The following is a 113,867-nucleotide window of genomic DNA, read 5'->3' on the forward strand; positions in this document are numbered from 1 at the left end:
GTGTCGTCGGGGGCGTGGTGGGCGGTGACCAGGTCGGGTACGTCGGCATGCCCGGCTGCCAGCCCGGATACGGAATGATGATCGGGACCGGGATCGGCACCGGCGCGGGCACCACACCGGGTACCGGCGCCGGCGCAACGGGCACCTGCGCAGGTACTTGTCGCGGCACGGCGGCCTCCACCGGCGGAATGGTGCCGCCCTGGAAACCGGCGGTGGGCATGTCGATCGGCGGCGGCGGCACCGGCGCCTGCTGCTGAGTCGGCAACAGCGGCATGAACTTGCCCGGCTGGGCGTTCTGATGTCCCTCCACCGGCTGCGACGCCGCGGTCGGCCGCACCGCGACCGCCACCGCGACCGCCAGCGAAGCGAACCCGATGACCGCGAACGCCACGACAGCGTTGCCAATCAACAACGCCCGTCGATTCAGCCGCTCCGGCCGATCCTCCTCCGGCTCGAACTCGTCGTCGTAGCCTTCGCCATATTCGTCGTAGCCGTCCATATCGACGGGAAGGATGTCGTGCTCGCCGGACTGCGAGTACGCCAGCTGGTCATCCTCGGCGCCGGGTTGGCCGGCATCGCCGGCCGAGGCATAGGGCGCGACCATCGTCGCGTCGGCCGCTACGGCCGGCGCCGCCATGGTCGCATCGGGCGACAACGCCGGCGCAGCCATCGTCGCGCTCGCCGCGCCGGCCATCGCCGCGCCTTGGGCCAGTGCGAAGGTGGGGTCGTCGGGGACCTGCACGCTCATCGTGGAGGCGGCCCGAACCTGGTCGGCTATGGCTGTGGTCTGGTCGGAATCGGTGCCCAGCACGAAGACGTCGCCCGAGGCACCCGCCTGGTCGCCGAGCCGGGCGACCATCGTGTCGAACATGCCGGTGGCCTCGGCGTCCGCGGTAGGCGCTGCCGCCAGCAGGGTGGGCGGCGCGTCATCGGAACCCAGCATCGACAGGCTCGCCGTCTCGTCCCCGACCAGCAGCACCGCAGCGCCCGAACGCCCGGCGCCCAGCAATGCCGTCGCGGCCTGCGATTCGGACAGCACCTCGACGTTGAGGACACCGGCATCGGTGAGCGCCTGCTGCAGCCGGTAGGCCTGATCCTGATCCGACCAGCACAGCCGGATGGCGACGAGCCGGTGGTGGTCATCGGCCAGCAGCCGGTGCGTGCCCACCACGGTTTCGGTCAGCACAGCGACCGGATTGTCACCAACATCGACCGAGTACTGGTCGATGACGCCCTCACCGCGAGCAGCCGGCTCGAGCAGGGCCAGGCGCGCGACCTGACCCGTGACCGCCACCCCCAACACGACGTCCATTAACGGCTCTCCTTCGGCTGGCCACCCCGCAACCAGCAATGTCCCGGCATCACTAGACTTCGATACCGTCGGCAATATTCGTCATTCGGGCGACCATGTTCCCCTATGAGTTCCCCTATGAGCGCAGCGTAACTGGATTCCCAACCAGCGGAAACAGTCACCGCGTGTTCATAACCTGCTCACAGCCACTGTCGCGTCGTCCGAATGGAGAATATGTTCGCAACCGAACAACGCAACGGCCCCGGCAGGGGGTTCCCTCGCCGCAAGACCGAATCTGCGCCAGCAGTACCCGACCTTGAATCCTGGGGGACACCGTGAGCCTGAGCAGCGACGAAACGCCTACCGGCCCCATCGCGGGCGCGCAGGCGCGGCAGGCACCCGCGGGTCCGATACCTGAACCGATCCGCAAGCAGAACAGCATTCGCGACGCCACCGCCGGCGTGCTGCTGGTGCTGGCGTTGGCGTTCCCGTGGAACCTGTACTTCGGTTTGCGCATACCCGGCAGCAGCGTGGTGATTTGGGTGGTGCTGCTGGTGGTCACGCTGCTGTCGCTGGCAGCGTTGGTCGTGACGCGGCTGCGCGCCAATCCGGCATCGGCCGGACGGCTGCGGCTGTGGCTCAACATTCCGTATCAGTTGCTGATCTGGGCGTTCATCGGTTACGACGCGTTCCAAACGATCCGGTCCGGTGGCACTGTCCATGTGCCCGGTGGCGTGGGGCCGGGGGCGTGGCTGGGTGTGGCCGGGTCGCTGTTGAGTGCGCAACCGGTGTTCGCCGCGCCGATCGCCGACGACGACGATTACACCCACCGCCGGCTGCGAAGCGCCCGGCTGATCGGCTACGCGTCGATGTTCGGTGCGGCGCTCAGCTCTGGTTTCAACCTGTGCTGGCGGGTGCGGTTCGCTCTGCAGGGTTCCGACAATTCGGTTGCCTTCGGCAAACAGAACATCGCGGTCCTGGTGACCGCGGTGGTGTACGGGGCGGTGGCACTGGCCGCGGTCCTGGTGGCTTCGCGCTGGATTATGCGCGGCGACAAGCCTTCCCGCCTCGCGGCGTTGGCTCTCGGCGCCTCGACCCTGGTTGCCGGGGTCATTGTGTGGCTGCTGCCGATCGGCCGCGAGGTCGACGCCTTCCACGGCATCGCGCAGAACACCTCGACGGCCGGTGTCGGATACGAGGGTTATCTGGCGTGGGCGGCCGGCGCGGCGCTGTTCGCGCCGCTGACCCTGTTCAGCTCCGCGAACACCCGCTTCGACAAAGACGTTTGGCGCACGGCGATTCGAAAGGGATTGCTGCTCATCGTCATATGGGCGTTCAGCTCGGTGCTGATGCGGATCACCGATCTGCTGGTCGCGGTGGTGCTGGATTACCCGTTCTCGCGCTACGACAGCATGACTTTGGCCGCGTTCGATGTGGCCACCGCGGCTTTGGCGCTGTGGCTCTACTTCAACCTGACCAATGAGGCGCTGCGGGCCCGACTCGTCTCGCTGCTGTGCGGACTGTTGTTCAGCCTTACCATCTGCCGGGTCATCCTCGGGGTGATGCTGGCTCCGCGCTTCCAGGACAATCCAGGCGGATCCGGCAACCCGGTCTACGGAAACAATCTCGCCCAACAGATCACCAGCACCTTCGACGTGGTGCTGTGCGGTTTGGCACTGTGCGTCGTGGCAGCGGTCATCGTCGCCGGACGGATCCGCCGGCCTCGGCGCGCGCAGGGGCCGCGGCACCCGCGCCGGCCCCGGCCGGGGCGCCCTGCGCCGGTTGGCGGCCAAAGCCAAATCCGTTCCGGCGCGGCGGTTCCGTCCGAGGCGCAGACGACCAAGTTCGGCGCGCCCGTACCCGCGATGACGGCCACCGCCGTCGACGACGACGATGCGCCCACCACCGACCTGTCCAGGCCGGCCCCGTCACCGCGCATCTTCCGGCCCGGGGAATCCGCGCCCCCGTCCCGGCCGAAGATCTTCCGGCGCCCTTCATAACGCCGTAACGACGGCTAGCGCAACGGCGCGAATGCGAATTCGCGCAGACCGTGCAGCGGTTCGACGGCCGCACGGAACCCGAGCACCTGGGCGGCGCGCGCCGGATCGGCGACGATGTGGCGCACGTCGCCGCTGCGGTACTGACCGGTGATCACCGGTGTCAGTGAGTCGCCGCGGGCATCGCATAGCGCGCTGGCTACTTGCAGAATAGAAATCGGGCACCCAGAGCAGACGTTGGCCGCGGTGAAGCCCTCTCGATCCGTTGTCATGGCGGCCAGGTTGGCGGCCGCGACATCGTCGACGTGGACGAAGTCACGCATCTGCGCGCCGTCTTCGAAAACCTTTGGCGGCTCACCCTTTTCGAGGGACGAACGGAAGATGGCCGCCACTCCGGAGTACGGTGTGTCGCGCGGCATGCCGGGACCGTAGACGTTGTGGTAGCGCAGCGCGACCACCGAGCCGCCCGTCGCCTCGGACCACGCCAGCGCGTAATGCTCCTGCGCCGTCTTGCTGGCGGCATAGAGGCTTCGCGGCCGTAGCGCGGCATCCTCGTCGACCAGCCGCCAGGTGACCGGCTCCGAGCACGCCGGACAGCGGTGCTCGAAGATCCCGGCGTCGAGATCCCCGCGCCGCCGCGGCAGCGGGTCGACCAATCCGTGTTCGAAGCAGGCGTAGTGGCCCTGTCCGTACACCACCATCGATGACGCCAGCACCAGCCGGCGAACCCCGGCGGCGAACATCTGCGCCAGCAACACCGTCGTGGCGAAGTCGTTGTGGCCGCCGTACTGCGGAGCGTCGGCGGCATCTACCCCGGCCCCTACCATCGCGGCCTGATGACACACCACGTCGACACCGGCCAGCAGCGGGGCCAGGGCGTCGGCGTCGCGGACGTCGATGCGGCGACACCCATTGGGCAACAACGGGTTTGGGCCGTGTGCGGCGGGCAGCAACACGTCGACACCGACCACCTCATGCCCCTCGGCCCGCAGCGCCGCGGCCACCCGCGACCCGATGAAGCCGGCCGCGCCGGTCAGCAGCACCTTCACGGCAGCTCGAAGGGCAGCGGGACACCGGCGTGGTGCCGGCAATGAGTACAGGTGCGGTCATCGGCGACCCGGCCGATCGCCGCCCGCACCACTTGCTTGAGCAACTCGATGTTCTCCCCGAATCCGGCGTACACGTCCGCGGCCTTCACGCCCTCCCCCGCGGCTACTCCAGCGTCCACGTCTGTCACCAAAGCTATTGTGGCATAGCACAATTCGAGTTCGCGCGCGAGTATGGCCTCCGGGTACCCGGTCATGTTGACCAGGCTGAACCCGGCGCCGGCGTACCACTGGCTTTCGGCGCGGGTGGAAAACCGCGGACCCTGAATCACTACCATGGTGCCTCCGTCGACCACGTCGGGCAGGTCGGTGACCGCGGTACGCAGTGTCGGGCAGTATGGATCGGCAAAGCTGGCGTGCACCCCGCCGGTGTCGAAATAGGTGTCGGCCCGGCCCTGGGTTCGGTCGACCAGCTGGTCGGGCACCACAATGGTGCCCGGTCCCAGGCCGGGGTTCAGGCTGCCGACCGCGCACGGCGCGAACACCCGCCGAACCCCCAGCGCGCGCAGCGCCCACATGTTGGCCCGATACGGCACTGTATGTCCGGAGTAACGGTGGTTTGTCCCGTGCCGGGGCAGGAACGCGACCTCGTGCCGATCCATGAAGCCGATGGTGATCGGGGCGCTCGGCTCGCCGTAGGGGGTGTCCGGATTGACGGTCCGTTCGTCGGAGCCGAGGAACGTATAGAAGCCGCTGCCGCCGATCACTCCGATCATCAGCCCATTGTTGTGCATAGGGCAGGATGCGTTGGTGGCCAGTTTCGCGCAGTGGATCGCAGGTGCCCGTCCACGAACGCTGCCGAACGCGGTGGCACCCGTCATCGCGGGCACCGGTGCGGCGGCCTGGCTGCACACGGCCGTGTGGTGGAAAGCGCTGCTGGCGCTGGTTGTCGCGGTCGGGATGATCGTGGGCGTCAACTACGCCAACGATTACTCCGACGGCATCCGCGGCACCGATGACGACCGGGCCGGTCCGATGCGGTTGGTGGGCTCGCGGGTGGCGACCCCGCGGGCTGTGCTGACTGCGGCCCTGGTGAGCCTGTTCCTCGGGTCGCTAGCCGGGCTGGTGCTGGCATTGGTAAGTGCGCCGTGGCTGATCGCGGTCGGCGTCCTCTGTGTCATCGGAGCCTGGCTGTACACCGGCGGGAGGAAACCCTACGGGTACGCGGGCTTCGGCGAGGTCGCCGTGTTCGTCTTCTTCGGCCTGATCGCGGTGCTCGGTACCCAGTTCACCCAGGCGTTGCGGGTGGACTGGGTGGGGCTGGTCCTCGCGGTCGCGACCGGCGCGCTGTCGGCTTCGGTATTGGTGGCCAACAACCTGCGCGACATCCCGACCGACTCGCAATCCGGCAAGATCACGCTCGCGGTGCGTTTGGGCGACGGGCGCACCCGGGTGCTCTATCAGCTGCTACTGGCCAGCGCGGGGATTTTGACTATCGTGCTGATGTTGGCAACGCCGTGGTGCGCCGTGGGGTTGCTAGCCACACCGTTGGCGCTGCGCGCCGCGGAACCCGTCCGGGCCGGCCGGGGCGGGCCGGAGCTGATCCCGGTGTTACGTGATACCGGACTGACGATGGCGGTGTGGTCTATCGCGGTGGCTGCAGCACTGACGCTGGCCCGAGCGTTGGCCGCGTGACGTGTCGTCGCTGTGGGTGCACACTCGACGTGAACAGATAGGACGGGTATGACCAAGATCGCCACGACCAGTGGGGCCAAGAGCGTTGGACTGCTCAGCGTCGGGGCCTACCGCCCCGAACGCGTGGTCACCAACGACGAGATCTGCGAGAAGATCGATTCGTCGGATGAATGGATCTACAGCCGGACCGGGATCAAGACGCGCCGGTTCGCCGCCGACGAGGAATCGGCGGCTTCCATGGCGATCGAGGCGAGCCGCCAAGCAATCGCCCGCGCCGCACTCGAGGCATCCGATATCGACGGTGTCATCGTCGCCACCAGCACCCATTTCCTGCAGACCCCGGCCTGCGCCCCGATCGTCGCCGCGGGGCTGGGGACTCAGGGCGTGCCCGCCTTCGACATCTCCGCGGGATGCGCGGGCTTCGGGTATGCGGTGGGGGTCGCCGCCGACATGATCCGCGGCGGCAGCGCCCGCACCATACTGGTGATCGGCACTGAGAAGCTGTCCCCCACGGTCGACATGTACGACCGCAGCAACTGCTTCATCTTCGCCGACGGCGCGGCCGCGGTCGTGGTCGGAGAAACACCGGTTCAGGGCATTGGACCGGCGGTGTGGGGCAGCGACGGCGAACAGGCCACCGCCATCCGCCAGGACATCGACTGGATCACCCACGCCGAAAACCCGGACGGCCCCCGCCCGTTCCTGCGGATGGAAGGCACCGCCGTCTTCCGCTGGGCGGCATTCGAGATGGGCAAGGTCGGGCAGCAGGCCATGGACGCGGCCGGCGTCCAGCCCGACGACATCGACGTATTCATTCCCCATCAGGCCAACAGCCGCATCAACGAACTGTTGACTAAGAACCTTCAGCTGCGGCCGGACGCCATCATCGCCAACGACATCGAGCACACCGGCAACACGTCGGCGGCGTCCATCCCGCTGGCGATGGACGAGCTGCTGGCGACCGGCGCGGCCAAGGCCGGCGACCTGGCGCTGCTGATCGGCTACGGCGCCGGCCTGACCTATGCCGCGCAGGTCGTGCGGATGCCGCCGGGCTAAGTCTCGTCCGGGCCCGGGCCGGGCTCGCCTTGCAGGCGTGCCCGCAGCTGGTCACGTTCGCGGCGCCGGCGCTCACCGGCGACGGCCAGCGCCGCGGTGGCGCGCCGGCGCAGCGGGGTGAACACCCAGATGCCCAATGGCATCGCGATGATCAAAGCAAAAAGCAGCGCCACCACGAGCGGGAATTCGGTCACACCGACCAGGCGGGCCACCCCATAGATGACTGCGGTGAGCACGGCCACCAACAGCAGCCGGGCCACCGCGTAGAGCAGCACGTCCACCAGGCCGCGGGTCCCAGTGGTCTTGTCGCTAGGCGCTTCTGACACAGGCTGAGCCTACGGCGCGGGTATATTCACTCAAAGGAGGTGTCGAGTGCTCTACCTGCTCGTCGTCCTTGTTCTGGGGACGCTGATCTACATTGGCTGGCGCGCGGCGCGGGCTCAAACGAGCCGGCCGAAAACGCGCGTTATCGGACCCGACGACGATCCAGACTTCCTGCGTCGACTGGGTCACGGCGATAGCCCCCGGTAAAATCCTGCCTGAATCGCTACACGAAGTTCGGATTGGACCGCCGCTGGTCCCCGGGAAAGCCGTCGGCCACCATCGCCGCCAACTCGGTGAGCGCTTCGCGGGTCTCGCGCTTCAGCCGGTCCAGCGAGATCTCCGCACCTTCTTCCAGATGCGGGTCGAACGGCACCAGGAGTACTCCGCGGCAACGCCGGGAGAAGTGATCGACCACCTTGCTCATGTCGACCTTGCCGGAGCGTGGCCGCACGCCGTTGATCACCGCGATCGAGTTGCGTACCAGCTCTTCGTGGCCATGTGCCTCCAGCCAGTCCAATGTCGCCGACGCGCTGACGGCGCCGTCGATGGATCCGGAGCTGACTACGATCAGCACGTCGGACTTGGCCAATATCGCCGACATCGCCGAATGCAGCATCCCGGTGCCGCAGTCGGTGAGCACCAGGCCGTAGTACTTCTCCAGGATGTCCAGGGTGCGGGTGTAGTCGTCGGCGCTGAATTCGTCCGAGACGGCCGGGTCACTGTCGGAGGCCAGCACTTCCATCCCGCTGAGGCCCTGCGAGGTGTAGCCGCGGACGTCGCTGTAGCGTTCGATGCTCTCGGCGTCGCGCAGCAGGTGGCGCACCGTCGCCGGCGTCTCCAGCGGCACCTTCTGGCTCAGCGTGCCGCGGTCGGGATTGGCGTCGACGGCGATCACCCGGTCGCCGCGCACCGAGGCGAAAGTGGACCCCAGCGTCGCGGTGATGGTCGTCTTGCCCACACCGCCCTTCAGTGACAGCAGCGCGATCCGGTAGCAACCCCGCAGCGGCCGGTTCACCTGCGCGACCAGGTTGTTGTAGCGGGTGGCGCGCGGACCCTCCCCCACATTGATCAGCTGACCGGACGCGACGTACAGCAACCGGCGCCAGCCTTCCGACGGCGGCGGTTTGACCGGGCGCAGCAGCATCGTGCTGGACAGCTCCGGGTACGGCGTGTGCGGCAACGGCTCGGGACGGTATTGCGGCCGCTCGGCCGGTCTGTCGTCGGCGTAGTAGGCGCCGTAGACCGTCGGGTCGACTCGCGGGATGCCGGTCAACGGTCCGGTGTCCGGCGCCGGGTCCCACTGCGCTAACTCGGCCGTCGGGGCCGCCTCGGCCGTCCGCCGCTCGGTACGGAAGCCGGCGAAGGCGTGCGTCGGTGCCTCCGCGCTGGCTTCGGTGGGCGGTTCACCCTGATGAGGCGCCCCCACGCCCGCTGTTGGATGCTCTGACACGCGACTTTCCCCCTGTCGGAAATAGCTGTCGGATTCTTGAGCTTTCGTTCAGCCCACGCCCGCGTAGGAGTGCAGGCCCACGGTCACCAGGTTAACGAAGAACAGATTGAAGACCATTGCCACGAAGCCGGCCACGTTGATCCAGGCCGCCTTCCTGTCCCGCCAACCTGCCGTTGACCGCGCATGTAGGTAGGCCGCGTATACCACCCACGCAACAAATGAAACCGTCTCTTTGGGGTCCCAGCCCCAGTACCGTCCCCAGGCCTCCTCGGCCCAGATGGCACCGAAAATCACCCCGAACCCGAACACCGGGAAGGCGAAGATGGTGGTTCGGTAGGCGATCCGGTCCAACGTTTGGGCGTCGGGGAAGCGCTGCACCATCCGCGCCAGCGTGCCCTCCGCGCCTGGTTCACCCAGCCGGGAGGTGCGCAGCAGGAACAGAATGCTGGAAATGCCGGCGACCAGGAAAACCCCCGACCCCAGGCTGACCACCGACACGTGGATGGGCAGCCAGTAGGACTGCAGGGCCGGCATCACCGGCGCGGCATTGGCGTACAGCCAGCGCCCGGACACCGTGAGCAGGATCAGCACCGGCAGCAGCAGGAAGACCCACAGCGGACGGTACTGCGGGCGGCGCAATACGACCGCTCCGGCGATTAGCCCGGACATGCAGGTCAAATTGATGAATTCGTACATGTTGCCCCACGGCACCCGCATGGTGGCCAGCCCGCGCAGCACGATGCAGGCCAGCAGCAGGCCGATACCCAGGTAGAGCACCGCCAGCCCGGCCCGCCCGACGCGTTCGTCGAACGGCCGCCGCGGGTCGTCCACGACGATCCCGGGCGTGGAGCTGTCGGTGCTCACCGAGCCGGCCGCTACCAGTTCGCGCTCGGTGACCTGGCGGCTGCGCACGTAGGCCAGCTCGAAGGCCAGCAGCAGTAGCGCGACGACCAGCGCGACCACGGCCGAGGTGAAGGCCCAGTCGGAGTATCGGGCGAGGCCGATATTGATCTGTGTGGTGTTCATCTGACGTCCTGTGGGCTCCTTCTCGGCGCCTGTGTTGCTTCGGCAAGCCCGGCCAATAGTCGCTCGGTCAGCCGCTCGAACTCGTCGCCCCATCCGGAGTTGTCGGTGCGCGCCAGGCCGCCCAGCTCGACGCTTACCGTACCTGGAGCTTGCGGCAGGGGCGCCAGCCGAACCCATACCCGGCGGCGGCGCACCAGCAGCGATACCAGCAGTCCGGCCATCATGGTGATGGCGAAGACCAGCACCCAGATTTGGCCGGGGTCGTGGGAGACCTGCAGGTTGACGAAGGGCACGGCGCCATCGAAGCGAATGACGGTGCCGGCCCCCGGCCCCTGGTCGATCCGCACCTGCTCACCCACGCGCAGGTTGACCCGCTTCTCCTTGGTCAGCCGCCCCTGCTCGATGAGCCGGTGGTCCAGGGTGAACAACGACTGCGGCCGCCCGGTGTCCAGACCGGTGTCGCCGCGGTAGATGTCGACGGCCACCGCCGGCGCGTCCAGCGCCGGGAAGCGCGACGACAGCAGGGTGCCGTCGAGCTGCTCGGTCGGGGCCAGCAGGCCCTGGATCGCGATCTGGTGTTTGCGACGCTCCTCGGCGCTGGGATAGCTGCCGGCCGGCGGGTCGATGCGCATCACGCCCGAGGAGAGCAGGGTCTGCGGATTGTCGGGTCGCCACTGCACGGTCGAGGTGCGGGTCTGTCCGTCGGGGAAGGTCACCGTGAACGTGGGCGCGTAGCCGTGCCCCTGCAGGTACACCCGGTCGCCGCCGATCCGCAGCGGGTGGTTGACCTCCAGCCGGTAGGGCCGCCAGGTGTTGGCGGCGAGGTCTTTACCGGCCTGGTAGTCGATATCGGCGGCGAACGACGTGGCCTGCCCAGAGGCCAGGTAGTGCGCTTGAAAGTCGTTGACCTTGATGCAGATTGGGTGCAAGGAGGTGCCGTCGACGGTGTTTCCGGCACGGAACGAGTCGAACGCGGCCGGTGAGGCCGAGCAGAATCCGGGGCCGCCGTCGGCGATCACGATCACGTTGCCCTCGTAGCCGAACAGCTTGCCGGCGGCCACCGCGACCAGCAGTCCCAGCAGCGAGAAGTGGAACACGATATTGCCGAATTCGCGCAGGTAGCCCTTTTCCGCGGCGACTTCGACGGTTTCGCCTTGGTGCCGGATGGCGGTGCGCCAGCCGCGCAACCGTCCGGCGATCTTGTTGGCCACCGCGTTGAGCTCGGCCGACTCGGCGGACAGCTGCGTGCTGGTGTGCTTGGGCAGCCGGGCCAGATTGCGCGGGGCAGCCACCGGCTTGGCCCGCAGACTGCGGGCGTGCTCGATCATCCGCGGGGTCAGGCACCCGACCAGCGATACGAACAGCAGCACGTAGATGGCGGTGAACCAGAAGCTGGAGAACACGTCGAAGGCCTGTAGCTCGTTGAGCCAGGGGCCGATCGTGGGATGGGCCTTCAGGTATTCGTCGACCTTGCCGGCGTTGAGGCTGCGCTGCGGCAGCAGTGCGCCGGGTATCGCGCCGAGCGCCAACAGGAACAACAGCACCAGCGCGGTGCCCATCGACGTCAGCGACCGCCAGGTATTGCGCGCCTTTTGCGCGAGCAGACGCAGCATCAGATGGGCAGCCTCACGTCGGAGACGAACGCGTCGCGCAGCCAGGAGACGAAGTCATTCCACACCCCGGTGACCAGCGCCACGCCGACGACGATCAGAAGCGCGCCGCCGAAGACCTGGATCGCCCGGGTATGCCGTCGCAACCAGGCCAGACCCGTCACCGCACCCGCCGAACCGAACGCCAGCGCGATGAACGGGATCCCCAGCCCCAGGCAGTAGGCGACCACCAACACGATTCCGCGTGCCACGTTGGCGCCCTCGGTGGCCGAGGCCACCGTGATCACTCCGGTCAGCGTCGGCCCCAAACACGGCGTCCAGCCCAGCGCGAACACCGCACCCAGCAACGGCGCCCCGGCGACCGTCGTCAACTGCTGTGGGCTGAACCGGACCTGACGCTGCAGAGCCGGAACGAGGCCGACGAACACCAGGCCCATGGCGATGGTCAGCACTCCCCCGATCCGCTGCAACAGCACCTGGTTGGTGATCAAGGTCGTGGTCATGCCCAGCACGACCACGGTGCCCAGGACGAACACCGCGGTGAACCCGGCCACGAACAGCACGGCCGACCCGGCGACCCGCCATCGCGCGGCCGGCGGGGCTTTCACGGCGCCCGGCTGAGCACCCTCGTCAACGCCCACTATCGCAGCCAGATACGACAGGTAGCCCGGCACCAGCGGCACCACACAGGGCGAGGCGAATGACACCACCCCTGCCAGCAGGCACACCCCGATCGCCGCCAGCAATGGTCCCGCGGCTGCGATCTGGGCGAAGCCCGTCATTGCCGTCCCGGCGGCGTCGGTGCCGCGCCGGAACCCTCTGCGGCCACCCGCTGCACAACCGGCTGCAGATCCTCGGCCAGCAATTCACGCAGAAATACCGCCGCGACCCGGTGCTGGCGGTCGAGCACCAGGGTGGACGGAATGACGGTGGTCGGATACTTGCCGCCGAACGCGATCAGTGTGCGCATGGCCGGGTCATAGATCGACGGGAACGTGACATGGCGGTCGTTGACGAAGTCCTGGGCCGCCTCTCGGCTGTTGTCGCGGACGTCGATTCCCAGAAATGAGACCCCGGAATCGCGGGTGGCGTCATACACCCGCTGCAGCTGGGTGATTTCGGCGCGGCAAGGCCCGCACCACTGACCCCACACGTTGATGACGACAACCCGGCCGGCAAAGTCGTCTAGCGAGACCGTGCGGGCCGGGTCGGTCAGACTCGGCCCCGAGAGCGGGCCGGGATGGCCGCGGCTGGCCGGTGGATCGTAGAAGATGTCGGTCTTGCCGCCGGGCGAGACGAACTCGAAGGTGCCGCCCTGGGCCACGGCGTCGCGCCCCGAGCAGGCCGTGAGCAAACCGGCCAGCAGCACCCCGGCGATTGACAGCCACCGCCAGATGGCAATGGCACCGCTCCTTCTCATCGCTACGCTTTGCATCGTCGCCGGCGCACTCAAGCGCCGCTCGGTTGCGAATAGATGACGTCGACCAGGCGGTCGCCGTCGTACACCAACGAGGTCACCGAAGCCAGGCCGCATTCACGCCGGCGCGGGTCGTGCCAGAGCCGCTTGCCGGTCAGGTGCAGCCGCAGCGTCCACACCGGCAGCTGGTGGCTGACGCACACCACCTCGTGGCCGGCGGCCCGGGCCCGCGCCTTTTCCACCGCGGTCACCATCCGCTCGGCGATCTGGCTGTAGGGCTCGCCCCAGGACGGGGTGAACGGGTTGCGCAGCTGCCACCAGACCCGCGGGTCGCGCCAGGCGCCGTCGCCGGGGCTGACGCGCCGGCCTTCGAAGAAGTTGGCCGATTCGATCAGATACGGGTCGGTGTCCACCGGCAGGTCGTGCCGGGCGGCGATGGGCGCCGCGGTCTCCTGTGCCCGCTGCAGGGGCGAGGCGATGACGGCGACGATGTCGCGGTCGGCCAGAAAGTCGCCGACGGCGGCGGCCTGTGCCTGACCGGCATCCGACAAGCGGAACCCCGACAGCCGCCCGTACAGGATGCCGGTGGGGTTGTGCACCTCGCCGTGGCGCACCACGTGGACGCGGGTTTCTTCGGCCATCAGGGTTTTTCCTCCCGGGCTGCGGCTGCGGCCGCTGCTGGTAGCGCGGCTGCGATCCGCTCGAACGCGCTGTCGTCCAGCGCCGCCGAGACGAACCATGCTTCGTAGGCGCTGCACGGCGGGTACACACCCGCATCCAGCAGCGCATGAAAGAACGGTGGATAACGCCAGGTTTCGCTGGCGCGCGCAGCCGCGAAATCGGTGACCGGGGCTTCGGCGAAGAAGACGCTGAGCATGTTGCCGGCACGCGGAATCTGGTGCGGTACACCGGCACTCGTGAGCGCCTCGGCGAACAGTGTGGCCAGCCGGTCGGCGTTGGCGTCCAAAGCCGAATACACCGCGTCGTCGGCGGCGCGCAGTGTCGCCAGCCCGGCGGCCATGGCCACCGGATTGCCCGACAGCGTGCCGGCTTGATACACCGGCCCCAGCGGCGCCAGCCGTTCCATCACCTCGGCCCGACCGCCGAATGCGGCCGCCGGCAGTCCACCGCTCATCACCTTGCCGAAGGTGAACAGATCCGCGGCGACGGGATCGATTCCGTACCAACCACTCCGGCTGACCCGAAAGCCCGTCATCACCTCGTCGAGGATCAGCAGCGCGCCGTGCTCGGCGGTGATGGCGCGCAGCGCGGCGTTGTAGCCGGGTGCGGGCGGGACGACGCCCATATTGCCGGGGCTGGCCTCGGTGATCACCGCGGCGATCTGCTCGCCGAACGTGTCGAAAGTCAGACGTACCGCGTCAATGTCGTTGTAGGGCAACACGATTGTGTCGGCGGCGACGGCGCCGGTGACGCCGGGCGAGGACGGCAAGCCCTGTGACGATCGCAAGCGCGGCGAAGCCGGGCGCAGCGGGTCGTCACATAAACCCAGCGTAGCCACGCCCGAACCGGCGTCGGCGAGCAACGCATCCACATGCCCGTGGTAGCAGCCGGAGAACTTGACGATCTTGGGCCGGCCGGTGAACCCGCGGGCCAGCCGTATCGCGCTCATGGTGGCCTCGGTGCCGGAGTTCACCAGCCGGATCCGCTCGACGGGTGCCACCCGGCCGATGATCTCGGCGGCCAGTTCGGTCTCGGCCGGAGTCGGCGCCCCGAACGACAGACCGCTGGCGGCAGCCTTGGCGACGGCATCGACGACGGCCGGATGCGCGTGGCCCAGGATCATCGGCCCCCAGGAGCAGACCAGGTCCACGTAGCGGTTGCCGTCGGCATCGGTGAGCCGGCACCCGTTGGCTTCGGTGATGAAGCGCGGGGTGCCGCCCACCGCGGCGAATGCCCGCACCGGGGAGTTCACCCCGCCGGGGATGACCGTGCAGGCGTCCTCGAACAGCTTCGCCGAGACCCGCACGGCGCCCGCCTGGTCAGTACTACCCATGCCGACCAGTGTCCCAGCCGCTGCGGCCTCTTCAACTACAGGGTGTAAGAGTTGGGCATACAACTGCCGCAATGGCTGGCCGCGTTGACCGCCCGCATGCTAGCAACGAGCGTGGCGCTAGAGGCCAGCGCCGCGGGATATGTCCGTAGCGAAGCGACCGCAGCAGCGGAGATGACAGCTGTGCGACCGAAGTTGGTTTGATGGTGCCGACGCTGCCCCAAGTCAGAGCATGGAGCACCGAGCATCTGGTCGAGGCGGCTACCTACTGGACGAAGACCGCTGATCAGTGGGAAGACATCTTCCTACAAGTGCGCAACCAATCACCCTGGTGTGGGAAGGCGCTGGCGGTGAGGCGCTGCGCGTGCGAACCAGTGTCGACCTTGCGCTCGTTATCGCCAAAGCCGACCAACTCCGCCAAGCGAGCAAGATAGCCCGTGCCGGCGCCGGAACTATCGGCGCGGCCCAACGCAGGGTCCTGTATGCGATCGAGGATGCACAGTCAGCGGGTTTTGCTGTCGGAGAAGACTTTTCGGTCATCGACTCCCGAACCAGTCGCAGCGCCGCCGAACAGGCTTCTCGCCAAGCCCAGGCCCAAGCGTTCGCCGCCGACATCCACCGGCGGGCAACACAACTCATCGAGGCAGACGACGAGGTAGCCACCAAAATCACAAATGCAACAGCCGGAATCGACGAAACCACGTTTACTGAAACGCCCCATAACAAAACACACATCCAGGCCGTCGACCAGCACGCCTTCAAACAAGACCCAGCCCCACCCCCAGGCGCGCCAGGCAATCCGTTTGCAGGCTGGACGGACGCGCAAATGGCGTAAGTAGCAACTGAAATCGCCAACGGTCACGCGTTAAAGCATTTCCCAGGAAAAACCCCTGCAGACCTGGCTAGGTCGATTTACGACGCCATGAAAGACCCGAATACTCGAATCGGTTCCAGCATCAAGTCCGGCGGATTAGCACTGCTGAAGAGTGATGGAACGATCATCTTCATCAATCCGCAGGACGGCGACTATGGAACAGCCTTCGAACCCAAGCCGACTGCGACCACTCCGTGGCGGACCCCCCTTGAGTACTTTGAACAGAACACCAGGGCAATTGAGCCACTTGCTCCCCCTGTATCTGGACGTTTTCCGCCGCTTAGTCCCGGCGAAATGGCGCCGCCTGCAGCCGGCTCGCCCGGGCCCGCCGCACCGCGGCCAGCACCAGCGCCCCTGATTGAGGCGCCGGCACCCAAACCGCAGCTGCCGCCTGAAGTCGGTGCGGGACCCAGGATCGGCGGCGGGCCCATCATGCCCGTCGGCCCCCATTTCGTTCACCCTCCGCATAGCATTCCCCATCACTTCCCGATTCTGGGAGAAGACGACCCGTGGGAAAACGCCCGCGACTTCGAGTAGAACGCTAGCGTCCGTCAGCGGGGTTTGAGCGCCGGCTGCTCCCAGGAAACAACAAATCAGCCGTGGTGATGCGACCGATTTTGCGCTGCAGGCCGCGCAGCAAGCTCACCGCCTCCGTGTCGGAGAACCCGCTGACAGTGGCAAAGTCCAGACCCGCGCCCACCATCTCGCTGGCCCAAGAACATTCCGTCAGATACAGCACCCGAGCCCAATCCAAACTTGTCAGTGACTGGCCATCAATGACTGCATGAGAGAGGCGACCAGTGAGATCGTCGAATTCTTCCCATGTCGACAACCCCAGCACGCGGATCGGGAACGGTGTGCCAGTCGCCGAAAACTGCCACTGGTTCAGCGCATGCTGGATGAAACTACGCTCATCGGTGGTCAGATCGACAGATACCAACTCAGACGGAATTGACATTGAACTGATCGTACGGCCAGTGCCCGACCTACGACGGTGCAGCGCGCCAGGGGGCGCGTGTGATATCGAGGCGGCGGTGAACCCGGCGCTGACGGCGTTGGTCAGGTCGATCGAAAGGCGGTGCAATCCGCGCAAATCGGCGACAGCAACGACGTACCGAAGCTCCCGGGGGCGTTGATCGACAAATATGTGGCCGATCTGCAGCGGCTGGGTTTGCTGGAAGGCGCTATTGCTTCGCTGCGGTATTGCGTTCACGCCACCGCGTGGTTGCGAAGTACAGCACGACCACCACCGCCCAGGACAACAGGCTGAGCCACAGCTGGGTGTGGGCCGACTGGTCGAAGGCCATTTGCACCAGCACGGCAATGATTCCGGCCACGGTCAGGATCGACAGCACCGGGAAGAACCACATCTTTATCCGCAGCTGCTGGGCGGGAGTGCGGCGGCGCAGCACGATCTGCGACAGCGCGATCAGCAGGTAGACGAACAGCACCACCGCACCCGAGGAATTGAGCAGAAAGAGGAACACGGTTTTGGGGGCCAGCCAGGACATTAGGACGCAACCGAAGCCGATCGCCGACGACGACAGGATGGCCAGCCACGGCACGCCACGCCGGCTCAGTTCGACCAGTTTGGTCGGCGCCTCCCGCCGGGCCGCCAGCACGAACAGCATCCGTGAGGCGGTATAGAGGCCCGAGTTCAAACAGGACAGCACCGCGGTGAGCACCACCGCATTCATGATCTGGTCCGCGCCGGCAAGACCCATCCGCTTGAGTGCGGCGACGTACGGTGACGCGCCGAGTTCCACCGAGTCCCACGGCATGATCACCGCAAGCAGAAACACCGAACCGACGAAGAAGATCACGATCCGCGCGACCACCGACCGCGTCGCCCGCTTGATGGCACCTTCGGGATCACGGCTCTCGGCGGCGGCGATGGTGACGACTTCGGCGCCCACCATTGAGAAGATCACCACCACGATGGCGGCGAAGACGGCTGCCACGCCGTTCGGAAAGAACCCGCCGTGGGCATGCAGGTTGCTGAAATCCAGGTGGCGGCCCGGCAGCACACCGAACACGAAAAGCCCACCCACGCCAAGAAAGACCACGATGGCCGCGACTTTGATTCCGGCGAACCAGAATTCGAATTCGCCGAACGAGGACACCGAGAACAGGTTGGTCCCGGTCATCAGCAGCATCAAGCACAGCGACAACAGCCACAGCGGCGCGGGAAACCAGTAGTTGAGGACCTTGCCGCCGGCGACGGCCTCGAAGCCCACCACGATCACCCAGAAGTACCAATACAGCCAGCCGACCGAGAACCCCGCCCACCCGCCGAGGGCCTGGGCCGCATAGTCGGCGAACGATCCGGTCGAGGGGTTGGCCGCGGCCATTTCCCCGAGCATCCGCATCACCAGGATGATCAGCAGTCCGCAGAGCGCATAGGTGAGAAACGCTGCGGGCCCGGCCTTGTGAATCACCACTCCGGACCCGACGAACAGTCCGGCACCGATCACCCCGCCAATGGCGATCATGTTCAGCTGCCGTTGGGACAGTCCTTGGCGCAGCTGCGTAGTGCCGCTCATGCCGCTAACGAGAGCACATCCGCGGGCGGGGCACCACTGGGGGCGCCCCGCCACGCCGTCAGTCCAGACGGCTGGCTACCACGGCCCACACCGGCAGATGGACCCGATGGTCTTGCAGCAGCGGGCCGATGGTCTCCAGCTGCTCGAACATCGGCTGCATCCGCGTCGACACCTCGTTCTGGTCGCCGGCGACGACCACCTTGTTCATGGCTTCTAACGTCTCCGGCAGGAAGCGGGCTAGATAGGTGGTTTTGCCCAGGAAGTCCACCCGCCAGCCGCTTCCCCCGAGCACCCGCTCGAAGTTGTCGGCCGGGATACCCGGCCACTGGATGCCGTTGACGTTGTGCCGGCCGAACTCGAACATGTACAGCCGCGCGCCGGGCTTGGTGGCGCGGTGCAGCGCCCGCGCATATCGCGTCTGGATGGGCTCGTCGTCCAGGAACACGTGATAGAACGCGCTGTCCACGACGGTGTCGAAGCGACCTTCGAACCCGTCCAGCGTGGTCGCGTCGGCCACCTGAAAGTCGACCTGGACACCGGCCCGCTCGGCATTGCGCTTGGCCCGCTCGATCGCCGAGGGCGACCCGTCGATGCCGGTGGCCGAATATCCTTGTGCCGCATAGTGAATCGCGTGGTAGCCCGGGCCCGTCCCGGGGTCGAGCACCTCGCCGCGGATCGCGCCGTAGGCCACCAGTTGCTGCACGGCCGGCTGCGGCCCGCCGATGTCCCACGGGATTAGCCCGTCGGCGGCCGTCGCGTCGCCGTACAACGGCTCGAAACCATTCACACTCGCGTCGATAGTCATGATCGTCCCGCTCCCTTGCTTTGGTAATAGACGCATTTGTTCACTAAGAAACGAGCCTAACTCGGCCACGCAAGGAACACAAGCGTCTACTAAACGCAGGTATTCGGAAACTGGTCCGCATCACGCCGTCATCACGACTCCCTTGCGATACGGCGTGGCAGGGGCGTCAAACACCCATCGGCGCGGCATGATTGACCGTCGTGGCCGACCTGTTGACCCGTCGCGAGGCGCTCCGGATGGGCGCCGGCGCCAGCGTTGGAGCCGCAGGCGTGTGGGCGCTGAGCGCGCTGCTGAACCCGGGCCGGCCACATGCGACGCCGGCACCGCTCAGTCCCGCCCCGTTCGAACCGCCGACCGCGGGTAAAACCCTGCCCACCAAGCTGACCGGATCGTTCGTCTCCGCTGCGCGCGGCGGCATCAAGACCAACTGGGTCATCGCCATGCCGCCGGGCCAGACCAAGATGCTGCGCCCGGTAATCGCCCTGCACGGCAAGGACGGCGACGCCAACATGATGCTCGACCTCGGTGTCGAGGATGCGCTGGCTCAGCTGAGCCGCGAGGGCAAACCGCCGTTCGCCGTGGTAGGCGTCGACGGCGGCCCCAGCAGCTACTGGCACCGGCGGTCCAACGGCGAGGACTCCGGAACCATGGTGCTCGAAGAGCTACTGCCGATGCTGTCCTCGATGGGCATGGACACCTCACGCGTCGGTTTCATGGGCTGGTCCATGGGCGGATACGGCGCGCTACTGCTCGGTGCCCGGCTGGGTCCGGCGCGCACCGCCGGGATCTGCGCGATCAGTCCGGCGCTCTACATGACCTACATCGGCACCGCGCCAGGCGCGTTCGACAGTGTCGACGACTGGAATCGCAACACCGTGTTCGGCCTGCCGGTACTGAACTCGATTCCGATCCGGGTCGACTGCGGCATCGGCGACCGCTTCTTCTTTTCCAGCAGCCAATTCGTCAGTCAGCTGAAAAAGAAGCCGGCGGGCAGCTTCTCCCCCGGCGGACACGACGTGGATTACTGGCGCGAACAACTGCCCGGCGAACTGGCCTGGATGGCCTCTTGACCATGGATGCCGCAAGCCCGCCCCGCCCAGCGGAGCGGCGCGTTGCGCGGGGCGCATTCCGCCCGGACATCGAGGGCTTGCGCGCCATCGCGGTCATAGCCGTGGTCCTCTACCACGCGGGCGTCCCCGGCGTCGGCGGCGGCTATATCGGTGTGGACGTCTTCTTCGTCATCTCCGGCTTCCTCATCACCGGACTGCTCTGGCGAGAGGTGACCGCCACCAACACCGTTGCGCTGGGCCGCTTTTACGCCGCCCGGGCCCGCCGGCTGCTGCCAGCTGCCGCCACGGTCGGGGTGGTGACCGCCATCGCCGCCGCGTTGGTGCTGCCGCCGCTGCAGGCGCGGCGCGTCCTGGTGGACGGCATCGCCAGCGCGCTGTATGTCGGCAACTACCGGTTCGTCGGCCAGGGCACCGATTACCTGATGTCCGACCAGCCGCCGTCGCCGTTCCAGCACTACTGGTCACTGGGTGTCGAGGAACAGTTCTATTTGGTGTGGCCGGCGCTGATCATCGCTACGGCCTGGCTGATGCGCCGCATCAACCGCAGTGCCCGAACCGCCCCGTACGTCGCACTGCTGACGGTCGTCACCGCCGCGTCGTTGGCGGCCGCGATGATCTGGACCCGCACCTCCCCCACGTGGGCGTTCTTCTCGCTGCCCACCCGAGCCTGGGAGCTGGGCGCCGGCGGCCTGGTGGCGCTGTCGATCCAGCAATGGCGGCGATTGCCGCTACTGCCCGCGACGGTGGCCGGTTGGGGCGGTCTGGTGCTGATCCTGCTGACCTGCACGCAACTCGGCCCGCACACCCCCTACCCCGGAACCTCGGCGCTGCTGCCCGTGCTGGGCACCGCGCTGGTGATCGGCAGCGGTTGCGTCACCGGCGGCCTGGGGGTCGGCCGCGTGCTGTGCCCGCCGCTGATGCGGGCGATCGGGCGGGTTTCGTACTCCTGGTACCTCTGGCACTGGCCGGTGCTGTTGCTGTTGCCGCCGCTGCTGGGCGATCCCGCGGGCCTTCCGGGCCGGCTGGCCGCGACGACGGTGTCGGCCGGGCTCGCGGTGATCACCATGTACCTGGTCGAAAATCCCGGCCGGTTCGCCGCGGCGCTGCGCGGATCGGCCAGAGCCAGCCTGACGGTGGCCGGTGCCGCCAGCGCTGTGGCCGCCTGTGCCTGCGTCCTGCTGCTGACGCTGGTCCCCGCGCCGGTGGGCCACGGCGTTGCCGCCCCGGAGGCCAAGATCTCCAATGTCTCAGCGCTGCCTCCCGCGGGTCCCGCCGTCAGCCCACAGGAAGCCGCGGTGCAGAACGCCTTCTCGCAGGCACGTGCCGCGGTGGCTGCGTCCGTCGGCCTGCGTGCGGTGCCGTCCAACCTGAGTCCGCCGCTGGCCGTCGCCCCGGGCGACAAGGCGGCCGCCTTCGTCAACGGTTGCTTGCGGTCCTGGCGCGACGTGGGACAAAGCGAATGCGCGCAGGGCGACACCGCGTCGCAGTTCACCGTGGCCCTGGTCGGCGACTCGCACGCCGCCATGTGGGAACCCGCTTTTCAGCAGGTGGCCGAGCAGCGGCACTGGCGCCTCGAAACGTTGGGCAAGGTGACCTGCCCGCTGCAGGATCTGCCGATCGTCAGCCCGTATCTGGGCCGCCGGTACACCGAGTGCGAGCAGTGGCGCGGCCAGGTCATGGCCCGGCTACAGGCCGAGCGGCCTCAGCTGGTGGTGTTGAGCATGAGCCGTCGCTACCGCGCCGACTTCAGCTTCGCCTCCTATGACGCGGCGTGGCTGGATACCCTGACCCGCACCGTGTCACAGCTGCGCAGCACGGGTTCGAAGGTTTTGGTTTTGGGGCCGGTCGCCGATCCGCAGTCATCGGTGCCCACCTGCCTGTCGGCCCACTTGGAAGACGCCGGCGCGTGTACACCGGCGCGGGCGGCTGCCGTCAACGGCGACGGGATCGCCGCCGAGCAAGCCGCGACCGCCGCCGGCGGCGGCCACTACGCGGACCTGACCGACTTGTTCTGCACGGCCGAGCGCTGCCCGGTGATCGTCGGTAACAGCCTGGTGTTCCGCGACGACAACCACCTGACGACCGAGTACGCGCAACTGCTTGCGCCCGTCATCGGCGCGCTGGCCGATCGCGCTGTGTCAGCGGGATGAGCCGGGAGATTTCAAGGTGAATTTATTTGCGAATGAACCGCGGGGCGACGCCGAACGTGTTAGGAATGAAAGAGTTTTGGAGGTTAGAGATGAGTCCGATGATGTTGGCCTTCCTCACGGCGGCCGCGCCACTCGCCGGGCTTGGTTTCATGCAATTGCAAGCGCGCCTTGAACGTTGGGATTACGAGCGGCACGCAGAGGACTGAAGCGCTACGCGAAATGCCTTGTGCAGCAGGCCCTTTGACCTCACCTGAATAATTGCGTGCGAATTATCGGCGCAATCTTGTCCGCCAGATACTCATGCCCCTCGTCGGTGGGGTGCACGCCGTCTGAGCCGATCAGATCTGGCCTGTCGACAAACCACCGGTCGACGATCGGATCGACGAAGGCAGCCCCGGCCGTCCGCGCGCCGGCGCCGAGCACGTCGCGAATTTGCAGTACCCAAGCGGGCACATCGGCCGTTGGCCACGGCGGACCGATCACCAGGAACGTCGCCGACGGCGCCAACCGGCGCGCCAAACCGAAAGTGTTGCGCACCCGTTCAGCCAGCAGCGCGGGATCCACGCCCTGGTCATTGCGGGAACCGAAGAACACCACCAGCGCATCGCCGGGTTTGACCGCCCGGGCCGTCAGATCCTCGAAGACGCTGCCGTGGTCGCCGGGCACGCCATAGCCCGCCCGGCCCTCGGCTGCCACGTCGGCTGCGATCCGCACCCCACGCGCGGCCAGCGTCTGCCAGGCGAGCGCGGTCCATGCGTTCGGGCCCAGGCCGCCCTCATCGGTGCCGGTGGTGTAGGAGTCGCCGATCACCGCGACCCGGTTCAGCCGGTAATCCAGGCTCAGCGGGTGATAGGCCCGCTTCCGCGGCGTGTGGGCAGGGCTGCCCAGAGCCGCGGCGACAAGCACGGTGAGGCCAAGGACGAACGTGGCCAGACGACTCACCACTACCTCCACTGCGAACGGGCATCGCCGTGTGTCAATCAACAGAATTTTACGAGCAAACCGCAGCGAACATGGGACACAACACGATTCGCGCAGCGCGCACGGCAATCACACCGCGCGCGCCGAAACCCCGTCCAGTGGGCCGTCGACCTGGTGCAGCTTGCCACCCACCGACTCCTCGGGTTCGCTCTGCGCCTTCGCCGGCCTGATGTCGACCATCCTGCGCATCCAGCGCCGGGCGGGTTCTTCGACGAAGTGATACAGCAGCATCGACAAAACAATGGCGATCGCGAGCAGTCCGAAGACATTCCATCGCCACGGGTTGTCCGGCAGCCACGGCTGGAGCCGGAAGTTGACCACCGCCCACCGCCAGGCCGTGTGCACCAGCTCATGGACCATGTACAGACAGAACGAGATCTGCCCGCCGTACACCATCACCCGCGTCGACAGCAGCCGCGGCAGGCTGCCCACGCCGATCGCCAAAGTCAGGACCACCGGAACGAACAGCACGTCGACCACCCCGCTGCTGTCGATGACTCCGGTGATCGGATGCGCGTCATACCAGTAGAGGATGCCGACGATGGCGGCGATCAGCAGCACGGACACATACCCGGCAACCCGGCGGATGCGATCGGTCGGCCGCAATCTGCGCACCGCGGCAGCGGCCAGCGCGCCCGCGATGAACTGGGTGACAATTCGCGGCAGCCAGCTCCACGGCGTATAGAACTGGCCACTGGCCAACAGCATCATCACCGGCGGCAGTGATGCCGCGAACGCCAGCCAGATCAGCGTCCGCGCCCGGGTGGCATGGGTCATTCGGAAAATCACCAGCACGAGTCCGCCGAACATCAGGTAGGCCAACCACTCCGCACTGATCGACCAGGCCGGTCCGTCCCAACTGGAGTCATCGAAGTAGGGCTGAAACCACAGCTGCACCAGCAAAACCTGGCGCACATAGCTGATCGCGGTGAGCCGGCCCGCCTCGGGCAGCGGCGTATGACCGAAGTGCAGGGTCAAGATCACCAACAGAGCGGCCAGGTGCAACGTCACCAGGTACACCGGCCACACTCTGGCCAGCCGCAGCCAGAGAAAGTGCAGGTGTTCGCGCACCGACCAATGCCGGCCCATCCGGTCGAGGTAGTTCCAGGTCAGCACGAAACCACTGAGGATGAAGAAGAGGTCGACGCCCTGCGCGCCGCAGTTGAGCACCGGCGCGAGGTTTTCCCGGAAGTCGGGCGACGCATCGGCCAGCATCGGCCGGAAGTGAAACAGCACCACCCAGAGTGCTGCGAGGATGCGCAATCCCGTCAGTGCCTTGATCTCGCCCTTGATCCCTGCGGTGCGCACCGTGCTCATTCCGTCTGACTCTGCTGTTTCATTTCGCCGTTCAGTCCGGCTGACCGGGCGATATCGCCGTGCTCAAGCCCCCCGACTGGCAACCCCGGCAGCCCTGGCAGCCTAACAGCCCGGCCCGCCAAGCCGCGTCACGCCGGATTGTTCGGCCGTTACAGCGCCCCAACCTTCACTTCTTTAGCAAAGAGTTAGACCTGACTGTCGGTCTCCTTAGATTTATTGGGTTTCGTTGGAGGCAGACTTCGGTCGGCGTCGAGCCGGCCTCCCCAACGTCAGAATGAGGCACCCCATGAATCGATTGGGCACCTTCGACTGCAGCGGCGCCCAGATTCGGGCTCACTACCGCCACCTGGCCACTGTGGTGACGATCCGAGGCGAAATCGATGCCGTGAATGTCGATCGAGTCGGCCAGTACGTCCGGCGTTTCGTCCTGGGCGACGAGCCGCTGGTTCTCGACCTGACCGGCGTAAGCCACTTCTCTCCGGCTGGCATGTCGCTGCTGGGCGTGGTCGACGAGGACTGCTGGGCCGCAGGGGTGCAGTGGACCCTGGTTCCGAGCCCGGCCGTGCTGGACGTGCTCGGCGACGGCCGTGACGAGGACGGGGCCGAGGTTCCGATTGCCCGCTCGGTACATGAGGCGCTGCACAACCTGGCCGACGCGATCGTCTGCCGCCGTCAGCTGGTGCTGCCGCTGATCAGGAAGACGGCTTAGCGCCCTGCCGGCGCAGCCTGGTGACTCCGACGACGGCGAATATCCCCGCGATCGTCGCCAGTAACAAGGTCAGCACCAGCAGCTGCGGGTGATAAACCACCGACCAGGTGACGGGCTGACCGTCGACTACCGGCGCAACGGCCACGGTGGAACGCGTGTGCAACCAACTGAAGCCAGTTGCCACCAGCGCGACGACGGCCAAGCAGAGCTCAACCACTCCCCGGTAGCGCGCGATCACAGCGGTGACTCCTTTTCGTCGTCATCGTCCACATCGTCGATATCGGCCGCGGGTCCGACGCGTTCTTCGATCAGTGGAGTCAGCACGGCCCGCAGTTGCCGATGCTTGCGCGCCCACGCCTGCGCGGTGCGGCCCCCGCTGAGTCTGAGACCGATGCCGACCCGTCCACGCGGCACTCCGATGAGTTCGCCGAGCGCCCGCGCCGATTGCCATCTCGCCAGCTCTTTGCCCGAAGCCAGGTTGTTCTCCGGTTCCGGATACACCCGGACGATTTCGCGCACCAGGATGGTCTCGGTGCCCTGGCGCAGCGCGTCCTCGGTCAGTTCGACCGAAGTGTGGATGCGGGCCGCCTTGACCTGCACTCCCACGAAAGCGGACACCAGCACTAGAAAGATCGTCGGAACCAACAGCGATATCGGCGCACCGCTGGTTTTCTGGATGAAGAGCAGCGATACCGCTGACAGCGGGCCGGCCAGCACCCAGTACCAGCTGGCGCCGGATTCATAGAACAACGGCTCGGTCCTGATCGAAGCCTCCGTCATGAAAGCCAGCTTGCCGCATCCGCGGCCCAGTAGGTCAGCACGATATCGGCGCCGGCGCGCCGGATGCTGGTCAATGATTCCAGTGCGGCAGCCCGCTCGTCGATCCAGTTGTTGGCCGCCGCGGCGCAGATCATCGCGTACTCCCCCGAAACCTGGTAGGCCGCCACCGGCACCGTCGAGATATCTGCTGCGGCAGCAACCACATCCAGGTAACCCAGTGCGGGTTTGACCATGATGATGTCGGCACCTTCGTCCAGATCCAGCTCGACCTCGCGCAGCGCTTCGCCAAGGTTGCCCGGCTCCTGCTGGTAGGTACGCCGGTCCCCGGACAGGCTGGAACTCACCGCCTCGCGAAACGGCCCGTAGAACGCCGAGGCGAACTTCGCGGCGTAGGCCAGGATCACCACGTCGGTGTGGCCGGCCGCGTCCAGTCCGCCGCGGATCGCGCCCACCTGGCCGTCCATCATGCCGCTGGGCCCCACCACGTGTGCGCCGGATTCCGCTTGTGCCACAGCCAGTTCCACGTACCGGGCCAGGGTGGTGTCGTTATCGACGCGGCCCTGGACGTCGACGACGCCACAGTGCCCGTGGTCGGTGAATTCGTCCAGGCAGGTGTCGGCCATCAGCACCGTGGCATCACCGAGATCCTTGGCCAGATCCCGCAGGGCGACGTTGAGAATGCCGTCGGGGTCGGTGCCGGCCGAGCCGTATGCATCCTTGTCCTGTTCACGCGGCACGCCGAAGAGCATCAACCCGCCCACCCCGGCGGTCACGGCGTCTGCGGCTGCGGCGCGCAACGAATCCCGGGTATGTTGCACCACGCCCGGCATGGATGCGATTGGCTGCGGTTCATCGAGGCCGTCGGCCTCAGCGCTAATGAACATCGGCAACACCAAATGCCTTGGCTCCAAGGATGTTTGGGCCACCAAGCGGCGGATCGCCGGCGTTGAGCGGAGCCGACGCGGACGCTGGTGCGGGTACCCGCTCATTCGTCGCCGCGAGTGTGCGCAGAATGCCAGCCCCGACGGCGTGTCGGCGCACAAACACGCACGCTCGCCAGTCCGGCGGCCACTAGCGCCTGCGGCTCTTCTTGCGCGGCGGCGGCAGCGCGCCTTCGGCGCGCAGCCGGGCCGCGTGCTCGGCCAGCGCGTCAACCAGCGGACCCACGGCCGCGGTCTCGGGCTGAACGTCCACCCGCAAGCCGAACTCGGCGGCGGTTTCTGCCGTCTTGGGGCCAATGCAGGCAATGATGGTGCGCGCGTGCGGCTTTCCGGCGATACCGACCAGGTTGCGCACCGTGGAGCTGGAGGTGAAGCACACCGCGTCGAAGCCACCCGTCTTGATCATCTCCCTGGTGGTCGCCGGCGGCGGGGCGGCCCGCACGGTCCGGTAGGCGGTGACGTCCTCGATCTCCCAGCCGCGCTCGCGCAATCCCTCGGCAAGCGTCTCGGTGGCAATGTCGGCCCGGGGCAACAGAACTCGGTTCACCGGGTCGAAAATGCTGTCGTAGGGCGGGAATTCGTCGAGCAGGCCCATTGAGGACTGCTCGCCGGACGGCACCAGCTCGGGGCTGATCCCGAAGGCGCGGACCCGGTCGGCCGTCGACTCTCCGACACAGGCGATCTTCACGCCGGAGAAAGCACGCGCGTCCAGACCGAACTCGCCGAACTTCTCCCAGACCGCACGCACCGCGTTGGTCGAGGTGAACACCACCCATTGAAAACGACCGTCAACGAGGCCCTTGACGGCGCGTTCCATCTGCGCGGGGCTGCGTGGCGGCTCGACGGCGATGGTCGGCACCTCGATGGGCAGCGCGCCGTAGGACGTCAGCCGCTCGCTCATCTCGCCGGCCTGGTCCTTGGTGCGCGGCACCAGCACGGTCCAGCCGTACAGCGCCCGGCTCTCCCACCAGTTCAGCTTCGCGCGGCTGGCCACCGTCTTGCCGATGGTCACCACCAGTGACCCGGTCTGGGGTTCCCGAGTGGGATCGGTGCTGTTGAGGATGGCGGGGTCGGTCAGTCCCTGCAGCGTGGTTTCGACGGAACGCTGCTGGCAGGTGGTGCCCTGCGCGGTCACCACGCACGGAGTGGTCTCGGCCAGCTCGTGGTCGATCAGGGTGCGCGCCGCGTCGGCCAGATGCGATGCGGTGGCCTGCAGGATCAGCGGGCCGGGCGCGGCGGCCAGCGCCTCCCAATCCACCTCCCCGCGGACGTCGGCGACGGTGTGCGACGAGCCCAGCGGCAAGCCCGCATAGGTCGGCACCGCGCTGGTCGCGGCCAGGCCGGGAACGATCTCGATGTGCATGTGGCTGCGCGCCACGGCGTTCACCTCGGTGATCACCGCATCCACCGACAGCGGATCACCGGCGACCAGCCGCACGACGTCGGCGCCGGATCGGGCCTCGGCGGTCAGCGTCTTGGCGACCTCGGCGGGATCACCCAGCGCCGGACGGATGTCGGGGCCACCGGACACCACCGCGGGGGCGGTCTCGGTGTCAGCCGGTGTGCCGGCCGCCGCGTCGCCGCTGCCGGCCGGTGGCGCCGCGGGCGCCGGGCCGGAAACCGGCGGCAGGTCCTTGCCGATCAGCGCCAAGACCGCCTCGGGCACATCGGGGTCGGTAAAGACTAAGGCAGCATTCGCCAGCACCGTGGCGGCCCGGGTAGTCAGTAGACCGGGGTCGCCAGGACCAGAACCCACGAAAGTAATGTGGCCCGGCCTCGGCTTACGCCCTCGCGTCATCATTGTCGCTCCCACGTCTCACTCGACACTTCCTGCAGCGGGGTCTTGTCGCGATCCCCGCATCAGCTCCCGGGCGCCCAGTTCGAACAGTTCCGCGGCGACGGAGAGCCCCAGCTCCCGTGCCCGACCGGAAGTGCCGATACCGGACGCGCGGATCACATCGGATCCGTCCAGCGCCGCCACGCAACCGCGCAGCGACAGCTCTTCAAAGACCCGCCCCTCCTCATCGATGGACTCGACCACTTCAGCGATCGCACCCACCGGTGCCGAGCAACCGGCCTCCAGTTCGGCGAGCAGGGCTCGCTCCGCAGTGACTGCCGCGCGAGTGTCGGCGTCGTCCAACTCCGCCAACACTGCCGCCAGGCCGGTGTCGCCGGCCCGGCATTCGACCGCGAGCGCGCCTTGAGCCGGTGCTGGCAACATCTGCACCGGCTCCAGCGTCTCCGTGACGTCCGCGAGGCGGCCCAGCCGGGCAAGACCTGCCCGGGCCACCACGATGGCGTCAAGATCACCACTGCTTACCCTGTTCAACCTGGTATCTAGGTTGCCTCGTAGGGGGCGGATTTCCAAACCGAGACCCAATGCCCTAAGCTGTGCGGCCCGCCGCGGCGAGGATGTTCCCACCAGCGAACCCGCCGGCAACTCCCCGAGCACCATCCCGTCGCGTGCAACAAGCGCGTCGCGGGGGTCGTTCCGTGGCGGTATGGCCGCAATCGTGAACCGCGGATCGGCGGCGGTTGGCAAATCCTTGTGCGAGTGCACAGCCGCATCGACGCGGCCGTCCTCGATGGCCTCGCGCAGGGCGGTTGTGAAGACGCCCACACCGAGGTCGGCGATGGGCGCCGACGAGCGATCCCCCACCGTGCTGATGATCACCAATTCCGCGTGGTGGCCGTTGGCGATAAGTGCGTCTCTGACGGTCGCGGCCTGGGTAGTGGCAAGCAGGCTGCCCCGGGTGCCTATCCGGATCACATGGGCCAATCAGTTACTCGGCGGACTGCTCGGGATTGTCGAATCCGCTTGCTATGACGGGTAAATCGCCGGCGGCGACGGCGGCTACGGAGTCGATGGCGGTTTGGTCCAATTCAAATAGTTCACGCAGCGCCTCAGCGTAGCTGTCGCCGCCGGGGGCACTGGCGAGTTGCTTGATCCGCACCGTGGGCGCGTGCAGCAGCTTGTCGACCACCCGTCGCACCGTGCGGGCCACCTCTTCGCGGTGGGCGCTTTCCAGCCCGGGCAGCCGGTTGTCCAGCCGCAGCAATTCCGCCTCGACCACGTCGGCGGCGCGCTGGCGAAGTGCGGTGACGGTCGGAGTGACCTCGGCCATCCGCTGTCCCGCCAGGTAGGTGGCAACTTCGGCGGCCACGATGTGACGGGCGGCGTCCACGTCGGCCGCCGCGGCGTGGGCAGAGGGTTCGTGTTGCACCCGGTCGACGTCGATCACGCGGACGCCGGGCAGCCCGGCAACCGCCGGGTCGACGTCGCGCGGCATGCCCAGGTCGCAGATCACCAGTGGGTGAGTCGCTTCGTTGCGCTGTGTGGCGGCCAGCGCGTGGTGCACGTCGGCCAGTGACACCACCGGGCTTACCGCCCCGGTGCAGCTGACCACCACATCGGCATCGGCCAGGGCGTCGGCCAAACGGTCCAGCGTGTTTGCCTCGGCGGCCGTGCCGGATTCGCGGATCTTGCGCGCCAGCCGCTGGGCGCGGGACAACGAGCGGTTCAGCACGTGGACGTGTCCGATGCCGGCCCGGGTCAAATGTGCCGCCGAGAGGGCCCCCATTGCGCCTGCGCCGACGATCACCGCGGTTTTGCCGCTCAGGCCGCCCAGCTTGCGCTCGGCCATTGCCAGGGCGACGGACACCACCGAGGCACCGGCGGCGTCGATGGCTGTTTCCGAATGCACCCGCTTGCCGACGGAAAGTGCTCGCTGCGCCAATTCGTGCAGCACCCGGCCTACGGCGCGGTTGGCCTCGGCGCTGGCGTAGGCGCGGCGCACCTGTCCAAGCACCTGCTGCTCGCCGACGACGGCCGAATCAAGACCGCTGGCCACCGCGAACAGATGCTCGACAGCCGCCTCGCTGTAGCGGACGTAGGCGTGTTGGGTGAGGTCACCCATGGTCAGACCGGAGTATTCCGACAACACCTGTCCGATGACCGCCAGCCCGCCGTGGAACGCGTCCACCACGGCGTACACCTCGACGCGGTTGCACGTCGACAACACCATGGCCTCGGTTACCAGTGGGGATTGCAGCACCCGGTCGACAATCTTGACCTGATCGGACTCGTCGATGCTGAGTTGTTCCAGCACGGAGACCGGCGCACTACGGTGCGAAACCCCGAAGAGCAGGATGCTCACGGCAGCATCACCTGGCCAGCTCCCTTGCTTGAGTGAACTGGTATCTACGGTAGACGGTAGTCAGCGGGCCTACCAAATATCGGTTCAGGCCAGATCCGCGCGCAGCCGAGCCTCGTCGACCTCCCAATAGCTGTGCTCACGGCCGTTGAGCAGGATCACCGGAAGCCGGTCGCCGAACTCGGCCCGAATTTCCGGCTTGCCCGCCGCCGCCGCTGCGTCGACGTCGGTTTCCGACAGGTCAAAGCCCAGCTCAGCGGCCAGTTCAGCCAGCTGGGCTTGTACTCGCTGACAAATCGCACACCCGTCGCGCGTCAGCAATTCCACTTGCGGCCGGCTCATGGGCACCAGTGTGGCATTTCTCATTCCGACTGAATTGCGGCGGTGCCGGGCCGCCATTACGTTGCCGCTGTGGCTGCTGAGTTGCGCGTAGATCCGCAAGTGATGCATGGCTTTTCCGACGCGCTGCACGGTGCCGCCGAGGACCTGCGAAACCGGCTGACCGACCTCGACCGTGACGTCAGCGAAGTGCTGGCCGGATGGGATGGCGCGTCGGGCAGCGCCTACGCCTCGGCCTGGGAGCTGTGGCATCGCGGGGCCGGCGAGGTCCAGCTGGGGTTGTCCATCCTCGCGGAGGCATTAGCCCGCGCCGGCAACGGCTACCAGCAGAACGAGGCAGCCGCTCGGCAAGATTTGCGGGGAGTTGGCGATGTCTGAGGCGTTTCGGGTAGATCCCCAAGCGTTGGCCGACGCGGTGCAGCAGATGGCCGAATTCACCCGGCACGCCGAGAGCATGATTACCGAAATCGATTCGCTGGTAAGCAATTTGCATGCGGCGTGGTCCGGTGAAGCCGCCGCAGCCCATGCCGAAGCGCACCGGCACTGGGTCGCCGGCGAGGAGATGATGCGCGCGGCGTTGAGCCGGTTGCGGGCAGCGGGTGAGACCGCGCACGCCAACTACACCGGCGCGATGTCTACGAATTTGGCGATGTGGTCATGACCCGATGGCGCCGTTAGCGGTCGACCCCGCGGCGCTGGACGGCGCGGGCTCCGCGGTGGTTTCGGCCGGTGAAAGTTTGGGTTCGGTGGTTTCGACTTTGACCGCGGCACTTGCGGGTTGTGCGGGCATGGCCGGCGACGATCCAGTCGGCGCGGCGTTGGGCCGCAGCTACGACCTGTCCGCATCGAAGCTCGTCGAGGCGATGGTGACGACTCGCAACGGAGTGTGCGGCCTCGGGGATGGCGTGCGCGTATCGGCGCACAATTACTCGCTGGCCGAAGCGCTGTCCGATGTCAGCGGTCGTGGCGCTCCCCTTCCGGCACCGCCATTGACGACGGGTTTATCTGCGGGCCAAGCGCCGTCATCTGTAGGTACGACCATTGGTCCGCCGCCGGGCTGGGGGTGGGTGGCGCCGTACATCGGAATGATTTGGCCCACAGGCAATTCGGGAAGACTACGAGCCGCCGCCGCGGCATGGACCGCGGCGGGCACCGAGTTTGCACTCGCCGAACTCGAGGTCACGGCCGCTCCGATACAAGTCATTCGCGGCCAGCAAATGCCTGAGGGCCCGGCCATCGAGGCTGCTGTTTCCGACGCTTTTGCGAGCACCACCGCAGTCGTGCAGCAGTGTCAGTCGGTGGCGGCCCACCTCACCAATTACGCGGACCGAGTTGACGCCGTACACGCCGCGGTCCTGGATTTACTGGCGCGCATTTGCGACCCGATGACCGGGTTCAAAGAATTGTGGGACGTCCTGACCGGCGAAGACGAAGACGAAATCCGGCGGATCGCCAACGACATCCTCACGGTAATCGACCACTTCGCCGCCGAAGCCGCCGCGCTGCGAGCCCAGATCGCGGCCGTGGTGCCAGTGGCAGCCATGGCCGCAAGCAGGGTGTTCGGCTATGCCGTCAAGGGGTGGGGCCTTGCATTCACCGGGTTGGGACAGCGCTTAGAGGGCATCGGCGAGGAGGCCTTCGGGGTGGTCAAGGGACTCGCGGAGATCAGCCAGCCGCGGGCGCTTCTCGATCCAGTCGGCTACCTCAAATCGCTGGGGCAGGTGGAGAGCGGGTTATTGCCGCTAATCGGGGCGGGCGGCGAGCACGGTCCAGGTGTGTCGGAGGCCTGGAAACAGTTGGGTAAAGGGGTCGCCCACTGGGACGAGTGGAAGACCGATCCGTTTAAGGCGCTCGGGAAGACCGAGCTCGATCTGGCAACTCTGCTGCTGCCCGGCGGTCCGGTGTCGAAACTGGCCGACAGGTCTCGCCGAATCGCGGAGAGCTTGCGAAAGCCGCCATCGGAACTGCTTCCGGAGCCGAAGGTCGGCGCTCCCCGTACGCCACCGGCTGAGCGCCCGCCTGAGTCGAAAGTCCCGAAATCCGAGGCCCCGGCTCCCGCTGGTAAGCCGGAGCCTGCGCCAGCCGTTGCGCCGCCGCCACACAGTCCAGCAGAATCCAAGCCGCCGGTCGCCGCAAAGGCTCCTAGCGCAGCGTCGCCCAAGCCCGCGGTTGCGCCGCCAGAATCCGCGCCGCACCCGAGCCAACCAGCCGCGGGACAGTCTGTGCCGGCGGCTATCGATGAGCCCGCCGCGCCGATTCCTACGTCCACCCCGCCGCCAGCAGCCGGCCCGCCGCTTTCTGCTCGTGCGTCAGCCGCACCATCAGTGCCCGTGGACGGCCACCCCGTCGAATCGGCGCTCGCTCGCCCCGCCGAAGCTGGGCCTGCGGAGCATCATCCACTCGAAACAGCGGCGCCCTCCGAGAGCACGGCGCACCCGCCCGGAGATACCGACCCAGCTACTTCGGAATCGCCGCCCGATGGCGACGGCTCAACTGCCGAGCCTCCCGCCGATGACCCATCCGGGCCACACACCACGCCAGCGGATCTGCCTCCTTACCGCCTGGCGCAGTTGGAGCTCGCACAGTCGCCCCAACAGCTAGTTGACGATCTGCTAAAACGCGGGTGCCCGCGCGATATCGCTGAAACAGCGTTGAACAGTCCGTACAAAGGAATGACTCAGCAGGAGATGCTTGACAGCCATTGGGATCACGCAAAAGGGACCTGGAAGTGGCCGCTTGAAAACGGATTCGCCAACGGCGAATGGGACGTCGCCGACGCTATCTCGACTGAACTAAAGTTGGACAGAATCGGCGAGGTCAGCGGCCAGCGGGGGGACTTCATGGGCAGCGTTGGGGATACATATCCGCAACGCGCTCTCGCACCTGGAACCACTGGTGATTATCATGTCTTCCAAGGCACGGGCAGACAATTACCGAACGACTGGGAATTAAGATACGGTAAAGTTGGCGTGGCGTTTGATCAGCCGGGTGGAGGCACCCAATGGGTCGCGGTTAATATCAAGACCGGACAAAACATCCTGATTGACACGCTTATCGAGCACGGTTACCTGCGTAGACTACATTAGAATTGTCGTCAGGAAGGAACTAATTTTGAATATCACCACCGCAGATCAATTTGAAGATGAGCTGGCAGAATTAATCGTAAATTACAATTTATGGCGTAAGATCGCCAGCAAGGCAGGCCAACAACCATATGATGAACACGATTGGGAGGGAAACCGTCTATATTTTCGCATCGGTTATGCCGATCAGGCAAACGAGTGGCCGCGGTGGAAGCAGTTTGGAGATTGGGCAGCGTGGATCATCGAACCAACAACTGAAGGCTATTACAAAGTCGTCCACTCATTGTGGCATGAACGCGCGTCTGAACGATCAGAGGATGTGGTGGCCGTATTCTCAAAGATTGCAGACGCGGGAAAGTACGTAATACTCCGCGTTGGAGATTCCTGCCGTATGTATCTCGACCTCGAGACACTACCCATAAAATGGAGAGCAAGTGGGTTAAACCCACGAATCCGAATCACAACGCCAGCAGACGAAGCTCTCAATTATGTCGTCAAAATCTCGCCTGGCACGCGGAAGTCTTTCGCAGTGCAACACCTCAAACAATATTCGCTAGATGATGACGCGAGCCATTTTGCTTTCGCATACCCTTCCGCGGAGCTGGATATGCAGGTGCTCAGCCTTTCATATGGAAAATTGAATGCATTACTCATGGATGGTTTTCCCGAAAGCATCCTGTCGAAGATTTACTCTTAGAACAATTTTACCCAGGTCGAACCGCTAGTCCCACCAAAGGTCAGGATAAGTAATAAACCAGACCCAGCATGGATTTGAGGCATCATATGGTTGACTACGCAGTTGATCTAAGCAATTTTCCTCCGGCTTGGCATCGGATTGTCCGACCTGAGTTAGGACATTACCGCTCGGTAGCTTAGAGCGCATGGCTGTGACCTGCGGGTTCTTTGGTGAGGTTTCGGTGTTGGGGGTACTAGGCTAGGCGAGTAGTTTTGGGCCGTGGCGCACGTGCGGAAGGTGCGCACGACCTCGGGCGCGGTCGCGGTGCAGGTCGCGCGCAAGGACAACGGTCGGGTGGTGGTGCTGGCGCACTTGGGTTCGGCGCACATCGACGCCGAGCTGGGCGGAGCAAGAAATTTTATTTCCGCCACGTACGCAATTCTATATTGTAAGCAAGACATTAGATCCATAGACGGGCGGGGCGATCATTGAAATGATTGATCGATTCCGAAGGCCACCGTCTCCGAATCGATTACTCGGAAAAGTTGAAGGAGTGGCCGAAGTGGAAACAGTTTGGCGACTGGGCAGCGTGGATAATCGAACGCACAGTCGAGGGCTACTACACGGTAATCCGCTCCGTGCGACATGAGCGCGCCATTGAACGGTCAGAGAATGCGGTGGCCGTATTCGCGTCTGTCGCAGATGCTGGTAAGTACGTAATTCTGCAGATCGGAGACTACTTGCGTTCGTATCTTGGGCCAGAGACGCTAGCCATAAAATGGATGGCTACAGGATTGGACCCGCGTATCCAAGTAAGGCAACCCACGAAAGACGCGATAGATCAATTCACCCGATTTCGACCTGCCGGACCGGAATCCTTTTCGCAGCAAGGACTTCAAAAATATACAATTCAAGATGATCCAAGTCGCTTTGGCTTTGCATTTCCACGCGAAGCTCGGGACATGCAGATACTTGCTCTAACATATGACGAGTTAAATGCTTTGCTCCTGGATGGCATGCCCGAAGACATCACTTCAAAGATTTCATCTCATTGAGCGAGAAGATGGCTGAAAAGAGATTTTCTATACCAGAACAGGCAGGTGTCACACCGCCGGGTGAAGCGGAATTGGCAAACGCGCGAAAGCTGTTTGCTGAATTTCAGCGGAAAGTGAATGCGATACTCGCCGAGGACCGCGCGGCAGAGATCTCACCGAAGTTCTGGGACGATACTTCCGGTACCGAGTATGAACTCCGGAAGATCACGCAGAATCGCCTTCATATCGATAACGTCCGATCCGGCTTGAGCGGCGAGTCGACGACAGCATTGCATGATCGGAGGAGATTGAATTGAACTTGGGCACCGACGACTGTCCAGCGCCACTCGAGTATGCGACTGTCATACGCTATTACGAGCTCTGGCGACGGATAACGCAATCTACGGGGAACGCGCCGGATGATCCACCCGATTGGGAGAGTGGCCGCCTATATTTCCGTTCCGAATATGCGACGCAGGTGGCCGAGTGGCCAAAAGCAAAAGAATTCGGCGATTGGACGGCCTGGATTATCGAGCCTACACAAGAAGGCCACTACATCGTGCTTCGATCACTGAAACACGAACGAGCGAGCCGGCGGTCCGAAGAAATCGAGGCCGTATTTTCGCAGGTTTCCGCCGCCGGAAAATATATTATTGCCCATGTCGGAAACTGCCTGCGTTTAGATCTTAACCTTGACCCCTTGGTCAAATCTTGGGATCTCAGTGGGCAAAATTCACAGCTAGTAATAAGGCTGGCCCATAAGACAGTGGTCGATTATATGCTTCAAATCAGGCCCAATACCGATCGAGAATTCGCTGAAAAATACCTTAAACGTTACAGCAGTTTGAATGCTCCCGCGTCTTTTTGTTACGCATTTTCGGCTAAACAGAAGTACCTGCAGATCCTTACAATGACATTCCAGCAATTGAACGCCTCGTTGCTCAACGGGATGCCAGTGAGCATCACTTCTCAGGTTTCGCGCTGGGCCGACCAACTGGGTATTCCACCTAGTCCGGCAGATAAGCAATAGCAAAGCTAAGCAGCACATGGTTAGTTGCACAATTGATTTAAGCGGTTTTCCTCCCGCTTGGCATCGGATTGTCCGATCGTGGTACGCCTGGCAAGAGATCTTCCTGCGCGCAACGGGCAGCTTCCCGGGCAAGAATCAACGCGAACCACGGGGCGGGGAAACGCGAGAGGAGATTTTTTGGGGAGGACGACCGCCCGTTATGGTCGGCAACAACGAATTAGCGTTTGTTGACAATGCCGATGTCTCCTATTATCTCGTGTTGGAGGACGGCAAATATTATATCGATACCAAGGAAAGAGGATCGAGGGGTCGATACTGGATGTTCAGGAACTTTGAAGATGCCGAGAAATATTTGCTCTTCTTAATGAGTCAGATAGCACGACCTGGAAAATACACCGAATCCCCACGGTACCGCTGGTACCGGGCCGGCTTGGACCCGCGGGTAACCCTTGGGCGGCCGGATCCGACAAATTTTCCCGGACGAGTCAGTCTGACAGTGGACCAAGAAGCCAGGGACCGAGGATGGACAGGCGAAAGCGATGCCCCTGCAGCTTCACATGTCATCGTTCGCAGTTTCAACGAGCTTGATGCGGAGCTTCGCAGGGATGTCCCGCATGACTGGTTCAGTATCAACATCTCAGCGGCGCCTGAGTCCGTTTGCCATAGGGACAATTTGCAATGAGCAAGAAGATCGCTGGAAAGACATTTTCCACACCTGAAGAGGCAGGCGTTACACCGCCGAGCGAAGCGGAATTGGCGCATGCGCGGAGGCTTTTCGATGATTTCCAGAAGAAGGTAGACGCCATCGCTCCCGAGGATCGGGTGACGGATGTTTCACCCAAATTTTGGGACGATACTTCAGGCACTGAGTATGAACACCCGAAAGGCGATAAGGCCTGACTCTTGGGCACCGCTTCGGAAAGCTCAAACGATCGATCCTAACTGCCGATTCATCAGGGCATGCGATAAGTTCCGAAGGAATCGGCATAGTTCCCAGCTAGCGGCGAGCGCCGAGCAACCGTCATTCTCCAACAATCCTCGGACCAGACGGCCACCAGTACTTCCTTGCCCGACTTGATCGACCGATCAAGTGTCAACCGAACGAGGGATTCGAGTGGACCCATCGCCAATCTTCTATGCCACGATCAGCGACCTGATGCCTGCGCAATCGTGACAGTTTACAGACGGTGAAAATTAAGTAATATTCCGCGCTTGAGATCCGCTCGCGTGTATCGACACTTACGTCAGATGCAACGCAACATACGAAATTCTCTAATTGATCTCCGAAACCACAGCTGCAAGGCTCAAACGTACTCCTGACCGGCGCAGAATTGCGCCGGCGCCAAGCTAGCCAAAGAGAGACATTCTTGTGAACTACTCGTTGTTGCCGCCGGAAATAAGCTCGGCGCGGATGTACGGTGGCGCGGGCTCGGACCCGCTTTTTGCTGCGGCGGCAGGCTGGGACGGGCTGGCTGCAGAACTGAATGCGGCGGCAACGTCGTTCAGGTCAACAACGTCGGGTCTGGCCGATGGCGCCTGGCAGGGTCCCGCGTCGGCGGCCATGGCTGCCGCTGCGGAACCCTACGCACAATTGCTGACTGCCACCGGGGCAAAGGCCGAGCTAGCTGCCGTACAGGCGCGTGCTGCGGCGAACGTGTTCGAGTCAGCGCTGGCAGCCATGGTGCATCCCGGTGCCGTGAGCGCCAACCGCATTCGGCTGGTGTCGCTGGCAATGTCGAACATATTCGGGCTCCACGCCCCGGCGATAGCGGCCGTCGAAGCCGCTTACGAGGGAATGTGGGCGCAGGACGCGGCGGCGATGGCGGGCTATCACGCCAGCGCGTCGGCGGTGGTTGGGCAGCTTGCGGCATGGCAGCAAGTCACCCAAAACGTCAACTGGGGAATCGGCAACATCGGCGACAAGAATCTGGGCAGCGGCAACACCGGAAACAGCAACATCGGCAACGGAAACTACGGCAGCAGCAACCTGGGCAGCGGAAACGGCAATGTTTTCGTCGACGGCCAGACGTCAAGCTTCAATGTGGGCAGCGGAAATACCGGCAATTACAACTTCGGCAACGGAAACGGCGGCTTCAACGGCGCCGTGGGCAGCTTCAATGTCGGGAGCGGAAACCTCGGCAATTCCAACTTCGGTGGCGGCAACTTCGGCGACCACAACACCGGCTTCGGCAACTTCGGCAACTGGAACGTCGGCGTCGGAAACGGCGGACCCAACGCGGGACTTCAGGCCTCATCCGGCAACGCGAACGTAGGCTTCGGCAACGGTGGTAACAACAACTTCGGTGGCGGCAACACCGGTAACGCCAACGTCGGCTTCGGAAACGTCGGCAACAGCAACTTCGGGTTCGGAAACACCGGTAACGGCAACTTCGGCTTTGGCAACACTGGCCACGGCAACATCGGCATTGGACTCACCGGCGATCATCAGATCGGCTTCGGCGGCCTGAACTCGGGCAGCGGGAACATCGGCTTCGGCAACTCGGGCACCAACAACGTCGGCTTCTTCAACTCTGGCAGCGGCAATTTCGGTGTGGGGAACTCCGGCGTCACCAACACCGGCCTGGCGAATTCAGGCAATATAAACACCGGCATCGGGAACTCGGGCCTGATCAATACTGGTTTAGGAAACGCGCAGGTCGTCAATACCGGCTTCGGAAACTCGGGAGGCGTCAACACCGGGTTCGCGAATTCCGGCGACTACAACACAGGCAACTTCAACAGCGGCGACTTCAACACGGGCAGCTTCAATTCGGGTTTGTTCAACTCCGGCAGCCTGAACGGGGGCGATTACAACACCGGGTTCTCTAATTCCGGTTACGGGAACACCGGTATGGGGAACTCGGGCCAGATCAACACAGGCGGCTTCAACTCCGGCGCTTTGAACACCGGTTTTGGCAAATCGGGCGACGGCACCGATCCCAACTCGGGGTTCGGGAACACCGGCATTGGAAATTCGGGCTTCAATAACTCCGGCACCGGAAATTCGGGGATTGGAAACTCCAGCCCCCTGTTCGACTCTTTCAACTTTACGAACTCCGGAATCCACAATGCGGGCCAGTCGCTGACCGGGCTCAACAACACGGCTGCGATATCCTCAGGTTTTGGCAACGTGGGTCTCGGCCCCACCGGAATTCGTTGGGGTTCCGGCTTCGCGAACACGGGCTTCAACCAATCGGGTATCGGCAACTTCAGCCTTGATTTCAGCTCGGCCATCGCCGCTCAATCGGGTCTTGGCAACTTGGGTTTGTCCGACTCGGGCGCCTTTAACGCACTCGACCAAGTCTCAGGCTTCTTGCACCGGAACGCTTCGTAGAATCGCTCCCTGCAGATTTGCGGCAAGCCAGGGCTCGAACTGCTCGAGGGTGTAGCCGGCACTGCCCACCATCAGTTCGTACATGGCCGGGCTGGCCAGTGCCCATGCGGTATCCGCGGCTTGTTCTCGCGGGAGTTGCAGCACCTCGTCCGGAATGGTGGACAACAGCTCTTGGAACGTTCCGCGGCGCAGTACCTGTAGCTCTTGCCATTCTTCTGCGATCGCCTTGTCGACGGCAGCTCCTTCGCGGTAGGCCTGCCACGCCAGCGCTGAACGCTTGGCAATGGTGCAGAACCACGTCGCAATCTGAGCCAGCGTGCCGGCAGGCGTGTCTGGATGAAGCTGAGCCGCATAGTACTTCGGCGATGGCGTCGCGCCTGGCGTGAGCGTGCTGAACAGATATGCGCGCAACAGCGCGCGTTTGCTGCCCCAAGCCAGGTAGAGCGTTTGCACAGTGACCCCGGCGCGTTCGGCGATGCGGTTGACCGTGGCGGCGACGTAGCCGACCCGAGCAAATTCTTCGGCAGCGGCCTCCAGCAGCAGCCTGCGGGTCTCGGCGCGTGACGCGGCCCCGGCTTCACGCAACCGGGTCGTATTGCGAGGCCGCTTGCTCTCCACGCGGCATAGCCTACCCGAAAAGATTTTAGTGGAGCTAAAACGCATTAGAGTGCTACTCTACTGCGATGTAACCAGGCATTACGCACGTGGGAACCACTGCACGGTCGCTATCCGGTGGGTGACGAGCGGGCACCGATCCACTGCGCAACGAGGGTTGGAGGCGGTATGGAGCTTTATCAGCTGCGCTATTTCCAGACGGTCGCAGACGTCGGCACGCTGCGTGATGCCGCAGAGCGGCTGGCGGTTTCCCAGTCGACGGTCAGTCGGGCCATCGCCATGCTCGAATCCGAGATCGGGGTCGAACTGTTCACCCGGTGCGGGCGGGGCAATGAACTCAACCGGTTTGGGCAGGCGTTCCTGCGGGCAAGTCGAACCGCGCAGCGCAGTCTCGAGACGGCGGTTTCCGACGTGCGCCAGCTGGCGGGTGTCGACAGCGGGACTGTGGCGCTTGGATTTCTGGTGTCACTCGGCGCTGCGACCGTGCCCCGCTTGATCCGTCGCCATCATGAGCACCATCCCTGGTCGCGCTTCATATTGCGTCAAGGCTCTGGACCAGCACTGGTCGAAGACCTGACCAAAGGCGTGATTGACGTCTGCCTCAGCTATCCCATGGCATTCGACGACGCGCCCGGCGTGAAATGGCGCAACCTATTCACCCAGCAGCTTTACGCCGTCGTCGACCGGCAGCATCCGCTGGCTCACCGAGAGGTGATCGGCTTCGAAGAACTTGCCGGACAGCCGTTTGTTGCTCTCGACCGGGGCCACACGCTGCGCAGGATCTTTGACGACGCTTGCACGCGCCATTCGATCACGCCGACCATCGCCTTCGAGGGAACTGACCTCACCACATTGCGGGGCTTGATCGCTGCGCGGCTGGGGGTCGCCGTGCTGCCCAAAGCGGCCGCGCCGACTCCCGGCGTCGTCGAGATAGCGATCGACGATCAGCAACTGGTGCGACCGATCGCCATCGGCTGGATGACCAACAGGTATCTGCCCCCGTCCGGAGCCGCTTTCCGCGACAGCGTGATCGAGTCTTGCGGGTTGCCGGAACGCGATTCCGCGGGTCCCGTGCGTCGTATCGCGGGCTGAAATCGGCTGCAGATTCAGGAGTTAGCATGACGTCGCAATATCCAATCTATGACCGTCCCTGGAAGCGTCCCGGCGCCCGTCGATACGCGGCGGCCCGTCTTCGCAAGATCCTTCGTCCGCCCGTTCGGGTGGCGGCGGCTCCGGCCGATCTCGTGGCAGACCGCGACGTCGCTGTCCACCTGCGCGACGGTGTAGTGCTGCGGGTCAATGTCTATCGGCCTCATCGCGAGGGGCCGTTCCCGGTCGTCCTCTCAGCCCACCCATACGGCAAGGACAAGTGCCCCAAACACAGGGGGCGCCGCTGGAGCCTCAACCCGCAGTTTCGCATCATGCGTCAGACCGCCCCATTCGACATCTCCGACCAAACCAGTTGGGAGGCACCGGATCCGGTCTGGTGGCTGGCGCAGGGATACGCCGTGGTCAATGCCGATCTGCGCGGCGCCGGCAGTTCGGAGGGCGCCGGAGCCCTGCTATCCGATCAGGAAGCCCAAGACGTCTACGACCTCGTCGAGTGGGCCGGTGCTCAGCCATGGTCCAGCGGCAGCGTCGGTATGCTTGGCGTGTCGTACCTGGCCATATCGCAGTACAAGGCGGCCGCGCTGGCCCCGCCCAGCCTGAAGGCGATTTGTCCCTGGGAAGGCCTCACCGACGCCTACCGCGATCTATTCACGCCGGGCGGAGTCGTCGAAAACGGATTCTCCCGGATATGGCAGGCCGGAATCAAACACACCATGCGCACCACTGAAGACCTTGGCGTGCAACGCAAGACGCACCCACTTCACGACCAGTGGTGGCAGTCACTGATACCCGACCTCGGCAAGATCGAGATCCCGATGCTCGTCTGCGCCAGCTTCTCGGACAACAACCTGCACAGTCGCGGATCCTTCCGCGCATTCGAACAGGTAAGTGCGACAGACAAATTCGTCTACACCCACCGTGACGGAAAGTGGGCCACCTTCTACGGCGACGACGCCCGCCTGGCCCAGCTCGCCTTCTTCGAGCGCTACCTCAAACACCGCGACGTGCCGAAGCCGCCCCGAGTTCGGCTCGAAGTCCGCGAACGCGGCGACGTCATTTCCGAGGTGCGCACCGAGCAGGAGTGGCCGCTGGCGCGTACACAATGGCGCGATCTCTACCTCGCCGAAGAAGGGCACCTTGATACCTTGGCACCGACGGTGGACGGATCTGTCACCTTTCGGACCCGGCGACGCGCGGCGGCATTCACCTTCCCCGTGGCGGCCGATCTCGAACTCACCGGCCCGATGAGCTTGGCGCTATGGGTGTCCGTCGACGGCGCCGACGATGTAACGCTGTTTGCCGGAGTCGAGAAATGGATTGGCGACCAATGGATTCCGTTCGAAGGCTCCTACGGCTTTGGCCGCGATCGGGTAACGACGGGCTGGCAGCGCGCGTCTTTGCGTGAAATCAACACGCAGCAGTCCACTGAATACGAGCCAGTCCACACTTTCCAACGACGGCAACCTCTGTCGCCCGGCGAAGTCGTTCCCGTCGAAGTCGCACTCGGGCCATCGGCCACCGCCTTTCACGCCGGCGACCGCATCCGCCTGCTGGTTGCGGGCCGACAACTCGCACCGCGCAATCCCCTGTACGGCGCTTTTCCGGCCCTCTACGTGCCGGGCCCGCCGGCGCGGTGCACCCTGCATTGGGGAGCCCACCGGCCGGCCCGGCTGCGGGTTCCTGTCATTCCGGCATAGCGCACGCTGACCCACTCCCACATCGAATCGATATTTAGTCCTGTTCGTCTCCGTAAAATGGGTTCGCAATATCTTGTTCGATTCATAGTTGCCATTTATCGCGTCAAAATTGATTCGAATTGATCAGCAGTTGCAGGGGCTGGGCGTAGTACTTACGCTTGCCGTGCCCGTAATCAGTACCCTGAGCATACGGGACTCTTGCGCAACCGCCAGCCGATGAACTTTTGGTTCAGCAAGCCTCGCAAGGGATCTTAATACTTGGAAATCGGCGGGGAATTTGAGGTCTAGTATGTCGAATGCGTTCGCAGGAAATACCCAATGACGGCGGCAATGTGGATGAGTTCGCCGCCGGAGGTGCATTCTGCGTTGCTTACCGCCGGTCCGGGCCCCGCACCGTTGGTGGCCGCCGCCGCAGGATGGTCATCGCTGAGCGCCGAGTATGCAGCGGTGGCCGAGGAACTCACCACAGTGCTAGCCGCGATTACCGCCGCAGCATGGCAAGGACCAAGCGGTGAAATCTGCGTGGCGGCATATGCGCCGTATCTGACGTGGCTGGTGCAGGCCAGCACCGATAGCGCGGTCACCGCCGCTGCTCACGACGTTGCAGCTACGGCCTATGTCAGTGCGCTGGCGACGATGCCGACATTGGGCGAGTTGGCGGCCAACCATGCCACCCATGCGGTGCTGGCCGGCACGAACTTCTTCGGCATCAACACCATCCCCATCGCACTCAACGAAGCCGACTACGTCCGAATGTGGATCCAAGCCGCCGCCACCATGAGCGCCTATGAGGCCGTCTCTGTCTCTGCGCTAGCCTCAGCACCGCACACCACCCCGCCACCTATCATCATCAAATCCTCGGCGGCGGCGGTTGTGGGCAGCATTGCGGCCAATCTGGTCGTTACTCTGACCCCAATTGAGCAATTGCTGCAGGCGCTATTCGTATTTCTGCTACAAGAAGCGATAGATCTCTTTTTATTGGCCGGATACTCATTGGTGGCGATTGTATTTTCGCCGATCCTTGTTGTTGAGGCCCTACTAATACTACTGTCTGGCGACGTTGCCGATGCGCTTGCGTTGCTGCATGTTGTCTATATGCTTTGGGATTTGGTCGCCACAGTGGCTTTTCAGGTCTTGATAAATCCCTTCTTGTTCGCGGACGCAGTTATTGAATGGATTCTCGGTGGCGGGGTTACTTTGGGCGCGACGTCAGCTGTGGCAAGTCCTCTCGTGGCAACGCCCGCCGGTTCGATTGCGGGGGCTTCGGCCGTTGCGCCAGCTGCATCAGCGGTAACGGTCGGGGCTGCGTCCGCAGCGCCGGCGTCAGCGGTGTCAGTTGCCCGCGGCGCTGCAGTCACGGGGTTTGCCGGGTCTCAGACTCACGGCGATGCGGCGCCAGCGGGCGGCTTGGCCACGATCGGTGGCGATGGCTGTGGCGGCAGAACTGCGGTGCCGATGCTGCCGAGGACCTGGGGGGCGGGCGCAACATAAACCGTTCCCGGCATAGCGGGCCTTTTAGGGCGTCCGTCGGAAAATGAGGGCCCGGGCGCGCGGGCGGAATTTGGGCCTCGGCAGAAATTCGACTCGCATCTCGGGGTGCGCTGCCTTACCCAGGGCGGTGAAGGCCGAAGGGCTGTAGGCACGCAGATGGCTGATGAGGGCGTCATGCATGACCGCGCGTGCGGCAGCGAGCGGACGCACCCGAACCGCGATGATGAGCGGGATGACCAGCGGCATCAGCAACAGTCCCAGAGACGGCCACCGCATCAGGTCGACGATGAGAAACGTTTTGCCGACGCGGGTGGCATCGGCGATCGCGTTGACAGCCACGGACGGGGGCAGGTGATGGAAGGCATAGGCGAAGACGACCAGGTCGTAGCTGTTGTCGGGGTCGTTGATATTGGTGGCGTCCACGACCTTCGTTCTCACCCTGGGGTTGCGCCCGAGTGGACCGCTGGCGACGTTGTGCACCGAATGCGGGTCCAGGTCGCTAATGGTGAGCTCGGCGGTTGGGTGTAGCCGCAGAATCTGCTCAGATAGACGGCCGTGACCGGCACCCAGTTCGAGAATGCGGGGCTTGTCGATCCCGGCGACAAGATTGACTACGTACCCGGCGATCGTCTCGTGTGTGCCATTGCGGGTGCCCATATCGTCTAGCGCGGTGACAACGTACTGCTTGGTTTCGTCGGGTACGTCGTAGCGGTCGATGTATTCCAGTACGTCGGTTTGCAGCCGACGGTCCAGCCAGGACGAATCTGGGCCGCCGCGAGGCATCGACTCGATCGCAAGGGCCGCGGGTGTTGTCATCAGTTAAGCGTCCCCGCAACGTGCTAAGGCGTCTAGTAGAAGCTTTTGAACCAACCGTTGCACCCGGCGAAAGCAATGAACGGGCTGCGGCGGCCTATTGACTCGTGGTCACGGCCGGACAGCGCCGCCGTCGGGCGAACCGACGCCGGCCGGTGGCCGGCCCCGCGCCGGCGAGTGACCGTTCGGGGGCGGCAGCAACAAGGCACGCACCAAACGACGGGGGCCCGAGGACCGCAGCATCAGGCTGGCCGGGCGCGGACGGACCCGTTGCGGCCACCAGAACCAGCGCCCGAGCAAGGCGGCAATGGACGGCGTCATGAACGAACGCACGATCAGCGTGTCGAACAGCAAGCCCAACCCGATCGTGGTGCCGATCTGGCCGATGATCCGCAAATCGCTGAACACGAAAAGGGACATGGTGACCGCGAATACCATGCCCGCGGCGGTTACCACTCCGCCGGTGCCGGCCATCGCACGGATGATTCCCGTATTCAAGCCGGCACCGATTTCTTCTTTGAGCCGAGAGATCAGCAGCAAGTTGTAGTCGGATCCCACTGCCAAAAGCAGAATCACCGACATCGCTAATACCATCCAGTACAGCTTGATGCCGAGAATATCTTCCCAAACCAGCACGGAAATCCCGAAAGACGCACCCATCGAAAGCAACACGGTTCCAACGATTACCGCGGCGGCGACAATACTTCGGGTGATGATCATCATGATGATCAAAATCAGACTGATTGCGGCAATGCCGGCGATCAGAAGGTCATACAGCGCGCCCTCTTGAATATCCCTGAATGTCGAGGCGGTGCCACCCATATAGATGGCAGCGCCTTGCAAAGGAGTTCCCTTAATCGCCTCTACTGCCGCCTGCTTTATGGGGACGACACGAGAGATGCCCGTCTGCGACGCCGGATTACCGTCCAGCGCGATGATGAAACGGGCAGCTTTGCCGTCGGGCGACAAGAACATCTTCAGGCCGCGCTTGAAATCTGGATTCTCAAAAGCCGACTGCGGCAGATAGAACGAATCGTCGACTTGCGCGGCGTCAAAAACCCGGCCCATCGCTCCGGGGTCCTTAGCGCTACTGGTGTCGGACTGCTTATACAACGACTGCAGCGTGTTGTGCCAGACAATCAACTGGTCACGCATGAGCGTCATCGTGTCGATCATGATGGGGATCTGGGCCCGCACCTGCGGCAAAAGCGTAACCAGGATGTCCAGATTCTTGACGAGATACTCGAGCTTTTCACTCAATTGGTCGACGCTGTCGAACATGTCGAATATTGAGCGTATCGACTGGCAGACCGGGATGTCGTAACAGTGCTTTTCCCAGTAGAAATAGGCACGAATCGGCCGGAAGAAGTCCTCGAAGTCGGCGAGCCGGTCCCGCAGGGTATCGGTGATATCCGACATGTCGTGCGTCAGATGGTCCATGTTCACCGTGGTATCGATGATCTCGCCCATTAGCCGGTACATCGTGTGCATCGTGGCAATTGTCGTATTCATGGCGTCGACCTGGACCAGCATGTCGTCCAACCGAGCTCGCATGAATTGCATGTTCTCGCTATTGGAGACGCCCTGCATGCTGATGACGAACGGCAGCGATGCGTGCTTCATGGAGGTGCCCAATGGCCGGGTGATCGCCTTGACCTGCGCGACGCCCGGGGTGTGGAAGATGCCTTTGGCGACCTTATCCAGCACTAGCATGTCCACTGCATTGCGCATGTCATGATCGCTTTCGATCATGAGCACCTCGGGGTTGAGCCGAGCTTGCGAGAAGTGCCGGCCCGCAGCCGTATCCCCGACATTCGACGGCATACTGGCCGGCATGAACCTGCGCAGGTCGTAGGTCGTCTTGTAACTCGGCAGGGCGAGTAGGCCGATCAGGGCGATCAAGATTGACATTGCCAGAATCGGGCCGGGCCAACGCACAATCGCGGTGCCGATGCGGCGCCACCGTCGCGTGTTCGTCCGGTGGTGGGGATCAAGGAGCTTGAAAAAGCTGGCCAGCGCCAGCACGGCCGGCCCGAGGCTGATCGCCGCCAAGACCGCAACGAGCATGCCTATGGCGCACGGAGCGCCGATTGTCTGAAAATAGGGCAGTCGGGCAAAGCTCAGGCAATACATGGCGCCGGCAATGGTCAGCCCCGAGCCCAGGATTACGTGAGCCGTTCCGTGAAACATTGAGTAGAAGGCGGTTTCCCGATCTTCGCCGGCGTATCGAGCCTCGTGATATCGACCGAGCATGAATATCGCATAGTCGGTGCTGGCCGCAATGGCCAGGAGCACGAGCAGGTTGGTTGCGAAGGTGGAAAGGTTGAAAACGTTGTGGTACGAGAGAAAGGCTATGACCCCGCGAATTGCGCCCAAGTCAATTCCGACAATCACCAGGACAAGAATCATGGTGACGACGGAGCGGTATATGAAGAGGAGCATTACCGCGATCACCAGGCTGGTTATCAAGGTGACCTTGGCGATACTTTTGTCGCCGGCCTCGGATTGGTCGGCATTAAGCGCGGTCGGGCCGGTGACATAGGCCTTGAGGCCCGGAGGCGCCGGTGTGGTGTCGACGATATGCCGCACGGCGGCTACTGACTTGTATGCCGCCGTTTCGTTGTTGCCGACGAGGTAGATCACGACGTATGCGGCTTTATCGTCGGCGCTCTGAGATCCGGCTGCGGTCAGGGGATCGCCCCAGAAATCCTGAATGTGCGCGACGTGGTGGGTATCTGCGGAAAGTCGCTTGATCAACTCGCTATAAAAGCGGTGCGCGTCGTCGCCGAGTGGATTAGTGCTTTCCAGCACAACCGTGACGGTGTTATCGGAATCAAACTCATTGAATACCTGACCAATGTGCTTCACTGCCTGAATCGATTCGGCGTCGTGCGGGGTCATCGACACCGAGTGCGCTTTTCCGACCTGCTCCAACTGCGGCACGGTGAGATTGACGATGCCGGTCAGTGCCAGCCAGAACAGCACGATCACTATTGCAAACCGCTGAATCATCCGTGGCAGGAAAGGCCGCCGTGCAGTTGGAGCGGGGTCCAGCTCGGTCATGCCGCTGATACCTGGCAGATTGTCAGGGCTTTGAGGCCGTGCTCAGATTGCTCGTCCTTGACTGTGCCGTTAACAAGGATCCGGCAGCCGATCACGTCGCCGTTACTCTGCGCCAATAGGTTGACGGTGACCGAAGACAGCGTGGTCGAAACGGTTGTGGACCACGGCAGCGGTATGTTCTCGAGTTTTTGCACCTTGGCATCTGGATCCAGGTAGGTGATTCTTGCCGTCGGTGCCGGGCCGAACACTTCATACGTCACGTGCTTCGGGTTGAATTGGGGGAAATCGTCGTCGGCCTTCATCCGCACCACAGGAAGCTCGTGAGCGCCGAAAATGCGGTGCAGCCGATAGATAGTGGACCCGGCGACAATCGCCACCGCGATCACAGCCAGCAGCAGCCACCCTCGCTTCACAGCCCTGGTAATCCGAATCACGCTCGTGCCCCGTTTCGACCCCGGTTTGGTCCGTCTAAGGTGCAGCTGAGAGCGCCCATAGCGCGAACCCGTACCTCCCAAAAAATCCGATCCGCGTACTCACCCGATGTCATGTTGAGCCAGCAGCGTAGACGCTACCGCTGGCGCGCTAAGCACCGCTAAGCATTTCGAATTTCGAATACATCTTGTTACGCCCGCTTCGCTGCGTAAGGCCGTCCGGCATTCCAAAATCGGACTGTGCCCGCGCGGCAGGCGCGGCTCCTGCCCGCAACGCACTTGCCGGATAGGGTTTGGTAGCGGTCGCAGCGTGGGCGGCCGGACACAGCGATATGGGCACAGCGATATGGGAGGTGTGTGATGGCTTCCTATCACTTGGGGCTCCCCGGCAGCGGCGACCACACCAGCCGCGTCGACCTGGAATCGCTGGCCGGCAGTGCCAGCGCCGAACGGGCGCTGGACGACATGCGTGCCGACGACGACAACCGGCGGCAGCCGCCGGTTGACCTGACCGCCGCGGCGTTCTTCGACGTGGACAACACCCTGGTACAGGGCTCCTCAGCGGTCCACTTCGGCCGCGGACTGGCCGCTCGCGACTACTTCACCTATCGCGACGTCCTGGGTTTCATCTATGCCCAGGCCAAATTTCAGCTGCTGGGCAAGGAGAACAGCAACGACGTCGCCGCCGGCCGGCGCAAGGCACTGGCATTCATCGAGGGCCGGTCGGTCGAGCAGCTGATAACCCTGGGCGAGGAGATCTACGACGAGATCATCGCCGACAAGATTTGGGCGGGCACTCGCGAACTCACTCAAATGCATCTCGACGCCGGTCAGCAGGTGTGGCTCATCACCGCGACACCCTATGAGCTGGCAGCCACCATCGCCCGCCGGCTGGGTTTGACCGGCGCCCTGGGCACCGTCGCCGAATCGGTCGACGGGATATTCACCGGCAGGCTGGTCGGCGAGATCCTGCACGGCAGCGGCAAGGCACACGCGGTGCGGTCGCTGGCCATCCGCGAGGGACTCAACCTCAAACGCTGTACCGCCTACTCCGACAGCTACAACGATGTGCCCATGCTCTCGCTGGTGGGTACCGCTGTCGCCATCAACCCCGACGCCCGGCTACGCAGTCTGGCGCGCGAACGGGGATGGGAAATTCGCGACTTCCGGACGGCTCGCAAGGCCGCCCGGATCGGAGTGCCGTCAGCCCTGGCGCTGGGCGCCGCGGGTGGTGCGCTGGCGGCTCTGGCGTCTCGACGGCAATCCCGCTGATAGGCTGCGCCGTTAGCTAGCCGGGCAGTAGCGCCTAGCAATCAATCGAGCGGAGAGCGGCAGCGGCATGACACTTCCCGAAACCACCCAAGGGATCATCGGTAGCCATTACCGGGCGCCGGACTACTTCCTGGTCGGACGCGAGAAGGTGCGAGAGTTCGCGATCGCGGTGAAAGACGACCATCCGTCGCACTACAACGAGCCGGACGCGGCCGAGGCCGGCTACCCCGAACTGGTGGCGCCGTTGACGTTCCTGGCGGTTGCGGGCCGGCGCGTGCAGCTGGAGATCTTCACCAAGTTCGACATCCCGATCAACATTGCCCGGGTCTTTCACCGCGACCAGAAATTCAAGTTTCACCGGCCGATCGTGGCCCACGACAAGCTTTACTTCGACACTTATCTAGACTCGGTTATCGAGTCCCACGGCACCGTGCTCGCTGAAATCCGCAGCGAAGTCACAGATGCTGAGGGCAAACCCGTGGTCACCAGTGTCGTCACGATGCTGGGTGAGGCCGCGCACCAAGACGCTGGCGCTGAAGAAACCGTCGCCGCAATTGCATCCATATCTGCCGGAAAGTAGGGTCCACTCAATGACGTCACAGGGTGAAACAGGCGGAACGCAACTAAAGCCGCCGGTCAAAGACGTGCAGTCGCATTACGACCGATCAAACGAGTTCTTCAAGTTGTGGCTCGATCCTTCGATGACCTACAGCTGCGCCTACTTCGATGAGCATCCCAATATCGATCAGCCGCAGACCAAAACACTCGAAGAGGCGCAGTTCGCCAAGCGCAAACTGGCCCTGGACAAACTCAACCTCGAGCCTGGCATGACCCTGCTCGATATCGGTTCGGGCTGGGGCTCGACCATGCGTCACGCCGTCGAGCACTACGACGTGAACGTTATCGGTCTAACGCTGAGTGAGAACCAGCTGGCGCACTGCGAGGCGAAGTTCGCCGAGATGGACAGCCCGCGGCACAAAGAGGTGCGCCTGCAGGGCTGGGAGTTGTTCGACGAGCCCGTCGACCGCATCGTGTCGCTCGGCGCATTCGAGCACTTCGCCGACGGGGCGGGCGACGCCGGATACGAGCGCTACGCCACCTTCTTCAAGAAGTACTACAGCCTGCTGCCTGACGACGGCCGGATGTTGCTGCACTCGATCGTGGTGCCCACCGCCGCAGAAGGTAAGGCGATGGGCCTCAAGACCACGATGACTCTGCTGCGCTTCATCAGCTTCATCCTCAAGGAGATCTATCCCGGCGGTAAGTTGCCCCAGGTGGAGCAGGTCGACCGGTATTCGACCGAGGCGGGCTTCAAGATCGACCGCCACCACTTCATCGGCAAGAACTACGTTCCCACCTTGAACTCCTGGGCCGACGCCCTGGAAGCGAACAAGGAAAAGGCCATCGAACTCAAGGGCCAGCAGGAGTACGACACCTTTGTGAAGTACCTGCGGGGATGCTCGGATCTGTTCCGCGACGGCTACACGAACGTCTGCCAGTTCACGCTGGTCAAATAGGTCCCGTCGATAACCCCCGGTGGCTCAGCCGCCGGGGGTTATTTGCTGGAGTGGCTCAGCCCTGGATCAGCCGAAGAAGATGTTGCGCCGCCCGGCCAGTAGCCGGTACAGCGTCTGCTGGATCGTCTCACGGACCTGGTCGGTCAACTCGAAGGTGACCATCGGGTCCTCGGCGTCGGTGGTGGCATAGTCCGCGGTGTGAATCGGCTCGCCGAACGCGATCCGCCACTTCGACGGCAGCGGCACCAGACCGGCCGGGCCGGCCAGCGGGAACAAGGGCGTGACCGGGAAGTACGGCAGGCCGAACAATCGCGCCAACAACTTGACGTCCGTCAGCATCGGGTAGATCTCTTCGGAGCCGATGATCGAGCACGGCACAATCGGCGCCTTGGTGCGCAGTGCGGCCGAGACGAATCCGCCGCGCCCGAATCGCTGCAACCGGTAGCGGTCCTCGAAGCGCTTACCGAGACCCTTGTAGCCCTCGGGGAACACCGCGGTCAGCTCGCCGGAGGCGAGCAACCGGTGCGCGTCCGTCGTGCAGGCCATGGTGTGGCCCGCCTTGCGGGCGGCCTCCCCGACGACCGGCAAGTCGAACACCATGTCGGCAGCAAGAAGTCGCAGATCCCGTTCCGCGGGATGCTCGTCGTGAACCGCCACCGACAGCATCAACCCGTCGAACGGCAGAACCCCGGCGTGGTTGGCGACTACCAGCGCGGCACCCTCGCTCGGAATGTTCTCGATGCCGCTGACTTCCACGCGGAACCACGACCTGAAGAAAAATCTCAGCAAAGGCCGAATGATGGCGCTATTGAAGTGCGGGTCGAATCCGAATTCGTCGACGGTGTAATCGCCGGTGAGTCGTTGACGGAGAAATCCGGCAACCGCGGCAACGCGTTGCGCGAGATCACTCAGCGGCGCCTCGGCCGTCGACGTCGTTCCGGCTGCCCGGCGGTGCTCGTCGATTTCGCGAACGACCGCAGCGATCTGTTCGGCCGATGCCCGGCCATTCGGGTCCGACAGTAACGACGGGTGCTGACGGGACGCGTCAGCCCGTTGTCCGGCGCGTCTGCGCGCTGCTACCCGACCCCGATTCGTGTGCAGTGGAATGACATTCGCTCTGTTTTCACCCGCCACGATATCTACCTGACCCCACCCCATGGAATTGGATTTCGGCTGCCCCATCGCTGTGCTAGGGCTACCGCGCGACCTTCCCAGGAGCGTACCCGATGTGGGTCGATAATGGGAGTCAAGCTGCGGCCGCGCACGTAGTCGTCGAAAGCCTCGGCCGTCGTCCACTTGGGCTGATAGCCCAGTTCGGTACGCATTCTCGTGGTATCCATCACCCGCCCGTAACTTAAATAATCAAATTGATCGCGAGTGATTTCGGTATAACGATTAGCTCGTCTCAGCGAATCAAGAGCCCACACCCCAAAACCGGGTACCGGCAGCGGAATTCGGCCCGCGCGCCGGATCGCCTGCGACAGCATGATGATGCCGTCGGCGCCGATGTTGAACGTGCCGGCCTTGCCGGCCATCGCGGCGCGTTCCAGTGCACCCAGTGCATCCTGCTCATGCAGTAGCTGCAAGCGTGCATCGCGACCGAACATCGTCGGCACGAAAGGCCCGGCTAAGTAGCGGGACAGCGTGGTGTCCATGGCCGGACCGATCATGTTGGCCAACCGCAGGATTGTCACCGCGATGTCGGGCCGGCGCCGGCCCAGGCCGCGCACGTAGCCCTCGATGTCGAGGCTGTCCTTGGCGAAACCCTCCCGGAAGGGACGGCGGCTGCTGCTGTCCTCGGTGAAGATCGCCGGGTCATGCGCGCTCGACCCGTAGACCTCGGACGTCGACTTCAGCACCACGCGACGCACCGAGGGCGCCTTCTGACAGGCCGCGAACAGTTGCATCGCGCCCATCACGTTGATTTCCTTCAACGCCGCGCTGCCGCCGGACCGCGGCGCGTAGGACGCGGCCGCGGCGTGCACCACCGTGTCGACGTCGCCGTTGCGAATCACCTTGGCAATAAAGGGATTTCGGATATCTGCGCGAACGAATTCGGCACGGCCCATCCGGCGCAGCATGTCCTTGCTGGGTGCGATGGCATCGACCGCGATGACCCCGTTGATCAGAGGGTTCTGCGCCAGCCGCGCCGTCAGGTACCCGCCCAGAAACCGGCAAGCGCCGGTGACCAGCACCACCTTCGGGTAGTGCACGTTCTCGCTGCCGCCGATTGCGCCGCCATCCCCACCGTTGGCCGAATCCACCCCGATAGCCTAGCCGCGCAGAGAAACGGGCGCGTTACAGCAGGGTGACGGTCCGCGCGGGCCAGGGCTCTTGGCCTTACTTGCCAAGTTTTCTGCGTTGCACCCGAGTGCGGCGCAGCAGCTTGCGGTGCTTTTTCTTCGACATGCGCTTGCGCCGCTTCTTGATTACTGAACCCATGAACTCCGCTATCTGCCCCGTGACCACTTCTTGAAATGACCCGGTCACCTTACCCGGCGTGGCGTGTGGAACACCAAACCGGGCGCTGGATCAGACTGCTGTGGTCGGGGCTAGCCGGCGTCGAAGTACGAGGTCTCCAGCATGTCGTGGACGGCCTTGGCATGTACCCGGAACGACCGCCCAACCCGCACCGCGGGCAGTTCGCCGTTGTGCACCAGCCGGTACACCGTCATCTTGGAGACCCGCATCAGCGCCGCCACCTCGGCGACGGTGAGAAATTGTGTCCGGCCCTGTTGCGCTTCGACCGAACCGGTGTCCCGTCCTTTACTTGCAGAATCCCGTGCCGACGGTCCGTTGGTAGACGTCATTGCAACCCAATCGTGTCAGGCCCGCGCAATGCCAGCGGCTTCCCCTCCGCTGGCACCCACACGTGCATACACAGAGGAGAATAGCGGGACTAGTGGGGTTACTGGTACTGGTGGGGGACAATCAGTTCAAAAAACCTGAATTATTCAGATGTAATTCTTAGCTGCTCAGAGCGTGTTTTGGCGGCCTGAACGGCAGCGTCGACGGCTATCCGAAATCCACCGCGTTCCAGTTCCCGCAGGGCAGCCGCGGTCGTGCCGCCCGGTGAGGTGACCGACGCCCGCAGCTCAGCCGGTGAGGAGTCGACGCGCAAACCCAACGGCTCGCCATCGGCGGTGCGCCGCTCCTGGTTCATCCGCTCCAGCAGCATCGCCGCCGATCCGGCCATGGTCTGTGCGGTCAGGTCGGTGGCCACCTGCCGGCTCAAACCGACCGCGACACCGGCATCCACCAACGCCTCCACCAGCAGGAAGAAATATGCCGGGCCGGAGCCGGACACCGCGGTCACGGCGTCCATCTGCGCTTCGGGCACGGTCAGCACGGCGCCGACGGCGTCGAACAGGGCGGAGGCCTCCTCGAGCTGCTGCGGGGTGACGAACCGCCCCTTGGCCAGCGCAGTGACGCCGGCCCCGACGAGTGCCGCGGCATTGGGCATCGCCCGGATCACCGGCGTTCCGGCCGGCAGCTTGGATTCGAAGAACGTGATGGTGATGCCTGCCGCCACCGTGACGAACACCTGCTCAACGCTGTCGTTGTCGGCCGCGGCCGCCGCGTCGGCAAGGTCGTCGACCACCGCCTCGACGTCGGCGGGCTTGACGGCGACGACGACGAACGTCGCGTTCTCGACCGCGTCTTTCACCGACGTCACCAAGACGGAATAGGTCTCGGATATGTACTTGGCCCGATCCGGCATCCGTTCGGCCACGACTAAGTCCTTGACCTGCCGCCCCGCCCGCAGCAGACCCGACAGCAATGCCTCACCGATGCTGCCGCCACCGACGATCGCAATTCTTGCCATGCCCGAAAGCATCGCAGATGCCGCGATCTAGCCGCCCCGCCGGGCGGGCACTAGGGCCAGCTGGCGCGACTGGGCCACGATGCGGCCCGACTGGTCGACGACGATGTGGTCCTCGTCGAACCAGTCCTGCCCGATCTCCGTGCAGGTGCACACCACGCGCAACCAGCCATCGACGGGCAGGGCGCGGATGAAGGCGGTGAGTTGGACCGTCGGCGCCCAGCCGGTGCGGTCCACCGCAAAGGTCACCGGCGCCGACAAATCCCCGCACATGAGCGCGAACAGCGCATCCGGAGCGACGCCGCGCGGACGGGCCCACATCTGCAGCACCGGCGGGCGCCCATCGGTTACCCGGGCCATGGTGGACAGCAACGGCCGCACATCGCAGCCTTCGCCCAGATGCACCAGCCCGGCCAGTCGATGGCCCGGCCCGATCGGTTCGACGCCCTCGGGCGGTTCCGGCGCCATCAGATCCACCACCGGGTTCGCCGAAAGCAGGGGCACCCCTTGATGTTCCGGCTCGCCCAGCGTCACCACGGCATGCACCGCGGTGCGATCGCCCTGGTTGAGCTCGACATCGACCACGCTGATCCGGCGCCCGCGCTTGCGGATCGACGTCACCACCTGCAGCCCGCCAGGATCAGGCGCCCACAGGAAATTCGCCGAGACGGCGACGGGCTGCAGCGCCCCTCCCTCGTGTCCGCCGTGTGCGATGCGCGCGGCGTTGGCACACAGCGCCACCATCGCGCCGCCGTGCACCTTCGGCCCGATGGTCCAGTGCTTGTTCAGTTCGCCGGCAAACACCCGGCCGGTCGGGCCGGAGTCGAGCTCGCGCAGCGCCATCGCGGCGGTGAATAAGGCCGTCATCAGCGCAGCAGATGCGTCCGGGCGAACTGCAACGACTCGGCCAGCATGGACTCGCGCTCGTAAGCCGAACGCGCGCTCGAGGTGGACACCTCCAGGATCACGTGACCGGCGAAGGCGCCGCCGGCCAGCATCTGGCACACCTCGGCGGTGGGCTGGGTACCACGGCCAGGCACCATGTGCTCGTCGGCGGGCAGTCCGCTGCCGTCGCACAGATGCAGATGGACCAAACCCGAGGCCATTCGCCCGGCCATTTCCAGTGCGTCGGTGCCTGCGGTCGCCGTGTGCGAGAGGTCCAGCGTGTAATGCGCGTGGTTGCCGTCCAGCGGGTCGTAGGACGGCGCAAACGCCGAAATGGCTGCGCCCGGTCCGCCGCCACGTTTGCGCATGCGCTCGCGCGACTGGTCGGCCCCGAAGAGCCGATCCGCCCGAAACGGAAACATGTTCTCCACGGCCACCAGCACGTCGCTGGACGATTCCAGGGCGGCGACCTGCTCGCTGAAGCCCTCGGCGTAACGCCGTTGCCACCGAAACGGCGGATGCACCACCACCGTCTGCGCCCCCAGCTCTTCGGCGGCTCGCACACTGCGGTCCAGCTTCACGATCGGATTGGCACCCCACACTCGCTGCGAGATCAGCAGGCACGGAGCGTGCACGGATAACACCGGCATGTGATAGCGCCGCGACAGCTTGCGGACAGCAGCGATGTCCTGGCTGACCGATTCACCCCAGACCATCAGCTCGACCCCGTCGTAGCCGAGCCGGGCCGCGTACTCGAACGCGGCCTCCGCCCGCAACGGGTACACGGAGGCCGTCGATAGGCCGACTTTGATCGCTGGGCGCAAGTCTGCCGGTGCCTAGCCCGATTGCAACAGGGCCAGCGGTCCCAGGGTGATCAGCGCCCCCACGGCAACCGCGATCAACGTACTGGCGATGTCCTCGGTCTTGCGGACTACCCGCACCCCGACGACCAGTCCGAGAATGACCAACACCGACAGCACCAGTGCCACGATGCTGTTCCAGCGCCACAGCTGGTCGAAGGCGATGAACAGCCCCGCGCCGAACACCACCGCCAGGATCGACTGGAACACGATCACCGTGCCGTGCCACAAGGCGATCAGCTTGCCGGACGACACCCGAGCCGGCTGGTCCTCCAACTCGACGGGGTCCTCGTCGAAGAGGGTGGGCACCTGCTCACCGCGCCGCCGGGCCACCTCATCGGCAATGGACTGGCCGCCGAATAGCGTTCCCTCCGAAGCCTGCAGGTAGGAGCGCACGTACGCGGAATCCTCGACCGCTGAGTCGGCTTCACGCACCTCGGTGTCCATCACATCCACCGACGCGTCGCCGTAGTGCTCTACCGGATCGGGGCTCATGTGCTCGGCACCGGATTCCTGCCCGGCTTGCTCGGCTTCGGTGTGCCGCAGGGGCCGCGGGTACTCGCTGCGCTCTGGACCGGACGGGCGCCGGGCCACCGGGTCAGACTTGGGCCAACGCGGTTCGGGTTCCGACCAGTACGCCGTCGTGGCTACGTCAGGGACGGGTTCTGGTTCAGGCGGCGCTGCTGCCTCTGGTTCGGGTGCCGTCTCAATCAGGTCGGGTTGCCCGTTCGCCGGCACCGCCGGGGTGATCGGCGCGGCCGGTTCGGCTTCCTCGTGGGGTTGCTCACGGATGATGGGAATCTCGCCGGTGAGCTCGGCGACAGTCACCGCGTCGCTGTCGCCGCGCCGACGGCGGCGGCGTCGCGTGGGCGCCGGGGCGCCGATGGTTCCATTCCTGGCCAGCAGTTCGGCCACGGAGATTTGCTTGGTGTCCTCTGTTTCAGAGTGTGGTCCGGTCATGGTTTGCCTCTCGATCGGTTGGCCGCGTTCCGATCAACTACCTGACCTCCAGCATCGCGTACCGAAGTCTCCACCAGAGCGGTTCCGTCGGCTTCGCTGTCGAGTTTGCGCAAGATGAGACCTTCCCGTAGCGCCCACGGGCAGATATCCACCGTTTCGATCGACAGCGCGCGCATGCTTGCCTCCGCCACCAGAGCACCTGCCACGATCTGTGGCGCGCGCTCGGCGCTCACTCCTTCCAGTTCTGCCCGGTCAGCGGTCGTCATCCTAGAGATGAAAGATATGAGTTGTCTGAGGCCATTGGCGGTCAGCGTGCGTTTCACCCGGGGGCCGGCGGCCGACGGCGCCGCACCGGTGAGGCGCGCCAACGACCGGAAAGTCTTCGAGGATGCGACGGCCAGGTCGGGTTCACCGGCTTCCAGGACGGCCGCGCTGGCATCCGACAATTCGGCATCAAGCCAATCGCGCAGCATCGCCACCCGTCGCCGCCCGGGCGGATCGTCCGGAAGCCACTCACGGGCCAACCGTCCCGCACCCAGCGGCAGCGACAACGCGACCTCTGGCTCCTCGTCCACACCGCTGGACACCTCCAGCGAGCCGCCGCCGATGTCGAGGTTGATGATGCGGCCCGCACTCCACCCGAACCACCGTCGTACCGCCAGAAACGTCAACCGCGACTCGTCGACCCCGCGCAGCACCTGCAACTCGACGCCGGCCTCTTTACGGACCCGGGCCAGCACGTCGTCGGAATTCTCGGCGTCGCGAACCGCCGAGGTGGCGAAGGCCATCAGCTCCGCACAACCGGAGCTGACCGCGATCTTGGCGAACTCGTCGATGGTGGAGACCAGTTTGTCGGCTCCGCGCTTGGTGATCCTGCCGGAGCTGTCGGTGGCCTCGGCAAGCCGCAGTGTGGCCTTCGTTGAGCTCATCGGGGTCGGATGCCCGCCACGGTGCGCATCTACCACCAGTAGATGAACCGTGTTGCTCCCCACGTCCAGCACACCCAATCGCACGAACACAAACTAGCCCGGCACAGGTTGCTCGCGTCGCACGACCCGCACGGCCGCCCGCCGATCAAGGCCCGGATCTTGGTCTAACGTTGAGTCCGTGGCAAATTCACGCCAGGGGGCAGGCCAGGAAGTGGAATTGGATTTCGCCCGCGAGTGGGTGGAGTTCTACGACCCGGACAATCCCGAGCATCTGATCGCGGCCGACCTCACCTGGTTGCTGTCGCACTGGACGTGTGTGTTCGGCACGCCGGCCTGCCAGGGCACCGTCGCGGGGCGCCCGCACGACGGGTGCTGCTCGCACGGCGCGTTTCTGTCCGACGACGACGACCGCGCACGGTTGGACGACGCGGTGCAGAAGCTGACCGACGAGGACTGGCAATTCCGCGAAAAAGGCTTGGGCCGCAAGGGATATCTGGAACTCGACGAGCATGACGACCAGCCACAGTACCGCACCCGCAAACACAAGGACGCCTGCATTTTCCTGAACCGGCCGGGTTTCCGCGGTGGCGTCGGGTGCGCGCTGCACAGCAAGGCCCTGAAGTTGGGCGTGCCGCCGCTGACCATGAAGCCCGACGTCTGCTGGCAGTTGCCGATCCGGCGCAGCCAGGAGTGGGTGACCCGTCCCGACGGGACCGAGATTCTCAAGACCACGCTCACCGAATACGATCGCCGCGGCTGGGGCTCCGGAGGCGCTGATCTGCATTGGTACTGCACCGGCGATCCCGCGGCGCACGTCGGCGCCCAGCAGGTGTGGGAAAGCCTTGCCGACGAGCTCACCGAGCTGCTCGGCGAGAAGGCCTACGGCGAATTGGCGGCGATGTGCCGGCGCCGCGGCAAATTGGGCCTGATCGCCATACACCCCGCGACGCGGGCAGCCGAGTAGCTAACGGGCGTTCGTGTAGGCCATCACCATGCGCAGCGCGCTGGCGTTCAGGTAAGCCTCGACCGTCGCGGCGGCCGCGTCCGCGTCGCGCGCCAGCACCGCGTCGGTGATCGCCCGCAGATCGGCCACCACCGGCTGGGCGTCGTCATATGCCCCGGTGAGTTCATGCTCGCGACCGCCGAACGCGTGCTCGACCCAGCGGTACAGCAACCCCAGGGCGCGGTTGCGGGTGCTGTGGATGAGGACCCGGAAGTAGCCGACGTCGGCCGCCTGACGCGCCGCGGCGGTGTCCGCCTCCCCCACCGCGGCCAGCGCGGCGCGTAGCGCCTCGGTGTCCTCAGGCTTGCTGCGGGCGGCCGCGAGGCGGCCGATCAACGGACCCAGCGCCGCCCGGATCTCGAACAATTCGACCAGGAAGTCCGGGCCCAACTTGCGCACCAGCGCCTCGACCACGGCGGGATGAGTGAGCCCTTCGGGGTCACACACCACGCTGCCGCTGCCGTGGCGTACCTCGATCAAACCCATCTGTTGCAGCCGCGCCAGGCCCTGCCGCAGCGAGGTGCGGTTGACGCCGAGCTGCTCGGCAAGTTCCCGCTCCGGCGGCAACGTCGAGCCGGGCGGGAAAACGCCGTCCAGGATCGCGTCGGCGATGGACGTGGCGATCTGCTCGTCCACGCGCTGACGGTCCGGCGGGGGTATGGGGGTCAACTGGTTCATTGGCTCAACCAATATTGTAGACTGGCCACATCATCTCCTGAACTCCGAAGGAACAGCAGTGGACGACGAAAAGCGATCGGCCGTCGCCCCGCGCTGGCGGGGCAAGGCGGGGCGACTGGAGGTCTGGTACGCCACCTTGTCGGATCCGCTGACCCGGGCCGGCCTCTGGATTCACCACGAAATCGTCGCACCCACCTCCGGCGCTCCGTATGCACACGGCTGGACGACCTGGTTTCCCTCCGACGGTCCGCCGCTGACCGAGCGCTTCGGACCCGTGCCGGCCCAGCCCGCGTCCAGCGCAGCCTGGTTCGACCACGCCGGCGCGCGAGCGTGCCCCGAAGAGCTGAGCGGGCGCGCGGGATCACTGGCCTGGGACCTGTCCTGGAAGGACACCGGGACGCCGCTGTGGACCTTTCCCCGCGTGGCATGGGAGCGCGAGCTGCTGCCCGGCGCCCAGGTAGTGCTGGCCCCCACCGCCGATTTCGCCGGATCGCTGACGGTCGACGGCACCGATCATTCCGTCGACGGCTGGCGCGGCGCTGTCGCCCACATCTACGGGCACGGCAATGCCAAGCGCTGGGGCTGGATCCATGCCGATCTCGGCGACGGCGACGTGGTGGAAGCGGTAGCGGCCGTCTCCCACAAACCCGGGCTCAACCGGTTGGCGCCGCTGGCGTTCGTGCGCTGCCGCATCGACGAAAAGGACTGGCCCACAAGCGTTTTGCCATCGCTGCGGATGCGAACGACGCTAGGCGTGCGGCACTGGCAACTGGAAGGGCGCATCGGCGGCCGCAACGTGTTGATACGCGTCGACCAGCCGCCGGAGCGCTGCGTGAGCCTGCTCTACACCGATCCCGACGGCGGCACCGTGGTGTGCACCAACACCGAGCAGGCCGACATTCACATCGACATCGACGACCGGCATTGGTCGGTGCTGGGCACCGGGCATGCCGAAGTCGGCCTGCGCGGTGCCGAGGCGCCCGCCGTCAACGAAAGGACACCCCGATGAGTTTCGCTCTCGACCCGCCGCTGCTGTTGGCCTCCGGGCTACTGATCGAACGCCGCATTCCCCAGAAGCGTCGCGACCTGATCGAGGCCGCCGTCCTCGGGGTGTTCTTCGCCGGATCGTTCGGGCTCTACAACAACGTGCCCGGCCTGGGGTTCCTGTGGCGCCCGTTCCGGTCCCGCAATGGCCGCGACTTCATGTGGAACAGCGGCGTTTTCAACGTGAACACCGAGCAAGCCGAGTGGCCACTGCACGCCGCGGCCGGCGGCATCTTCGCCACGTATCCGTTCTTCCTCAAACTCGGCCGGCTGCTCGGACGCGGTAAATGAGCCGTCTGGCCGATCGCGCGACCGCTTCCTTCGGCACCGCCCTGCTGCCCGAGGAATACGGCGGCCCAGCACCGGCCGAGCTGGTCGAGCGCGTCGATCGGTACGTTGCGCGCCTGCCGGCCACCTCGCGGCTGGCGGTGCGTGCCGGGCTGGCTTCCCTGGCCGCCGCCAGCTATCTCACCACCGGCCGGTCGATGGCACGGCTCGATCCCGGCGAACGCGAACAGGTGCTGCGCCGAGTCGCCGCGCTCAACCCGGACGTCGGCGCGGCCGTGGATGTCATGAAGGCGATGGTGCTGCTGGTCAACGGCGCCGACACCTATGCCCCGGAATTGCTGTCCCGCGCCGCCGAACACGACCCGGCACGACCGGACGCGGCGCTGAACCTCACCCCGTCGGCTGAAAGCTCGTCGGTCGTCACGTGCGACGTCGTAGTCGTCGGCTCAGGCGCCGGTGGCGCGATGGCCGCACGCACGTTGGCCCGGGCCGGCCTGGATGCCGTCGTGCTCGAAGAGGGACGGCGCTGGACGGTCGAGGAATTCCGGACCACCCACCCGATCGACCGCTTCGCCGGCTTGTACCGCGGCGCCGCCGCCACGATTGCGCTCGGCCGTCCATCGGTCGCGCTGCCGGTGGGCCGGGCGGTCGGCGGCACTACCGTCGTCAACTCCGGCACCTGTTTCCGGCCGCCGGTTGCGGTGCAGCAGCGCTGGCGCGACGAGTTCGGATTCGCGTTGACCGATCCGGATCGGTTCGCCCCTCGCCTCGACGAGGTGGAGCGCACCCTGCGCGTGGCGCCGGTCCCGCTGAACATCATGGGCCGCAACGGCAACCTGCTGCTCGATGCGGCCGAGTCGCTGGGCTGGCAGGCGGCGCCCATTCCCCGCAACGCGCCGGGTTGCGAAGGCTGTTGCCAGTGCGCCATCGGATGTCCGCAAAACGCCAAGTCCGGCGTACACCTCAACGCCTTGCCGCAGGCGTGCGCGGCCGGCGCCCAGATCATCTCCCAGGCGCGCGTCGAACGTGTCTTGCATCGGAACGGGCGCGCCCGCGGGGTGCGCGCCCGCCGCCCTGACGGCACCGCGATCGACGTGATCGCCGACACCGTCGTCATCGCCGCCGGTGCCACGGAGACGCCGGGGCTGCTGCGGCGCAGCGGCCTCGGCGGGCATCCGCGGCTGGGCCGCAATCTGGCGCTGCATCCGGCGACGATGCTCGCCGGGCGGTTCGAGGATGACGTCTACGCCTGGCGGGGGGTGCTGCAGAGCGCGGCGGTGCACGAGTTTCACGAGTCCGACGGCGTGCTCATCGAAGCGACGTCCACACCGCCTGGCATGGGCTCGATGCTCTTTCCCGGCTATGGCGCGGAGTTGCTGCGCTGGCTCGACTGGGCACCCCAGGTCGCGACATTTGGCGCGATGGTGGCCGATCGAGGCGTCGGCTCGGTGCGATCGGTGCGCGGCGAGACGCTGGTGCGCTACGACATCGCCCAAGCCGACCTCGCCAAGCTGCGAGTCGCATTGGAGGCCATCGGCCGGCTGCTGTTCGCCGCCGGCGCGGTGGAAATCCTCACCGGCCTGCCCGGTGCGACCACGGTGACGTCATTCCCCGAGCTGCAGCAGGTGTTGCAGCGTGCCAACCCACGCAGTCTGCACCTGGCCGCGTTCCACCCCACCGGAACAGCGGCGGCCGGCGCCGACGAACAGCTCTGTCCCGTCGACGCGACCGGCCGATTGCGCGGTGTCGACGGCGTCTGGGTGGCCGACGCGTCGATCCTGCCCAGCTGTCCAGAGGTCAACCCCCAGCTGTCCATCATGGCGGTGGCATTGGCCGTCGCCGACCAGATGGTCGAGCCGCGGGGTTAGCCCTCGAGCTTGTAGCCCAGGCCGCGCACCGTCACCAGGTGCACCGGGTTGGCCGGGTCGGCCTCGATCTTGGACCGCAGCCGCTTGACGTGGACATCGAGCGTCTTGGTGTCGCCGACGTAGTCGGCGCCCCAGACCCGGTCGATCAGCTGCCCGCGGGTCAACACCCGCCCGCTGTTGCGCATCAGATACTCGAGCAGATCGAATTCCTTGAGCGGCAGCGTGATGGTGTCGCCGTTGACCGAGACGACGTGGCGTTCGACGTCCATCCGCACCGGACCGGACTCCAGCACGCCGTCGCTGATCTCGGAGTCGTCGTCGCCGCCACGGCGCAGCACCGCGCGGATCCGGGCGATCAATTCGCGCGCGGAGTAGGGCTTCGTCACGTAGTCGTCGGCACCCAGCTCCAGCCCGACCACCTTGTCTATCTCGCTGTCGCGGGCGGTCACCATGATCACCGGCACGCTGGACCGGGCGCGCAGCTGCTTGCACACGTCGGTTCCCGACATACCGGGCAGCATCAGGTCGAGCAGCACGATGTCGGCACCGGCCCGGTCGAACTCGGCCAGCGCCGACGGGCCGTCGGTCACCACGGTGGCCTCAAAGCCCTCCTTGCGCAGCAGAAACGCCAGCGGGTCGGCCAATGACTCCTCGTCCTCGACGATCAATACGGCGGTCATCTGCGCAACTCTCCCCCGCAAGCGGGAGGTGCCCCCACCTCATCGCTGCGTCCCCCGCAAGCGGGCGGTACCCCCACCGCATCGTCGTTAGCGGCGGTCATCTGCGCAACTCCCCTTCATGGTTAGCGCGGGTCATCGACTTAGCTCTTCCTCTCGTTGTGACCTGTTGGGTCGCACGTCGCGCCGTTGCGATTGCTCAGGTTGGTCTTCGTCGTCTTCGTCCGACGGCGTTGCCGCGGGGATCGACAGGGTGAACGTCGATCCGGTTCCCGGCTTGCTCCACACGCCGATGCTGCCGTTGTGGTTGGCCGCGACGTGTTTGACGATGGCCAGCCCCAACCCGCTTCCCCCGGTGGCCCGCGACCGGGCCTTGTCCCCGCGGAAGAACCGCTCGAAGACCCGCTCCTGGTCTTCCAAAGCGATCCCGATACCCCGGTCGGTGACGGCAATCTCGATGTTGTCGCCGCGGCGGCGACGGCTGATCGAGACCAGCGACCCGCGCGGCGAATAGGCAATCGCGTTGGACACCAGATTGGCGAGGGCGGTAACCAGCAGGGTTTGATCGCCCAGCACGTGCAGGCCGCTGGGGGCGTCGGTGCGGACTTCGATGTGAGCGTTTTCGGCGGCCACCTTGTGCCGTGAAATCGCTTCGGACACAACGGTGTCCACCTCGACGTCGGTGACGTTGGACAACCGCTCGGCGCCCTGCAGGCGGGACAGCTCGATCAGCTCGGCAACCATGTCACCCAGCCGGTTGGCCTCGATGAGCACCTTCTCCGCGAACCGCCGAACGGTCTCGGAGTCGTCGGCCGAAGCCAGCAGAGCTTCGGCGAGCAAAGCCATGGCCCCCACCGGCGTCTTGAGCTCGTGGCTGACGTTGGCCACGAAGTCACGCCTGGTCGCCTCCATGCGGGCGTAATCGGACTGGTCGTGGGCGAAAACGACGGCGAACCTGCGATCCGATTCGCTCAGTAGCCGGGCCTGCCCATGCACCGACAACCCGGAGCGCCCGGACGAACGCTTGCCCGGCGGCAGATCAAACTCGACGTCTTGACCGCTCAGGGCCCCTTGGGCGGCTCGCCAGGCCTGGTCGTCCAGCTGGCGGTCGCGCACCAGACCCAGCTCTTTAGCCCGGTCGTTGAGATACACGACGTCGCGATGGGCATCGACCACGGCCACACCCAGCGGCATCAGCGCGACGATTCGTTGCAGCATTTGCGCGACCGTGATTCCGGTCGACTCGGTCGCCGCTCGCCGGCGGCGTGCGATGATCCTGGACGACAGCCGGGTCCCGGCCGCAATACCTACGGCCAGCCCCAGCACGGACAAGACCCCGGCCAGCAACAGTGCCGAGAACACAGTCACAGGGCAAATCCTACAAATTGGGTGAACGCCGCCCTAGCCAAGCAAGGCCAAATTCGGACAAGTCACATACTTCGCGCCAGGTATTCGGCTGCTGTTTACGTGATGTTTGTCAAACGGGCCTATTGGCGCCAACTATCACGCTTTCGCCGCGCCCTGGCTGGCCACCGCCGCGGCACCGGCGGCGGCCGCCTCCGGGTCGAGATAGGTGCCGCCCTCCACCACCGGGCGCAGCTGGGCGTCCAGGTCGTACCGCAGCGGGATGCCGGTGGGGATGTTCAGCCCGACGACGTCCTCGTCGGACATGCCGTCCAGGTGCTTGACCAGCGCCCGCAGCGAGTTGCCATGCGCGACGATCAGCACTGTCTTACCGGTCCGCAGGTCGGGCACGATCACGTCGGTGAAGTACGGCAGGAAGCGGGTCACCACGTCCTTCAGGCACTCGGTCAGCGGCCCGCCGCCGATGTCGGCGTACCGGGGATCGGCGTCCTGGCTGAACTCGCTGCCCTTCTCGATCGGCGGCGGCGGGGTGTCGTAGCTGCGCCGCCAGGCCATGAACTGCTCTTCGCCATAGCGCGCCTTGGTCTCGGCCTTGTCCAGGCCCTGCAGCGCGCCGTAGTGGCGTTCGTTGAGCCGCCAGCTGCGGTGCACCGGGATCCAGAGCCGGTCGGCGCTGTCCAAGGCCAGATGCGCGGTGGTGATCGCGCGCCGCAGCAGCGACGTGTAGAGCACGTCGGGGAGCAGACCTTGTTCGGCCAGCAATTCGCCGCTGCGCACCGCCTCGGCCCGGCCCTTCTCGGTCAGGCCGACGTCGACCCAGCCGGTGAACAGGTTGAGGGCATTCCAGTCGCTCTCGCCGTGGCGCAGCAGTACCAGCGTGGCAGTGTCACCCATGCCGGTCAGTCTCTCACGCGTCGTCCTGGTCGATTAAGTGCGCGAAGGCCTCCAGGTTCTTCAGCGATTCCCCCCGGGATCCCCGCCAGTCCCATTCCTTTTGAATCGACGAACGAAAACCCAACTCCAGCAACGTGTTGAAGTCCGAATCGACGGCCTCGAGCACCTGCCCGAGCACCCGGTCGATTTCGTCGGCGTCGACCGAGGCCAGCGACATCCGGCCAACCAGGTAGATATCGCCGACGTTGTCCAGCGTGTAGGCCACGCCGTAAAGCCGGCGGTTGCGCTTCAGCAGAAACCGGTAGACGCCCTCCTGGTTCTCGTCGGGCTTACGGCACACGAACGCCTCCACCCGCACCGAATGCTCGCCGATACTCAGGATGGTGTTGGTCTTGAGCCGGCGCTCGCCGGGCAACGCCACCACAACCCCGGGCAACCCGCCATGCGCACCGGCGTGTTTGGCGTATTCCAGCTGGCTGGACTGCAGCGCGGCCTCGATGACTTGTTCCACCCGAGACGTCATGCGCCGACACCCCGGCGCGACGTCCAGCGGCGCGGCTTGCGCGCCGCCACCCGGTCGCGCACCCTGCGCTGGCGCAACGAAGTGAAGTCCGTGATCGCCCGCCGGTAGCTGTCGAGCAGCGCGTCGGTGGTGTTCTCCCAGGAGAAGGTGGCCGCATGCTCGGCCGCCGCGTGCCGCATCGCCCGACCTTGCGGGCCCTCGCGCAGCCGCAACAGCCGGTCGATGGCATCGGCCCACTGATCGACGCCATGCCCCGCCACCAAGGTGCCGGTGATCCCGTCGCGCACCGCCACCGGCAACCCGCCCACCGCGGCCGCCACCACCGGCGTGCCACACGCCTGCGCTTCGACGGCGACCAGGCCGAACGACTCCGAATAACTCGGCACCGCAACCAGATCGGCGGCCTGGAACAAGGTGGCGAGGTTGGTGCGCGACTGCGGCGGCAGGAACGTGACCCGTGCGGTGATGCCGAGTTCGTCGGCGAGCCGTATCAGGCCGTCGGGTGCGGCCAGTCCGCTACCGGACGGCCCGCCGGCGACTACGACGCGCACACCCGGCAGTTTCGCGGCGGCGCGCAGCACGATGTCGGGCGCCTTGAGCGGCTGGATGCGTCCGACGAACGCCACCACCGGCTCGTCGGGCGCCAGCCCCAGCGCCGCCCGGGCCACCCGCCGGTCTCCGGGACGGAATACCTCCAGATCGACCCCCGGGTGGACCACGTCGATCCGCGCCGGATCGGCGTGGTGAATCGAAACCAGTTGCCGTGCTTCGTCTTCGGTGTTGACGATGAGCCGATCCGCCTCGTCGACCACCTGCTGTTCGCCGACGGTGCGCAGCGGAGGTTCCGGAGTGTCGCCGGCGGCCAGCGCCGCGTTCTTCACCGCGGCCAGCGTGTGCGCGGTGTGCACCAGCGGCACCGCCCAGCGGTCGCGGGCCAGCCACCCGATCTGACCCGACAGCCAGTAGTGCGAGTGCACGATGTCGTAGTAGCCCGGCTCGTGGGAAGCCTCGGCGCGCAGCACCCCGGCCGCGAAGGCGCACAGCTGGGTGGGCAAGTCGTTCTTGTCGAGGCCCTCGAACGGCCCGGCCACCACATTGCGCACCAGCACGCCGGGCGCCACCCGCACGATCGGCGGATCCACCGATGCGGTGGCGCGGGTGAAAATCTCCACCTCAATGCCCCGGCGGGCCAGGTGCAACGCGCTCTGCAGCACGTAGACGTTCATGCCGCCGGCATCACCGGTGCCGGGCTGGGCCAGTGGGGAGGTGTGCACCGCTAACAGGGCAATGCGGCGCGGGCCGTCTACTGACAAGTCATCGTGCCGCACACTCCATGTTTACAGGACGCCGGCAATCAGCCCACCGCTACTCGGCGACAGCCTCGGTATCGGGTAGCCGGGTCTCCAGCGCACCCGAGCGGCGCATGGCGCCCAACGGATCGGCGTAGAGCCCGGCCAGCGACACCAGACCCGCGCCGGCTTCCTGCACCCGGTTGCCGAACACGGTGACGCGCACATCGCGCGGCGGCAGCACCGAGCGCGCGGCGAAAGCCGCCTCGACCCGCTCCATCCCTTCCGGATACTCGGTGAACGCCTGACCGCCGACCACCAGCTCGTCGGGATTGAGCAGGTCGCGCAGCAGTGCCACCGCCTCCCCGAGCACCCGGGCCCGCTCGGCCAGCAGCTCCTTAGCCTGCTGGTTGCCCGATCGCGCCACGCGCAACAGGTCGGTGATCGCGGTGGCCGAGCCGCCGGTCCGGGTGCCCTGTCCGACCCCGGGCAGGATCCGCAGCCGGCGGGCAGCCGCCAGCACCGCTTCGTCGCTGACCGTGGACTCGAGCTGCCCGGAATCCCCGAGCAGCTCGGACTGGGCCGGCAAGGCGGCAATCGTGCCCGGGCCGCTGGCCGGGCAGTGCACCCGGCCGCCGATCACCAGCGCATAACCCACGGTTTCGCGGGCGTAGACGTACAGGCTGGTCGGCGAAGTGGGCGCGAACCGCCGCATGCCGAGCAGCAATTCCGCCCCGGCCATGGCGTCGACGTGGGATGCCACCGACACCGGCAGACCCAGCACGTCGGCCAGCACGGGTCCCACCGGCGCCTGGCGCCAGCCCAGTCGCGGGTGATCGACATGTCCGGTGGTGCCGTCGACCACACCACCGATCGATACGCCGACCCACAACGGGCGGCGCCGATGCCAGCGCCGCAGGTAACGCCCGGCGCTGTCGGCCAGCGACGTCAGGGCCGACCCGGCGGCATTGAGCGGCGTGGGCGTTTCGACCGTGTCGAGCGTGCGGCCGAACAAGTCGGTCGCCACGATGCTCGTCGTCCGCGCACCGATGTGGATGCCCAGCGTGACGAACGGTTCGTGGTTGACCTCCACGGGAACGCGGGGGCGCCCGATGGCACCGGAAACCGCCAGGTCGGCTCGCTCGCGCAGCAGACCCGCCTCCAGCAGCGCGATCACTTGGCGGTTCACCGTCGCGATGCTCAGCGAGGTGACTTTGGCGATGACGTCACGGCCGACCGGCCCGCGCAGCCGCACGGCACGGAAGACCGCCGCCGCCGCGGAGTCGGACAAGTGCAGCGAAGGCGGTACGACTTGGCGATGGGACCGCGGTTGCGTACCCCGCCGACTAGGCGGCCGGTTAGTGGAATGAGGGGTGAGAGTTGGTGAGTGCACGGATGTCCTTAAGTCCTGGTTCATTGGCCGGTCCTTGGCCACACCTGCTGACGTTTTCGGGGTCAGGCGCGGCAAAGTGCGCGGCAACAACACGCACCCGCCGCGAAAAGACACGCGGTGGTGGTGTTGAACAAGGCGCTGAGGTGCACACGCAAAATTTAGCACGTTTATTAGAGTTGTTCCGATGACAACAGCCGACGCGTCCAAACGTGTTGCGGTAATCACCGGCGCCAGTTCCGGAATCGGCGAGGCGACCGCTAAAATGCTTGCCGCCCAGGGGTTTCACGTGGTTGCCGTGGCGCGCCGGGCAGACCGGATCACCGCGCTGGCCGACGAGATCGGCGGTACGGCGGTTGTGACCGACGTCACTGACGCCGCGGCGGTCGACGCGCTGGCCAACGGATTGGGCCGGGTGGATGTGCTGGTTAACAACGCCGGTGGTGCGCGCGGACTGGAATCGGTCATCGACGCCGATCTCGAGCACTGGCGCTGGATGTGGGAGACCAACGTGCTGGGCACCCTGCGGGTGACCCGCGCGCTGCTGCCCAAGCTGATCGCTTCCGGAGACGGGCTGGTGGTCACCATCACCTCGATCGCCGCGCTGGAGGTCTACGACGGCGGCGCCGGCTACACGGCGGCCAAGCATGCCCAGGGCGCGCTGCACCGCACCCTGCGCGGGGAATTGCTGGGCAAGCCGGTCCGGCTCACCGAAATCGCCCCCGGCGCGGTCGAGACCGAGTTTTCACTGGTTCGCTTTGACGGGAATCAGCAACGTGCCGATGCCGTCTACGCCGGCATGACACCGCTGGTTGCCGCCGACGTCGCGGAAGTGATCGGGTTCGTGGCCTCCCGGCCTTCACACGTCAACCTGGATCAAATCATCATCCGGCCGCGTGACCAGGCCTCAGCTACCCGTAGGGCTAACCACCTGGCCTAGACGGTGCCGTCGTGGGCGTACCGGACAAGGTGGGAGCCGTCGACGGTGTGGCCGGCGCGGTGACGGGAATCTGAGTTCCCGGCGTCCGGCCGGTCGGACGTGGCAGCGCCGACATCGACACCCAGGTGTCCCAGTCAACGGCCCAGTCCCAAATGTCGCCGTCGGAGTAGGACAGCTGGATCGAGCTGCCGGTCACCTCGACGGGGTCGCCGTACATGGCGGTGTGGAAGTACTCCTCGGCGTTGTCCGTCGACAGGTTGATGCAGCCATTGGTGACGTTGCTGTTGCCCTGTGCCCCGGCGCTCATCGGGTTGGCGTGGATGAACTCGCCGTTGTTGGAGATCCGCACCGCCCAGCGCTCGTGCACGTTGCTGTAGCCCGCGGCCGGGTTGGACATGTAGAAGTCGGCGTATTTCTCGGTGACGACGTGGATGCCGTTGCGGGTGACGTTGCGCGCCTTGTCGGCCTCGCCGTAGCTGCACGGGAAGTCCATGATGACGCCGGCGTCGGTGACGACCTGGATGCGGTGCGAGGAAACCTCGGCCTTGACCACCTGCCGACGGCCGATCTGGATGTTCAACGACATGTCCTGCAGGCCGTACGCGCCATCGCCGAAGGGCAGTCCGTACAACTTGGCGTCCACGGCCACCGTGGTACCCGCCGGGTAGTACTCGCGGGGGCGGTAGTGGATGCGAGCGCCGGCAGCCTCATCCGGCAGCCAGGCCCAGCTGCCCTCGACGGGCGGGTTGGTGGTCACGGTCAGCGCCCGCTCGACGGCGGCCTTGTCGCTGATCGGGGCGTCGAACTGGATGATGATCGGCGCCGCGACGCCGACGGTCTGGCCGTCGGCCAACTGGAATCCGCCGTCGACCTTTTTCCTCGGCGTCACGGTGGTGAACTTGCCCGCGAGGGGAATGGCCTTCCCGTCGTGGCCGACGGCCGAACCGCTCCAGCTATAGGTCGAGTCGTAGCCCAGCGGCTCGGTGATCGTGTAGACGGTGCGGTCCTGGCTGTAACTGCCGGCCACCACCTTGCCGGACGTATTGGTCAGCGCGACCCGCTGGAACCAGCCGTCGGTCACCTCGACGCTGATCGCCGAAATCGGTACCACGTCGTCGGCGGCGTTGTTCGGCCGGTACGTCAGGCGCGCCGCGGGTGGCGGCGCCTTCTCGGCCTGCTTCATGACTTTGCCGGCGCAAGCGGCCAAAACGTTGGGCGCCAGCACCCCGACCCCGAGGGCCGTCAACGCCAGGCGCCGATTGATCGGCCCTTGGCTTTTGGGGGTGCTGGAGGTGCTCACGAGAGTCAAAGATACCGGGCGAAAAGCCCACTCCCCCACCGCGAAGCAGCGCGGCGGGGGTTCTTCTACGTTTCTAGAGCACGAAACTAGCAGCTACAACACACACCCGACCAGGACAGGTTCGGGTTGCAGTGTGATACCAAACACATCACAAACCCCATCTCTAACAGTGCGCGCCAATTGCAGCACGTCCTCGGCGGTGGCACCGCCGCGATTGGTCAAGGCCAGCGCGTGTTTAGTGGACAGCCGGCAGCGCGCGTTCTCGTCATCCGGATACCCTTTGCCGAAGCCGGCCCGCTCGACCAGCCAGCCGGCGGCGAGCTTGATCCCGTCCGGCGCCGGATAGTTCGGCACCGGCCCGTCCATGCGACTCGCCAACCGCTCGTAGACCTCCGGGGCGACCACCGGATTGGTGAAGAAGGAACCCACGCTCCAGGTGTCGTGATCGGTCGCGTCGAGCACCATGCCCTTGCGCCCCCGCAGCGTCAGCACCGCCTCCCGCACGGCCTGCGGGTCGGCGCGGTCGCCCGGTGCCGCCCCCAACGCGGCCGTCAGCTCGCCGTAGCGCAACGGCGCACTGCGCCCGGACGGATCGAGCGCGAACTCCACTTCCAGGACCACAGCGGGCGTGTGGAGGCCGTCAGCGTGCTTCAGCACGCTAGTGCGATAGCCGAACCGCAACTCGGCCGCGGGCACCCATCGCACCGCTCCGCTGGCGCGATCCAACAGCCGCACCCGGGTGATGGTGTCGGACACTTCGGTGCCATAGGCCCCCACGTTCTGTACCGGCGTGGCCCCCGCCGACCCCGGGATCCCGGACAGGCATTCCAGCCCGCCCAGGCCGCGCTCGATGGATCTGACGACCACGTCGTCCCACACCGCGCCGGCCTCCGCGCGGACCAGGTTGCCGTCGAAGCTGATCGCGTTGTTGGCCAGCCGCACCACGGTCAGCTCGCCAACGGCGTCACCGATCACCAGATTGGACCCGCCAGCAAACACCAACACCGGGCCTTCGTCCCCGCCGCGGGCTCCCTCGTCCAGCTCTCGCAACACGGCGATCACCTGATCGGTGCTGTCGCAGGTAATTACGCGCCGCGCCACCGGTCCGACCCGCAACGTGGTCAACGGGGCCAGCGGCACCGACTCGCTGGCGCGAGCACCGGCAAAGTGCAAACCCGACTCGCCCCGTTTCATGGCCCGTAACGGTAGCCTCACCAGCTATGCCGCGTTCATTCGACATGTCGGCCGATTACGAAGGCAGCGTCGAAGAAGTTCACCGGGCTTTCTACGAAGCGGATTACTGGACTGCCCGGCTGGCCGAAACCCCGGTGGACATCGCCACCATCGAGTCGATGCGGTTGGGCGGCACTTCCGGAGCCGACGGCAGCATCGAGGTGACCACCGTGCAGACGGTGTGCAGCCACAACCTGCCCGCCCTGGTCACCCAGTTGCATCGGGGCGATCTGTCCGTGCGGCGCGAGGAGATCTGGACGCCGATCACCGACGGCGTTGCGACGGTGTCCATTGCCGGATCGATAGTCGGTGCGCCGGTGAACCTGTGGGGCACCGGCGTGCTTTCGCCGAAGGAGGAAACCGGCGGCTCCCGGATGTCGGCGCAGCTCACCATTCAGGTCCGGATTCCCATCATCGGCGGCAAGCTGGAGCGACTGATCGGCACCCAGTTGCGCGAGTTGGTGGCCATCGAACAGCGCTTCACCACGCTGTGGATCGCGGACAACGTCTGAGCGTTCCTTCTAGGCTGGCGGTCATGCGAATCGCGTTGGCACAGATTCTCAGCGGCACCGACCCGGCCGCGAATCTGCTGCAGGTGCGCGAGTACGCCGAACAGGCCGCCGCGGCGGGGGCGAAGCTGGTGGTCTTCCCGGAGGCGACCATGTGCCGGTTCGGCGTCCCGCTGGAACCGATCGCGGAGCCCGTCGACGGCCCCTGGGCCGAGGGTGTTCGCCGGATCGCGACCGACGCCGGCATCACGGTGATCGCCGGCATGTTCACCCCCGCGGGCGACGGACGGGTGACGAACACGCTGATCGCAGCCGGGCCTGGCGCTCCCAACGATCCCGACGCCCACTATCACAAGATTCATCTGTACGACGCGTTCGGCTTCAAGGAGTCGCGCACGGTCGCACCCGGTCATGACCCGGTAGTGATCTCCGTCGACGGCGTCGCGGTCGGGCTAACCGTTTGCTACGACATCCGTTTTCCGGCGCTCTACACCGAACTGGCCCGGCGCGGCGCCCAGCTGATCGTGGTCTGCGCGTCCTGGGCCTCCGGTCCCGGCAAACTCGAGCAATGGACCCTGCTGGCCCGGGCCAGGGCGCTGGACTCGATGAGCTACCTCGCCGCGGCTGGTCAGGCAGACCCCGGCGGCGCGTTGACCAGCGCAGGAGCGCCGACCGGCGTGGGCGGCAGCCTGATCGCCTCGCCGTTGGGCGAGGTCATCGCGTCGGCCGGGGGCGAGCCGCAACTTCTGATCGCCGACATCGACGTGAACAACGTCTCCACGGCTCGTGACAACATCGCGGTGCTGCGGAACCACACAAGCTTTGCTCAGGTTGATAGGGCAGAATCGCCAGAGTGACGAATCCGCAAGGACCACCGAACGATCCGTCGACATGGGGGCGTCCTGGCAATCAAGGGCCGCTGGGCCGGCCCCCCGCACCCGGCGAAGCTCCCGGCGGCCGACTGCATCAGAACCAGCCGCCACCCAGCCCCGCCCCCGGTCAAGACCCCACGATGGCCAGCCAGGTGCCACAAGAGACCCAGCCCCTGACCGCGGCCAATGCCGACGCCCACCGGGCCGCCGCGGCGCCGCCGCCCAGCCCGCCCGCTGACCGCACGACGTCGCTGGCCACGCCGGAGGAAGAGCCGGAGGAGGGGAAGAAAAAGCGGCGCCGCCGGCGCGACCCGCTGTCCATCTTCCTGGTCCTGATCATCGTGTTCGCGCTCGTGCTCGCCGGGTTGATCGGCGCCGAGCTCTACGCCCGCAACCAAGCCAACAGCAAGGTCGCGGCGGCCGTGGCCTGCGAGGTCAAGGACCAGGCCACCGCTTCGTTCGGGGTGGCGCCGCTGCTGCTGTGGCAGCTTGCGACCCGCCACTTCACCAACATCTCGGTGGAGACGGCAGGCAATCAGGTACGCGACGCCAAGGGCATGAAGCTGCAAATCTCCATCCAGAACGTGCAGCTCAAAGAGACCCCCAATTCCGCGGGCACGCTCGGCGCGCTGGATGCCACCATCAGCTGGACGGCGGACGGCATCAAGCAGTCCGTGCAGAACGCGATACCGATCCTGGGTGAATTCGTTACCAGCAGCGTGACCACTCACCCCAGCGACGGCACGATCGAACTGAAGGGCATGCTCAACGACATCGTGGCCAAGCCGGTGGTCTCCGGTAACGGCATCGACCTGCAGATCGTCAGCTTCAACACGCTCGGCTTTTCACTGCCGAAAGAAACCGTGCAATCCACCCTGAACGAATACATGGGCAACCTGACCAAGAACTATCCGTTGGGTATTCACGCTGACAGCGTGCAAGTCACGTCGACCGGTGTGGTGAGCCATTTCTCCACCCGCAACGCGACGATCCCCACCGGCGGCCAGAACCCCTGTTTCGCGAATATCTGACGCGCTCAAGCCGGCCCGAGGCCGTCCAGCACGGCCCGGGTGCCCGACAAGCCCAGCCTGGTCGCCCCGGCGTCCAGCATCGCGACGGCATCGGCCGCGGTGCGGATGCCACCGCTGGCCTTGATTCCGAGCCGTCCGCCGACCGTCTTGGCCATCAATTCGACGGCCTGCACCGTCGCCCCGCCCGCGGGATGAAAACCCGTGGAGGTCTTGACGAAATCCGCGCCGGCGTCCTCAGCGGCGCGACACGTGTCGATCAGCGTGGCTGCATTGCCCCGCATAAGCAGCACCGCCGACTCCACGATCACCTTGAGCACCCTTTCGGCCGCGGCGGCGCGGACCGCCGCGATGTCCGACCGGACGGCTTCGAAATCGCCCGCGAGGGCGGCGCCGACGTCGATGACCATGTCGACCTCGCCGGCCCCAGCCGCGACCGCTTCAGTGGCCTCCAGCGCCTTGACCGCGGAGAGGTGTTTGCCCGACGGGAATCCGGCGACCGTCGCGACGCGTATCTGACCGGCGTGCACGGCGACGGGCACCAGCGACGGCGACACGCAAACCGCGTAGACGCCGAGTTCGGCCGCTTCGGCAACCAGTGCGACGACGTCTTCAGGGGTCGCTTCGGGCTTGAGCAGGGTGTGGTCGACCAGTGCCGCCAGCTCCTCCCGGGTGGGCCGGCCCGGCACTAAAACGGTTCTTCCGGGCCGCCCGGGTTGCAAGCGGACGCCAGCATCTCGGCGTCGTCGACGACCGGCCGCCATGGCTCCAAGTTCCAGCTGGTCTTGCCGGGCTCGGCGATTTCGGCCAGCTGCCAGTGACAGTCGAACTGCGCGCGCATGCCGGGCGTATTGGCCTCGGGTGACAGCGCGAGCACCTCAACCCAGGCTTCGTCGGCGCCCGTCGTGCCGGTCTGCCGGGAAGCCAGGCGTCCCGCGGACGTCGGATAGACCCGCAGGCTGGTACCAGTCCCGTAAGCCGCCCATTGGGTGTGGTCGACATAAGGCGGCGGCGGCGTCGGGCCCGATGCAGCGGCCCCGGAATCAGCGGCGACGGGAGCGGCACCGAGCACGGCGACCAGCGCCGTCGCCGATGCGGCAACTACTGACTTCATCCCCTAGCGCGACTTGCCCTGAATGTCGAGAAGCTTGGGACGCACGTCAACCAGGTAAACACCGGCCGCGCAGGCCGCTATCGCGATCCCCAGCACGCCGAACACGAAACCGAGGATGGAGGTCAGTGCAACAGCGGCGCCGAGGATCACCAGCCAGACCGGCTTGGTCAGTTTGTCGGCAGCGGTATAGGCGTCCGGCCGCTGCAGCGCTGCGTGCACAAACGCATACACCGTCATCACCAGGACGGCGACCTGCAAGACGAACATGACGGTACCTACGAGGTGGCTCACGCAATAAGACTATGCGGGTTGCGCCAAAAACGTCGACTCCGAGTCGCCCACAGGCGACTCGGAGTCGATGATCCTTCTGGTCCGAGCCGCCCCACAGGCGACTCGGAGTCGATGATCCTTCTGGTCCGAGCCGCCCCACAGGCGACTCGGAGTCGATGATCCTTCTGGTCCGAGTCACCCAAGTGGGTGACTCGGAGTCGATGATGTTTCCTTAAAAGGCGAGCCAGAACTTACTTCTGGGTGACCTTCTTGGCCGGAGCCTTCTTGGCCGGAGCCTTCTTGGCCGGAGCGGCCTTCTTGGCCGGAGCAGCCTTCTTGGCCGGGGCCTTCTTGGCTTCCGCCTTCTTCGGCAGCTCGATACCGACCAGCTTGGCGGCACGCTCACCCACGGCCCGCGTCTGCGTGGCGACGGTACCCAGCGCTTCCTGGGTCAGCTCCACAGCCTGGTCGACGTAGCCCTCGGCGCGCGCCGAGGCGTCCTCGAAGGCCGACTGGCTGCGCAGCCGCTCCAGAGCGGCCTCGCCGCGCTCGACCAGCTCGTTGTAGCGGCTGGTGGCGGCCTCCAGGTAACCCTCGGCGGCCTTGCGCAGCTCGTCGGTGGTGAAGCGCTCACGCAGCTCGGCGACCTGCTCGGGCAGCTCCTCCTGCAGCTTGGTCAGGCGAGCGCGGCTCTCCTCGACCCGGCTGCGGGTGTCCGTGCGGGTCTCCTCGGCACGCTCACGCAGGTTGGCGATCAGGTCGTTGACGGTGGCCAGGGCCAAGTCGGCGGCACCAAGCGCGGCAAGCAACGGAGCCTTCAGGTCGTCGATGTTCGTGTTTTCAGCCATGGTGATTCCTTTCATGGATTGTTTTCGTTATCGGCGTTATTGGGCGTTATTGCAATTAAGTCTGCGGAGTTGGTGGCAAGCGGCGCCTCCTCTGGGAAGGAGAATCAAGACCCGTGGATTGACGTGGCACGCGGCTTGCTGGAAAACCTCCTGATTGGTCGGGTCGGTTGTTGTCGAGTTCTCTGGTGACAGCTTCTTATTTGGAAGGCGCCTACGACGCCGGGCGGTTTGCCCTCATATGTGCAGCCACTAACTCATCCCCTCTGTCGGGTAACCCGACTGTCGGCGGTCTAGACCTCGCCGGCGCACCCGCCTGGTGCCTGATCGCTCAAACACTCTTCGCGGGCCGCATCGTTTTGCTGGGTAAACGACGCGTAGATGTCCAGCAGAATCTGCTTCTGACGCTCGGTGATCGCCGTGTCGGTGATGATGGCGTCACGCACCTGACTGGTTTCTCTGGGTTCGAGAATCCCGGCTCGAACGTAGAGAACCTCGGCGGAAACCCGCAGCGCCTTGGCGATCTGGGCCAGAACATCGGCGGACGGCTTGCGCAGTCCACGCTCCACCTGGCTCAGATACGGGTTGCTGACTCCGGACCGTTCGGCGAGCTGCCGCATCGAAACCTGCGCTGTCTCGCGCTGGGTTCGGATGAAGCTACCGATGTCGGAGGCTTTAGTGGACACTTTCGCGCCCAAGTTCTCCTCCGGAGACATCGGTTACTCCTCGTATCAGCTGGTAACAGCTTCGTCGTTTACGGCCCCCAGGGTACGTACAGGTGCTTGCTTTTGCAAGCGCTTTGTTAGCACCCTCTCAGAACAGGAACTGCGCGACGGCGTAAATGGTCAGCCCGGCCAGCGCTCCTACCACGGTTCCGTTGATCCGAATGAACTGCAAGTCGCGACCGACGTGAAGTTCGATACGCCGGCTGGCTTCCTGGGCATCCCAGCGTTCGATCGTTTCGGTGATGATCGCGGTGATCTCCACCCCATATTGCGAGACCAGATGCTGTGCGGCGCGCACCATCCAGTTGTCGACCTTGTCCCGCAGTTCGGCGTCGTCGCGCAGCGATTCGCCGATTTGGATCACGGCGTCGGCAATGCGGGTACGCAGCGCACTCGACGGATCGTCGACACCCTCGAGGACCAGCCGCTTGAGCGTTTTCCAAGCTGTGGCCGCGGCGTTGGCGATCTCGTCGCGGGCCATCAGCTGCTCTTTGACGGCGTCGGCGCGGGCAATGGTGTCCGGGTCGTTCTGCAGGTCATCGGCGAATTCGAACAGGAACCGGGTCGCCGAACGGCGCAGCTCGTGGTCGGGGTTGCGGCGCACCTTGTCGGTGAAGTCCATCAACTCGCGGTGAATCCGGTCACCTACGAGGTGGTCGACGAACCGCGGCGACCAGGTCGGCGAATCGCGCTCGACCACCCGCTGGATGACCACCCCGGCGTTCAGCGACCACTGAAACGCCCGATCGGCCAGCAATTGCAGCAACGCCTCCTGCCGGTTCTCGGCCAGCAGAGTCTGCAGGACCCGGCCCACCGGCGGGCCCCATTGCGGTTCGGCGATGCGGCGCACGATCATCTTGTCGATCACCTGCTGGACGTCCTCGTCACGCAGCAACTCCACCAGCACCCTGAGCACCGTCGCCGCCTCGGACGCCACCCGCTCGGCGTGTGCCGGCTCAGACAGCCACTTTCCCAAGCGGCTGGGCACCTGGGCGTCCAGCAGCTTGGTCTCCACGACCGGCGCGGACAGGAAGTTTTCCCGGACAAAGGTGCCCAGGCCCTCGCCGAGCTGATCCTTCTTGCGCTTGATGATGGCGGTGTGCGGGATTGGAATGCCCAGCGGATGCTTGAACAGTGCCGTCACGGCGAACCAGTCCGCCAGAGCGCCCACCATGCCGGCTTCCGCGGCAGCCCCGACGAAACCGACCCACACCGGCGCGGCACCATGCGCCTGCACCCAGCGACAAACCAGGAAGACGACCGTGGCGCCGACCAGGAAGCCCAGCGCCACCACTTTCATCCGGCGCAGCGCCGTCCGCCGCTCGGCGTCGGCCTGGGGGTCGGCTCCGGCGAACGATTCCGCGAATGAAGTACGGGCTTGCGTACGCGGCGCGCCGCCCGTCGGCCCCCCCGTCGGCCCCCGCGTCGGCCCCCGCGTCGGCAAAGCCCTATGTGCCACGACACCATCATCCGCCATCTCGACCACCGATTAGTGTTACCCACACTGGTCAAAAGGCTCACGCGGTCCGGCGCATCCGCCAAACGCGAAGCCGTAAGCCGTAGTATGCAAGGCGTCTAGTCGACGGAAATAGGCGAAAGTGGCGGAGCGTATCCCAGCCGTGACAGTGAAAACGGATGGCCGGAAGAGGCGCTGGCATCAGCACAAGGTAGAGCGCCGCAATGAGTTGGTGGATGGCACGATTGTGGCCATTCGCCGGCACGGCCGGTATCTGAGCATGGACGAGATCGCGGCGGAGATCGGGGTCTCCAAGACGGTGCTGTACCGCTACTTCGTCGACAAGAACGACCTCACGACCGCGGTGATGATGCGGTTCACCCAGACGACCCTGATTCCCAATATGGCCGCCGCCCTGACGTCGAACCTGGACGGTTTCGATCTGACCCGCGAGATCATCCGGGTCTACGTCGACACCGTGGCCGACGAACCCGAGCCGTACCGGTTCGTGATGGCCAACAGCTCGGCCAGCAAGAGCAAGGTGATCGCCGACTCCGAGCGGATCATCGCCCGCATGATCGCGGTGTTGCTGCGCCGGCGCATGCAGCAAGTCGGGATGGACACCGGCGGAGTCGAACCGTGGGCCTACCTGATCGTCGGTGGCGTGCAATTGGCCACCCACTCGTGGATGTCGGATCCGCGGATGAGCCGCGACCAGCTCATCGACTACCTGACCATGCTCAGCTGGAACGCGCTGTGCGGCATCGTCGAGGTCGGCGGGTCGCTGGACGAGTTCCGCGCCCGGCCGCATCCGTCGCCGATCGTGTCCCGACGCGACCCGTCCAGCCCGGACTAGGTCGCTACCCAGCCGGTCCTGACCGGCGCAGCGCGCTCGTGTGCTGTGACCTTGGCCATGATGGCCGGCTGCTACGTGCTGGTACGCACTGGTCGCCAGTGCCGTCGCGCCGACGGCGATGCCGTGCCGCGCGCCGCCGGTCGTCCTGGCGCTGCCCCGGGTGGCGAAAGCGTGGGCTCAATTTCCCGTCAGCGCCCTGACCAGCCGCCGGCCGGATTTCCGGTGTGGCCGTTGTGGCACACGAAGCTGGCTCGGCTGCCCCGGCGCCAAGCCGGCGCCCTGTCGATCGCGGCCCGGCCATCAGCTCCGCGCTGCCAATGTGATGACTTCGCCGGTTGCGCGGATTCGTAAGCGGAATGCGGCTTTCACCGTTTCAACGGCTAGCATGCATGGGATGCATTCGGGGGCAGCCCAGGTTGCGTATTTGGCATTTATCGGATCAGTTGCCTGAACGCCTCCGAGATACAGAAAGGCTCACATCGTAATGGCCGTGCAGCTCAAGCCGCATTTCGAGAACGTGCAAGCTCATTATGACCTCTCCGACGACTTCTTCCGGTTGTTCCTCGACCCGACGCAGACCTACAGCTGCGCCTACTTCGAGCGCGACAACATGACGCTGGAAGAGGCGCAGCTCGCCAAGGTCGACTTGGCGCTGGGAAAGCTGAAGCTCGAGCCCGGGATGACGCTGCTGGACATCGGTTGCGGCTGGGGCGGCACCATGCGGCGTGCCATCGAGAAGTACGACGTCAACGTGATCGGTTTGACGCTGTCGGAGAACCAGGCCGCCCATGTGCAGAAGATGTTCGACGAGATGGACACCAGCCGCAGCCGGCAGGTCTTGCTGGAGGGCTGGGAGAAGTTCCACGACCCCGTCGACCGGATCGTGTCGATCGGTGCGTTCGAGCACTTCGGCCGCCAGCGTTACCCGCGCTTCTTCAAGATGGCCTACGAGGCGTTGCCGAGCGACGGCATCATGCTGCTGCACACCATCGCCCGCCCCACCTTCAAAGAGGCCAGGGCCAAGGGGCTGCCGCTGACCCACGAGGTCGTCCACTTCAGCCAGTTCATCCTGGCTGAGATCTTTCCGGGCGGTTGGCTGCCGACCATCCCGTCGGTCGAAGAGCACTCGACGGCAGCTGGTTTCAAGGTGACTCGGATCCAGTCGCTGCAGCTGCACTACGCGCGGACCCTGGAGATCTGGGCGGCCGCGCTGGAAGAAAACCGGGAACAGGCGATCGCAATCCAGTCGGAGAAGGTTTACGACCGCTACATGAAGTACCTGACCGGCTGCGCCAAGCTGTTCCGCCAGGGCTACACCGACATCGACCAATTCACATTGGAGAAGTAGCCAGCCGGCTCAGTACTGGTAGAAACCCCGGCCGGATTTCTTGCCCAGCTGGCCGGCCTCCACCATCCGCAACAACAACGGCGGCGGTCCGTAGTGCGGTTCCTTGAACTCTTCGTAGAGCTTGTCCGCGATCAGCTTGAGCGTGTCCAGACCGACGAGATCCGAGAGCCGCAGCGGGCCCATCGGATGCGACAGCCCGGCGACGACGGCCTTGTCGACGTCTTCGATGGTGGCGAAGCCGGCCTCGACCATCCGGATCGCCGACAGCAGATACGGCACCAGCAGCGCGTTCACCACAAAGCCCGACCGGTCCGAACACCGCACGACCTGTTTGCCTAGCACTGCGCTGGCAAACTCCTCGGTACGAGCCGCAGCGGCGGGGTCGGTGACCAGTGTGCTGACCAGTTCGACCAGGGGAAGCACGGGGACCGGATTGAAGAAGTGCAGCCCCAGCACCCGCTGTGGGTTCTTGGTGGCGGCGGCGATCTTCATGATCGGGATGCTGGAAGTGTTGGACGCCAGCACCGCTTCGGGGTCGGTGACGACCTGATCGAGTTTCGCGAAGATCTCGGCCTTGACCGACTCGTCCTCAACGATGGCTTCGATGACCAGCTGCCGGTCGGCCAAGTCGCTGAGGTCGGTGGTGAAGGTCAATTGGCTAAGCGCACGGTCGCGTTCGCGCTCGGTCACCTTGCCCGCACTGACGCCGCGCTCCAGCGACTTCACGATGCGGTTGCGCCCCGCGGTGATCAGCGCCTCGGTCGTCTCGAACACGGTCACCTCAACGCCGGCGCGCACCGACACCTCGGCGATTCCCGAGCCCATCTGCCCGGCTCCGATGACCCCTACCCGCTGGATGGCTGCATCGCTCACTGTTCGTTCTCTTTCTGGCGAGTCGTATTGTCTTGCACCGCAATAGGCCCCGCCCAGGTTGGCTGGGCGGGGCCTACGCTGTCAACTTCTACTCGGTGCGCCGAGCGTGTAGTCAGTGCGAAAATTCGGCCGAATATTCGCTATAGCTGCACGCTCGGCGTGACCGCAGCTCAGTGAAACTGACCCTCTTCGGTCGAGCCCGCCAGCGCGGTGGTCGACGAGTTGGGGTCAACCGTGGTGGCGATCCGGTCGAAGTAACCGGCACCGACCTCGCGCTGGTGCTTGGTCGCGGTGTAGCCGCGCTCCTCGGCGTCGAACTCGCGCTCCTGCAGCTCGACGTAGGCGCTCATCTGGTTGCGGGCGTAGCCGTAGGCCAGATCGAACATCGAGTAGTTGAGTGCGTGGAAGCCGGCCAGCGTGATGAACTGGAACTTGAATCCCATTGCGCCAAGCTCCTTTTGGAACTTCGCGATGGTGGCGTCGTCGAGGTGCTTCTTCCAGTTGAACGACGGCGAGCAGTTGTAGGCCAGCATCTGGTCGGGGAACTCGGCCTTGACACCCTCGGCGAACTTGGCGGCCAGCTCGAGGTCCGGCGTACCGGTCTCCATCCAGATCAGGTCCGAGTAGGGCGCGTAGGCCTTGGCCCGGGCGATGCAGGGCTCGAGGCCGTTCTTGACCCGGTAGAACCCTTCCTTGGTCCGCTCACCGGTGATGAACGGCTGGTCGCGCTCGTCGACGTCAGAGGTGATCAGGGTGGCTGCCTCGGCGTCGGTGCGCGCGATCACGACGGTCGGGACGTCGGCGACGTCGGCCGCCAGGCGTGCCGAGGTCAGCGTGCGGATGTGCTGCTGGGTCGGGATCAGCACCTTGCCACCGAGGTGGCCGCACTTCTTCTCCGACGCGAGCTGGTCCTCCCAGTGCGACCCCGCAACACCCGCGGCGATCATCGCCTTCTGCAGCTCGTAGACGTTCAGCGCACCGCCGAAGCCGGCCTCACCGTCGGCGACGATCGGGGCAAGCCAGTTCTCCACGGAGGTGTCGCCCTCGACCTTGGCGATCTGGTCGGCACGCAACAACGCGTTGTTGATCCGCCGGACCACCTGCGGCACCGAGTTGGCCGGGTACAGGCTCTGGTCGGGGTAGGTGTGGCCGGACAGGTTCGCGTCACCGGCGACCTGCCAACCGGACAGGTAGATGGCCTTGAGGCCGGCACGCACCTGCTGGACGGCCATGTTGCCGGTCAGGGCGCCCAGCGCGTTGACGAATTCGAGCTCGTGCAGCTGCTTCCACAGCACCTCGGCGCCACGACGGGCCAGCGTGCTCTCCTCGACGACGCTGCCCTGCAGGGCGACGACGTCGGCAGGGGTGTAGGTGCGAGTGATGCCCTTCCACCGCGGGTTAGTGTCCCAGTCCTGCTGGATCTGCTCGGGGCTCTTGGGCGTGCCAACGACAGACATCGATACTCCTTAACGATCATGGCTAGGTTCGAAAAGCCGCACCAACCAGCAGCGCTGCGACTCAACTTCACTGGTGTGCTAACCCGACAATGACATACCCAATTCCCGCTGGTCCACCCATTTCACTTGCGAATCTCCGCTATGACTTGCGGTCATTTTGCGAAGCTTGCGAAGCCTCGCATTTACTGAACCGTTTCAGAAAATACCGGCCGGTGGCCCGAATCCGCAGGTCAGCAGCTAATTTACCGGGACGCTTGTCCGGTTAAAGTTTGAACAGCGCAGCGACGGCTTTCGTTTCGTCTCCGACCGCATATGTGAGCGTTGTAACAGTGCGGTCGGCCAGGCCGGGACCGAATTGTTCAGTCGAACCAGCCGGATGCACGTGGGAGATGATCTCCAGCTTGTTGCCCAGCGCCACCGGCGCCTCGTGCTCGATGGTCACCCGCAGCGGTCCCGCGAGCAGTTCGCCGTGGGAGGCCAGGTAGTCCTCGATCACGCTCCAATACACGGAGTTGTTCATATGGTCGAACAGGTCGATGTCGGTGACGCGGACCGGGAACTCGTGGATCTCCGTCGCGTCGTCCCGGCTGCCCGGCTTCAGGTAGCCCTTCCACCGCAGCCGCTCCACCGAGGTGGTCTTGTGCAGGCCGGCCAGGAAGTCGTCGGCGATGCGGGCCGGCATCTCGGTTTCCTTGTTCACGTGGATCCAGAACGCCTCGGACTCGATAAGGCCACCCTTGCGGCCGTCGACCCGCACCCGCATCTCACACCACCGGTTCGAGGTGCCCGAACACCACCGCCGGCAGCGCAGCATGTCCTGGAATTCGATCGGCCGGATCAGGTCGACCATGGTGCGCCGGACAATCCACAGCGGATGGGTCTCCTCGAAACCCATTTCGCGCAGCTGGTCCTGCCCGATGTCCTGGATGTGCCGGCAAGCCGCATCCAACCGCAGCCGCCCGGTGCGGTCGATGTCGCCGACTCGAAGTGGCCATTCGCGGTCGAATACGTCGGGGTGACCGTCGGGCACCGGCATCAATATTTTGTCCAGGCTCACGGCGCTACTCCCCATTTCCTCCTCTGAACCTCAGGTCTAACCTGAGCACGTCGATGCGAATCATGCCAACGACGTCGCCGAAATTCCAACCGGACACCCGCCAGACAGTCCGTGCAAAGTCTGCTAACCATCCCTTCGCAACTCCGGGTACGCTGAACCGAGTGTCCAAGACGTTCGTGGGCTCACGGGTTCGCCAGCTGCGAAATGAGCGCGGGTTCAGCCAGGCTGCGCTGGCCCAGATGCTGGATATCTCACCGAGCTATCTGAACCAGATCGAACATGACGTCCGGCCGCTGACCGTGGCCGTGCTGCTCCGGATCACCGAGGTATTCGGTGTGGACGCTACGTTCTTCGCCTCCCAGGACGACACCCGGCTGGTTGCCGAGCTGCGAGAGGTGACCCTGGACCGCGACCTGGATATCGACATCGACGCGCCCGAGGTCGCCGAATTGGTCGGTGCTCATCCGGCGTTCGCGCGCGCCGTGGTCAATCTGCACCGCCGCTACCGGATAACGACCGCTCAACTGGCCGCCGCCACCGAGGAGCGCTATTCCGACGGCAGCGGCAGCGGCTCGATCACGATGCCGCACGAAGAGGTGCGCGACTACTTCTACCAACGCCAGAACTACCTGCACGAGCTGGACACCGCCGCCGAAGACCTGACGATCCAGATGCGGATGCATCACGGAGACCTGATCCGCGAGTTGACCCGCCGGCTCACCGAGATGCACGGGGTGCGCATCAACAGGAGGATCGATCTCGGCGATACCGTCCTGCACCGCTTCGACCCCAAGACCAAGACGCTGGAAATCAGCAACCACCTCTCGTCGGGCCAGCAGGTGTTCAAGATGGCGGCCGAATTGGCCTACCTCGAGTTCGGCGACCTGATCGACAGCATGGTCGAAGAAGGCAAGTTCACCAGCGACGAGTCCCACACCCTGGCCCGGCTGGGGCTGGCCAATTACTTCGCCGCGGCAGCCGTGTTGCCCTACCGCCAGTTTCACGACGTAGCCGAGAACTTCCGCTACGACGTCGAGCGGCTGTCCGCGTTCTACTCGGTGAGTTACGAGACCATCGCGCACCGCCTTTCCACGCTGCAGCGGCCATCGATGCGCGGCGTACCGTTCTCCTTCGTCCGGGTCGACCGTGCCGGGAACATGTCAAAGCGGCAGTCCGCCACCGGTTTTCACTTCTCCTCCAGCGGAGGCACCTGCCCGCTGTGGAACGTCTACGAGACGTTCGCCAACCCGGGCAAGATGCTGGTGCAGATCGCTCAGATGCCAGATGGCCGCAACTACATGTGGGTAGCCCGCACCGTGGAACGGCGCGCCGCCCGGTATGGTCAGCCCGGTAAAACCTTCGCGATCGGGCTCGGCTGCGAACTTCGGCATGCGCACCGGCTCGTCTACTCGGAAGGACTCGACTTGTCGGGGGACCCGAACATCACTGCGACGCCGATCGGCGCGGGCTGCCGTGTCTGTGAACGGGACAACTGCCCGCAACGGGCCTTTCCCGCGCTGGGGCGCGCCCTGGATATCGACGAACATCGCAGCACCGTGTCCCCGTACCTGGTGAAGCAACCATGAGCGGCCCTTCGGACGGCCAGGTCACGCGCATCCCATCGGGCAGATTGCGCCAGCTGGGGCCGGTCAACTGGGTGCTGGCGAAATTGGGTGCCCGCGCTGTTCGGGCCCCGGAGATGCATCTGTTCACCACGCTGGGGCATCGCCAGTCGTTGTTTTGGGCCTGGCTCGTCTACGGCGGCCGGGTACTGCGCGGGCGGCTGCCCCGGATCGATACCGAATTGGTGATTCTGCGCGTCGGGCATTTGCGGTCCTGTGAGTACGAACTGCAGCACCACCGCCGCATGGCGCGTGCCGCCGGGCTCGACGCGCAGACGCAGGCCACGATTTTCGCGTGGCCCGACGTTCCCGAAACCGGTGGTCCCCGAAGGGTTCTCAGTGCGCGCCAGCAAGCGCTGCTGAATGCGACGGATGAGTTGATCACGCAGCGGTCGATCACCACGGACACCTGGCAACAGCTGGCCACTCACCTCAACCGGCATCGGTTGATCGAATTCTGCATGCTGGCAACACATTACGACGGGCTGGCGGCAACTATTACCGCACTCGAGATCCCCTTGGACCACCCGCGGTAACGCTAGAAGTAGATATCAGCCAGCACGGCGAGCGTCAGCACCAACGGCAAAACCGGCAGACCGAACGCAAAGGCCGCCCATACTTGCTTGCGGCGCAGCCGCATCAGCATGCCCCCGATGACCGCGCCGACCGCCAGCGCACCGGAAAGTAGCAAGACCGCCAGGCTCCACTTACTCACGGTAGTGAGGTCGTCGCCGACCGAAATCGCCACCAGCCACAGAATGTAGCCGGCGAACAATCCGGCGAGGCCACCCAGCACAGTCTCCTTGCGCATGACTCAGAAGTTGATCATGTGGCCGACCAAGCCGTGGAAGCACTCCTGCAGCGCCTCGGACATCGTCGGATGGGTGTGCACGTTGCGCGCCAACTCGGTTGCCGTCAGATCCCATTTCTGCGCCAGCGTGAGCTCGGGCAGCAGCTCGGAAACATCGTGACCGATCAGGTGCCCGCCCAGCAGCTCGCCGTACTTGCCGTCGGCCACCAGTTTCACGAAGCCACTGGGGTCGCCGACGCCGTGCGCCTTGGCATTGGCCGTGAACGGGAACTTGGCGACCACGACGTCGTAACCCTCGTCGCGGGCCTGCTGCTCGGTTAGCCCGAAGCTGGCGACGTTGGGCTGGCAGAACGTTGCGCGCGGCAGCATGCGGTAGTCGCCGAGCGCCAAAGTCTCTGCGCCGGCGATGGTTTCGGCCGCAACCACACCCATCGCCTCCGCGACGTGGGCCAGCATCAGCTTACCGGTGACGTCGCCGATCGCGTAGATGTGGCTGACATTGGTGCGCATGTAGTCGTTGATGCCGATCGCCTTGCGGTCGGTCAGTGCGACGCCGGCGACATCGAGTCCATAGCCCTCGACGTTGGGCGCAAACCCGATGGCCTGCAACACTTTATCGGCCTTGAGTTCTTGCGCCTGGCCGTCTTTGCTGATGGCCACGGTGACTTCGGAACCGTTGTCGGAGATGGAGTCGACCTTGGTGCTGGTGAGAATTTTGACACCCAGCTTCTTGAACTGCTTCTCGATCTCCTTGGATACCTCGGCGTCCTCGTTGGGCAGCGCGCGCGGCAGGAATTCCACGATGGTCACGTCGACGCCGTAGTTCTTCAGCACGTAGCCGAACTCCATGCCGATCGCACCCGCGCCGGCGATGACGATCGATTTCGGCAGTTCCCGGGTCAGTATCTGTTCTTCGTAGGTCACCACGTTGTCCGACAGTGACGTGCCGGGCACCAACCTCGTGCTGCTGCCGGTGGCGATGATGACGTTGTCGAACGTGACAGTTTCCGTGCCACCTTCGTTGAGGTCGACCGACAGCGTGTTGGCGTCGGTGAATTTGCCGTAGCCGTGAATCTCGGTGATCTTGTTTTTCTTCATCAGGTAGTGCACACCGGCGACGCGACCCTCGGCCACCTTGCGGCTGCGGTCGAATGCGATTCCGTAATCGAAGGTGGCCTCGCCACTGATACCAAAGGCCTTGGCTTCCTTGGTGAAGATGTAGGCGAGTTCGGCGTTGCGCAAGAGGGCCTTGGACGGGATGCAGCCGACGTTGAGGCAGACGCCGCCCCAGTATTTCGGCTCGATGATTGCGGTGTTGAGGCCGAGCTGTGCGGCACGAATGGCCGCGACATATCCACCAGGGCCAGCCCCGAGAACGACGACGTCATAGTGAGTCACGGCCCCTACCCTAACGGCAGCGACGTCGAAAAGGACTGGCGACTTCACTGATTCGACAGCGGGCGCGCGGCAGCACTCTGAATCACTGCAAGTGAAGGAGTGCACCCAGTGATCGCCATGGCCAACGAGTCCGCCGTCGACGCATCGCCGCCCCGGTCATTCACGGCGGTCGAACGACTTATCAAGACGCTTCCGCCGATCGAAAGCATTTGGGCGGCGCTGCCCAATATGGCTGCCGTAGCTGAGCTGAAGCAACGCGAAAGATTACTCGGTGTCGCTAGCCTTTCCGGCTGCGCATTCGAATCACTGCATCAAATCATCAGCGACCTGAACGTTTATCACGTCATTATCCGGCATCCACCATCGGTCAAAGCCGGCGCAAAGCAAGACCTGATCGCTGGACGCCTCAACGGTGCAACGTTGCTAGTCAACAAGACAGTGACGGTACGGCTCGACAGGGCGCATTTCCTACTCACCGGCGCCGGCGATTTCACCGTCAGCCGTCAGCTCTTGCGTCAAATAGCCGATCGCTGGCACCTCCCCCGGCGAACTGTGAAGGCCTGCCGAATCAATCCGGTCGACTATTCGCCGGAATCCGAGCTGGGACTGCTGACGGGTATGGTCTCGCCATTCGTTGCGCCCTCTTTGTCGCTTGAGAAATTGCGCGGTGTGGTTCTCTTGGCGACCCCGCACATCGACGCGGCAGCAGATCAAATGGTGGCGATATCGCTCTCGCCTTTCGAAAGTCTGGTGGTGCGCCTTGTCGACTTCGAGGCGCTCGCATTCCTGTATGCGCGGCGCACATACCCCCACCTGCCCTGGACCAAGATGCGCGGCTAGTCAGCCGCGGGCACGCAGCCCATCCACCACCACGTCGACGGCCAGTCGCGCCAGCTCCACGCGCGAATACCCGGGCTCGCCGGTTCCCCGCAGCTCGTCTGAAGCACTGGCCAGCCCGCCGATTCCCCACGTGGTCAGGAAGAAGTAGACCGCCTCGACCGCACCCTCGCGGACCACGCCGTCGGCTTGCAGTCGCTGCAGAATGGCGGCGGTGGCCTGGCGGGTGGGCCCGATGTAGTTCTTGAACATGTAAGCAAACCGCGGACCAGATATCGCCGCTTCATGCTGGATGATCCGCGCCAGGGCCGGCCGCCGCAGCGTCGCTTCGGAGTACTTGATCATCACCAGCCGCAGTGCCGCGAAAAGGTCGCGCGGCACGTCCTCGGGGGCCACGTGCAGCGCCGCAGACAAATCCGCGAATCCGTGGTCGACCGCGGCGTGCCAGGCGGCGTCCTTGGATTGGTAGCGCCGATGGATCAGGTTATGGCTCATCCCCAGGTGGCGGCACAGCTCACGCAGGCTCGTGCCCTCATAACCCAGGTCGGCGAAAGCATCGAGCAGGCGGTCCAAAAGCTCCACCTCCTCGATGAGCTTTGGGCGGGCCACCTGTCTAGGTTATTCGCGCCGTGGGCGAGCCCGTGAAGGTGCCGTATTGACATCGATGGAAATAGTTGACACATGCCACCCATCCATTATGATGACAACTGTCAACTAATCAAGAGCGTCGTGATCACGGCGACTCCACCCAAGCTGACCGACACCGCCGTCGAGCCTCATTTACCAGCATCAGGAGGGTACTCATGGCCGCCCCAATCACCCCCTTTCCCGAGCCGTCGATCAATGCCAGCGAGGTGACGATCCGAAGGCTGCTCGACGAAGTGCTGATGGCCGGTGCCCGTGTCGTGAGCGGTGCTGACCAGCTCGACCGCGAGGTGACCTCGATCCTGCCGCTGACCGAAGCGCCGTCGTTGCCGAATCGACTGGACGCCGTGGCTGTGTATGCCCGCGTCGAGGCGTTGGCCGACAGCGGCATCCTGCTTGCCGCGCTGGTGTCCCGAGGATTGGGCGTGGTGCTGGTGGACGGACCGATACCGGCAGAACTTCTGCACTCGGGGCTACCCGCCGGGTTAGTCGTCGTCGAGTTGCCCTCGCGTGTCGGGTTTGCCGCGCTGAGCCGCCTTTTCGCGAAGCTGACCCTCGACGAGGAACTGCAGCAGATGCGGTACTCGATGCACGTGCAGGCCATGCTGGCCAAGCTGTTCCACCGCGGGGCCGGCCTGGAGATCCTCATTCGTGAGGTGTGCAATCTGGGCCGCAACCCGGCGATGGTCCTCGACGACCGTGGTCGGGTCCTTGCCCATGTCGGACTGAACGCCAACGAACTCGACGCGATCACCGACTCGGTTCGCCGCGTGCTGGCAACCGGTGGCAGGACTGCACGACGTTCGACGACACAGAGCAGCCGGGTAGACCGGGTCGCTGGCGCCAATGGTGGAGCCTGGACGTCGATTGCCCACGAGATCAAACTCGGCAAGGCCTCTGGGGGCTGGGTGATAGTCCTTGCCCCATTCGCCATCTTGAACGTCCAGGACCTCGACCGGCACCGCGTCCTCACCGAGCAGGCGGCTGCCGTTGTCGGGTTGGAGCTGCTGCGCCAGCGCAGTGTCGAGGAGGCCGAAGAGCGGGCCCGCGATGACTTCATCCAGGCGCTGCTCCATGGCGCCTTCTTCAGTGACCACGAACTGCGGGCCCGCGCCGAGCACCACGAAATCGACCCGGATTCGCCCTTCGGCGTGTTCGTTGCCCGCGGCCTATCAGGGCAGGCAGGAGGAAATCGGGCGACCAGAATGCTCCGCTTGGCCCGCTACGCCGCCGGCGTCGCCACCGACCAGGCGGTACCGGCCGATGCGACCGTCATCGGCGATCTCCTGGTGGTGATACGCCCGCTGCCTGCTGCCGACGAGCCGACGCTGAGCCGGGAAATGGCGGTGTTTGCCCAAACGATGTCCAATGCGCTCGAGCTGCGCTGCGGTACGGCGGTGGCCGTTGCCTACGGACACCCGGCGCAGGACGCTACGGAAGTCTCCGACCGGTACCACGAAGCCAAAATCGCTTTGGACGTCGCCAATCAGCTCGGCCGTACCTGCGCCACCTCTTATCAGGAGATGCGCAGCTTCACGATGCTCGCCGGAATCTCCGACACCGAGAGCAGCCGCCAGCTGATTGAGCAGTTCGTCGAGCCGTTGCGGTCCGGCCCCAATCTCCTTGGGACACTGACCAGTTACCTGGCTCAGGGCGGCAATGTCACCGAGGCCGCGCGCGCCCTCAACGTCCACCGCAACACGCTGTTGACCAAACTCGACCGGATCTCGCGCGCGATCGGTCTGGACATCCGGGAACCGGAGAACCAGTTTACGGCTTGCCTGGCGATCAGGCTCGACACGCTGGCGACGGGAAACCGGCAACGGGTCGGGTGCCCGGCCTGAACCGCTAGCCGACTAGTAGGGAAGTACGCCGATGAGGCAGCGGGTCGCCCGCTCGCAATAGAAGTAACCGTAGAGCGGAGCCGCAGCCGCGACGGAGGCGAACGGTCCGGTCATTACGGCAATCGACATTGCCGTAATGGTCGGCCTGCCCTGCACCATCGAAATCAGTAAGCCGCCCACGGTGCATGCGACGACGTAGACCAGCACCACGAACACCGGCGCTGTCTTGTCGATCGTGTGGTACCACCAGTAGTACAAGCTGAGCCCGATCTGCCCCGCAAAGAACCACACGCCGAGCAGCACCAGAACGAACTTCCACCACTTGAGGTATTGGTACCGGCCGGGTACCTGTACCGGCGCCGCAGCTGTCTCGGTCTCGGAAGCAGGTTCGTCGTCCGGCTTTTGCGCTGGCCCCGCGAGCCCCGGGAGCCCCTGGAGCGCCGCCGACTCTATGGGCTGTGAACCCGTGTCGTCCCAATTCGGCACGAACGGCACCGACTGCTCGCCCGTGTCTTCAATATCCGCAAAGTCGGGCACGAACGGCTCGGTCCCTGGGTTGGACTCTCGATCTTTGTCCGCATCCGCGTCAGCCACCGGACATCACCTGCTGCGCGACGAGTACGAACAGCCAGCCCGGCGCCAACGCCAGAATGAACGCCCCAAGCATGGTCACCCACCGGCGACCGGAGAACAGGATCACCAGCAGCCCGATAACGCTCGGAATCCCGACGACCAGCGCGATGACGACGTCCGGGCGAATGCGTTCGTGCACCAGCACGTTGGACGCGACCCCGACGAGTTGTCCGACTGCGCTACCAACGAGCATGGCGCCGGTCAGCAGCCACGCACGTGGAAGGGGAATCACGGTGTACGACCTTACTTCGGTTACGGCCGGGTTGGCTGGCATGCTCCCGGCGCGTTGTCGGCCACCACTTCACCGCGCACCGACGGCCGCTCGCCGCGCTCATACGCAGCGCCGGTAATCACCGGAACCTGTTGCAACAGCGCCTTCTCGGCGTCGGTGAATACCCGCCCGCGGCTGAGAAATCGCACGCCTTCCGGGGCTTCCAGACTGAAGCCGCCACCCCTCCCCGGCACCACGTCGATGACCAGCTGGGTATGTCGCCAGGTCTGGTACTGCGGACCCGAGATCCACACCGGCACGCCCTCGCGCCCCACGTCCAGCACACCCAGCAGGACGTCGCGATCGCCGACGAGAAAATCCGCCCGCGGGTAGCACATCGGCGAGGAGCCATCACAGCAGCCGCCGGACTGATGGAACATGACCGGACCGTGGCGCTCCTGCAGCCGGCCCAGCAGCTCGGCGGCCGAGGCGGTGATGAGCGCCCCGGGCGGCGAGTTCATCAGAAGAATCCCAGCGCCTTGTCGGAGTAAGACACCATCAGGTTCTTGGTCTGCTGGTAGTGGTCGAGGGCCATCTTGTGGCCTTCCCTGCCGAACCCGGACTGCTTGTAGCCACCGAAGGCCGCATGCGGCGGGTACACGTGGTAGCAGTTGACCCACACGCGTCCGGCCTTGATGTCACGTCCAGCGCGGTAGGCGGTGTTGCCGTCGCGGCTCCACACCCCGGCGCCCAACCCGTAGAGGGTGTCGTTGGCGATGCCCATCGCGTCGTCGTAGTCGGTGAAGGGCGTGACGGCCACCACGGGCCCGAAGATTTCCTCCTGGAAGATCCGCATCTTGTTGTTGCCGGCGAAGATCGTCGGCTGGACGTAGTAGCCGCCGGACAGGTCGCCGCCGAGCTCGGCGCGTTCGCCGCCGGTGATGATCTTGGCCCCCTCTTCCTTCCCGATTTCGATGTAGGACAACACCTTTTCCAGTTGGTCGTTGGAGGCTTGAGATCCCAGCATCGTCTCGGTGTCCAGGGGGTCGCCCTGCCGGACCGCCTTGGTGCGGATCGCGGCCAGTTCCAGGAACTCGTCATGGATGCCCGACTGGATAAGGCTGCGCGACGGGCAGGTGCACACCTCGCCCTGGTTGAGGGCGAACATGGTGAAGCCCTCCAGCGCCTTGTCCTGGAAGTCGTCGTTCGCCGCCATTACGTCTGAGAAGAAGATGTTGGGGCTCTTGCCGCCGAGTTCCAGGGTGACCGGAATCAGGTTCTGCGACGCGTACTGCATGATCAGCCGCCCGGTGGTGGTCTCCCCGGTGAATGCGACTTTGGCGATCCGGTCGCTGGATGCCAGCGGCTTGCCGGCCTCGACACCGAACCCGCTGACGATGTTGACCACCCCGGGCGGCAACAGGTCACCGATCAGCGACATGAGATAGAGCACAGACGCGGGCGTCTGCTCGGCGGGCTTGAGCACGACGGTGTTCCCGGCCGCCAGGGCAGGCGCCAGTTTCCAGGCCCCCATCAAAATCGGGAAATTCCACGGGATGATCTGCCCCACCACTCCGAGTGGCTCGTGGAAGTGATAGGCGACAGTGTGCTCGTCGATCTGCGACAGCGAACCCTCCTGGGCGCGAATCGCGGCGGCGAAGTACCGGAAATGGTCGGCCGCCAGCGGGATATCGGCCGAAATCGCCTCCCGGATCGGTTTGCCGTTGTCCCACACCTCGGCCACCGCCAGCGCGGCGGTGTTCGCATCGATCCGGTCGGCGATCTTGTTCAGAATCGCCGCCCGTTCGGCCGGGGGAGTCTTGCCCCACGCCGGTGCCGCCGCGTGTGCGGCGTCGAGCGCCTTCTCGACATCGGCCGCCTCAGAGCGCGCCACCTCACAGAACGGCTGCCCGGTAACCGGGGTCGGGTTCTCGAAGTAACGGCCCGCCGCCGGCGCGACCCACTCACCCCCGATGAAGTTGTCGTATCGGCTTTCATACGACATCAGCGCCCCGGTAGCACCCGGACGTGCAAAGACAGGCATTTGCTCGGCTCCTCGTTAGGTCATGTAATACAGCTCACACTACCGCTGGGACCACAATGGGATTCCATGGCTTCCATGACTCCCGAGGCGGCCGAGGCTTCCGAAGACCCGTACTTATGGCTCGAAGACGTGACCGGCGAGGAGGCTCTCGACTGGGTCCGCGCGCGCAACGAACCGACCAAGGCGCAGTTCTGCGCGGGCGATTTCGAGCAGCTGCGCACCGAGGCGCTCGAAGTGCTCGACACCGACACCCGAATCCCCTACGTGGTCCGGCGCGGCGAGTACCTCTACAACTTCTGGCGCGACGCGGCCAACCCGCGCGGCCTGTGGCGGCGCACCACGCTGGACAGCTATCGCACCGACTCCCCCGCCTGGGATGTGCTGCTCGACATCGACGAGCTGGGGCGGATCGACGACGAGAAGTGGGTGTGGGCCGGCGCCGGCGTCATCGAACCCGGCTACACCCGCGCGCTGGTCGCCCTGTCCCCGGGCGGCTCGGATGCCTCCGTCATCCGCGAATTCGACATGCTGACGCGCGAATTCGTAGCCGACGGGTTTCAGCTGCCGGAAGCGAAATCGCAGATGGCCTGGGAAGACCTCGACACCGTGCTGGTGGGCACCGACTTCGGCACCGATTCACTGACCGAATCCGGTTACCCGCGCATCATCAAGCGTTGGCGGCGGGGCACAGCGCTGTCGGAAGCGGAGACGGTGTTCGAGGGCACCCGCGCCGATGTGCGCGTCGCGGCTTCGGTGGACCGCACGCCCGGCTACGAGCGCACCCTGCTGCTGCGTGCCCTGGACTTCTGGAACGACGAGGTGTACGAGCTGCGCGGCTCGGAACTAATCCGGATCGATGTGCCAACCGACGCGACCGTGTCGATTCACCGCGACTGGCTGCTGATCGAACTACGCACCGATTGGACCCGCGCCGCCACCACCTACTGCGCGGGCTCGCTACTGGCCTCCGACTACAACGAATTCCTCTCCGGCACAGCAGAACTGAGGGTGATATTCGAGCCCGATGCGCACACCGCCCTGCACCAATACTCGTGGACTTACGATCGCTTACTGCTCGTCACGCTGGCCGATGTGGCCAGCCGGGTGGAAACCGTCACACCGGGCTCCTGGCGGCGCGACCCATTGTCCGGCATCGCCCCCGCAACCAGCACCGTGGTGGTGGCCGCCGACGACAAGGGCGACGAGTACTTCCTGGATTCCAGTGGATTCACCGCACCGTCGCGCCTGATGCGCGGGACCACTACCGGAGAACTAGCCCCCATCAAGTCCGCCCCCGCCTTCTTTGACGCCGAAAACATCAGCGTGGCACAGCATTTCGCTACGTCAGCCGACGGCACGTCGATCCCGTACTTCGTGGTACGGCCAATCGGCGCCGATGCCCCCGGCGGTCCGGGACCCACCTTGCTCTACGGCTATGGCGGATTCGAAACGTCGAACACGCCCAGTTACAGCGGCGTATTGGGCAGGCTCTGGCTGGCCCGCGGCGGTACCTATGTGCTGGCCAACATCCGCGGTGGCGGCGAGTACGGACCCCGCTGGCATACCCAGGCGATGCGCGAAGGCCGGCACAAAGTGGCTGAAGACTTCGTCGCCGTAGCAGACGATTTGGTGAACCGCGGCATCACCACGGTCGCCCAGCTCGGCGCGCAGGGCGGCAGCAACGGCGGGCTGCTGATGGGCATCATGCTGACCAAGTACCCGCAGAAATTCGGCGCGCTGGTCTGCAGCGTGCCGCTGCTGGACATGAAGCGATACCACCTGCTGCTGGCCGGTGCCTCATGGGTCGCCGAATACGGCGATCCCGATAATCCGGACGACTGGGCGTTCATCTCCGAATACTCGCCGTACCAGAACATTTCGGTGGACGCGCAATACCCGCCGATCCTGATGACTACATCTACCCGCGACGACCGGGTACATCCCGGCCACGCCCGCAAGATGACGGCCGCCTTAGCGGCTGCGGGCCACCCGGTGTGGTACTACGAAAACATCGAAGGCGGACACGGCGGTGCGGCCGACAACGAGCAGCTCGCGTTCAAGTCAGCATTGAGCTTCAGCTTCTTGTGGCAGATCCTGGGCGGCCGACGGTAGCCGTTGTTCTGCGGCGGTCGCTGGGCGCAGTCGCGAATCGACTGTGCGGCTAGAGCTTTGATTGTGTAGCCGGGGTGGGAAAATCGCGATTCCACGACCCTGAAGGCACGCTGGATGTAACCGGACGCGCACTCTCCTTCGGCCGCCACGAAGGCATGCATGTTTATGAAAAGGCTCTTGGCTACAAGGTTCTATGTGTCCTCGCAGCTGCCGGGGGTCCTGCAATCGCTTGCGCCCGTGCTGGACCACTACGGCTACGCGGCGGTGATGGGCATCATCGCGGTCGAGGGCTTCGGAATTCCCGCTCCCGGCCAAATCATCCTGATCGCGGCCGGGGTCTACGCAGGAACCGGCCAGCTCAATCTCGCGGCGCTGCTGGTGCTGGGCTTTGTAGCGGCGGTCGGGGGCGACAATATCGGCTATGCCATCGGCCGGCGCGGCGGCCGGCCACTGCTTCGGCGCTTCGGCCGCTATGTATTGCTCACCGAGCAGCGGGTCGCCTCGACCGAGCGCTTCTTCGCCAGACACGGCAGCATCGTCGTGCCGGTCGCGCGTTTCATCGACGGGTTACGCCAGGCCAACGGGATCGTCGCCGGGATGGCCCAGCTGGGCTGGTGGCGTTTTCTGACCTACAACGCACTGGGAGCCGCGGTATGGGTGGGCCTGTGGGTATTGCTGGGATACCTGGCCGGTGATCACATCGGTGCGATCTACGACAAACTTCGCGACTACCAGAAGTACGTGCTGATGGCGTTGGGCGCGGCACTGCTCGCGGTGATCGTTGGCGGGGCACTCAAACGAGGCTCCAACCAGGACGACCAGGACGACCAGGACGACGAGGAGCTGGCGTGCGGCACGCCGGAAAACACCGGTGCTTGACACCTGAGTGCGCCGGCGACTTCGCTGCGGCTATGCCGTTTTCCAAGTCGTTTTCCAAGTCGGTTCCCGAATTCGAGACGCTGCTGTACCGCACCGCCGGACCGGTGGCCACCATCACGCTGAACCGCCCGGAAGAGCTCAACACGATCGTGCCGCCCATGCCCGACGAGATCGAGGCCGCCGTCGGACTGGCCGAACGGGATTCCGAAATCAAGGTGATCGTGTTGCGGGGGGCCGGCCGCGCATTTTCCGGCGGCTACAACTTCGGCGGCGGCTTCCAACAGTGGGGTGAAGCCATGATGACCGACGGAAAGTGGGACCCCGGTAAAGACTTCGCCATGGTTACCGCGCACGAGACCGGCCCCACCCAGAAATTCATGGCCATCTGGCGAGCCTCCAAGCCGGTGATCGCGCAGGTGCACGGCTGGTGCGTCGGCGGGGCCAGCGACTACGCACTGTGCGCCGACATCGTCATCGCCAGCAACGATGCCGTAATCGGCACACCGTACAGCCGCATGTGGGGGGCGTATCTGACCGGAATGTGGCTCTACCGGCTGAGCCTGTCCAAGGTGAAATGGCACTCGCTGACCGGCCGGCCGCTAACCGGCGTGCAGGCCGCCGAGGTCGAGCTGATCAACGAGGCAGTGCCCTTCGAACGGCTCGAAGCACGCGTCGCCGAGATCGCCGCCGAACTCTGCCAGATCCCGCTGTCGCAGTTGCGGGCGCAGAAGCTGATCGTGAATCAGGCCTACGAGAACATGGGCCTGGCGTCCACTCAGATGCTGGGCGGCATTCTGGACGGCCTGATGCGCAACACCCCCGATGCGCTGGAATTCATCCGCACCGCCGAAGCGCAGGGGGTGCGAGCGGCCGTCGAGCGCCGCGACGGTCCGTTCGGTGATTACAGCCAGGCCCCCGCGGAGCTACGGCCGGACCCCAATCATGTGATTGTGCCTGGTGACGACGGCTAGTAAGGTGTGCTAGGGATTTCATTCCCGACAGTTCGCCACATCGTTGAAAGTGCTACGGTAATCAATATGTCTCGGCCGAATCTCAGCCTGCGCTCAGTCGCCGCCTTTTTCGCTTTCCTGATCGCTTTCGTCGTCCTGTTTGACGTCGCCGTCATCCAGCTGCCGACGACCGCCGCGGCCGATTCCACGGAAGACTTCCCGGTCCCCCGGCGGCAGATCGCGACCACCTGCGACGCTGAGCAGTACTTGGCGGCCGTCCGGGACACCAGCCCGGTGTATTACGAGCGGTACATGATCGACTTCAACAACCACGCCAACCTGCAGCAGGCGACGATCGACAAGGCGCACTGGTTCTACTCGCTGTCGCCAGCTCAGCGCCGGGATTACTCCGAACACTTCTACAACGGCGATCCGCTGACCTTCGCCTGGGTCAATCACATGAAGATCTTCTTCAACAACAAGGGCGTCGTCGCGAAGGCCACCGACGTGTGCAACAACTATCCGCCCGGCGACATGTCGGTGTGGAACTGGGGCTAACCTTCTTCACCACCTCCGATGACCGCCCGCTACTTGTCCACCGATCGGCGGACAAGGCGGTTCCCCTACTTTTGGGCTGCTTGGAGGATTGATTCCCGCACCCGCGCGCGGAATAGTGAGCGTTATCGATACCAACGCGACTCTTGCCACGGCAGGCCAAAGGTAACCATAATGAAGCCCCGGCCAGCTGATCATCTTGCAGTGGGCATGCGTGTGTCGGGTGCGGCTGCGGTCCGGAAGTCGGAGGTCCTGGCATGAGCCAAACAACTGGCAACGAGATCCCTGACACGCTCGCGGCCCTCGACTGGCGTGATATCACCTGTCAATCCGGAGCCGGTTGCACCAATCGGGCGGATTTCATCGTTCATCTGCACGCGGTTGACGAATGCAACCATCCGCAACTGGATCCGTTCGGGAATACCGTCGAGATTCTCTGCATCGCCTGCCTGTGGCGCGCCGAGGCTGAAGTCCTGCTGCAAGTGGGCCGGCTACGTCGCCATTCCGGTGCGTCCTGTTTGACGTGCGGTGCACCGGTCTCCGAGCTCAGCGACATCATGCGCGACGTCGTCGCTCTATAGCCTCGCATCGACCAGTACCCGCGCCGGACGGTCATCGACCCGTTCCGGATCGACCATCGCGACCGGCCTGTCGCGCGCCGGCCGCGTCGCCAGGAACACCCCCAGCGCAACCGGAATGGCCGCCAACACCTCCAGCGCCGTCACCGTCTCGTGCAGCACGATCGCCCCGAGGGCAAGGCCGAACACCGGCGGCAAGAAGTGGGCTACCGAGGCCCGTTGCGGTCCGACTTCTTTGATCAGGGTCAGCCACAGCGTCATCCCGACGATGGCGGCACCCACCACCAGGTAGGCCAGGCCGGCGATGAAAGTCCCGGTGATGGCCGGATGTGACGGCCGCACCAGCGCGATGAGGGTGACCGGCAGGCCGCCGACGGCGGCTTGCCAGCCGGTCAGGAAATAGGGATTGCCGGCCGGCAATAGGCGCGGGGTGAGGTAGGTCGCCGCGGTGAGGAAGGCGACCGCGCACAGCGCCAGGCTGATCGCAAACCCACTCAACTGCCCGGAATGCAGGCGGTCCAGCGCGGAAAGAACAATGCCGGCCAGTCCGATCAGAACGCCGGTCGCTTGCACCAGCCCTATCCGCCGATCGGCCAGCGCGCTCAGGCTCAGCACTGCCAACGGCGTCAACGACGACAAGATGGCCGCCATACCGGCCGAGATGTGTGGCAGGGCAACGGCGATGACGCCTAGATAGCCGGCGTTGTTGAGTAATCCGATGACCGTCGTGCGACACAGTTCGCCGGCTGTGTGCCGGCGGACCTGTCGCCAGGTGAAGGCCAGCATCACCACGCCGGCGAGCTCACAGCGCAGGGCGACGACCACGGCGGCGTTGGCGTAATCCAGCGCGATCTTGTTCGCGACGAAGGCGCCGGCCCACAGCGCAGCCCACAGCACCGCCAATGCGATCGCCCGAAGTCCTCGCGCGGACAGCGTCACCGTGCTCACGCGCTGGCGGGTGTTTGGGTGAGCCGTTCGGCTTTCGCTGCGACGCGTCGCAAGAACCGCTCAGTTTGAATGATGTTGCGCCCGTGCCGACCCGAGGCCGCGACGTCGCCGTCGCCGTCGATCGCCGTGACATCCCATTCGTAATACGGCGGTTCGACCTTGGTGCACACCGCCGTCACGGTCAGTTCCGCTCCGGGCGGGGTGGGTGCACTGTGTTTGATGTCCACCAGCGTCCCCAGACTGCCTTCGCCTTCGTCGAGGACCCGGCGCAGCGCGATGATCGCCGTCCACTCCAGCAGACCCACCATGAAGCCCGTCGCGAATACCCGGGGCATGATTTGGTAATCGTCGGACTCCGGATACAGATCCGGCACCGTCTTGTTGACCGCCACGACGTAGCGGAAGGTGGCAGCATCGCCGACCTTGATCGTGTCTTTCATCCAGAACGCCTCTCAATTAACCAGATTCAGCTGCGGGACCCGGCAGCGTTGCTGGTCCGCGGACTCGGAATGCATGCGCCGGGCATATTCGGCGATTCGCTTGCGATTGACGTCGTGAGTGCCCGAGGGCGCCGAGGTCATCAAGGCATCGGCCAGCAGGTCGAGCACTCCTATCGTCGAGTCGCAACCCCGCGCGCCCATCGCCTCGGCAACCGACAGGGCCGTGGCCGATGCCGATTGACTGGCCGACAGCTTCGCCACAGTGAACCCAATCTCGTTGGTGTGCCCCAGATCAGCGGCAGCGGCGGCTTCGTACATCGCGATCCTGCTCAAGTAGAGCTGTCGATACGCCTCGGCCACCCGCGACTCGATACTGCCCAGATCGGCGAGCGGGGCGTTGTACAACTGACGCTGTTCGGTATAGGTCAACAGCCGATCGATCGCGGCCGCCTGCAAGCCCAGTGCCAGTGATCCGATGTTGGGTTTGCCATGCCGAGCGATCACCGCATGAGCCAGGGCAACCCCCATGCCCACCGAACCGACGAGGTTTGCCCCGTCGACTCGACAGTTCTCGAAGACCAGCTCGCCGATGGAGAATTCGCCGAGCCCGCCGAAGCTGTGCCGGTCTCCGACGCGGCAGCCCGCGCTGTCGGTAGGTACGACGAAGGCCGATAGCGCCCCGTGATGCTGCCCCCGACTGGTGCGGGCGATCACCCCGTGCGCCGTGGCGATGTGCGAGTTGCCGATGAAACACTTGCGGCCGTTGAGGATCCATCCGTCGCCGTCACGCTCGGCGGTTGTCTGCATGCCCAACAGGTGCGAGCCGGAGTCCGGCTCGGTCATGCAGATCGTCATTATCTCGCGGCTGGCCGCCAACTCGGGAAGCCAGCGGTCCTGCTGTGCCCGATTCCCGCCGAGCAGAATCAGCCCAGTGCCCAGCGTCGCCGCGGACAAGGTGGCGCCCGCGGCGGGGCTGCGCCGCGACAGCTCTTCGATGGCGATCGCACGGCGCAGGGTCCCGTCGGGAACCCCGCCCCACCTGGCGGGCATGTGCAGTCCGGATATCCCTAACTCGCGCAGGAACTCCGGCCAATCACGGACGGATCCGACGGGGACACCGTCAAGCAGCGCTTGCATCTCCCGGCGGATCCGTTCCGCGTGGTGAGTTAACGACTTGGGTGTCAATCCCTACCGCCCATCGGTGTGTTCATGGCTTGATGACCCGTGAATGATGGCAGGATCCGAGAAATTGCGCAACTATGGTTGACATATTTCCCAGGGCGCTTTCCTGTGCAAAGTGCCCTGCCCCGACAGCTGCCGCTGTTGCCGCGGCGATTCTCGACGGGCAGGGTGGTGCGGTGACTGCCGTGACGATGGTGCGGGCCGGGGTCTTGAAGGTGGCGCTGGAGCAGTACGGCGACCCGGGCGGCTGGCCGGCAGTCCTGCTACACGGATTTCCTTACGACGTGCGCTGCTACGACCAGGTTGCACCCCGGTTGGTTGCGGTCGGCGCGTACGTGGTGGTGCCCTATTTGCGCGGCTACGGGGCGACGCGTTTCATCGATCCGGCGGTAATGCGCTCCGGACAGCAAGCCGCACTCGCCGCCGACCTTTACGAACTGATCGGCGCTTTGGGCCTGAGGGCACCGGTGGTGGCGGGATTCGACTGGGGCGGGCGGGCGGCCTGCGTTACTGCGGCGCTGTGGCCGCAGCTGGTGCGTGCCCTGGTGAGCGTGTCGGGCTATAACCTGCAAGACATTTCGGCCATGGCCAGTCCGGCGGCACCGGAGTCCGAACGGCGGCTGTGGTACCAGTACTACCTGCACGGTGAGCGCGGCCGAGCCGGGCTGCAAGTCCGCCGCCGTGAGTTCGCCCGGCTGTTGTGGCAGGAATGGTCGCCGCGCTGGTCATTCACCGACGACGAATTCGCCACCACCGCCACGTCTTTCGACAACCCCGACTTCGTCGACGTAGTGGTGCACTCCTACCGGCACCGCTACGGGCTTGCCGCCGGGGATCCGGCCTACCAGCACTTAGAAGACACGATCAGCACGCAACCGCCCATCGCAGTACCGACCGTGGTGATCGACCCGCAGGATGATCCGCTCGTCGGCTCCGCACCGCCTCGAAGCGAGCGCGAACGGCGGTTTCCGGCACTGCTCGACGTCGTCTCCGTGGCATCCGGGCACAACGTCCCCCAGGAAAACCCCGAAGCCTTCGCCGCCGCCATTCTGCACGCGCACCGGCGCAGTTGACTCCGCTAGTAATGCGGCGTGCTCACCGGGAACCGGTCGGTGTTCGCCGCGTCCACCGAGTCGCCGGACTTGCCGTCCCGTGGCAGCAATAGAGCACGGACCAACGGGCGCGGCCCGTAGGGCCGCAGTAGCTGGCTGGCCGGCCGGGTCTTCACCTGCTGCGGCCACCAGAACCACCGGCCCATCAGGGCGGCGATGGACGGCATCATGAACGACCGCACGATCAAGGTGTCGAACAACAGACCCAGGCCGATGGTGGTCCCGACCTGTCCTATGACCTTCAGATCGCTGAAGATGAACGACGCCATGGTGGCGGCGAAGACGAGGCCCGCGTTGGTCACCACCGCTCCGGTTCCGGCCATCGACCGGATGATTCCGGTCTTCAAGCCGGCATGGATTTCCTCTTTGAATCGAGATACCAATAGCAGGTTGTAGTCAGATCCCACCGCCAAAAGCAGAATGACCGACATTGCGAGCACCATCCAGTGCAATTCAAAGCCGAGAATGTCCTGCCAAACCAGCACGGAAAGGCCGAACGAGGCACCCAATGACAACAGCACGGTGCCCACAATGGTGACCGCGGCAACCAGACTGCGGGTGATGATAAGCATGATGATCAAAATGAGGCTGGCCGCGGCAATGCCGGCGATCATCAGGTCGTATTTGGACCCGTCACGCATATCCTTGTACACCGCGGCCGTTCCACCGAGCCAGATGTGCGCACCCTCCAACGGGGTACCCTTGATGGCTTCCTTGGCGGCCTTCATGATCGGATCGACGTGCGAAATCCCTTCGGGCGTAGCCGGATCGCCCTCGTGGGAGATGATGAACCGAGCGGCGTGCCCGTCCGGCGACACGAACATCTTCAGGCCCCGCTTGAAGTCCGGATTGTCGAACACCTCCGGCGGAATGTAGAACGAGTCGTCATTCTTGGAGGCATCGAATGCCTGGCCCATCGCCGTCGAATTCTGACTCATCACGTCCATTTGGTCGTACAGCGAGGACATCGAGCTGTGCATCGACAGCATCATGGTCTTCATCGTCTTCATGGTCGCGATCTGCGGCGGCAGTTGCGCCAGCATCTGCGGCATCAAGACATCCAGCTTGTCCAATTGACCGGAGAGTTGCGTCAGCTTCTCCGTCAGCTGGTCCAGGCCGTCGAGAGCGTCGAAAATGGACCGCAGCGACCAGCAGACGGGAATGTCGTAGCAGTGCTTTTCCCAGTAGAAGAAACTGCGGATGGGACGCCAGAAGTCGTCGAAATCGGCGATGTGGTCCCGCAAAGTGCTGGTAATACCGACCATTTCCTGAGTCAGCTGGTCCATGTTGTGGGTCACGGCGACTGTTTGCGACATGATTTCGTACATATGCTGCATCGTGTCGATTGATTCCTGCATGGCATCGGCCTGTTTGAGCATGTCGTCCATGCGCTGGTGCATATATTGCTGATTTTCGACCTGCGTCGTGTTCTGCATGCTGATCTGGAACGGTATTGAAGTGTGCTCGATTGGCGTGCCCAACGGCCGCGTTATCGCCTGCACCCGCGCGACACCCGGGATATGAAAGACGCCCCGCGCAATTCGGTCCAAAACGAGCATGCCAGCCGGATTGCGCAGATCATGATCGGTCTCGACCAACAACAATTCGGGATTCATCCGCGCATTGGAGAAATGGCGGTCGGCGGCCGCATACCCGACATTCGCCGGCGTCCACGGCGGCAGATACTTGCGGCTGTCGTAATTGGTCTTGTACCCCGGCAGCGCGAGTAATCCGATGAGTGCGATCGCGATCGCCACCGCCAGAATCGGCCCCGGCCAGCGCACGATCGCGGTGCCCACCCGGCGCCAGCCCCTGGTCCGCATCTTGCGCTTGGGGTCGAACAATTTGAAGAAACTACCGATAGTGAGAACGGCCGGGCCCAACGTGATAGCGGCGAGCACGGCGACCAGCATTCCCACTGCGCACGGCACCCCCAGCGTCTGGAAATAGGGCAGCCGGGTAAAGCTGAGGCAATACATCGCGCCCGCAATGGTCAGACCCGAACCAATCACCACATGCGCGGTTCCGTGGAACATGGTGTAAAACGCTTGTTCCCGGTCTTCGCCGAGCCCGCGGGCCTCCTGATATCGCCCGAGGACGAAAATCGCGTAGTCCGTGCCGGCCGCAATGGCCATCAGCACCAGTAGATTAACCGCGAACGTCGAGAGACCAATTATGTTGTTGTAGGCCAGAAAAGCCACAACACCCCGGGCCGCCATCAGCTCGATCATGACCATTACCAGGGTGAGAATCACCGTGACAATGGACCGGTAGACGAATAGCAACATCACGATGATCACCAGAAAAGTGATCGCGGTGACCTTTTTGACACCCTTCTCACCGGCGGCCGACTGATCCGCCGTCAGCGCTGCCGCCCCGGTTACATAGGCCTTGACCCCCGGCGGTGCCGGGGTGCTGTCAACGATCTTGCGTACCGCCGCGACCGAATCGTTGGCCAGGCTCTCGCCCTGGTTGCCGGCCAGATACAACTGGACGTAGGCGGCCTTGCCGTCAGAACTCTGCGAACCGGCCGCCGTCAGCGGATCCCCCCAGAAGTCCTGAATGTGCTGTACGTGCTTGGTGTCTTGTTCCAGCTTCTTGATCAGCTGGTCGTAGAAGTGGTGCGCGTCGTCGCCGAGCGGCTTATCGCTTTCCAGCACGATCATGATCGCGCTGTCGGTGTTGAACTCGTTGAACACCTTGCCGACGCGCTTCATCGCCTGCATCGACTCCGCGTCGTTGGGGCTCATCGACACGGTGTGTTCTTTTCCCACGACGTCCAGCGAGGGAACGAAGACGGTGAGGACGACGACCAGGCCCACCCAGGCCAGGACGATCGGGACCGCGAGCTTGTGCACCGCTCGGGCGAACCGCGGGCTGGTGGGAAGCTGGGCGGTCTGGTTGGCGGTCATGCGGATTTCACTATGCAGAAGGTTTGGGCTTTCACTCCGCTCGCCGACCTTTCATCCTTGACTACGTCGTTCACGATGATTCGGCAGCCGACCTGGTCGGCGTCGGCCTGCGCCACCACATTGACGCTCACCGAGGGCAGCGTCGTGGTGACCGAGAGCGTCCACGGCAAGGGCGCGTTGCTTACCCGCTGCGGCTGGGCGTTGATGTCGAGATAGTTGATGTTGGCAATGGCTCCGGCGGGGCCCCACACCTCATAGACCACGTGCTTGGGGTTGAACGGCTTGATCTCGTCGGCCATGCCGCTGGTGATGGGTCCCCTGTCGTGCACGCCGAAGAAAGTCCGCAGCCGCGAAACGCAGAACGCCGCTACCACGACGACGAGCGCGATGACCAGCACCATCCACATTCGCCGCACGACGCCGGCAACCGAGAACTTGGCCACCCAATCACCTTCCGTTTCGAAAAGGCCGGGCCCCGAAGCCATTCCGTTGGATGCTTTGTTGCGCTAAGTATCTTAGACCCATCGGCAAGATCCCTCTCTCCGGCTCATGGGGATTGCGAGATCAGGCCACTGCAGGTGGCGGTGAGCAGGCGGGTGAGTGCGGATGCGAAGTCCAGGTTCCACTCCGGGGGCAGCACCTCCGGCTCCTCGGCGTAGGCATCGGTGAGTTTCTCGGGAGGATTGGCGATCTGCCACAGCGTGGCCGCCAACGAATATGCGGCCAGCAAGATGTCGAAGGCTCCCGAGCGCCCGAGCTCGGGAAGCGCCTGCTCGATCGCGTCGGCGAGCGCGAGCGCGGCAGTGGTACTGGTCCGCTTCACCTCGACGACCCGCTCGACATCCACCTCGTGTTCGAGATGCAGATGGAGATTGGCCAGCAGGTCGCAGAACAAAGGGTCGGCGGCAAGGCCGTTGGCCAGCGCCTCGGCCACCCGCGATTGCGACATCGGACCGGGCTCGCTCAGGCTCGCACGCACCGTGTCCGACCAGCGCACCCAACCTTCGGCGGCAAGATGCAGCAGCACCTCTTTATGAGAGGTGAAGTAGCGGCGCACAGCGGAGTAGTGAATTCCGGCCCGGCCGGCGACCGCGGTCAACGTCACCGATGCGACACCGGTTTCCAGTGCCAGCGAGCGGGCGGCCTCCACGAGCGCCGCCGCACGTTGGCGCTTGTTTTCTTCGGTGCGGGCGCGCCGGAATGTGAGTTGCGCCACTGCCCGAGGATAACGCACATCACGTGATTTGTAAGAGTTTACTTAAGGTTACGCACGTGATATGCGTTACAATCTTGACCCGATGGAAACCCGATGGAAAGGAGTGCGCAGCCTCCCCAACCCGTCCAGGGCGGCCCCGGTGGGGTGCGGCACCCGTGGCCGGGCGATCTGAAATTGAATTGTTTCCAACAAGCCCAGTAAGAGCGGGTATCGTCCGCCCGTAACGACCACGTCAACCGGTAAGGAGGGGTCCAAGATTTTCAGGGTGCTTTCGCGGACTTGGATTCCACTGGTCATCGTGGTGGTGGTGACCATCGGCGGCTTCACCGTATACCGCGTCCGCGGCTTCTTCGCCTCTGATAAGCGCGAGTCCTATGCCGACAGCAACCTGGAAAGCACTAAGCCTTTCAATCCCAAGCGGCTGGTTTATGAGGTCTTCGGGCCGCCCGGAACGGTCGCAGATATCAGCTATTTCGATGTCAATGGCGACCCGAAACGAGTCGATAATGCACAGCTGCCATGGTCGATCCACATCACGACCAATTTGGCGGCGGTGATGGGAAACCTTGTCGCGCAAGGCGATACGAATAGCATCGGCTGCCGGATCTTGGTGGACGATGTCGTCAAAGCAGAAAGAATCAGCAACGAGGTAAACGCCTATACGTTCTGCTTGGTGAAATCCGCGTGAGTACCAAATTCGCGAACGACGTGGAAACCAACGGCCACCCGGAGAGGCCCCGCGTCGCGCGATTGATCCACGCGTTTTCGATACCCATCATCCTTTTCTGGCTGCTGGTTTGCGTTGCCCTCAGCGTGTTCGTCCCATCGCTGGAACAGGTGGGGCAAACACGTTCGGTGTCGCTGAGCCCCAAGGAGGCTCCCTCGTTCGAGGCCATGAAGCGCATCGGCAAGGTGTTCAAGGAAGGCACCAGCGACAGCATCGGGATGCTCATCCTCGAGGGCAAGGAACCTCTCGGGGAGGAGGCCCACAGGTACTACGACACCCTGATCCGCAAATTGCGGGCCGACCCCAAACACGTACAGAGTGTCCAGGATTTCTGGGGCGATCCCCTCACCGCCGCGGGCGCGCAGAGCAACGACGGCAAGGCCGCCTACGTTCAATTGGCTCTCGGCGGCAACCAGGGTGAAGCGCTAGCCGGTGAATCCGTCGATGCGGTGCGCAAGATCGTCGCCGATACGCCGGCGCCGCCCGGAATCACCGTTTATGTCACCGGGCCGGCAGCACTGGCCGCCGACATGCACACCGCCGGCGACAAATCCATGATCAGGATCACCGCGGTGACAGTGGCCGTGATCTTCGTGATGTTGCTGCTGGTCTACCGGTCGATCATCACGGTGATTCTGCTGCTGCTAACCGTTGGGGTTGAACTGACCGCAGCTCGGGGGGTGGTCGCGCTATTGGGCCAAACCGGGCTGATCGGGTTGTCCACCTTTGCGGTCAGCCTGCTCACTTCGCTGGCCATCGCAGCGGGAACTGACTACGGGATATTTTTCATCGGCCGCTACCAGGAGGCCCGCCAGGCAGGCGAGGAAAAAGAAGCGGCCTTCTACACCATGTACCGCGGGACCGCGCACGTCATCGTCGGTTCTGGCTTGACCATCGCCGGGGCCACCTTCTGCCTCAGATTCGCCCGGATGCCCTACTTCGAGACCCTGGGCATTCCTTGCGCGGCTGGGATGCTGGTCGCGGTGGCCGTCGCGATGACGCTGGGACCCGCGGTTTTGCATCTGGGCAGCCGGATCGGGCTCTTCGATCCCAAGCGACAGCTCAAGACTCGGGGCTGGCGCCGCGTCGGCACCGTGGTGGTTCGCTGGCCGCTGCCGATTCTGGCCGCCACCCTCGCGGTCGCCCTGATCGGCCTGCTCGCACTGCCCGGATACAAGGTCAGCTACAACGACCGGGCGTACCTCCCGGGGTTCATCCCCTCCAACGAGGGATACGCGGCCGCAGATCGCCATTTCTCGCAGGCCCGCATGAAACCCGAGATATTGATGATCGAATCCGATCACGATATGCGAAATCCCGCGGATTTCCTGGTCCTGGACAGGCTGGCCAAAGGAATCTTCCGCGTCCCCGGCATTTCACGGGTGCAGGCGATCACCAGGCCGGACGGAACGACGATGGACCACACGTCGATTCCCTTCCAGATGAGCATGCAGAACGCGGGTCAACTGCAGACCATGCGCTACCAGCGCGACCGCATGGACGACATGCTCAAACAGGCCGACTTGATGAGTCAAACCATCGCGATCCTGCAGCACATGCAGGAGCTGATGCAGCAGATGGCCGACACCACCCACCGCATGGTCGGCGACACCGAACAGATGAAGGAAATCACCGATGAATTACGCGACCACATAGCGGATTTCGAGGATTTCTGGCGCCCGATCCGTAGCTACTTCTACTGGGAAAAGCACTGCTACGACATTCCGATCTGCTGGTCGTTGCGGTCGATATTCGATGCGCTCGACGGAGTGGACCAGATCGCGGAGAAGATAACCGCGCTGTTGGGCGACCTGCGGGTGATGGATGCGCTGGTGCCGCAGATGGTCGCGCAGCTCCCCCCGCAGATCGCAGTCATGACGGAAATGCGGACCCAGATACTGACGATGCACAGCACCATGATGGGCATCTACGACCAAATGGACGAGATGAGCGACAACGCGACCGCCATGGGACACGCGTTCGACGCCGCCAAGAACGACGATTCGTTCTACCTGCCGCCGGAGGTCTTCAAGAACAAGGACTTCCAGCGCGCTATGAATTCGTTCTTGTCATCCGACGGACATGCGGCCCGCTTCATCATCCTGCACCGCGGCGATCCGCAATCGACCGAGGGCATCAACAGCATCGACCAGATACGCACGGCCGCCGAGGAGGCGCTCAAGGGAACTCCGCTGGAAGACTCCAAGATTTATCTGGCCGGCACGGCCGCGGTCTTCCATGACATTTCACAGGGCGCGCAGTGGGACCTGCTGATCGCGGGCATCTCGTCACTCTGCCTCATTTTCGTCATCATGCTGATCATCACGCGAGCCTTTATCGCCGCCGCGGTGATCGTGGGCACGGTAGCGCTTTCGCTCGGTGCGTCGTTCGGGCTCTCGGTGCTGCTGTGGCAACACATCCTGGAATTCCGGCTGCACTGGCTGGTGCTGGCGATGTCGGTGATCGTGTTGCTGGCCGTGGGATCTGACTACAACCTGCTGTTGGTCTCCCGGTTCAAACAGGAGATAGGCGCGGGATTGAATACCGGCATCATCCGGTCGATGGGCGGGACGGGCAAGGTGGTGACGAACGCGGGCCTCGTATTCGCCTTCACCATGGCGTCCATGGCGGTCAGCGACCTGCGGGTCATCGGTCAGGTCGGTACCACGATCGGGCTGGGCCTGCTGTTCGACACGTTGATCGTGCGCTCCTTCATGACGCCGTCCATCGCCGCGTTGCTGGGCCGCTGGTTCTGGTGGCCGATGCGGGTGCGCAGCCGGCCGCTTAGAACTCCGGCAGCCCCGAAGGAACCCCAACCCGAGGATCGCACGCTGGCCTACAGCGACTGACGTGGGCTGAACCGGACCCCATCCGCCTGGCCGTCGGCTTCGAATACCGGATGTGCAGCAGATACATCCATCGGGCCGGCCGCAGCGCTCAGTAGCGGTAATCGGCAGCGGCGTGGCCGGCCTTACCGCCGCCTACCTGCTGGCCGGACAGGACCAGGTCACCCTGTATGAGGCGGACCATCGGCTGGGCGGGCATGCCCACACGCACCAGGTGGACAACGGTGACGGCGACGTCGTAGCCGTCGACTCGG

Annotated in this window: 114 protein-coding genes and 1 pseudogene (1 of these 115 running past the window's edge); 47 read left to right on the forward strand and 68 right to left on the reverse strand. The window is 64.9% G+C overall.

The genetic code is table 11. The features are described 5' to 3' along the window. The coding region (locus tag BST12_RS10505) for a DUF7159 family protein (RefSeq protein WP_083113052.1) at window positions 1–1,312 on the reverse strand (1,312 nt) is incomplete at its 3' end. Between the two features lie 350 nt (window positions 1,313–1,662). Here BST12_RS10505 and BST12_RS10510 point away from each other — a divergent pair. After that, on the forward strand, window positions 1,663–3,291 hold the full coding sequence (locus BST12_RS10510; RefSeq protein ID WP_139801611.1) for a DUF7937 domain-containing protein: 1,629 nt from the start codon (window positions 1,663–1,665) through the stop codon (window positions 3,289–3,291). Window positions 3,292–3,305: 14 nt separating this feature from the next. Here BST12_RS10510 and BST12_RS10515 read toward each other — a convergent pair whose 3' ends face one another. Beyond that, window positions 3,306–4,337, reverse strand: coding sequence for an NAD-dependent epimerase/dehydratase family protein (locus BST12_RS10515; protein WP_083113054.1), 1,032 nt, complete (start codon window positions 4,335–4,337; stop codon window positions 3,306–3,308). Then, window positions 4,334–5,113, reverse strand: a complete 780-nt coding sequence (locus BST12_RS10520) for an S-methyl-5'-thioadenosine phosphorylase (protein ID WP_211281255.1) — start codon at window positions 5,111–5,113, stop codon at window positions 4,334–4,336. The genes BST12_RS10515 and BST12_RS10520 overlap by 4 nt, the downstream gene beginning before the upstream one ends. A 31-nt stretch (window positions 5,114–5,144) precedes the next feature. Here BST12_RS10520 and BST12_RS10525 point away from each other — a divergent pair, with 31 nt between their 5' ends. Together BST12_RS10525 and BST12_RS10530 are read left to right on the forward strand one after the other, a co-directional pair. Continuing rightward, window positions 5,145–6,029: a 1,4-dihydroxy-2-naphthoate polyprenyltransferase gene (locus BST12_RS10525; RefSeq protein WP_083113057.1), complete on the forward strand. Its 885-nt coding sequence runs from the start codon at window positions 5,145–5,147 to the stop codon at window positions 6,027–6,029. A 48-nt stretch (window positions 6,030–6,077) separates the two neighbouring features. After that, window positions 6,078–7,085 (forward strand): beta-ketoacyl-ACP synthase III, encoded by a 1,008-nt coding sequence (locus tag BST12_RS10530; protein ID WP_083113059.1) that lies wholly within the window; start codon window positions 6,078–6,080, stop codon window positions 7,083–7,085. Here the strand turns inward: BST12_RS10530 and BST12_RS10535 are convergent. Further along, the gene (locus BST12_RS10535; protein ID WP_083113061.1) at window positions 7,082–7,411 is read right to left on the reverse strand and encodes a DUF4229 domain-containing protein; all 330 of its coding nucleotides are present in this window, start codon (window positions 7,409–7,411) and stop codon (window positions 7,082–7,084) included. The genes BST12_RS10530 and BST12_RS10535 overlap by 4 nt on opposite strands. A gap of 46 nt (window positions 7,412–7,457) precedes the next feature. Between BST12_RS10535 and BST12_RS30765 the strand changes: the two genes are divergently transcribed. Further along, window positions 7,458–7,616: a hypothetical protein gene (locus BST12_RS30765; protein WP_139801599.1), complete on the forward strand. Its 159-nt coding sequence runs from the start codon at window positions 7,458–7,460 to the stop codon at window positions 7,614–7,616. A gap of 16 nt (window positions 7,617–7,632) precedes the next feature. On the opposite strand, the gene BST12_RS10540 is transcribed toward BST12_RS30765, so the two are convergent. The 7 genes from BST12_RS10540 to hemL are packed head-to-tail and all read right to left on the reverse strand — an operon-like array spanning window position 7,633 to window position 14,926. Beyond that, complete coding sequence (locus tag BST12_RS10540; RefSeq protein WP_083113062.1) at window positions 7,633–8,859, reverse strand: MinD/ParA family ATP-binding protein; 1,227 nt, start codon at window positions 8,857–8,859, stop codon at window positions 7,633–7,635. 48 nt (window positions 8,860–8,907) lie between these two features. After that, a complete protein-coding gene (gene ccsB, locus BST12_RS10545; protein ID WP_083113064.1) occupies window positions 8,908–9,885 on the reverse strand; it encodes a c-type cytochrome biogenesis protein CcsB in 978 nt (325 codons plus the stop codon). Further along, complete coding sequence (gene resB, locus BST12_RS10550; RefSeq protein ID WP_211281248.1) at window positions 9,882–11,498, reverse strand: cytochrome c biogenesis protein ResB; 1,617 nt, start codon at window positions 11,496–11,498, stop codon at window positions 9,882–9,884. The genes ccsB and resB overlap by 4 nt, the downstream gene beginning before the upstream one ends. Next, window positions 11,498–12,277 (reverse strand): cytochrome c biogenesis CcdA family protein, encoded by a 780-nt coding sequence (locus tag BST12_RS10555; protein ID WP_083113066.1) that lies wholly within the window; start codon window positions 12,275–12,277, stop codon window positions 11,498–11,500. Before BST12_RS10555 ends, resB begins: the two co-directional genes overlap by 1 nt. Beyond that, window positions 12,274–12,915: a TlpA disulfide reductase family protein gene (locus BST12_RS10560; RefSeq protein ID WP_170062097.1), complete on the reverse strand. Its 642-nt coding sequence runs from the start codon at window positions 12,913–12,915 to the stop codon at window positions 12,274–12,276. Before BST12_RS10560 ends, BST12_RS10555 begins: the two co-directional genes overlap by 4 nt. A gap of 29 nt (window positions 12,916–12,944) precedes the next feature. Then, window positions 12,945–13,553, reverse strand: a complete 609-nt coding sequence (locus tag BST12_RS10565; protein ID WP_083113069.1) for a histidine phosphatase family protein — start codon at window positions 13,551–13,553, stop codon at window positions 12,945–12,947. Beyond that, entirely contained in the window at window positions 13,553–14,926 is a 1,374-nt protein-coding gene (gene hemL, locus BST12_RS10570; protein ID WP_083113070.1) for a glutamate-1-semialdehyde 2,1-aminomutase, read from the reverse strand. Before hemL ends, BST12_RS10565 begins: the two co-directional genes overlap by 1 nt. 200 nt (window positions 14,927–15,126) lie before the next feature. Here hemL and BST12_RS33345 point away from each other — a divergent pair. Continuing rightward, window positions 15,127–15,582: pseudogene (locus BST12_RS33345) on the forward strand (hypothetical protein); the annotation flags it as partial. Window positions 15,583–16,338: 756 nt separating this feature from the next. Here BST12_RS33345 and BST12_RS10580 read toward each other — a convergent pair. From BST12_RS10580 to BST12_RS10590, 3 genes are read right to left on the reverse strand one after another with little or no spacing between them, the layout of a single operon-like run. Then, the gene (locus BST12_RS10580) at window positions 16,339–17,010 is read right to left on the reverse strand and encodes a hypothetical protein (protein ID WP_083113072.1); all 672 of its coding nucleotides are present in this window, start codon (window positions 17,008–17,010) and stop codon (window positions 16,339–16,341) included. Further along, window positions 16,982–18,340 carry an amino acid permease gene (locus BST12_RS10585; protein WP_083113074.1) on the reverse strand — a complete coding sequence of 453 codons (1,359 nt, stop codon included), beginning with the start codon at window positions 18,338–18,340 and terminating at the stop codon, window positions 16,982–16,984. The genes BST12_RS10580 and BST12_RS10585 overlap by 29 nt, the downstream gene beginning before the upstream one ends. Before the next feature lie 58 nt (window positions 18,341–18,398). Next, complete coding sequence (locus tag BST12_RS10590; RefSeq protein WP_139801600.1) at window positions 18,399–19,145, reverse strand: class I SAM-dependent methyltransferase; 747 nt, start codon at window positions 19,143–19,145, stop codon at window positions 18,399–18,401. A gap of 236 nt (window positions 19,146–19,381) precedes the next feature. Between BST12_RS10590 and BST12_RS10595 the strand changes: the two genes are divergently transcribed. Beyond that, entirely contained in the window at window positions 19,382–20,215 is an 834-nt protein-coding gene (locus tag BST12_RS10595) for an alpha/beta hydrolase (protein WP_083113176.1), read from the forward strand. A gap of 2 nt (window positions 20,216–20,217) precedes the next feature. Beyond that, complete coding sequence (locus tag BST12_RS10600; RefSeq protein ID WP_083113075.1) at window positions 20,218–22,365, forward strand: acyltransferase family protein; 2,148 nt, start codon at window positions 20,218–20,220, stop codon at window positions 22,363–22,365. A gap of 246 nt (window positions 22,366–22,611) precedes the next feature. Here the strand turns inward: BST12_RS10600 and BST12_RS10605 are convergent, their stop codons facing one another. Together BST12_RS10605 and BST12_RS10610 are read right to left on the reverse strand one after the other, a co-directional pair. Next, the gene (locus BST12_RS10605; protein ID WP_083113177.1) at window positions 22,612–23,307 is read right to left on the reverse strand and encodes an Rv0518 family GDSL lipase; all 696 of its coding nucleotides are present in this window, start codon (window positions 23,305–23,307) and stop codon (window positions 22,612–22,614) included. 108 nt (window positions 23,308–23,415) lie between these two features. Beyond that, the gene (locus tag BST12_RS10610; RefSeq protein ID WP_139801601.1) at window positions 23,416–24,663 is read right to left on the reverse strand and encodes an acyltransferase family protein; all 1,248 of its coding nucleotides are present in this window, start codon (window positions 24,661–24,663) and stop codon (window positions 23,416–23,418) included. 286 nt (window positions 24,664–24,949) lie between these two features. On the opposite strand from BST12_RS10610, the gene BST12_RS10615 reads away from it, so the two are divergent. Then, window positions 24,950–25,372 (forward strand): STAS domain-containing protein, encoded by a 423-nt coding sequence (locus BST12_RS10615; RefSeq protein WP_245850221.1) that lies wholly within the window; start codon window positions 24,950–24,952, stop codon window positions 25,370–25,372. Here the strand turns inward: BST12_RS10615 and BST12_RS10620 are convergent. From BST12_RS10620 to BST12_RS10650, 7 genes are all read right to left on the reverse strand, one after another. Continuing rightward, complete coding sequence (locus tag BST12_RS10620; RefSeq protein WP_083113079.1) at window positions 25,356–25,610, reverse strand: hypothetical protein; 255 nt, start codon at window positions 25,608–25,610, stop codon at window positions 25,356–25,358. The two genes, BST12_RS10615 and BST12_RS10620, sit on opposite strands and share 17 nt — an antisense overlap. Next, the gene (locus BST12_RS10625) at window positions 25,607–26,152 is read right to left on the reverse strand and encodes a DUF3093 domain-containing protein (RefSeq protein ID WP_083113081.1); all 546 of its coding nucleotides are present in this window, start codon (window positions 26,150–26,152) and stop codon (window positions 25,607–25,609) included. The genes BST12_RS10620 and BST12_RS10625 overlap by 4 nt, the downstream gene beginning before the upstream one ends. Then, window positions 26,149–27,141: a porphobilinogen synthase gene (hemB, locus tag BST12_RS10630; RefSeq protein ID WP_083113082.1), complete on the reverse strand. Its 993-nt coding sequence runs from the start codon at window positions 27,139–27,141 to the stop codon at window positions 26,149–26,151. Before hemB ends, BST12_RS10625 begins: the two co-directional genes overlap by 4 nt. A gap of 82 nt (window positions 27,142–27,223) precedes the next feature. Continuing rightward, window positions 27,224–28,891, reverse strand: a complete 1,668-nt coding sequence (locus tag BST12_RS10635; protein WP_139801602.1) for a bifunctional uroporphyrinogen-III C-methyltransferase/uroporphyrinogen-III synthase — start codon at window positions 28,889–28,891, stop codon at window positions 27,224–27,226. An 18-nt stretch (window positions 28,892–28,909) separates the two neighbouring features. Beyond that, window positions 28,910–29,863, reverse strand: coding sequence for a hydroxymethylbilane synthase (gene hemC, locus BST12_RS10640; RefSeq protein ID WP_083113084.1), 954 nt, complete (start codon window positions 29,861–29,863; stop codon window positions 28,910–28,912). Between the two features lie 13 nt (window positions 29,864–29,876). Beyond that, window positions 29,877–31,250: a glutamyl-tRNA reductase gene (locus BST12_RS10645; RefSeq protein ID WP_083113085.1), complete on the reverse strand. Its 1,374-nt coding sequence runs from the start codon at window positions 31,248–31,250 to the stop codon at window positions 29,877–29,879. Window positions 31,251–31,334: 84 nt separating this feature from the next. Continuing rightward, a complete protein-coding gene (locus BST12_RS10650; RefSeq protein ID WP_372510992.1) occupies window positions 31,335–31,589 on the reverse strand; it encodes a glutaredoxin family protein in 255 nt (84 codons plus the stop codon). Between the two features lie 69 nt (window positions 31,590–31,658). Here BST12_RS10650 and BST12_RS10655 point away from each other — a divergent pair, with 69 nt between their 5' ends. Both BST12_RS10655 and BST12_RS10660 read left to right on the forward strand, forming a co-directional pair. Continuing rightward, window positions 31,659–31,964, forward strand: a complete 306-nt coding sequence (locus BST12_RS10655) for a WXG100 family type VII secretion target (RefSeq protein ID WP_083113087.1) — start codon at window positions 31,659–31,661, stop codon at window positions 31,962–31,964. Next, a complete protein-coding gene (locus BST12_RS10660; RefSeq protein WP_083113088.1) occupies window positions 31,957–32,247 on the forward strand; it encodes a WXG100 family type VII secretion target in 291 nt (96 codons plus the stop codon). Before BST12_RS10655 ends, BST12_RS10660 begins: the two co-directional genes overlap by 8 nt. Here the strand turns inward: BST12_RS10660 and BST12_RS34230 are convergent. Continuing rightward, window positions 32,242–32,376 (reverse strand): hypothetical protein, encoded by a 135-nt coding sequence (locus tag BST12_RS34230; RefSeq protein ID WP_264062231.1) that lies wholly within the window; start codon window positions 32,374–32,376, stop codon window positions 32,242–32,244. The genes BST12_RS10660 and BST12_RS34230 overlap by 6 nt on opposite strands. On the opposite strand from BST12_RS34230, the gene BST12_RS10665 reads away from it, so the two are divergent. From BST12_RS10665 to BST12_RS10690, 8 genes are all read left to right on the forward strand, one after another. Next, window positions 32,375–34,672, forward strand: coding sequence for a TNT domain-containing protein (locus BST12_RS10665; protein ID WP_245850223.1), 2,298 nt, complete (start codon window positions 32,375–32,377; stop codon window positions 34,670–34,672). The genes BST12_RS34230 and BST12_RS10665 overlap by 2 nt on opposite strands. 25 nt (window positions 34,673–34,697) lie before the next feature. After that, window positions 34,698–35,366, forward strand: a complete 669-nt coding sequence (locus BST12_RS30770) for a hypothetical protein (RefSeq protein ID WP_139801603.1) — start codon at window positions 34,698–34,700, stop codon at window positions 35,364–35,366. Window positions 35,367–35,842: 476 nt separating this feature from the next. Continuing rightward, complete coding sequence (locus BST12_RS30775) at window positions 35,843–36,400, forward strand: hypothetical protein (protein ID WP_139801604.1); 558 nt, start codon at window positions 35,843–35,845, stop codon at window positions 36,398–36,400. Continuing rightward, window positions 36,397–36,696 carry a hypothetical protein gene (locus tag BST12_RS10675; protein WP_245850226.1) on the forward strand — a complete coding sequence of 100 codons (300 nt, stop codon included), beginning with the start codon at window positions 36,397–36,399 and terminating at the stop codon, window positions 36,694–36,696. Before BST12_RS30775 ends, BST12_RS10675 begins: the two co-directional genes overlap by 4 nt. A gap of 2 nt (window positions 36,697–36,698) precedes the next feature. Beyond that, window positions 36,699–37,409: a hypothetical protein gene (locus tag BST12_RS30780; RefSeq protein ID WP_170062098.1), complete on the forward strand. Its 711-nt coding sequence runs from the start codon at window positions 36,699–36,701 to the stop codon at window positions 37,407–37,409. A 199-nt stretch (window positions 37,410–37,608) separates the two neighbouring features. Beyond that, a complete protein-coding gene (locus BST12_RS33350; protein WP_245850227.1) occupies window positions 37,609–38,091 on the forward strand; it encodes a hypothetical protein in 483 nt (160 codons plus the stop codon). Continuing rightward, a complete protein-coding gene (locus BST12_RS10685) occupies window positions 38,088–38,309 on the forward strand; it encodes a hypothetical protein (RefSeq protein WP_083113092.1) in 222 nt (73 codons plus the stop codon). Before BST12_RS33350 ends, BST12_RS10685 begins: the two co-directional genes overlap by 4 nt. A gap of 511 nt (window positions 38,310–38,820) precedes the next feature. Then, window positions 38,821–40,743, forward strand: coding sequence for a PPE family protein (locus BST12_RS10690; RefSeq protein ID WP_245850235.1), 1,923 nt, complete (start codon window positions 38,821–38,823; stop codon window positions 40,741–40,743). Here BST12_RS10690 and BST12_RS10695 read toward each other — a convergent pair. Next, complete coding sequence (locus BST12_RS10695; protein WP_245850229.1) at window positions 40,714–41,361, reverse strand: TetR/AcrR family transcriptional regulator; 648 nt, start codon at window positions 41,359–41,361, stop codon at window positions 40,714–40,716. The genes BST12_RS10690 and BST12_RS10695 overlap by 30 nt on opposite strands. Window positions 41,362–41,526: 165 nt before the next feature. Between BST12_RS10695 and BST12_RS10700 the strand changes: the two genes are divergently transcribed. The 3 genes from BST12_RS10700 to BST12_RS10710 all read left to right on the forward strand — a co-directional run bounded on the left by BST12_RS10700 (window position 41,527) and on the right by BST12_RS10710 (window position 45,656). Beyond that, window positions 41,527–42,450, forward strand: coding sequence for a LysR family transcriptional regulator (locus tag BST12_RS10700; RefSeq protein ID WP_083113095.1), 924 nt, complete (start codon window positions 41,527–41,529; stop codon window positions 42,448–42,450). A gap of 26 nt (window positions 42,451–42,476) precedes the next feature. Further along, complete coding sequence (locus BST12_RS10705; RefSeq protein WP_083113096.1) at window positions 42,477–44,165, forward strand: CocE/NonD family hydrolase; 1,689 nt, start codon at window positions 42,477–42,479, stop codon at window positions 44,163–44,165. Between the two features lie 318 nt (window positions 44,166–44,483). Then, window positions 44,484–45,656: a PPE family protein gene (locus BST12_RS10710; protein ID WP_083113097.1), complete on the forward strand. Its 1,173-nt coding sequence runs from the start codon at window positions 44,484–44,486 to the stop codon at window positions 45,654–45,656. A 24-nt stretch (window positions 45,657–45,680) separates the two neighbouring features. Here the strand turns inward: BST12_RS10710 and BST12_RS10715 are convergent, their stop codons facing one another. From BST12_RS10715 to BST12_RS10725, 3 genes are all read right to left on the reverse strand, one after another. After that, window positions 45,681–46,472 (reverse strand): class I SAM-dependent methyltransferase, encoded by a 792-nt coding sequence (locus tag BST12_RS10715; RefSeq protein WP_083113098.1) that lies wholly within the window; start codon window positions 46,470–46,472, stop codon window positions 45,681–45,683. 108 nt (window positions 46,473–46,580) lie between these two features. After that, the gene (locus tag BST12_RS10720; RefSeq protein ID WP_083113099.1) at window positions 46,581–49,532 is read right to left on the reverse strand and encodes an MMPL/RND family transporter; all 2,952 of its coding nucleotides are present in this window, start codon (window positions 49,530–49,532) and stop codon (window positions 46,581–46,583) included. Beyond that, window positions 49,529–49,966: an MmpS family transport accessory protein gene (locus BST12_RS10725; protein ID WP_083113100.1), complete on the reverse strand. Its 438-nt coding sequence runs from the start codon at window positions 49,964–49,966 to the stop codon at window positions 49,529–49,531. The genes BST12_RS10720 and BST12_RS10725 overlap by 4 nt, the downstream gene beginning before the upstream one ends. Window positions 49,967–50,323: 357 nt before the next feature. Between BST12_RS10725 and BST12_RS10730 the strand changes: the two genes are divergently transcribed. The 3 genes from BST12_RS10730 to BST12_RS10740 all read left to right on the forward strand — a co-directional run bounded on the left by BST12_RS10730 (window position 50,324) and on the right by BST12_RS10740 (window position 52,752). Next, window positions 50,324–51,235 carry an HAD family hydrolase gene (locus BST12_RS10730; RefSeq protein WP_083113101.1) on the forward strand — a complete coding sequence of 304 codons (912 nt, stop codon included), beginning with the start codon at window positions 50,324–50,326 and terminating at the stop codon, window positions 51,233–51,235. Window positions 51,236–51,302: 67 nt separating this feature from the next. Further along, entirely contained in the window at window positions 51,303–51,815 is a 513-nt protein-coding gene (locus BST12_RS10735) for an FAS1-like dehydratase domain-containing protein (RefSeq protein WP_083113102.1), read from the forward strand. A 10-nt stretch (window positions 51,816–51,825) separates the two neighbouring features. Beyond that, a complete protein-coding gene (locus tag BST12_RS10740; RefSeq protein ID WP_083113103.1) occupies window positions 51,826–52,752 on the forward strand; it encodes a cyclopropane mycolic acid synthase family methyltransferase in 927 nt (308 codons plus the stop codon). 66 nt (window positions 52,753–52,818) lie between these two features. Here BST12_RS10740 and BST12_RS10745 read toward each other — a convergent pair whose 3' ends face one another. From BST12_RS10745 to BST12_RS10785, 9 genes are all read right to left on the reverse strand, one after another. Next, complete coding sequence (locus BST12_RS10745) at window positions 52,819–53,910, reverse strand: lysophospholipid acyltransferase family protein (protein WP_139801606.1); 1,092 nt, start codon at window positions 53,908–53,910, stop codon at window positions 52,819–52,821. After that, the gene (locus tag BST12_RS10750) at window positions 53,892–55,016 is read right to left on the reverse strand and encodes an SDR family oxidoreductase (RefSeq protein WP_083113104.1); all 1,125 of its coding nucleotides are present in this window, start codon (window positions 55,014–55,016) and stop codon (window positions 53,892–53,894) included. The genes BST12_RS10745 and BST12_RS10750 overlap by 19 nt, the downstream gene beginning before the upstream one ends. Before the next feature lie 76 nt (window positions 55,017–55,092). Further along, complete coding sequence (locus tag BST12_RS10755) at window positions 55,093–55,194, reverse strand: 30S ribosomal protein bS22 (protein WP_003402602.1); 102 nt, start codon at window positions 55,192–55,194, stop codon at window positions 55,093–55,095. Between the two features lie 110 nt (window positions 55,195–55,304). Further along, window positions 55,305–55,562: a cell division/environmental response transcriptional regulator gene (locus BST12_RS10760; protein ID WP_083113105.1), complete on the reverse strand. Its 258-nt coding sequence runs from the start codon at window positions 55,560–55,562 to the stop codon at window positions 55,305–55,307. A gap of 140 nt (window positions 55,563–55,702) precedes the next feature. Then, on the reverse strand, window positions 55,703–56,578 hold the full coding sequence (proC, locus tag BST12_RS10765) for a pyrroline-5-carboxylate reductase (RefSeq protein WP_211281250.1): 876 nt from the start codon (window positions 56,576–56,578) through the stop codon (window positions 55,703–55,705). A 27-nt stretch (window positions 56,579–56,605) separates the two neighbouring features. Beyond that, the gene (locus BST12_RS10770) at window positions 56,606–57,442 is read right to left on the reverse strand and encodes a thioesterase family protein (protein ID WP_083113107.1); all 837 of its coding nucleotides are present in this window, start codon (window positions 57,440–57,442) and stop codon (window positions 56,606–56,608) included. Then, entirely contained in the window at window positions 57,442–58,284 is an 843-nt protein-coding gene (locus BST12_RS10775) for a sugar phosphate isomerase/epimerase family protein (protein ID WP_083113108.1), read from the reverse strand. Before BST12_RS10775 ends, BST12_RS10770 begins: the two co-directional genes overlap by 1 nt. 12 nt (window positions 58,285–58,296) lie before the next feature. Beyond that, window positions 58,297–59,280: a hypothetical protein gene (locus BST12_RS10780; protein ID WP_083113109.1), complete on the reverse strand. Its 984-nt coding sequence runs from the start codon at window positions 59,278–59,280 to the stop codon at window positions 58,297–58,299. Further along, window positions 59,277–60,293: a Ppx/GppA family phosphatase gene (locus BST12_RS10785; RefSeq protein WP_083113180.1), complete on the reverse strand. Its 1,017-nt coding sequence runs from the start codon at window positions 60,291–60,293 to the stop codon at window positions 59,277–59,279. Before BST12_RS10785 ends, BST12_RS10780 begins: the two co-directional genes overlap by 4 nt. 94 nt (window positions 60,294–60,387) lie before the next feature. Here BST12_RS10785 and BST12_RS10790 point away from each other — a divergent pair, with 94 nt between their 5' ends. After that, complete coding sequence (locus BST12_RS10790) at window positions 60,388–61,173, forward strand: DUF3109 family protein (protein ID WP_083113110.1); 786 nt, start codon at window positions 60,388–60,390, stop codon at window positions 61,171–61,173. Here BST12_RS10790 and BST12_RS10795 read toward each other — a convergent pair whose 3' ends face one another. Beyond that, window positions 61,174–61,890 (reverse strand): FadR/GntR family transcriptional regulator, encoded by a 717-nt coding sequence (locus tag BST12_RS10795; protein WP_083113111.1) that lies wholly within the window; start codon window positions 61,888–61,890, stop codon window positions 61,174–61,176. A 58-nt stretch (window positions 61,891–61,948) separates the two neighbouring features. Between BST12_RS10795 and BST12_RS10800 the strand changes: the two genes are divergently transcribed. The 3 genes from BST12_RS10800 to BST12_RS10810 are packed head-to-tail and all read left to right on the forward strand — an operon-like array spanning window position 61,949 to window position 65,090. Continuing rightward, complete coding sequence (locus BST12_RS10800) at window positions 61,949–62,899, forward strand: hypothetical protein (RefSeq protein ID WP_083113112.1); 951 nt, start codon at window positions 61,949–61,951, stop codon at window positions 62,897–62,899. Further along, on the forward strand, window positions 62,896–63,225 hold the full coding sequence (locus tag BST12_RS10805; RefSeq protein WP_083113113.1) for a hypothetical protein: 330 nt from the start codon (window positions 62,896–62,898) through the stop codon (window positions 63,223–63,225). The genes BST12_RS10800 and BST12_RS10805 overlap by 4 nt, the downstream gene beginning before the upstream one ends. After that, window positions 63,222–65,090: a GMC family oxidoreductase N-terminal domain-containing protein gene (locus BST12_RS10810; RefSeq protein ID WP_083113114.1), complete on the forward strand. Its 1,869-nt coding sequence runs from the start codon at window positions 63,222–63,224 to the stop codon at window positions 65,088–65,090. The genes BST12_RS10805 and BST12_RS10810 overlap by 4 nt, the downstream gene beginning before the upstream one ends. Here the strand turns inward: BST12_RS10810 and regX are convergent. The 6 genes from regX to BST12_RS10840 form a co-directional block, all read right to left on the reverse strand. After that, a complete protein-coding gene (gene regX / locus BST12_RS10815) occupies window positions 65,087–65,770 on the reverse strand; it encodes a two-component sensory transduction protein RegX (RefSeq protein ID WP_083113115.1) in 684 nt (227 codons plus the stop codon). The two genes, BST12_RS10810 and regX, sit on opposite strands and share 4 nt — an antisense overlap. 132 nt (window positions 65,771–65,902) lie before the next feature. Continuing rightward, window positions 65,903–67,135: a sensor histidine kinase gene (locus BST12_RS10820; protein WP_139801608.1), complete on the reverse strand. Its 1,233-nt coding sequence runs from the start codon at window positions 67,133–67,135 to the stop codon at window positions 65,903–65,905. Between the two features lie 135 nt (window positions 67,136–67,270). Continuing rightward, window positions 67,271–68,026, reverse strand: a complete 756-nt coding sequence (locus tag BST12_RS10825) for a phosphoglyceromutase (protein ID WP_083113116.1) — start codon at window positions 68,024–68,026, stop codon at window positions 67,271–67,273. 13 nt (window positions 68,027–68,039) lie between these two features. Further along, window positions 68,040–68,549, reverse strand: a complete 510-nt coding sequence (locus tag BST12_RS10830) for a type III secretion system chaperone family protein (RefSeq protein WP_083113117.1) — start codon at window positions 68,547–68,549, stop codon at window positions 68,040–68,042. Continuing rightward, window positions 68,546–69,877 (reverse strand): D-inositol-3-phosphate glycosyltransferase, encoded by a 1,332-nt coding sequence (gene mshA / locus BST12_RS10835; RefSeq protein WP_083113118.1) that lies wholly within the window; start codon window positions 69,875–69,877, stop codon window positions 68,546–68,548. The genes BST12_RS10830 and mshA overlap by 4 nt, the downstream gene beginning before the upstream one ends. 37 nt (window positions 69,878–69,914) lie before the next feature. Continuing rightward, on the reverse strand, window positions 69,915–71,231 hold the full coding sequence (locus BST12_RS10840; protein WP_245850236.1) for an ROK family protein: 1,317 nt from the start codon (window positions 71,229–71,231) through the stop codon (window positions 69,915–69,917). Window positions 71,232–71,415: 184 nt separating this feature from the next. Here BST12_RS10840 and BST12_RS10850 point away from each other — a divergent pair, with 184 nt between their 5' ends. After that, a complete protein-coding gene (locus tag BST12_RS10850; RefSeq protein ID WP_083113121.1) occupies window positions 71,416–72,168 on the forward strand; it encodes an SDR family NAD(P)-dependent oxidoreductase in 753 nt (250 codons plus the stop codon). Here BST12_RS10850 and BST12_RS10855 read toward each other — a convergent pair. Continuing rightward, window positions 72,152–73,507 carry a L,D-transpeptidase gene (locus tag BST12_RS10855; protein ID WP_211281251.1) on the reverse strand — a complete coding sequence of 452 codons (1,356 nt, stop codon included), beginning with the start codon at window positions 73,505–73,507 and terminating at the stop codon, window positions 72,152–72,154. The two genes, BST12_RS10850 and BST12_RS10855, sit on opposite strands and share 17 nt — an antisense overlap. A gap of 54 nt (window positions 73,508–73,561) precedes the next feature. Beyond that, window positions 73,562–74,662: a UDP-N-acetylmuramate dehydrogenase gene (locus BST12_RS10860; RefSeq protein WP_083113123.1), complete on the reverse strand. Its 1,101-nt coding sequence runs from the start codon at window positions 74,660–74,662 to the stop codon at window positions 73,562–73,564. A gap of 26 nt (window positions 74,663–74,688) precedes the next feature. Here BST12_RS10860 and BST12_RS10865 point away from each other — a divergent pair, with 26 nt between their 5' ends. From BST12_RS10865 to BST12_RS10875, 3 genes are read left to right on the forward strand one after another with little or no spacing between them, the layout of a single operon-like run. Then, window positions 74,689–75,213 (forward strand): DUF2505 domain-containing protein, encoded by a 525-nt coding sequence (locus tag BST12_RS10865; RefSeq protein WP_083113124.1) that lies wholly within the window; start codon window positions 74,689–74,691, stop codon window positions 75,211–75,213. A gap of 23 nt (window positions 75,214–75,236) precedes the next feature. Next, window positions 75,237–76,067: a carbon-nitrogen hydrolase family protein gene (locus BST12_RS10870; RefSeq protein ID WP_083113125.1), complete on the forward strand. Its 831-nt coding sequence runs from the start codon at window positions 75,237–75,239 to the stop codon at window positions 76,065–76,067. Further along, a complete protein-coding gene (locus tag BST12_RS10875) occupies window positions 76,064–77,113 on the forward strand; it encodes an LmeA family phospholipid-binding protein (protein WP_211281252.1) in 1,050 nt (349 codons plus the stop codon). The genes BST12_RS10870 and BST12_RS10875 overlap by 4 nt, the downstream gene beginning before the upstream one ends. Before the next feature lie 5 nt (window positions 77,114–77,118). Here BST12_RS10875 and deoC read toward each other — a convergent pair whose 3' ends face one another. The 6 genes from deoC to BST12_RS10905 form a co-directional block, all read right to left on the reverse strand. Further along, window positions 77,119–77,799 carry a deoxyribose-phosphate aldolase gene (gene deoC / locus BST12_RS10880; protein WP_083113127.1) on the reverse strand — a complete coding sequence of 227 codons (681 nt, stop codon included), beginning with the start codon at window positions 77,797–77,799 and terminating at the stop codon, window positions 77,119–77,121. Continuing rightward, window positions 77,799–78,224 carry a DUF2599 domain-containing protein gene (locus BST12_RS10885; protein WP_083113128.1) on the reverse strand — a complete coding sequence of 142 codons (426 nt, stop codon included), beginning with the start codon at window positions 78,222–78,224 and terminating at the stop codon, window positions 77,799–77,801. The genes deoC and BST12_RS10885 overlap by 1 nt, the downstream gene beginning before the upstream one ends. Window positions 78,225–78,227: 3 nt before the next feature. Beyond that, a complete protein-coding gene (locus tag BST12_RS10890; RefSeq protein ID WP_083113129.1) occupies window positions 78,228–78,515 on the reverse strand; it encodes a DUF2516 family protein in 288 nt (95 codons plus the stop codon). A 230-nt stretch (window positions 78,516–78,745) separates the two neighbouring features. Continuing rightward, window positions 78,746–79,342 carry a heparin-binding hemagglutinin HbhA gene (gene hbhA / locus BST12_RS10895; protein ID WP_083113182.1) on the reverse strand — a complete coding sequence of 199 codons (597 nt, stop codon included), beginning with the start codon at window positions 79,340–79,342 and terminating at the stop codon, window positions 78,746–78,748. A gap of 290 nt (window positions 79,343–79,632) precedes the next feature. Beyond that, the gene (locus BST12_RS10900) at window positions 79,633–80,055 is read right to left on the reverse strand and encodes a helix-turn-helix domain-containing protein (protein WP_083113130.1); all 423 of its coding nucleotides are present in this window, start codon (window positions 80,053–80,055) and stop codon (window positions 79,633–79,635) included. A 97-nt stretch (window positions 80,056–80,152) separates the two neighbouring features. After that, entirely contained in the window at window positions 80,153–81,541 is a 1,389-nt protein-coding gene (locus BST12_RS10905; protein ID WP_083113183.1) for a DUF445 domain-containing protein, read from the reverse strand. Window positions 81,542–81,662: 121 nt separating this feature from the next. Here BST12_RS10905 and BST12_RS10910 point away from each other — a divergent pair, with 121 nt between their 5' ends. Further along, window positions 81,663–82,376 (forward strand): TetR/AcrR family transcriptional regulator, encoded by a 714-nt coding sequence (locus BST12_RS10910; RefSeq protein ID WP_083113131.1) that lies wholly within the window; start codon window positions 81,663–81,665, stop codon window positions 82,374–82,376. Between the two features lie 484 nt (window positions 82,377–82,860). Then, window positions 82,861–83,724 carry a cyclopropane mycolic acid synthase PcaA gene (gene pcaA, locus BST12_RS10915; RefSeq protein ID WP_083113132.1) on the forward strand — a complete coding sequence of 288 codons (864 nt, stop codon included), beginning with the start codon at window positions 82,861–82,863 and terminating at the stop codon, window positions 83,722–83,724. 9 nt (window positions 83,725–83,733) lie between these two features. Here pcaA and BST12_RS10920 read toward each other — a convergent pair whose 3' ends face one another. The 3 genes from BST12_RS10920 to BST12_RS10930 all read right to left on the reverse strand — a co-directional run bounded on the left by BST12_RS10920 (window position 83,734) and on the right by BST12_RS10930 (window position 87,111). Continuing rightward, window positions 83,734–84,597 (reverse strand): 3-hydroxybutyryl-CoA dehydrogenase, encoded by an 864-nt coding sequence (locus BST12_RS10920; protein WP_083113133.1) that lies wholly within the window; start codon window positions 84,595–84,597, stop codon window positions 83,734–83,736. 170 nt (window positions 84,598–84,767) lie between these two features. Then, a complete protein-coding gene (gene aceA, locus BST12_RS10925; RefSeq protein WP_083113134.1) occupies window positions 84,768–86,054 on the reverse strand; it encodes an isocitrate lyase in 1,287 nt (428 codons plus the stop codon). A gap of 262 nt (window positions 86,055–86,316) precedes the next feature. Next, entirely contained in the window at window positions 86,317–87,111 is a 795-nt protein-coding gene (locus tag BST12_RS10930; RefSeq protein WP_083113184.1) for an acyl-[acyl-carrier-protein] thioesterase, read from the reverse strand. A 161-nt stretch (window positions 87,112–87,272) separates the two neighbouring features. Here BST12_RS10930 and ramB point away from each other — a divergent pair, with 161 nt between their 5' ends. Both ramB and BST12_RS10940 read left to right on the forward strand, forming a co-directional pair. Beyond that, window positions 87,273–88,697 (forward strand): acetate metabolism transcriptional regulator RamB, encoded by a 1,425-nt coding sequence (ramB, locus tag BST12_RS10935; protein ID WP_083113135.1) that lies wholly within the window; start codon window positions 87,273–87,275, stop codon window positions 88,695–88,697. After that, complete coding sequence (locus tag BST12_RS10940) at window positions 88,694–89,269, forward strand: carboxymuconolactone decarboxylase family protein (protein ID WP_083113136.1); 576 nt, start codon at window positions 88,694–88,696, stop codon at window positions 89,267–89,269. The genes ramB and BST12_RS10940 overlap by 4 nt, the downstream gene beginning before the upstream one ends. 2 nt (window positions 89,270–89,271) lie before the next feature. Here BST12_RS10940 and BST12_RS10945 read toward each other — a convergent pair whose 3' ends face one another. Both BST12_RS10945 and lpdA read right to left on the reverse strand, forming a co-directional pair. After that, a complete protein-coding gene (locus tag BST12_RS10945; protein ID WP_083113137.1) occupies window positions 89,272–89,544 on the reverse strand; it encodes a hypothetical protein in 273 nt (90 codons plus the stop codon). Between the two features lie 3 nt (window positions 89,545–89,547). Further along, the gene (gene lpdA / locus BST12_RS10950) at window positions 89,548–90,942 is read right to left on the reverse strand and encodes a dihydrolipoyl dehydrogenase (RefSeq protein ID WP_083113138.1); all 1,395 of its coding nucleotides are present in this window, start codon (window positions 90,940–90,942) and stop codon (window positions 89,548–89,550) included. A gap of 108 nt (window positions 90,943–91,050) precedes the next feature. Between lpdA and BST12_RS10955 the strand changes: the two genes are divergently transcribed. Continuing rightward, on the forward strand, window positions 91,051–91,782 hold the full coding sequence (locus BST12_RS10955; protein WP_083113139.1) for a hypothetical protein: 732 nt from the start codon (window positions 91,051–91,053) through the stop codon (window positions 91,780–91,782). Here the strand turns inward: BST12_RS10955 and BST12_RS10960 are convergent, their stop codons facing one another. Continuing rightward, window positions 91,783–92,388 (reverse strand): TetR/AcrR family transcriptional regulator, encoded by a 606-nt coding sequence (locus BST12_RS10960; protein WP_083113140.1) that lies wholly within the window; start codon window positions 92,386–92,388, stop codon window positions 91,783–91,785. Window positions 92,389–92,582: 194 nt separating this feature from the next. Between BST12_RS10960 and BST12_RS10965 the strand changes: the two genes are divergently transcribed. Continuing rightward, entirely contained in the window at window positions 92,583–94,268 is a 1,686-nt protein-coding gene (locus BST12_RS10965; protein ID WP_083113141.1) for a helix-turn-helix domain-containing protein, read from the forward strand. 12 nt (window positions 94,269–94,280) lie between these two features. Here BST12_RS10965 and BST12_RS10970 read toward each other — a convergent pair whose 3' ends face one another. Genes BST12_RS10970 through exaC form a run of 4 tightly spaced genes read right to left on the reverse strand, consistent with a single transcriptional unit; the run spans window position 94,281 to window position 97,156 of the window. Next, the gene (locus BST12_RS10970; protein WP_083113142.1) at window positions 94,281–94,862 is read right to left on the reverse strand and encodes a hypothetical protein; all 582 of its coding nucleotides are present in this window, start codon (window positions 94,860–94,862) and stop codon (window positions 94,281–94,283) included. Continuing rightward, complete coding sequence (locus BST12_RS10975) at window positions 94,855–95,133, reverse strand: putative holin (RefSeq protein ID WP_211281253.1); 279 nt, start codon at window positions 95,131–95,133, stop codon at window positions 94,855–94,857. Before BST12_RS10975 ends, BST12_RS10970 begins: the two co-directional genes overlap by 8 nt. Window positions 95,134–95,153: 20 nt before the next feature. Then, complete coding sequence (locus BST12_RS10980) at window positions 95,154–95,633, reverse strand: DUF779 domain-containing protein (RefSeq protein ID WP_083113143.1); 480 nt, start codon at window positions 95,631–95,633, stop codon at window positions 95,154–95,156. Further along, window positions 95,633–97,156, reverse strand: a complete 1,524-nt coding sequence (exaC, locus tag BST12_RS10985; RefSeq protein WP_083113144.1) for an acetaldehyde dehydrogenase ExaC — start codon at window positions 97,154–97,156, stop codon at window positions 95,633–95,635. The genes BST12_RS10980 and exaC overlap by 1 nt, the downstream gene beginning before the upstream one ends. A 75-nt stretch (window positions 97,157–97,231) precedes the next feature. On the opposite strand from exaC, the gene BST12_RS10990 reads away from it, so the two are divergent. From BST12_RS10990 to BST12_RS11010, 5 genes are all read left to right on the forward strand, one after another. Beyond that, a complete protein-coding gene (locus BST12_RS10990) occupies window positions 97,232–99,268 on the forward strand; it encodes a prolyl oligopeptidase family serine peptidase (RefSeq protein ID WP_211281256.1) in 2,037 nt (678 codons plus the stop codon). A 195-nt stretch (window positions 99,269–99,463) separates the two neighbouring features. Beyond that, window positions 99,464–100,147 carry a DedA family protein gene (locus BST12_RS10995; RefSeq protein WP_083113146.1) on the forward strand — a complete coding sequence of 228 codons (684 nt, stop codon included), beginning with the start codon at window positions 99,464–99,466 and terminating at the stop codon, window positions 100,145–100,147. A gap of 32 nt (window positions 100,148–100,179) precedes the next feature. Next, window positions 100,180–101,118 carry a crotonase/enoyl-CoA hydratase family protein gene (locus BST12_RS11000; RefSeq protein WP_083113147.1) on the forward strand — a complete coding sequence of 313 codons (939 nt, stop codon included), beginning with the start codon at window positions 100,180–100,182 and terminating at the stop codon, window positions 101,116–101,118. Between the two features lie 66 nt (window positions 101,119–101,184). Continuing rightward, a complete protein-coding gene (locus tag BST12_RS11005; protein WP_083113148.1) occupies window positions 101,185–101,655 on the forward strand; it encodes a DUF5078 domain-containing protein in 471 nt (156 codons plus the stop codon). Between the two features lie 254 nt (window positions 101,656–101,909). Then, a complete protein-coding gene (locus tag BST12_RS11010) occupies window positions 101,910–102,233 on the forward strand; it encodes a hypothetical protein (RefSeq protein WP_083113149.1) in 324 nt (107 codons plus the stop codon). Here BST12_RS11010 and BST12_RS11015 read toward each other — a convergent pair. Genes BST12_RS11015 through BST12_RS11025 form a run of 3 tightly spaced genes read right to left on the reverse strand, consistent with a single transcriptional unit; the run spans window position 102,228 to window position 104,755 of the window. Further along, entirely contained in the window at window positions 102,228–103,178 is a 951-nt protein-coding gene (locus tag BST12_RS11015; protein WP_083113150.1) for a DMT family transporter, read from the reverse strand. The two genes, BST12_RS11010 and BST12_RS11015, sit on opposite strands and share 6 nt — an antisense overlap. Next, window positions 103,175–103,618: a thioesterase family protein gene (locus tag BST12_RS11020; protein ID WP_083113151.1), complete on the reverse strand. Its 444-nt coding sequence runs from the start codon at window positions 103,616–103,618 to the stop codon at window positions 103,175–103,177. The genes BST12_RS11015 and BST12_RS11020 overlap by 4 nt, the downstream gene beginning before the upstream one ends. 12 nt (window positions 103,619–103,630) lie before the next feature. Then, the gene (locus tag BST12_RS11025; RefSeq protein WP_083113152.1) at window positions 103,631–104,755 is read right to left on the reverse strand and encodes an acyl-CoA dehydrogenase family protein; all 1,125 of its coding nucleotides are present in this window, start codon (window positions 104,753–104,755) and stop codon (window positions 103,631–103,633) included. 221 nt (window positions 104,756–104,976) lie between these two features. On the opposite strand from BST12_RS11025, the gene BST12_RS11030 reads away from it, so the two are divergent. Then, window positions 104,977–105,873: an alpha/beta fold hydrolase gene (locus tag BST12_RS11030; protein ID WP_245846916.1), complete on the forward strand. Its 897-nt coding sequence runs from the start codon at window positions 104,977–104,979 to the stop codon at window positions 105,871–105,873. 5 nt (window positions 105,874–105,878) lie between these two features. On the opposite strand, the gene BST12_RS11035 is transcribed toward BST12_RS11030, so the two are convergent. The 3 genes from BST12_RS11035 to BST12_RS11045 form a co-directional block, all read right to left on the reverse strand. Further along, complete coding sequence (locus BST12_RS11035) at window positions 105,879–108,824, reverse strand: MMPL/RND family transporter (protein WP_083113153.1); 2,946 nt, start codon at window positions 108,822–108,824, stop codon at window positions 105,879–105,881. Then, window positions 108,821–109,231 carry an MmpS family transport accessory protein gene (locus BST12_RS11040; protein WP_245846931.1) on the reverse strand — a complete coding sequence of 137 codons (411 nt, stop codon included), beginning with the start codon at window positions 109,229–109,231 and terminating at the stop codon, window positions 108,821–108,823. Before BST12_RS11040 ends, BST12_RS11035 begins: the two co-directional genes overlap by 4 nt. A 140-nt stretch (window positions 109,232–109,371) precedes the next feature. Next, entirely contained in the window at window positions 109,372–110,058 is a 687-nt protein-coding gene (locus BST12_RS11045; RefSeq protein ID WP_083113155.1) for a TetR/AcrR family transcriptional regulator, read from the reverse strand. Window positions 110,059–110,305: 247 nt separating this feature from the next. Here BST12_RS11045 and BST12_RS11050 point away from each other — a divergent pair, with 247 nt between their 5' ends. The 3 genes from BST12_RS11050 to BST12_RS11060 form a co-directional block, all read left to right on the forward strand. Further along, on the forward strand, window positions 110,306–110,728 hold the full coding sequence (locus BST12_RS11050; protein WP_083113156.1) for an MmpS family transport accessory protein: 423 nt from the start codon (window positions 110,306–110,308) through the stop codon (window positions 110,726–110,728). After that, window positions 110,725–113,616, forward strand: coding sequence for an MMPL/RND family transporter (locus tag BST12_RS11055; protein ID WP_083113157.1), 2,892 nt, complete (start codon window positions 110,725–110,727; stop codon window positions 113,614–113,616). The genes BST12_RS11050 and BST12_RS11055 overlap by 4 nt, the downstream gene beginning before the upstream one ends. Window positions 113,617–113,677: 61 nt before the next feature. Further along, window positions 113,678–113,867 carry the start of an NAD(P)/FAD-dependent oxidoreductase gene (locus BST12_RS11060; RefSeq protein WP_083113187.1) on the forward strand. The gene runs 1,124 nt beyond the window's last position, so 190 of the gene's 1,314 nt are visible here — the first part of the coding sequence; its start codon is at window positions 113,678–113,680; the stop codon falls past the right edge of the window.

It is taken from the genome of Mycobacterium angelicum (assembly GCF_002086155.1).
Lineage (GTDB): Bacteria > Actinomycetota > Actinomycetes > Mycobacteriales > Mycobacteriaceae > Mycobacterium > Mycobacterium angelicum.

What these genes read in the sequence shown, in the direction of transcription:
- BST12_RS10795 (WP_083113111.1), bottom strand. Translation starts at nt 61,890, where the DNA reads ATGAACCAGTTGACCCCCATACCCCCGCCGGACCGTCAGCGCGTGGAC.
- aceA (WP_083113134.1), bottom strand. Translation starts at nt 86,054, where the DNA reads ATGTCTGTCGTTGGCACGCCCAAGAGCCCCGAGCAGATCCAGCAGGAC.
- resB (WP_211281248.1), bottom strand. Translation starts at nt 11,498, where the DNA reads ATGCTGCGTCTGCTCGCGCAAAAGGCGCGCAATACCTGGCGGTCGCTG.
- BST12_RS10730 (WP_083113101.1), top strand. Translation starts at nt 50,324, where the DNA reads ATGGCTTCCTATCACTTGGGGCTCCCCGGCAGCGGCGACCACACCAGC.
- BST12_RS10585 (WP_083113074.1), bottom strand. Translation starts at nt 18,340, where the DNA reads ATGAGCGGCACTACGCAGCTGCGCCAAGGACTGTCCCAACGGCAGCTG.
- BST12_RS10870 (WP_083113125.1), top strand. Translation starts at nt 75,237, where the DNA reads ATGCGAATCGCGTTGGCACAGATTCTCAGCGGCACCGACCCGGCCGCG.
- BST12_RS10660 (WP_083113088.1), top strand. Translation starts at nt 31,957, where the DNA reads ATGTCTGAGGCGTTTCGGGTAGATCCCCAAGCGTTGGCCGACGCGGTG.
- pcaA (WP_083113132.1), top strand. Translation starts at nt 82,861, where the DNA reads ATGGCCGTGCAGCTCAAGCCGCATTTCGAGAACGTGCAAGCTCATTAT.
- BST12_RS10560 (WP_170062097.1), bottom strand. Translation starts at nt 12,915, where the DNA reads ATGAGAAGGAGCGGTGCCATTGCCATCTGGCGGTGGCTGTCAATCGCC.
- BST12_RS10615 (WP_245850221.1), top strand. Translation starts at nt 24,950, where the DNA reads ATGAATCGATTGGGCACCTTCGACTGCAGCGGCGCCCAGATTCGGGCT.
- BST12_RS10600 (WP_083113075.1), top strand. Translation starts at nt 20,218, where the DNA reads ATGGATGCCGCAAGCCCGCCCCGCCCAGCGGAGCGGCGCGTTGCGCGG.
- BST12_RS11035 (WP_083113153.1), bottom strand. Translation starts at nt 108,824, where the DNA reads ATGACCGCCAACCAGACCGCCCAGCTTCCCACCAGCCCGCGGTTCGCC.
- BST12_RS10805 (WP_083113113.1), top strand. Translation starts at nt 62,896, where the DNA reads ATGAGTTTCGCTCTCGACCCGCCGCTGCTGTTGGCCTCCGGGCTACTG.
- BST12_RS10770 (WP_083113107.1), bottom strand. Translation starts at nt 57,442, where the DNA reads ATGACGGCCTTATTCACCGCCGCGATGGCGCTGCGCGAGCTCGACTCC.
- BST12_RS10760 (WP_083113105.1), bottom strand. Translation starts at nt 55,562, where the DNA reads ATGACGTCTACCAACGGACCGTCGGCACGGGATTCTGCAAGTAAAGGA.
- BST12_RS10810 (WP_083113114.1), top strand. Translation starts at nt 63,222, where the DNA reads ATGAGCCGTCTGGCCGATCGCGCGACCGCTTCCTTCGGCACCGCCCTG.
- BST12_RS10565 (WP_083113069.1), bottom strand. Translation starts at nt 13,553, where the DNA reads ATGGCCGAAGAAACCCGCGTCCACGTGGTGCGCCACGGCGAGGTGCAC.
- BST12_RS10715 (WP_083113098.1), bottom strand. Translation starts at nt 46,472, where the DNA reads ATGACAACACCCGCGGCCCTTGCGATCGAGTCGATGCCTCGCGGCGGC.
- hbhA (WP_083113182.1), bottom strand. Translation starts at nt 79,342, where the DNA reads ATGGCTGAAAACACGAACATCGACGACCTGAAGGCTCCGTTGCTTGCC.
- BST12_RS10990 (WP_211281256.1), top strand. Translation starts at nt 97,232, where the DNA reads ATGACTCCCGAGGCGGCCGAGGCTTCCGAAGACCCGTACTTATGGCTC.
- BST12_RS10690 (WP_245850235.1), top strand. Translation starts at nt 38,821, where the DNA reads ATGTACGGTGGCGCGGGCTCGGACCCGCTTTTTGCTGCGGCGGCAGGC.
- BST12_RS10635 (WP_139801602.1), bottom strand. Translation starts at nt 28,891, where the DNA reads ATGACGCGAGGGCGTAAGCCGAGGCCGGGCCACATTACTTTCGTGGGT.
- BST12_RS33350 (WP_245850227.1), top strand. Translation starts at nt 37,609, where the DNA reads ATGGTCGGCAACAACGAATTAGCGTTTGTTGACAATGCCGATGTCTCC.
- BST12_RS11040 (WP_245846931.1), bottom strand. Translation starts at nt 109,231, where the DNA reads ATGTGGATGGTGCTGGTCATCGCGCTCGTCGTCGTGGTAGCGGCGTTC.
- BST12_RS10940 (WP_083113136.1), top strand. Translation starts at nt 88,694, where the DNA reads ATGAGCGGCCCTTCGGACGGCCAGGTCACGCGCATCCCATCGGGCAGA.
- regX (WP_083113115.1), bottom strand. Translation starts at nt 65,770, where the DNA reads ATGACCGCCGTATTGATCGTCGAGGACGAGGAGTCATTGGCCGACCCG.
- BST12_RS10965 (WP_083113141.1), top strand. Translation starts at nt 92,583, where the DNA reads ATGGCCGCCCCAATCACCCCCTTTCCCGAGCCGTCGATCAATGCCAGC.
- BST12_RS10595 (WP_083113176.1), top strand. Translation starts at nt 19,382, where the DNA reads ATGGGCGCCGGCGCCAGCGTTGGAGCCGCAGGCGTGTGGGCGCTGAGC.
- BST12_RS10685 (WP_083113092.1), top strand. Translation starts at nt 38,088, where the DNA reads ATGAGCAAGAAGATCGCTGGAAAGACATTTTCCACACCTGAAGAGGCA.
- BST12_RS10825 (WP_083113116.1), bottom strand. Translation starts at nt 68,026, where the DNA reads ATGGGTGACACTGCCACGCTGGTACTGCTGCGCCACGGCGAGAGCGAC.
- BST12_RS10980 (WP_083113143.1), bottom strand. Translation starts at nt 95,633, where the DNA reads ATGAACTCGCCGCCCGGGGCGCTCATCACCGCCTCGGCCGCCGAGCTG.
- BST12_RS11005 (WP_083113148.1), top strand. Translation starts at nt 101,185, where the DNA reads ATGTCTCGGCCGAATCTCAGCCTGCGCTCAGTCGCCGCCTTTTTCGCT.
- BST12_RS10905 (WP_083113183.1), bottom strand. Translation starts at nt 81,541, where the DNA reads ATGGCGGATGATGGTGTCGTGGCACATAGGGCTTTGCCGACGCGGGGG.
- BST12_RS11025 (WP_083113152.1), bottom strand. Translation starts at nt 104,755, where the DNA reads ATGCAAGCGCTGCTTGACGGTGTCCCCGTCGGATCCGTCCGTGATTGG.
- BST12_RS10710 (WP_083113097.1), top strand. Translation starts at nt 44,484, where the DNA reads ATGACGGCGGCAATGTGGATGAGTTCGCCGCCGGAGGTGCATTCTGCG.
- BST12_RS10720 (WP_083113099.1), bottom strand. Translation starts at nt 49,532, where the DNA reads ATGACCGAGCTGGACCCCGCTCCAACTGCACGGCGGCCTTTCCTGCCA.
- BST12_RS11000 (WP_083113147.1), top strand. Translation starts at nt 100,180, where the DNA reads ATGCCGTTTTCCAAGTCGTTTTCCAAGTCGGTTCCCGAATTCGAGACG.
- BST12_RS10740 (WP_083113103.1), top strand. Translation starts at nt 51,826, where the DNA reads ATGACGTCACAGGGTGAAACAGGCGGAACGCAACTAAAGCCGCCGGTC.
- BST12_RS10735 (WP_083113102.1), top strand. Translation starts at nt 51,303, where the DNA reads ATGACACTTCCCGAAACCACCCAAGGGATCATCGGTAGCCATTACCGG.
- BST12_RS10860 (WP_083113123.1), bottom strand. Translation starts at nt 74,662, where the DNA reads ATGAAACGGGGCGAGTCGGGTTTGCACTTTGCCGGTGCTCGCGCCAGC.
- BST12_RS10885 (WP_083113128.1), bottom strand. Translation starts at nt 78,224, where the DNA reads ATGAAGTCAGTAGTTGCCGCATCGGCGACGGCGCTGGTCGCCGTGCTC.
- BST12_RS11010 (WP_083113149.1), top strand. Translation starts at nt 101,910, where the DNA reads ATGAGCCAAACAACTGGCAACGAGATCCCTGACACGCTCGCGGCCCTC.
- BST12_RS10590 (WP_139801600.1), bottom strand. Translation starts at nt 19,145, where the DNA reads ATGACTATCGACGCGAGTGTGAATGGTTTCGAGCCGTTGTACGGCGAC.
- BST12_RS10865 (WP_083113124.1), top strand. Translation starts at nt 74,689, where the DNA reads ATGCCGCGTTCATTCGACATGTCGGCCGATTACGAAGGCAGCGTCGAA.
- proC (WP_211281250.1), bottom strand. Translation starts at nt 56,578, where the DNA reads ATGGCAAGAATTGCGATCGTCGGTGGCGGCAGCATCGGTGAGGCATTG.
- BST12_RS10900 (WP_083113130.1), bottom strand. Translation starts at nt 80,055, where the DNA reads ATGTCTCCGGAGGAGAACTTGGGCGCGAAAGTGTCCACTAAAGCCTCC.
- BST12_RS10745 (WP_139801606.1), bottom strand. Translation starts at nt 53,910, where the DNA reads ATGGGGTGGGGTCAGGTAGATATCGTGGCGGGTGAAAACAGAGCGAAT.
- BST12_RS10705 (WP_083113096.1), top strand. Translation starts at nt 42,477, where the DNA reads ATGACGTCGCAATATCCAATCTATGACCGTCCCTGGAAGCGTCCCGGC.
- BST12_RS10780 (WP_083113109.1), bottom strand. Translation starts at nt 59,280, where the DNA reads ATGACCGGACCACACTCTGAAACAGAGGACACCAAGCAAATCTCCGTG.
- BST12_RS34230 (WP_264062231.1), bottom strand. Translation starts at nt 32,376, where the DNA reads ATGCCCGCACAACCCGCAAGTGCCGCGGTCAAAGTCGAAACCACCGAA.
- BST12_RS10555 (WP_083113066.1), bottom strand. Translation starts at nt 12,277, where the DNA reads ATGACGGGCTTCGCCCAGATCGCAGCCGCGGGACCATTGCTGGCGGCG.
- ccsB (WP_083113064.1), bottom strand. Translation starts at nt 9,885, where the DNA reads ATGAACACCACACAGATCAATATCGGCCTCGCCCGATACTCCGACTGG.
- BST12_RS11020 (WP_083113151.1), bottom strand. Translation starts at nt 103,618, where the DNA reads ATGAAAGACACGATCAAGGTCGGCGATGCTGCCACCTTCCGCTACGTC.
- hemL (WP_083113070.1), bottom strand. Translation starts at nt 14,926, where the DNA reads ATGGGTAGTACTGACCAGGCGGGCGCCGTGCGGGTCTCGGCGAAGCTG.
- BST12_RS10650 (WP_372510992.1), bottom strand. Translation starts at nt 31,589, where the DNA reads ATGAGCCGGCCGCAAGTGGAATTGCTGACGCGCGACGGGTGTGCGATT.
- BST12_RS10530 (WP_083113059.1), top strand. Translation starts at nt 6,078, where the DNA reads ATGACCAAGATCGCCACGACCAGTGGGGCCAAGAGCGTTGGACTGCTC.
- BST12_RS10830 (WP_083113117.1), bottom strand. Translation starts at nt 68,549, where the DNA reads ATGACGTCTCGGGTGGAACAAGTCATCGAGGCCGCGCTGCAGTCCAGC.
- BST12_RS10700 (WP_083113095.1), top strand. Translation starts at nt 41,527, where the DNA reads ATGGAGCTTTATCAGCTGCGCTATTTCCAGACGGTCGCAGACGTCGGC.
- BST12_RS10755 (WP_003402602.1), bottom strand. Translation starts at nt 55,194, where the DNA reads ATGGGTTCAGTAATCAAGAAGCGGCGCAAGCGCATGTCGAAGAAAAAG.
- hemB (WP_083113082.1), bottom strand. Translation starts at nt 27,141, where the DNA reads ATGAGCGGGTACCCGCACCAGCGTCCGCGTCGGCTCCGCTCAACGCCG.
- BST12_RS10625 (WP_083113081.1), bottom strand. Translation starts at nt 26,152, where the DNA reads ATGACGGAGGCTTCGATCAGGACCGAGCCGTTGTTCTATGAATCCGGC.
- BST12_RS10665 (WP_245850223.1), top strand. Translation starts at nt 32,375, where the DNA reads ATGGCCGGCGACGATCCAGTCGGCGCGGCGTTGGGCCGCAGCTACGAC.
- BST12_RS10945 (WP_083113137.1), bottom strand. Translation starts at nt 89,544, where the DNA reads ATGCGCAAGGAGACTGTGCTGGGTGGCCTCGCCGGATTGTTCGCCGGC.
- BST12_RS10610 (WP_139801601.1), bottom strand. Translation starts at nt 24,663, where the DNA reads ATGAGCACGGTGCGCACCGCAGGGATCAAGGGCGAGATCAAGGCACTG.
- BST12_RS10850 (WP_083113121.1), top strand. Translation starts at nt 71,416, where the DNA reads ATGACAACAGCCGACGCGTCCAAACGTGTTGCGGTAATCACCGGCGCC.
- exaC (WP_083113144.1), bottom strand. Translation starts at nt 97,156, where the DNA reads ATGCCTGTCTTTGCACGTCCGGGTGCTACCGGGGCGCTGATGTCGTAT.